120 protein-coding genes, 10 tRNA genes and 1 other annotated feature (2 of these 131 cut by a window edge) are annotated in these 113,372 nt (G+C 43.1%); of the genes, 19 read left to right on the top strand and 111 right to left on the bottom strand.

Annotated features, from left to right (window positions below; genetic code table 11):
• The 7 genes from TZ97_RS02060 to TZ97_RS02030 form a co-directional block, all read right to left on the bottom strand.
• Window positions 1-174, bottom strand: partial view of a hypothetical protein gene (locus TZ97_RS02060; RefSeq protein WP_045759210.1) — the 5' portion only. Its footprint begins 162 nt before the window's first position; only the first 174 of its 336 coding nucleotides appear in the window; it begins with the start codon at window positions 172-174; its stop codon lies beyond the left edge, outside the window.
• A 36-nt stretch (window positions 175-210) separates the two neighbouring features.
• Complete coding sequence (locus TZ97_RS02055) at window positions 211-909, bottom strand: 3-oxoacyl-ACP reductase (protein ID WP_045759209.1); 699 nt, start codon at window positions 907-909, stop codon at window positions 211-213.
• Window positions 902-1,138 carry a DUF2829 domain-containing protein gene (locus TZ97_RS02050; RefSeq protein WP_000141913.1) on the bottom strand — a complete coding sequence of 79 codons (237 nt, stop codon included), beginning with the start codon at window positions 1,136-1,138 and terminating at the stop codon, window positions 902-904. The genes TZ97_RS02055 and TZ97_RS02050 overlap by 8 nt, the downstream gene beginning before the upstream one ends.
• Window positions 1,139-1,243: 105 nt before the next feature.
• The gene (locus TZ97_RS02045) at window positions 1,244-2,635 is read right to left on the bottom strand and encodes an APC family permease (RefSeq protein ID WP_045759208.1); all 1,392 of its coding nucleotides are present in this window, start codon (window positions 2,633-2,635) and stop codon (window positions 1,244-1,246) included.
• A 77-nt stretch (window positions 2,636-2,712) separates the two neighbouring features.
• Window positions 2,713-3,543, bottom strand: a complete 831-nt coding sequence (locus TZ97_RS02040; protein WP_045759207.1) for a hypothetical protein — start codon at window positions 3,541-3,543, stop codon at window positions 2,713-2,715.
• Entirely contained in the window at window positions 3,540-4,340 is an 801-nt protein-coding gene (locus tag TZ97_RS02035) for a hypothetical protein (RefSeq protein WP_045759206.1), read from the bottom strand. The genes TZ97_RS02040 and TZ97_RS02035 overlap by 4 nt, the downstream gene beginning before the upstream one ends.
• Window positions 4,334-4,663: a PadR family transcriptional regulator gene (locus tag TZ97_RS02030; protein ID WP_045759205.1), complete on the bottom strand. Its 330-nt coding sequence runs from the start codon at window positions 4,661-4,663 to the stop codon at window positions 4,334-4,336. The genes TZ97_RS02035 and TZ97_RS02030 overlap by 7 nt, the downstream gene beginning before the upstream one ends.
• A 258-nt stretch (window positions 4,664-4,921) precedes the next feature.
• On the opposite strand from TZ97_RS02030, the gene TZ97_RS02025 reads away from it, so the two are divergent.
• Entirely contained in the window at window positions 4,922-6,886 is a 1,965-nt protein-coding gene (locus TZ97_RS02025; RefSeq protein WP_045759204.1) for a peptide ABC transporter substrate-binding protein, read from the top strand.
• 331 nt (window positions 6,887-7,217) lie between these two features.
• Here TZ97_RS02025 and TZ97_RS02020 read toward each other — a convergent pair whose 3' ends face one another.
• The 6 genes from TZ97_RS02020 to TZ97_RS01995 all read right to left on the bottom strand — a co-directional run bounded on the left by TZ97_RS02020 (window position 7,218) and on the right by TZ97_RS01995 (window position 14,266).
• On the bottom strand, window positions 7,218-9,221 hold the full coding sequence (locus TZ97_RS02020) for an FtsX-like permease family protein (protein ID WP_045759203.1): 2,004 nt from the start codon (window positions 9,219-9,221) through the stop codon (window positions 7,218-7,220).
• Window positions 9,214-9,981 carry an ABC transporter ATP-binding protein gene (locus TZ97_RS02015; RefSeq protein ID WP_014713035.1) on the bottom strand — a complete coding sequence of 256 codons (768 nt, stop codon included), beginning with the start codon at window positions 9,979-9,981 and terminating at the stop codon, window positions 9,214-9,216. The genes TZ97_RS02020 and TZ97_RS02015 overlap by 8 nt, the downstream gene beginning before the upstream one ends.
• Before the next feature lie 178 nt (window positions 9,982-10,159).
• Window positions 10,160-10,720, bottom strand: a complete 561-nt coding sequence (locus TZ97_RS02010) for a hypothetical protein (RefSeq protein ID WP_045759202.1) — start codon at window positions 10,718-10,720, stop codon at window positions 10,160-10,162.
• A gap of 213 nt (window positions 10,721-10,933) precedes the next feature.
• A complete protein-coding gene (locus tag TZ97_RS02005) occupies window positions 10,934-12,052 on the bottom strand; it encodes a DUF4767 domain-containing protein (RefSeq protein ID WP_045759201.1) in 1,119 nt (372 codons plus the stop codon).
• Window positions 12,053-12,135: 83 nt separating this feature from the next.
• The gene (locus TZ97_RS02000; RefSeq protein ID WP_045759200.1) at window positions 12,136-12,987 is read right to left on the bottom strand and encodes an alpha/beta hydrolase; all 852 of its coding nucleotides are present in this window, start codon (window positions 12,985-12,987) and stop codon (window positions 12,136-12,138) included.
• The gene (locus TZ97_RS01995) at window positions 12,974-14,266 is read right to left on the bottom strand and encodes a PTS transporter subunit EIIC (protein WP_045759199.1); all 1,293 of its coding nucleotides are present in this window, start codon (window positions 14,264-14,266) and stop codon (window positions 12,974-12,976) included. Before TZ97_RS01995 ends, TZ97_RS02000 begins: the two co-directional genes overlap by 14 nt.
• Window positions 14,267-14,574: 308 nt before the next feature.
• Between TZ97_RS01995 and TZ97_RS01990 the strand changes: the two genes are divergently transcribed.
• On the top strand, window positions 14,575-15,969 hold the full coding sequence (locus tag TZ97_RS01990; protein ID WP_045759198.1) for an MFS transporter: 1,395 nt from the start codon (window positions 14,575-14,577) through the stop codon (window positions 15,967-15,969).
• A 431-nt stretch (window positions 15,970-16,400) separates the two neighbouring features.
• Window positions 16,401-17,096 (top strand): VIT1/CCC1 transporter family protein, encoded by a 696-nt coding sequence (locus TZ97_RS01985; RefSeq protein WP_045759197.1) that lies wholly within the window; start codon window positions 16,401-16,403, stop codon window positions 17,094-17,096.
• 28 nt (window positions 17,097-17,124) lie between these two features.
• Here the strand turns inward: TZ97_RS01985 and TZ97_RS01980 are convergent, their stop codons facing one another.
• From TZ97_RS01980 to TZ97_RS01945, 8 genes are all read right to left on the bottom strand, one after another.
• A complete protein-coding gene (locus TZ97_RS01980; RefSeq protein ID WP_045759196.1) occupies window positions 17,125-17,664 on the bottom strand; it encodes an NADPH-dependent FMN reductase in 540 nt (179 codons plus the stop codon).
• 167 nt (window positions 17,665-17,831) lie between these two features.
• Window positions 17,832-18,755, bottom strand: a complete 924-nt coding sequence (locus TZ97_RS01975; RefSeq protein WP_045759195.1) for an L-lactate dehydrogenase — start codon at window positions 18,753-18,755, stop codon at window positions 17,832-17,834.
• 153 nt (window positions 18,756-18,908) lie between these two features.
• Complete coding sequence (locus TZ97_RS01970; protein WP_045759194.1) at window positions 18,909-19,784, bottom strand: Rpn family recombination-promoting nuclease/putative transposase; 876 nt, start codon at window positions 19,782-19,784, stop codon at window positions 18,909-18,911.
• A gap of 82 nt (window positions 19,785-19,866) precedes the next feature.
• Complete coding sequence (locus tag TZ97_RS01965; protein ID WP_045759193.1) at window positions 19,867-21,597, bottom strand: DUF2075 domain-containing protein; 1,731 nt, start codon at window positions 21,595-21,597, stop codon at window positions 19,867-19,869.
• Entirely contained in the window at window positions 21,594-21,932 is a 339-nt protein-coding gene (locus TZ97_RS01960; RefSeq protein WP_003006111.1) for a nucleotide pyrophosphohydrolase, read from the bottom strand. The genes TZ97_RS01965 and TZ97_RS01960 overlap by 4 nt, the downstream gene beginning before the upstream one ends.
• Before the next feature lie 126 nt (window positions 21,933-22,058).
• A complete protein-coding gene (locus TZ97_RS01955; RefSeq protein ID WP_045759192.1) occupies window positions 22,059-22,424 on the bottom strand; it encodes a TIGR02328 family protein in 366 nt (121 codons plus the stop codon).
• A complete protein-coding gene (locus tag TZ97_RS01950; protein ID WP_045759191.1) occupies window positions 22,425-22,802 on the bottom strand; it encodes a YbgA family protein in 378 nt (125 codons plus the stop codon).
• A 258-nt stretch (window positions 22,803-23,060) separates the two neighbouring features.
• Window positions 23,061-23,318: a SemiSWEET family transporter gene (locus TZ97_RS01945; RefSeq protein WP_003011864.1), complete on the bottom strand. Its 258-nt coding sequence runs from the start codon at window positions 23,316-23,318 to the stop codon at window positions 23,061-23,063.
• Between the two features lie 287 nt (window positions 23,319-23,605).
• Between TZ97_RS01945 and TZ97_RS01940 the strand changes: the two genes are divergently transcribed.
• Window positions 23,606-23,869, top strand: a complete 264-nt coding sequence (locus TZ97_RS01940) for a SemiSWEET family transporter (RefSeq protein ID WP_003012241.1) — start codon at window positions 23,606-23,608, stop codon at window positions 23,867-23,869.
• A 367-nt stretch (window positions 23,870-24,236) separates the two neighbouring features.
• Here the strand turns inward: TZ97_RS01940 and TZ97_RS01935 are convergent, their stop codons facing one another.
• From TZ97_RS01935 to TZ97_RS01920, 5 genes are all read right to left on the bottom strand, one after another.
• Complete coding sequence (locus tag TZ97_RS01935) at window positions 24,237-26,222, bottom strand: FtsX-like permease family protein (RefSeq protein WP_045759190.1); 1,986 nt, start codon at window positions 26,220-26,222, stop codon at window positions 24,237-24,239.
• Complete coding sequence (locus TZ97_RS01930) at window positions 26,223-26,981, bottom strand: ABC transporter ATP-binding protein (RefSeq protein ID WP_006596750.1); 759 nt, start codon at window positions 26,979-26,981, stop codon at window positions 26,223-26,225.
• A 15-nt stretch (window positions 26,982-26,996) separates the two neighbouring features.
• Complete coding sequence (locus TZ97_RS11015; protein WP_009732443.1) at window positions 26,997-27,125, bottom strand: hypothetical protein; 129 nt, start codon at window positions 27,123-27,125, stop codon at window positions 26,997-26,999.
• Window positions 27,126-27,240: 115 nt separating this feature from the next.
• Window positions 27,241-28,215 carry a sensor histidine kinase gene (locus TZ97_RS01925; protein ID WP_045760172.1) on the bottom strand — a complete coding sequence of 325 codons (975 nt, stop codon included), beginning with the start codon at window positions 28,213-28,215 and terminating at the stop codon, window positions 27,241-27,243.
• Window positions 28,208-28,885 (bottom strand): response regulator transcription factor, encoded by a 678-nt coding sequence (locus tag TZ97_RS01920; RefSeq protein WP_045759189.1) that lies wholly within the window; start codon window positions 28,883-28,885, stop codon window positions 28,208-28,210. Before TZ97_RS01920 ends, TZ97_RS01925 begins: the two co-directional genes overlap by 8 nt.
• 169 nt (window positions 28,886-29,054) lie before the next feature.
• On the opposite strand from TZ97_RS01920, the gene TZ97_RS01915 reads away from it, so the two are divergent.
• A complete protein-coding gene (locus TZ97_RS01915) occupies window positions 29,055-30,239 on the top strand; it encodes a DUF2974 domain-containing protein (RefSeq protein WP_045759188.1) in 1,185 nt (394 codons plus the stop codon).
• An 88-nt stretch (window positions 30,240-30,327) separates the two neighbouring features.
• Here TZ97_RS01915 and TZ97_RS01910 read toward each other — a convergent pair whose 3' ends face one another.
• The 3 genes from TZ97_RS01910 to TZ97_RS01900 all read right to left on the bottom strand — a co-directional run bounded on the left by TZ97_RS01910 (window position 30,328) and on the right by TZ97_RS01900 (window position 36,112).
• On the bottom strand, window positions 30,328-33,564 hold the full coding sequence (locus TZ97_RS01910; protein ID WP_045759187.1) for a pneumococcal-type histidine triad protein: 3,237 nt from the start codon (window positions 33,562-33,564) through the stop codon (window positions 30,328-30,330).
• 7 nt (window positions 33,565-33,571) lie between these two features.
• Entirely contained in the window at window positions 33,572-34,504 is a 933-nt protein-coding gene (locus tag TZ97_RS01905; RefSeq protein WP_152620209.1) for a metal ABC transporter solute-binding protein, Zn/Mn family, read from the bottom strand.
• A gap of 345 nt (window positions 34,505-34,849) precedes the next feature.
• Window positions 34,850-36,112 carry a DUF6287 domain-containing protein gene (locus TZ97_RS01900; protein ID WP_045759185.1) on the bottom strand — a complete coding sequence of 421 codons (1,263 nt, stop codon included), beginning with the start codon at window positions 36,110-36,112 and terminating at the stop codon, window positions 34,850-34,852.
• A 247-nt stretch (window positions 36,113-36,359) separates the two neighbouring features.
• On the opposite strand from TZ97_RS01900, the gene TZ97_RS01895 reads away from it, so the two are divergent.
• Complete coding sequence (locus tag TZ97_RS01895; RefSeq protein WP_045759184.1) at window positions 36,360-36,881, top strand: DUF2975 domain-containing protein; 522 nt, start codon at window positions 36,360-36,362, stop codon at window positions 36,879-36,881.
• 10 nt (window positions 36,882-36,891) lie between these two features.
• Window positions 36,892-37,098 carry a helix-turn-helix domain-containing protein gene (locus TZ97_RS01890; protein ID WP_003006064.1) on the top strand — a complete coding sequence of 69 codons (207 nt, stop codon included), beginning with the start codon at window positions 36,892-36,894 and terminating at the stop codon, window positions 37,096-37,098.
• Window positions 37,099-37,602: 504 nt separating this feature from the next.
• Here TZ97_RS01890 and metG read toward each other — a convergent pair.
• The 18 genes from metG to TZ97_RS01805 all read right to left on the bottom strand — a co-directional run bounded on the left by metG (window position 37,603) and on the right by TZ97_RS01805 (window position 53,864).
• On the bottom strand, window positions 37,603-39,594 hold the full coding sequence (gene metG, locus TZ97_RS01885; RefSeq protein WP_045759183.1) for a methionine--tRNA ligase: 1,992 nt from the start codon (window positions 39,592-39,594) through the stop codon (window positions 37,603-37,605).
• A 316-nt stretch (window positions 39,595-39,910) separates the two neighbouring features.
• Window positions 39,911-40,603: a phosphoglycerate mutase gene (locus TZ97_RS01880; RefSeq protein WP_003012031.1), complete on the bottom strand. Its 693-nt coding sequence runs from the start codon at window positions 40,601-40,603 to the stop codon at window positions 39,911-39,913.
• Window positions 40,604-40,747: 144 nt separating this feature from the next.
• Window positions 40,748-41,194 carry a Fur family transcriptional regulator gene (locus TZ97_RS01875; protein ID WP_080934814.1) on the bottom strand — a complete coding sequence of 149 codons (447 nt, stop codon included), beginning with the start codon at window positions 41,192-41,194 and terminating at the stop codon, window positions 40,748-40,750.
• Between the two features lie 454 nt (window positions 41,195-41,648).
• Window positions 41,649-41,924: an HU family DNA-binding protein gene (locus tag TZ97_RS01870; RefSeq protein ID WP_003006038.1), complete on the bottom strand. Its 276-nt coding sequence runs from the start codon at window positions 41,922-41,924 to the stop codon at window positions 41,649-41,651.
• A 110-nt stretch (window positions 41,925-42,034) separates the two neighbouring features.
• Window positions 42,035-42,868, bottom strand: coding sequence for a DegV family protein (locus TZ97_RS01865; RefSeq protein ID WP_045759182.1), 834 nt, complete (start codon window positions 42,866-42,868; stop codon window positions 42,035-42,037).
• 89 nt (window positions 42,869-42,957) lie between these two features.
• Window positions 42,958-43,686: a metallophosphoesterase gene (locus tag TZ97_RS01860; protein ID WP_045759181.1), complete on the bottom strand. Its 729-nt coding sequence runs from the start codon at window positions 43,684-43,686 to the stop codon at window positions 42,958-42,960.
• A gap of 20 nt (window positions 43,687-43,706) precedes the next feature.
• Window positions 43,707-45,365, bottom strand: a complete 1,659-nt coding sequence (gene recN / locus TZ97_RS01855) for a DNA repair protein RecN (protein WP_045759180.1) — start codon at window positions 45,363-45,365, stop codon at window positions 43,707-43,709.
• A gap of 6 nt (window positions 45,366-45,371) precedes the next feature.
• Window positions 45,372-45,806 (bottom strand): arginine repressor, encoded by a 435-nt coding sequence (locus tag TZ97_RS01850; RefSeq protein ID WP_003012247.1) that lies wholly within the window; start codon window positions 45,804-45,806, stop codon window positions 45,372-45,374.
• Window positions 45,796-46,614 (bottom strand): TlyA family RNA methyltransferase, encoded by an 819-nt coding sequence (locus tag TZ97_RS01845; protein ID WP_045759179.1) that lies wholly within the window; start codon window positions 46,612-46,614, stop codon window positions 45,796-45,798. The genes TZ97_RS01850 and TZ97_RS01845 overlap by 11 nt, the downstream gene beginning before the upstream one ends.
• Complete coding sequence (locus TZ97_RS01840; RefSeq protein ID WP_045759178.1) at window positions 46,607-47,482, bottom strand: polyprenyl synthetase family protein; 876 nt, start codon at window positions 47,480-47,482, stop codon at window positions 46,607-46,609. Before TZ97_RS01840 ends, TZ97_RS01845 begins: the two co-directional genes overlap by 8 nt.
• The gene (locus TZ97_RS01835) at window positions 47,479-47,691 is read right to left on the bottom strand and encodes an exodeoxyribonuclease VII small subunit (protein WP_003006013.1); all 213 of its coding nucleotides are present in this window, start codon (window positions 47,689-47,691) and stop codon (window positions 47,479-47,481) included. The genes TZ97_RS01840 and TZ97_RS01835 overlap by 4 nt, the downstream gene beginning before the upstream one ends.
• Complete coding sequence (gene xseA, locus TZ97_RS01830; RefSeq protein WP_045759177.1) at window positions 47,669-49,009, bottom strand: exodeoxyribonuclease VII large subunit; 1,341 nt, start codon at window positions 49,007-49,009, stop codon at window positions 47,669-47,671. Before xseA ends, TZ97_RS01835 begins: the two co-directional genes overlap by 23 nt.
• A gap of 152 nt (window positions 49,010-49,161) precedes the next feature.
• The gene (locus TZ97_RS10125; protein ID WP_080934811.1) at window positions 49,162-49,326 is read right to left on the bottom strand and encodes a type 2 periplasmic-binding domain-containing protein; all 165 of its coding nucleotides are present in this window, start codon (window positions 49,324-49,326) and stop codon (window positions 49,162-49,164) included.
• 108 nt (window positions 49,327-49,434) lie between these two features.
• Entirely contained in the window at window positions 49,435-50,889 is a 1,455-nt protein-coding gene (locus TZ97_RS01825; RefSeq protein ID WP_045759176.1) for a glycoside hydrolase family 32 protein, read from the bottom strand.
• Window positions 50,890-50,898: 9 nt separating this feature from the next.
• Complete coding sequence (locus TZ97_RS01820) at window positions 50,899-51,774, bottom strand: NAD(P)H-hydrate dehydratase (protein WP_045759175.1); 876 nt, start codon at window positions 51,772-51,774, stop codon at window positions 50,899-50,901.
• Between the two features lie 52 nt (window positions 51,775-51,826).
• On the bottom strand, window positions 51,827-52,600 hold the full coding sequence (locus TZ97_RS01815) for an HAD-IIB family hydrolase (protein WP_045759174.1): 774 nt from the start codon (window positions 52,598-52,600) through the stop codon (window positions 51,827-51,829).
• A gap of 13 nt (window positions 52,601-52,613) precedes the next feature.
• Window positions 52,614-53,468: a bifunctional methylenetetrahydrofolate dehydrogenase/methenyltetrahydrofolate cyclohydrolase gene (locus TZ97_RS01810; RefSeq protein ID WP_037599252.1), complete on the bottom strand. Its 855-nt coding sequence runs from the start codon at window positions 53,466-53,468 to the stop codon at window positions 52,614-52,616.
• A gap of 165 nt (window positions 53,469-53,633) precedes the next feature.
• Window positions 53,634-53,864 carry a DUF1797 family protein gene (locus tag TZ97_RS01805; RefSeq protein WP_003005989.1) on the bottom strand — a complete coding sequence of 77 codons (231 nt, stop codon included), beginning with the start codon at window positions 53,862-53,864 and terminating at the stop codon, window positions 53,634-53,636.
• Between the two features lie 247 nt (window positions 53,865-54,111).
• On the opposite strand from TZ97_RS01805, the gene TZ97_RS01800 reads away from it, so the two are divergent.
• The 3 genes from TZ97_RS01800 (at window position 54,112) to TZ97_RS01790 (ending at window position 57,300) form a co-directional block, all read left to right on the top strand.
• Complete coding sequence (locus TZ97_RS01800; RefSeq protein ID WP_045759173.1) at window positions 54,112-56,370, top strand: ATP-dependent Clp protease ATP-binding subunit; 2,259 nt, start codon at window positions 54,112-54,114, stop codon at window positions 56,368-56,370.
• Window positions 56,371-56,480: 110 nt separating this feature from the next.
• A complete protein-coding gene (locus TZ97_RS01795) occupies window positions 56,481-56,930 on the top strand; it encodes an NUDIX hydrolase (RefSeq protein WP_045759172.1) in 450 nt (149 codons plus the stop codon).
• A gap of 67 nt (window positions 56,931-56,997) precedes the next feature.
• Window positions 56,998-57,300 carry a DUF1827 family protein gene (locus tag TZ97_RS01790; RefSeq protein WP_021152773.1) on the top strand — a complete coding sequence of 101 codons (303 nt, stop codon included), beginning with the start codon at window positions 56,998-57,000 and terminating at the stop codon, window positions 57,298-57,300.
• Window positions 57,301-57,380: 80 nt separating this feature from the next.
• On the opposite strand, the gene TZ97_RS01785 is transcribed toward TZ97_RS01790, so the two are convergent.
• The 14 genes from TZ97_RS01785 to typA form a co-directional block, all read right to left on the bottom strand.
• On the bottom strand, window positions 57,381-57,815 hold the full coding sequence (locus tag TZ97_RS01785; protein ID WP_045759171.1) for a GNAT family N-acetyltransferase: 435 nt from the start codon (window positions 57,813-57,815) through the stop codon (window positions 57,381-57,383).
• A 61-nt stretch (window positions 57,816-57,876) separates the two neighbouring features.
• Window positions 57,877-60,669 carry an isoleucine--tRNA ligase gene (gene ileS / locus TZ97_RS01780; protein ID WP_045759170.1) on the bottom strand — a complete coding sequence of 931 codons (2,793 nt, stop codon included), beginning with the start codon at window positions 60,667-60,669 and terminating at the stop codon, window positions 57,877-57,879.
• A 253-nt stretch (window positions 60,670-60,922) separates the two neighbouring features.
• Entirely contained in the window at window positions 60,923-61,750 is an 828-nt protein-coding gene (locus tag TZ97_RS01775) for a DivIVA domain-containing protein (protein ID WP_003005971.1), read from the bottom strand.
• 9 nt (window positions 61,751-61,759) lie between these two features.
• Window positions 61,760-62,551, bottom strand: a complete 792-nt coding sequence (locus tag TZ97_RS01770; protein WP_045759169.1) for a YlmH family RNA-binding protein — start codon at window positions 62,549-62,551, stop codon at window positions 61,760-61,762.
• 6 nt (window positions 62,552-62,557) lie between these two features.
• Complete coding sequence (locus TZ97_RS01765; RefSeq protein ID WP_003011858.1) at window positions 62,558-62,821, bottom strand: YggT family protein; 264 nt, start codon at window positions 62,819-62,821, stop codon at window positions 62,558-62,560.
• 1 nt (window position 62,822) lies between these two features.
• Entirely contained in the window at window positions 62,823-63,452 is a 630-nt protein-coding gene (locus tag TZ97_RS01760; RefSeq protein WP_003005962.1) for a cell division protein SepF, read from the bottom strand.
• 9 nt (window positions 63,453-63,461) lie between these two features.
• The gene (locus tag TZ97_RS01755) at window positions 63,462-64,130 is read right to left on the bottom strand and encodes a YggS family pyridoxal phosphate-dependent enzyme (protein WP_045759168.1); all 669 of its coding nucleotides are present in this window, start codon (window positions 64,128-64,130) and stop codon (window positions 63,462-63,464) included.
• Window positions 64,131-64,132: 2 nt separating this feature from the next.
• The gene (gene ftsZ, locus TZ97_RS01750) at window positions 64,133-65,398 is read right to left on the bottom strand and encodes a cell division protein FtsZ (protein ID WP_045759167.1); all 1,266 of its coding nucleotides are present in this window, start codon (window positions 65,396-65,398) and stop codon (window positions 64,133-64,135) included.
• A gap of 15 nt (window positions 65,399-65,413) precedes the next feature.
• Entirely contained in the window at window positions 65,414-66,802 is a 1,389-nt protein-coding gene (gene ftsA / locus TZ97_RS01745; protein WP_045759166.1) for a cell division protein FtsA, read from the bottom strand.
• Between the two features lie 142 nt (window positions 66,803-66,944).
• Window positions 66,945-68,168, bottom strand: a complete 1,224-nt coding sequence (locus TZ97_RS01740) for a cell division protein FtsQ/DivIB (RefSeq protein WP_045759165.1) — start codon at window positions 68,166-68,168, stop codon at window positions 66,945-66,947.
• Entirely contained in the window at window positions 68,152-69,234 is a 1,083-nt protein-coding gene (locus TZ97_RS01735; RefSeq protein ID WP_045759164.1) for a UDP-N-acetylglucosamine--N-acetylmuramyl-(pentapeptide) pyrophosphoryl-undecaprenol N-acetylglucosamine transferase, read from the bottom strand. Before TZ97_RS01735 ends, TZ97_RS01740 begins: the two co-directional genes overlap by 17 nt.
• Window position 69,235: 1 nt before the next feature.
• The gene (gene murD, locus TZ97_RS01730) at window positions 69,236-70,585 is read right to left on the bottom strand and encodes a UDP-N-acetylmuramoyl-L-alanine--D-glutamate ligase (protein WP_045759163.1); all 1,350 of its coding nucleotides are present in this window, start codon (window positions 70,583-70,585) and stop codon (window positions 69,236-69,238) included.
• Between the two features lie 90 nt (window positions 70,586-70,675).
• The gene (locus TZ97_RS01725) at window positions 70,676-70,924 is read right to left on the bottom strand and encodes a DUF3165 family protein (RefSeq protein WP_004219693.1); all 249 of its coding nucleotides are present in this window, start codon (window positions 70,922-70,924) and stop codon (window positions 70,676-70,678) included.
• Window positions 70,925-70,947: 23 nt separating this feature from the next.
• Window positions 70,948-72,795, bottom strand: coding sequence for a translational GTPase TypA (typA, locus tag TZ97_RS01720; RefSeq protein WP_045759162.1), 1,848 nt, complete (start codon window positions 72,793-72,795; stop codon window positions 70,948-70,950).
• A 178-nt stretch (window positions 72,796-72,973) separates the two neighbouring features.
• Here typA and TZ97_RS01715 point away from each other — a divergent pair, with 178 nt between their 5' ends.
• A complete protein-coding gene (locus tag TZ97_RS01715; RefSeq protein ID WP_045759161.1) occupies window positions 72,974-73,699 on the top strand; it encodes a 16S rRNA pseudouridine(516) synthase in 726 nt (241 codons plus the stop codon).
• 49 nt (window positions 73,700-73,748) lie between these two features.
• Here TZ97_RS01715 and TZ97_RS10120 read toward each other — a convergent pair.
• From TZ97_RS10120 to TZ97_RS01695, 3 genes are all read right to left on the bottom strand, one after another.
• A protein-coding gene (locus tag TZ97_RS10120) for an IS3 family transposase (protein ID WP_152620226.1) occupies window positions 73,749-75,097 on the bottom strand; the annotation gives its coding sequence in 2 pieces (ribosomal slippage) (window positions 73,749-74,647 and window positions 74,647-75,097; 1,350 coding nt in all).
• An 85-nt stretch (window positions 75,098-75,182) separates the two neighbouring features.
• Window positions 75,183-75,566 carry a rhodanese-like domain-containing protein gene (locus TZ97_RS01700; RefSeq protein ID WP_045759160.1) on the bottom strand — a complete coding sequence of 128 codons (384 nt, stop codon included), beginning with the start codon at window positions 75,564-75,566 and terminating at the stop codon, window positions 75,183-75,185.
• Window positions 75,566-75,784, bottom strand: coding sequence for a YqgQ family protein (locus TZ97_RS01695; protein ID WP_003017930.1), 219 nt, complete (start codon window positions 75,782-75,784; stop codon window positions 75,566-75,568). Before TZ97_RS01695 ends, TZ97_RS01700 begins: the two co-directional genes overlap by 1 nt.
• Window positions 75,785-75,871: 87 nt before the next feature.
• On the opposite strand from TZ97_RS01695, the gene TZ97_RS01690 reads away from it, so the two are divergent.
• Window positions 75,872-76,531, top strand: coding sequence for a prepilin peptidase (locus TZ97_RS01690; RefSeq protein ID WP_045759159.1), 660 nt, complete (start codon window positions 75,872-75,874; stop codon window positions 76,529-76,531).
• Between the two features lie 6 nt (window positions 76,532-76,537).
• Here the strand turns inward: TZ97_RS01690 and trpB are convergent, their stop codons facing one another.
• The 14 genes from trpB to asnA form a co-directional block, all read right to left on the bottom strand.
• Window positions 76,538-77,725, bottom strand: a complete 1,188-nt coding sequence (gene trpB, locus TZ97_RS01685; protein ID WP_045759158.1) for a tryptophan synthase subunit beta — start codon at window positions 77,723-77,725, stop codon at window positions 76,538-76,540.
• Between the two features lie 121 nt (window positions 77,726-77,846).
• Window positions 77,847-78,082: a binding site (T-box leader), on the bottom strand.
• A 67-nt stretch (window positions 78,083-78,149) separates the two neighbouring features.
• Window positions 78,150-78,677: a VanZ family protein gene (locus TZ97_RS01680; protein WP_045759157.1), complete on the bottom strand. Its 528-nt coding sequence runs from the start codon at window positions 78,675-78,677 to the stop codon at window positions 78,150-78,152.
• Window positions 78,664-79,752: a dual-specificity RNA methyltransferase RlmN gene (gene rlmN, locus TZ97_RS01675; RefSeq protein WP_003005918.1), complete on the bottom strand. Its 1,089-nt coding sequence runs from the start codon at window positions 79,750-79,752 to the stop codon at window positions 78,664-78,666. The genes TZ97_RS01680 and rlmN overlap by 14 nt, the downstream gene beginning before the upstream one ends.
• A 6-nt stretch (window positions 79,753-79,758) precedes the next feature.
• Window positions 79,759-80,334 carry a YutD family protein gene (locus tag TZ97_RS01670; protein ID WP_045759156.1) on the bottom strand — a complete coding sequence of 192 codons (576 nt, stop codon included), beginning with the start codon at window positions 80,332-80,334 and terminating at the stop codon, window positions 79,759-79,761.
• Between the two features lie 284 nt (window positions 80,335-80,618).
• Complete coding sequence (locus tag TZ97_RS01665) at window positions 80,619-82,331, bottom strand: cache domain-containing sensor histidine kinase (protein WP_045759155.1); 1,713 nt, start codon at window positions 82,329-82,331, stop codon at window positions 80,619-80,621.
• Entirely contained in the window at window positions 82,328-83,062 is a 735-nt protein-coding gene (locus TZ97_RS01660) for a response regulator transcription factor (RefSeq protein ID WP_024054871.1), read from the bottom strand. Before TZ97_RS01660 ends, TZ97_RS01665 begins: the two co-directional genes overlap by 4 nt.
• A gap of 58 nt (window positions 83,063-83,120) precedes the next feature.
• Entirely contained in the window at window positions 83,121-84,242 is a 1,122-nt protein-coding gene (gene msrB, locus TZ97_RS01655) for a peptide-methionine (R)-S-oxide reductase MsrB (protein ID WP_045759154.1), read from the bottom strand.
• Between the two features lie 11 nt (window positions 84,243-84,253).
• A complete protein-coding gene (locus tag TZ97_RS01650) occupies window positions 84,254-84,814 on the bottom strand; it encodes a TlpA disulfide reductase family protein (protein ID WP_042759839.1) in 561 nt (186 codons plus the stop codon).
• Between the two features lie 56 nt (window positions 84,815-84,870).
• Window positions 84,871-85,209, bottom strand: a complete 339-nt coding sequence (locus TZ97_RS01645; protein ID WP_023917420.1) for a hypothetical protein — start codon at window positions 85,207-85,209, stop codon at window positions 84,871-84,873.
• Between the two features lie 26 nt (window positions 85,210-85,235).
• On the bottom strand, window positions 85,236-85,946 hold the full coding sequence (gene ccdA2 / locus TZ97_RS01640) for a thiol-disulfide oxidoreductase-associated membrane protein CcdA2 (protein WP_023917418.1): 711 nt from the start codon (window positions 85,944-85,946) through the stop codon (window positions 85,236-85,238).
• 162 nt (window positions 85,947-86,108) lie between these two features.
• Window positions 86,109-87,191, bottom strand: a complete 1,083-nt coding sequence (locus TZ97_RS01635; RefSeq protein ID WP_024054874.1) for a SepM family pheromone-processing serine protease — start codon at window positions 87,189-87,191, stop codon at window positions 86,109-86,111.
• Entirely contained in the window at window positions 87,175-87,663 is a 489-nt protein-coding gene (gene coaD / locus TZ97_RS01630; RefSeq protein ID WP_003011880.1) for a pantetheine-phosphate adenylyltransferase, read from the bottom strand. Before coaD ends, TZ97_RS01635 begins: the two co-directional genes overlap by 17 nt.
• Window positions 87,653-88,192 (bottom strand): 16S rRNA (guanine(966)-N(2))-methyltransferase RsmD, encoded by a 540-nt coding sequence (rsmD, locus tag TZ97_RS01625; protein ID WP_021152746.1) that lies wholly within the window; start codon window positions 88,190-88,192, stop codon window positions 87,653-87,655. The genes coaD and rsmD overlap by 11 nt, the downstream gene beginning before the upstream one ends.
• A 248-nt stretch (window positions 88,193-88,440) precedes the next feature.
• Window positions 88,441-89,433 (bottom strand): aspartate--ammonia ligase, encoded by a 993-nt coding sequence (gene asnA, locus TZ97_RS01620; RefSeq protein WP_003005888.1) that lies wholly within the window; start codon window positions 89,431-89,433, stop codon window positions 88,441-88,443.
• A gap of 159 nt (window positions 89,434-89,592) precedes the next feature.
• Between asnA and TZ97_RS01615 the strand changes: the two genes are divergently transcribed.
• Genes TZ97_RS01615 through TZ97_RS01600 form a run of 4 tightly spaced genes read left to right on the top strand, consistent with a single transcriptional unit; the run spans window position 89,593 to window position 92,360 of the window.
• On the top strand, window positions 89,593-90,270 hold the full coding sequence (locus TZ97_RS01615) for a helix-turn-helix domain-containing protein (protein WP_045759153.1): 678 nt from the start codon (window positions 89,593-89,595) through the stop codon (window positions 90,268-90,270).
• Window positions 90,271-90,272: 2 nt separating this feature from the next.
• Complete coding sequence (locus tag TZ97_RS01610; protein WP_045759152.1) at window positions 90,273-91,685, top strand: Y-family DNA polymerase; 1,413 nt, start codon at window positions 90,273-90,275, stop codon at window positions 91,683-91,685.
• Window positions 91,682-92,053 (top strand): hypothetical protein, encoded by a 372-nt coding sequence (locus tag TZ97_RS01605; RefSeq protein ID WP_045759151.1) that lies wholly within the window; start codon window positions 91,682-91,684, stop codon window positions 92,051-92,053. The genes TZ97_RS01610 and TZ97_RS01605 overlap by 4 nt, the downstream gene beginning before the upstream one ends.
• Window positions 92,034-92,360 (top strand): DUF5960 family protein, encoded by a 327-nt coding sequence (locus tag TZ97_RS01600; RefSeq protein WP_003005875.1) that lies wholly within the window; start codon window positions 92,034-92,036, stop codon window positions 92,358-92,360. Before TZ97_RS01605 ends, TZ97_RS01600 begins: the two co-directional genes overlap by 20 nt.
• A 52-nt stretch (window positions 92,361-92,412) precedes the next feature.
• On the opposite strand, the gene TZ97_RS01595 is transcribed toward TZ97_RS01600, so the two are convergent.
• From TZ97_RS01595 to TZ97_RS01535, 13 genes are all read right to left on the bottom strand, one after another.
• On the bottom strand, window positions 92,413-93,129 hold the full coding sequence (locus tag TZ97_RS01595; RefSeq protein WP_003005873.1) for a YebC/PmpR family DNA-binding transcriptional regulator: 717 nt from the start codon (window positions 93,127-93,129) through the stop codon (window positions 92,413-92,415).
• A gap of 175 nt (window positions 93,130-93,304) precedes the next feature.
• The gene (locus TZ97_RS01590; RefSeq protein WP_013903192.1) at window positions 93,305-93,559 is read right to left on the bottom strand and encodes a Txe/YoeB family addiction module toxin; all 255 of its coding nucleotides are present in this window, start codon (window positions 93,557-93,559) and stop codon (window positions 93,305-93,307) included.
• Between the two features lie 3 nt (window positions 93,560-93,562).
• Window positions 93,563-93,817 (bottom strand): type II toxin-antitoxin system Phd/YefM family antitoxin, encoded by a 255-nt coding sequence (locus tag TZ97_RS01585; RefSeq protein ID WP_003014291.1) that lies wholly within the window; start codon window positions 93,815-93,817, stop codon window positions 93,563-93,565.
• Between the two features lie 224 nt (window positions 93,818-94,041).
• Window positions 94,042-95,145 carry a nucleotidyltransferase gene (locus TZ97_RS01580; RefSeq protein ID WP_045759150.1) on the bottom strand — a complete coding sequence of 368 codons (1,104 nt, stop codon included), beginning with the start codon at window positions 95,143-95,145 and terminating at the stop codon, window positions 94,042-94,044.
• Window positions 95,146-95,151: 6 nt separating this feature from the next.
• Window positions 95,152-95,892: a class I SAM-dependent DNA methyltransferase gene (locus tag TZ97_RS01575; RefSeq protein WP_282184847.1), complete on the bottom strand. Its 741-nt coding sequence runs from the start codon at window positions 95,890-95,892 to the stop codon at window positions 95,152-95,154.
• A gap of 322 nt (window positions 95,893-96,214) precedes the next feature.
• Complete coding sequence (gene rsfS / locus TZ97_RS01570) at window positions 96,215-96,568, bottom strand: ribosome silencing factor (protein ID WP_003014310.1); 354 nt, start codon at window positions 96,566-96,568, stop codon at window positions 96,215-96,217.
• 14 nt (window positions 96,569-96,582) lie between these two features.
• Entirely contained in the window at window positions 96,583-97,083 is a 501-nt protein-coding gene (locus TZ97_RS01565) for a cysteine hydrolase family protein (RefSeq protein WP_045759149.1), read from the bottom strand.
• The gene (gene yqeK, locus TZ97_RS01560) at window positions 97,084-97,680 is read right to left on the bottom strand and encodes a bis(5'-nucleosyl)-tetraphosphatase (symmetrical) YqeK (RefSeq protein ID WP_045759148.1); all 597 of its coding nucleotides are present in this window, start codon (window positions 97,678-97,680) and stop codon (window positions 97,084-97,086) included.
• On the bottom strand, window positions 97,677-98,309 hold the full coding sequence (locus TZ97_RS01555; RefSeq protein WP_003012335.1) for a nicotinate-nucleotide adenylyltransferase: 633 nt from the start codon (window positions 98,307-98,309) through the stop codon (window positions 97,677-97,679). Before TZ97_RS01555 ends, yqeK begins: the two co-directional genes overlap by 4 nt.
• Window positions 98,310-98,330: 21 nt before the next feature.
• Window positions 98,331-98,642: a ribosome assembly RNA-binding protein YhbY gene (gene yhbY, locus TZ97_RS01550; protein WP_003005853.1), complete on the bottom strand. Its 312-nt coding sequence runs from the start codon at window positions 98,640-98,642 to the stop codon at window positions 98,331-98,333.
• A 222-nt stretch (window positions 98,643-98,864) separates the two neighbouring features.
• Window positions 98,865-99,971: a ribosome biogenesis GTPase YqeH gene (yqeH, locus tag TZ97_RS01545; protein WP_045759147.1), complete on the bottom strand. Its 1,107-nt coding sequence runs from the start codon at window positions 99,969-99,971 to the stop codon at window positions 98,865-98,867.
• Window positions 99,972-99,973: 2 nt separating this feature from the next.
• Window positions 99,974-100,501, bottom strand: coding sequence for a YqeG family HAD IIIA-type phosphatase (locus TZ97_RS01540; protein WP_045759146.1), 528 nt, complete (start codon window positions 100,499-100,501; stop codon window positions 99,974-99,976).
• Window positions 100,502-100,683: 182 nt separating this feature from the next.
• The gene (locus TZ97_RS01535; protein ID WP_052690129.1) at window positions 100,684-101,373 is read right to left on the bottom strand and encodes a hypothetical protein; all 690 of its coding nucleotides are present in this window, start codon (window positions 101,371-101,373) and stop codon (window positions 100,684-100,686) included.
• Window positions 101,374-101,520: 147 nt separating this feature from the next.
• Here TZ97_RS01535 and TZ97_RS01530 point away from each other — a divergent pair, with 147 nt between their 5' ends.
• Complete coding sequence (locus tag TZ97_RS01530) at window positions 101,521-102,141, top strand: TVP38/TMEM64 family protein (protein ID WP_045759145.1); 621 nt, start codon at window positions 101,521-101,523, stop codon at window positions 102,139-102,141.
• Between the two features lie 71 nt (window positions 102,142-102,212).
• Here TZ97_RS01530 and TZ97_RS01525 read toward each other — a convergent pair whose 3' ends face one another.
• From TZ97_RS01525 to rlmD, 9 genes are all read right to left on the bottom strand, one after another.
• Window positions 102,213-104,864, bottom strand: coding sequence for a valine--tRNA ligase (locus TZ97_RS01525; RefSeq protein ID WP_045759144.1), 2,652 nt, complete (start codon window positions 104,862-104,864; stop codon window positions 102,213-102,215).
• A gap of 29 nt (window positions 104,865-104,893) precedes the next feature.
• Window positions 104,894-105,463, bottom strand: a complete 570-nt coding sequence (locus TZ97_RS01520; RefSeq protein WP_045759143.1) for a GNAT family N-acetyltransferase — start codon at window positions 105,461-105,463, stop codon at window positions 104,894-104,896.
• The gene (locus TZ97_RS01515) at window positions 105,450-106,028 is read right to left on the bottom strand and encodes a flavin reductase family protein (RefSeq protein WP_021152723.1); all 579 of its coding nucleotides are present in this window, start codon (window positions 106,026-106,028) and stop codon (window positions 105,450-105,452) included. Before TZ97_RS01515 ends, TZ97_RS01520 begins: the two co-directional genes overlap by 14 nt.
• Before the next feature lie 265 nt (window positions 106,029-106,293).
• Window positions 106,294-106,641 carry a helix-hairpin-helix domain-containing protein gene (locus tag TZ97_RS01510; protein WP_021152722.1) on the bottom strand — a complete coding sequence of 116 codons (348 nt, stop codon included), beginning with the start codon at window positions 106,639-106,641 and terminating at the stop codon, window positions 106,294-106,296.
• A gap of 180 nt (window positions 106,642-106,821) precedes the next feature.
• Entirely contained in the window at window positions 106,822-107,076 is a 255-nt protein-coding gene (locus TZ97_RS01505; RefSeq protein WP_013903179.1) for a DUF1912 family protein, read from the bottom strand.
• A 2-nt stretch (window positions 107,077-107,078) separates the two neighbouring features.
• On the bottom strand, window positions 107,079-108,425 hold the full coding sequence (locus TZ97_RS01500; protein ID WP_045759142.1) for a DUF438 domain-containing protein: 1,347 nt from the start codon (window positions 108,423-108,425) through the stop codon (window positions 107,079-107,081).
• Window positions 108,422-108,658: a DUF1858 domain-containing protein gene (locus TZ97_RS01495; RefSeq protein ID WP_003014300.1), complete on the bottom strand. Its 237-nt coding sequence runs from the start codon at window positions 108,656-108,658 to the stop codon at window positions 108,422-108,424. The genes TZ97_RS01500 and TZ97_RS01495 overlap by 4 nt, the downstream gene beginning before the upstream one ends.
• Before the next feature lie 13 nt (window positions 108,659-108,671).
• Complete coding sequence (locus TZ97_RS01490) at window positions 108,672-109,115, bottom strand: cytidine deaminase family protein (protein ID WP_021152718.1); 444 nt, start codon at window positions 109,113-109,115, stop codon at window positions 108,672-108,674.
• Between the two features lie 10 nt (window positions 109,116-109,125).
• Window positions 109,126-110,478 carry a 23S rRNA (uracil(1939)-C(5))-methyltransferase RlmD gene (gene rlmD / locus TZ97_RS01485; protein WP_045759141.1) on the bottom strand — a complete coding sequence of 451 codons (1,353 nt, stop codon included), beginning with the start codon at window positions 110,476-110,478 and terminating at the stop codon, window positions 109,126-109,128.
• 37 nt (window positions 110,479-110,515) lie between these two features.
• On the opposite strand from rlmD, the gene recX reads away from it, so the two are divergent.
• Complete coding sequence (recX, locus tag TZ97_RS01480; RefSeq protein WP_045759140.1) at window positions 110,516-111,298, top strand: recombination regulator RecX; 783 nt, start codon at window positions 110,516-110,518, stop codon at window positions 111,296-111,298.
• A 95-nt stretch (window positions 111,299-111,393) separates the two neighbouring features.
• Window positions 111,394-111,927, top strand: a complete 534-nt coding sequence (gene ntdP / locus TZ97_RS01475; protein WP_003005798.1) for a nucleoside tri-diphosphate phosphatase — start codon at window positions 111,394-111,396, stop codon at window positions 111,925-111,927.
• 97 nt (window positions 111,928-112,024) lie between these two features.
• Here the strand turns inward: ntdP and TZ97_RS01470 are convergent.
• From TZ97_RS01470 to TZ97_RS10040, 11 genes are all read right to left on the bottom strand, one after another.
• Window positions 112,025-112,098 (bottom strand) — tRNA-Pro (locus tag TZ97_RS01470).
• 19 nt (window positions 112,099-112,117) lie between these two features.
• Window positions 112,118-112,191 (bottom strand) — tRNA-Arg (locus TZ97_RS01465).
• Between the two features lie 36 nt (window positions 112,192-112,227).
• Window positions 112,228-112,301, bottom strand: a tRNA-Arg gene (locus TZ97_RS01460).
• Window positions 112,302-112,320: 19 nt separating this feature from the next.
• Window positions 112,321-112,406: transfer RNA gene (locus TZ97_RS01455), tRNA-Leu, on the bottom strand.
• Between the two features lie 7 nt (window positions 112,407-112,413).
• Window positions 112,414-112,485 (bottom strand) — tRNA-Gly (locus tag TZ97_RS01450).
• Window positions 112,486-112,508: 23 nt separating this feature from the next.
• Window positions 112,509-112,581: transfer RNA gene (locus TZ97_RS01445), tRNA-Thr, on the bottom strand.
• Window positions 112,582-112,598: 17 nt separating this feature from the next.
• Window positions 112,599-112,680 (bottom strand) — tRNA-Leu (locus TZ97_RS01440).
• A 6-nt stretch (window positions 112,681-112,686) separates the two neighbouring features.
• Window positions 112,687-112,759 (bottom strand) — tRNA-Lys (locus TZ97_RS01435).
• A 24-nt stretch (window positions 112,760-112,783) separates the two neighbouring features.
• A tRNA-Asp gene (locus tag TZ97_RS01430) sits at window positions 112,784-112,856 on the bottom strand.
• A gap of 2 nt (window positions 112,857-112,858) precedes the next feature.
• A tRNA-Val gene (locus TZ97_RS01425) sits at window positions 112,859-112,931 on the bottom strand.
• 232 nt (window positions 112,932-113,163) lie between these two features.
• Window positions 113,164-113,372, bottom strand: the end of a protein-coding gene (locus TZ97_RS10040) for an ATP-binding cassette domain-containing protein (protein WP_003010296.1). It continues 718 nt past the right edge of the window; the window shows 209 of its 927 coding nt (coding positions 719-927); its start codon lies off the right edge, out of view; its stop codon occupies window positions 113,164-113,166.

The raw sequence follows: 113,372 nt of genomic DNA, 5'->3' as shown, positions 1-113,372 counted from the left end.
GTAATCTGGCTCTACTTCCTCAATCTGATAAGTTTCATTACGCTCTTTTAGATCCTCCTTGGCATACAAACAGATACCAGTATCTCCAATTTCATAGGGGTCAATCTCTTTCCACTCCGTTAAAAACTGATAGTAGAGATTGGGCAAGACAAATCCAAACTCATCTCTTTTCATAGTTCACCTCCACATATTCACTGAGTATCAACTATATTACTTCAAACTCCAACCACCATCAATGGTCAGGATTTGTCCCTGCATGGCAGAGGCCTTCCCACTGGCCAAAAAGAGACTGATTTCTGCCACTTCCTCTGGCTCAATCCAGCGTTTGATAGGTGTTTCAGTGGCTACCCAATCTGCCAGACCACCTGGTTCAAAGTCAGCAGCGGTCATACCAGTCTTAACTGCACCAGGAGCAATGCCAAAAACTTGAATGCCAGCTTCAGCATAATCCAACGCCAGCTGTTTGGTAAATCCTGCTAGAGCATGCTTGGAGGAAGTATAAGCGTGACCGCCACCTCCTGCTAGGCTAGAAGCAATCGAGCACATATTGATAATGACCCCTTGCTTCTTCTCCAACATTTGAGTCAGATAATGTCGTGTCAGCTCTACCGGAGTCACATAGTTGATCTCAAAGATTTCCTGAATCTCCTGAGCGCTTTGCTCAAGAAGTGGTTTGTAGTCATCCAAAACCCCAGCCGTATTGCACAAAACATCCACCTGAAGGCACCAATCAAAAATAGGTCCCAAGTCGAGCGTTAAATCACGTTGTAAAAAGTAGAAATCACCGTCTAAGGCTGGCTTTTCAGCCTGGTCCACTCCATAAACCTGATAGCCCTTTTCTAGAAAGAGTCGAGCTTGAGCCAAACCAATCCCGGAGCTCACGCCTGTAATCAAGACCCTTTTAGTCATGGACTTCCACCCAATCTGTCGCTAAAACATCACAAGGGGTTGGGCTCCACATGGAGAAACCTTCCCCTTCACCAGAGACGTTGATGAGGAAATAAGGTGTCACTTCCAGAGCCACCCCATTTTGCTCAATGGTATCAAAAAGTTGGACGTAGTTTTCTGCTCCGCCCCAACCGGTTCGTACGTATTTTTTTTTAGCCTTCAAGCCTGGTAAAATCTCTTCAAATGTCATGTTTTTTCTCCTTTGTTATCTATTTAACTTACTCCCTTTATTATACCAAAAAAAGAGCTTCCCCTATACAAAAAGCCAGAGTTCTTCTACTCTAGCTTTCATCTTTTATTGATTTTCTTCTGAATGGCGATAGCCATAACCGAAATAAATTCCGACCCCAATCAAGAGAGCAACTCCGAAGGCCAGCCAGGTCGATAGGGAATACTGGGTCATAAAGGACAGACAGACCACAATCGATAGGATTGGCAAGACCGGAACCAAGGGTGTTTTAAATTCACCTGGTCCAGGTGCCCCGTGTTCCTTGCGCAATTTCAAGAGAGCAAAGGCCAACATAACCAGGTAAGCCAAGGTACAGATATTTAAGAAGGAAGCGATGCTTGCAAGTGGAAAGATTCCACCAGCAATGGATGCCATCGATCCAGCTACTAGTGTTGCATTTTTGGGAATTCTGGTTTTTGGATCGAGCTGTTTCATAGCTTTTGGCAAGAGCCCATCCCGCGCCAAACTGTATATCATCCGTGAAAGGGCAAAGGTCATGGAAATGCAGACGGTAATCAGGGTCAAAATCGCTACCAGCGATACATAATTTCCAGCCCAGCCGGCGCCAACCTGACGAAGGGCAAAGGCAACCGCGTCTTCTACATTTAAGTTCTTAAAAGGAACCATACCGGTCAAAACCAGGGTGACAAAGATATAAAGAACGGTTGTGATCAAGAGACTGAGGACAATGCCGCGAGGGACGTTCTTTTGTGGTTCCTTGATTTCGTCGACCGCCATGGAAATGGACTCAAAACCAAGAAAGGCAAAGAACATGAGCGAAGCACCAGCCATAATCCCTGTCTGACCACCATAGATTTCGCCAAATCCATACGGAGCAAAGTTTGCCCAGTTGCCAGGATTTAGGTGAAAAATCCCGACAAGAATAAACAAGGCAAGAGCGGAAAACTTGAGTAAGACCAGCAGGGAATTAAAGCGTAAAACCGCTTTTGCATTCATAAGAACTAAGGCTGTGACGAGGACCATGACCAAAATAGGCAAGAGATCCACATAAGTTCCCTTAGCTGGATCAAAAGTCCCGTTTAAAGCCGTCGGCAGACTCCAGCCAAGATTGGCCAACAAGCCCTTGAAATACGCGGCCCAACCTGAAGCCACCCCTGATACAGCTGTCATAAATTCCATCACAGTCAACCAACCGGCAATCCAGGCGGGAAACTCTCCAAAGATGGCATAGAGGTAACTATAGGCTCCACCAGTTGAAGGGATGCGAGACGCAAATTCAGCAAAGAAAAGGGCAGATAAGCCGACGCAAAAAGCCGCAATCACAATCGAAATAATGAGGGCTGGACCAGCTAAATTCGCTGCTGCAGTTCCCGTAATCGTGAAGATCCCTGTCCCCACCATGGCACCAATTCCTAAAATAATCAAATCCCACAATCGTAAATGGCGATTTAGACCCGGGTGTACTTGCCCAAGTCCCTTTTTTCGAAATAGATTCATGTATATTCTCCCATCTAATGAGTTTATTCTACCATACTTGGACATGAAAAGGGAGACTCTTTTTCCCCCTTTTCTTTCTATTTATCACTTTCCGTCCTATTCTTTTTCAATGAACGAATCGTAAACCAATAATAAATAACCATCCCAAAGATGATGATCACTGTGGGCAGAAGAACTGTCATACCAAGATTCTGAACTCCTTGTGCCAAAGTCCAGCGATGTAAGAATCCAACCACTAAAAAGGCGACGATAGGAAAGACGAAGGCTCTGCCAAGCTCTTCTTTCCATTGCCAAAGAATGAGAGCTCCACTAGCTCCTGTCATAAGGAGAGTATCCCATGGATTCGGCACTGTCAACCAAGCAAGTGCTGGTAAGAAACGGACCCCCACTATTTCACTGAAAAAATAGACTCCTAGAACCAAAACAATTGCCACATGGATTGCTTTTTTCGACTTTTCTTCTGCAAAAATGAGGCGACGAAGGAGATAGAATAGTAGCCCAATTGCTAGGAGCCCTAAAATACCATCCATTAGATAGACGAGTGGTTTAATAACCAGGACTGCTTGTGAAGCAAAATCACTTAAGAGGCGATAGAAAATCACAATTCCCGAGATGATCGCCCCATACTTCAGAACAGACCGTGTCGATTCTTTGGGCATATTTTCGATGATTTGGTCTGCCATTTCCTTTGGATCGAGACCAAAATAGTCCTTTGCTGTCAAGCCATCCGCTCCTGCTTGCGAAAAATCTAGTGCTAAATTATAGACCTGCTCTCTCAAAGCCTTCTCCTCATATAAGAAACCGGCGAAATTGAAATAATCCCAGAGATCTTGGAAATAAGCTTGGTCCTCCTGGCTAAAGGTTTGAACCAAATCCTGCGTTTCTTCATAATAAATAACTGATGTCATCTTTCTTCCCCCTTTCTTTGGAGACGAAATACAACGAAGGTCAGGACTAGTCCTATGAGAGGAAGTAGCCAGCCTAATAAGTGAGCAGTTTCCTGATTCACAAGACGAATCCAGCATCCCGTAACTAGGAAAGTCAGGCCCATGACTAGTAGACTCGTCATCAAACGCTCCCTGCTTCTATAAGCCATAACCGCAAACCCAAGTAGGACTAGGACAGCAAGAACAACCGCCCAACCATCTGATAAGAAGAGACTCCCAATGTGGCCAAAATAGATCGAAAATAGTCGTACGATGTTCAGAAATACCATCAGGCAGATCACACTGATAAAAATAACCCAAGGCCACTTCATTTCACCATAGCTCTGTTTGGACCATAGCCACGTGATGAACTGGCTAAACACCAAGAAATTGAATAAAATAACAATATAGGTTAAGGGTTCGATTTTCAGTGGCGTCATCCAGGTAAAATCCATTAAATAACGCATGCCAACTAAGATCACTCCAAGTAGGAAGAAGAGTCCCACATAAGATCCTAGAGAGCGTTTAGGCAAGTCTGCGAGAACTTGATCCACCATAGCCCGTGGATCCTTTCCAAAATAATCCACTGCCCGAATGCCTTCTTTCTCAGCAACTTTTAGGTCGCAAACCATATTGTAGAGTTGTTCACCGAGTGCTTCATCATCATAAAAATAGGACTTAGCCCCAATATAAGCGACCATTTTTTTCACATAGGCTTGATCCTCTTTATTTAAATGAATCAATTCATCTGACATTTTTTCTGTATAACTTTCTACCATTCTTCTCCCTCCTTCTTGATACGTTCTACTTTTGTGACTAGCTCCTGCCACTGGTCCCAAAATTCCTCTAAACGCTCTCTTCCAGTACCACTGAGTGAAAAATACTTGCGATCGGGACCATCTGGAGACGGCCTCATTTCCCCATGAATAACCCCTTGTTTTTCTAATTTTTGAAGCAGGGGATAAATGGTCCCAGCGACAATCTTATCAAATCCCATCTCTTTGAGACTTTGGATCAATTCATAGCCATAGATAGCCTTTTTAGAAATAATCTCCAGCACACAGCCCTCCAAGACTCCCTTTAGTAATTGGGACTCCTTCATCCTTCTCACCTCTTTCTTCACATATACACTAGTTTGTTTTACATACTAGTTTATTTACTATCAGTATAATCTTTCTTAACTAGTATGTAAAGCAAAATAGTAACTTTTTTAAAAAAATTTTATTCCTTAAAAATCCTTTAAAATCAAGGCTTTCACTGTATACTGATGTGTAAATATACAAAAAAAGTTCAAAAAACACTTTATTTTATAGATTGATTGGAGTATAATAATTAAAATTATTCAAAAGGAGACACGAATATGAAAAAATCGAAGCTTGCTCTTTTAGCAGGTGTCGCCGCGGCTTCAACGCTTTTCCTTGCTGCATGTGGCTCATCTTCTAATGCGTCAAAAGGGACTACATACAACTACGTGTATGGTACAGACCCTGATTCCTTGAACTATTTGACTTCAAATCGTTCAACTACAAGCGACATTACTACCAACTTGGTCGATGGTTTATTTGAAAACGACCAATACGGTAACCTAGTGCCTGCTCTTGCTGAGGACTGGTCTGTTTCAAAAGACGGTCTGACTTATACCTACAAGCTTCGAAAAGACGCGAAGTGGTATGATTCAGAAGGAAATGAATACGCTGACGTCACTGCAAAAGATTTCGTGACATCTCTAAAATACGTAGCAGATAAAAAATCGGATGCTCTTTACTTGGTTCAAAACTCAGTCAAAGGCTTGGATGACTATGTAAACGGGAAAACCAAAGACTTCTCAACTGTTGGGGTAAAAGCTGTTGATGATCACACTCTTCAATACACTTTGAACCAACCTGAATCTTTCTGGAATTCTAAATTGACCACTGCTACCATGATGCCAGTTAATGAAAAATTCTTGGAATCAGCTGGGAAAGACTTTGGTAGCGTGAAACCAAATGGTATCCTCTACAATGGTCCATACATTTTGAAATCCTTCACTTCAAAATCACAAATCGAGTTGGATAAAAACCCTGATTACTACGACAAGAAAAATGTTCACATCGATACGGTTAAATTGACTTACTTCGATGGATCTGACCAAGACTATCTTGCTCGTAACTTCTCAGATGGGAACCTATCTACTGCTCGTCTCTTCCCAACAAGCTCAACTTACAGTACGATTGAGAAGAAATTCAAGGATAACATCGTTTATACCCCACAAGATTCTACTGTTTACTACGCTTACTTCAACGTCAACCGTCAAAATTACGGCCATACCAAGAAGACATCTGATGAGCAAAAGAACAACACGAAGACAGCCCTTCAAAACAAAAACTTCCGTCAAGCTTTGAACTTTGCTTTAGACAGAACTTCCTACAGCGCTCAAGTTAACGGGAAAGATGGAGCATCAAAAACTCTACGTACCCTTCTAGTTCCACCGACATTTGTGCAAGCAGACGGGAAAGACTTCGGTACTCTCGTTGAAGAAAAACTTGCCGCAACAGGAGATGAGTGGAAAGGTGTTAGCTTCGCAGATGCTCAAGATAGCTTGCATAATGCGGATAAAGCCAAAGCGGAACTTGAAAAAGCGAAGGCTGAATTGCAATCACAAGGTGTTCAATTCCCAATCCATATCGACTATGTCGTAGACCAATCTTCTAATGCTCTTGTCCAACAAGCAGACTCTATGAAGAGCTCAATCGAAGCAGCTCTTGGTAAAGACAATGTCGTGATCGATGTACAAAAATTGTCTACAGACGATGCAGATAACGCTACTTACTTTGCCCAATCACCAGAGCAAAAAGACTTTGATATGGATATCACTGGTTGGGGACCTGACTTCCAAGACCCATCTACTTACTTGGATATCTTGAACCCAACAGATGGTTCAACCTTGACTGGTATGGGACTTGATCCTAAGAAAGACCAAGCGCTCATCGAAAAAATTGGTTTGAACCAATACAAAGAACTGTTGGATGCTGCCAATGCTGAAAAATTGGATACCAATGCACGTTATGAAAAATACGCTGCTGCCCAAGCTTGGTTGACAGAAAACGCCATTGTTCTTCCAATCTACTCTAAGGGTGGAGTTCCATCTATCACGAAGGTGACGCCATTCTCAGCAGCAAATTCTGCAATTGGTATTAAAGGTGAAACAACCTTCTTCAAATACCAAAAACTTCAAGATAAGACAGTTACAACTGCCGAACATGAAAAAGCTTATAAGAATTGGTTGAAGGAAAAAGAAGAATCAAACAAAAAAGCGCAAGAAGAACTTGCAAAACACGTGAAATAATCGCGATAAAAAACACCGAGGATATAATCCTCGGTGTTTTTGGTTAAGGATAAAACTATCTTTGAAACTTTCCTTAGGTGAGTACGGACGTTAGCGAACTTCTCCGAAGTTCCATAACTTAGTTTTGAACCTAAAGTTTCAAAACTCCCGAATGCTAGAAATACTTTATTTCTAGCACTTTTCTAACGGCGGAAAGTTTCGGTATTTGTTTAAATAAGCTTAATAAATTAGATTATTATAATTCTTTCCGCAACACTTGGCTTGTCCTATGTAAAAAACAGTTTGTCTATTTATTGGATTTTTCATTTCTCAATCTTTTATAGACTCAGCGCTACCTCACGACAATCTTCCGATAACTTCTAGAAGTCAGAAGAAAGACGAGGATATAAGAGATGAAAAAGACAGCGCAGATGTAAAGAGTTGTTTGAAGGACCAAGCCCGCATTGGTTGCTCCTAAGATAGCAACGATTTTTGCGATCATCTTGTAGGCTACTCCTAGGTAGAGGAAGGAGAAGAATAATGGAAGGAAAAAGACGGTGAGTATCTGTTTGCGTATGGTGGTGCCGGTTTGCTTTTGGTCCAATCCTACTTGTTGCAAGATCACAAAATTTTCCCGGTCCTCATAGCCTTCTGAAATCTGTTTGTAGTAAATGACGAGAACCGTAGCCAATAGAAAGATCACAGATAGGAAAACACCAATAAAGAGGATTGTCCCTGCTGATTCACGCCAATCTTTCTCTATACTGTATCGATCAACCCCACCAAACAAAGTCGCACCATATTGACTCATTTTGTCTGTCGAATAAAGCTCTTTGGCCATTCCAGCTATAAAATCTTGGTTTTCTTTATTTTTAGCACTAATAGAGAATTCCAAATTTTTATCAATTTTTAATCCCAGTTGGTTCAAGTCAGGGAGGACAAGATACAAGCCCATTTGGTGTTGAAACAGGTCGGCTTGAGGGAGTTTCCCTTGGATAAAATTGGAGTCTAGTTTTTGCTTAATCGCGAAGCTCTTTCCATTGATTTCTAATTGCGAGTCTAGTCTTCCAGGATACTGATACCCATAGGCTAGGATTTCATTTTCCCCAAGCTCAACTTTTTGACCCGTCAGTTGCTCATAAGTTGCCTGATCAAAAAAGTAGACTACTCCTTCTGTCTTCAATTCCTGACCAGTTTCTTGATCGGACTGGTCATAAACCTCTAAGACCTTTCCATCAATCTTTCGAATTTCAGCCGACCAGTATGTTGTCTGATTCACTTGATAATCTGATAGATGTGTCGCATCGGCCACTTTCTTAATTTGGGCTTGAACATCCTCAATAACCGGTTCTGTTTCAGCATCTGAAGGCATATGCCCCACACTAATCATGTAATCAGAAGGGTAAACAGTATCTAGGTAATTCTGCCCTCCAATAAAGAGATTCAGCGACCCGGTTAAGGTGACCAAGACCATGGTGGAAAGAATACTAATGGTCGCAAGGCCCGCTGCATTTTTTCGCATCCGAGCTATTAAGTTGGAGACGGATATAAAATTCTCCGGCTTGTAATAGTAGGATTTCCGACCTTTGAGCATTCTTAAGAAGGTAATGGATCCTGCGTTGAATAAGAGATAAGTCGCTAGAATGACCAAAATGACAGCAATAAAGAATCCTTGAACCGCTGCAACCGGACGCTCTGCGGTTAGCGCCAGATAAAAAGCAATTCCTAAGAGCCCTAGTCCTAAAAGAGTTTGGACTAACAAGAAGCGTCCCTTCTTCTCTCCTGCCTTTTTCTGTTGCATGAGGTTTAGGGAACTGTAGCGCAAGAGGCGGATAGAATTCAGCAAAAGAATGAGGCCAAAAGCAATAGCTAATCCTAACAAAGTCTTAAACACAGCCCCTATCTGGAAGGTTGATTGAATGACGACTGGAAGCCCCATACATTTTAAGAGGAGGGCAAAAATCAAGCGATCAAACAAGAGTCCCAAGCCCAGTCCCGCGCCAACCGTGAGGATATAGAAGAAAAGCAATTCCCATAAGGTCATGACGAGGAGATGCTTCTTCTCCATCCCCAAAACACTGTACAAGCCCAGTTCTTTGGAACGATTTTTCATGACATAGCCATTGGCATAAGCCACCAAAATGATGACGACCAGCTGGACAACGAAACTGCCAAAACCAAGAACCGATCTTGCCGTTCGTCCTCCGTAGGAAGCCTCTAAATGAGGGGTCGTTGCCAGGGCGATAAAGCTATAGAGGATCATAGTCGTTAAAATGACAGCTATAGCAAAAGGGTAATAGAGCTTGCGATTTTGTTTGAGGTTGGAAAAGGCTAATTTACTCGATAATTTAAACATCGCTATCCTCCTTACCCGCCATAACCGTCAAGGTATCTGAGATTTCTTGGAACATCTGACGCTCCGTCTTTTCCCCGCGGAAGATCTGGTTGTAAAGAATCCCGTCCTTGATAAAGAGCACGCGCTTGGCCCTCGCTGCGGCAGCGGTCGAATGGGTCACCATGAGAATGGTTTGGCCCATACTATTGATATCTTCAAAGACATCGAGCAAGGCAGCCGATGACTTGGAATCCAGCGCCCCTGTTGGCTCATCCGCCAGGAGGATTTCAGGTGAAGTAATGATGGCACGCGCTACGGCTACCCTTTGCTTTTGCCCACCAGAGATTTCGTAAGGGTATTTCTCAAGAAGCTGGTGAATACCCAACTCCCGACTGACGCTATCCACCTTGCTCATCATTTCCTTGACGGGCCTGCGAGAAAGGACCAAAGGTAAGAGGATATTGTCCTTGACAGACAAGGTATCCAGCAGGTTGAAGTCTTGAAAGACAAAGCCTAGTTTTTCCCGACGGAAGCTAGAGGCATCCTTGTTCTTGATAGTTGAAGTATCGGTACCGTTGAGGTAGACCCGTCCTTCGGTCGGCTGGTCCAGCATGGCTAAGATATTGAGGAGGGTCGATTTCCCGGATCCTGATTCCCCCATGATGGCGACGTATTCACCCTTTTCCACAGTGAAGTGAATATCCTTTAAGGCTTCAACCTGGGTTCCTTGGAAGCGCGTTTTGTAGATTTTTTTGATGTGTTGAACGTCTAGTAGGGTCATGGTCCGTTCCTTTCTAGCTCGATAGAGCTTCAATCCATTTTTACAAATCTATTGTACTAAAACTGAAACGCTTTCACCATAACATAACCTTACATTTTCCCCTTTATTTCTTACATTTTTGTAAGAAAGCAAAAAAACAGGCTAGAGCTTGAGGCCCTAACCTATCTTTATTTATGAATTATTCATCATCTGAAGATGAAGAAATATATGGTGAAATTGCTTGATAAGCAGTTTCAAGAGCTTGTTCCATTGCATCACGAGAAGATTTCAATTGTTGTACAAAAATAGTACGCCCTTGTTCAGGAACAACTGTATCATCTGAACCACCAGTTGAAAGTGCTGAATCAAATTGAGTTTTTGATTCGTCCAGTGTCTTGAGAGCTGGCTCTACTTGTTTTGTATAAGTAGCTCTCTGTGCTTCTGGAATTTGTTGGCCGATATCGTGTGCATTTTTTTTATAGTTATCCACTAATTTGCTATAAAGGGATTTCATATCACCAATTGTTTTGGCATTGTCAATTTCTTCATCAGTCAACAAGACAACTTCTGGAATTTCAACTGAAGTTTTTGATGATTTAGATGAGCTTTTTGATTTGCTAGTTGAAGTAGATGATTTTTCTACTTTGCTAGAAGATGCCTTCGCTTCTTTGTTAGAAGATTCTGAAGCAGTTTTACCTGAACATGCTGCCAATGTTGCAACTGACAAGAGAGCCACACCGGCTGTAAGAAGTTTTTTCATATTTTTTCTCCTATAAATAAAGAATGAATATATTTTAAATGATTTTCCTTTGCTTGTCAAATATTTTCCGTTTCCAAATACATTTACACCACTAATTATCACTAGTTTTTAACATATTTTCTATCCTAAAAAATATTGTTTGTTTTGTATTTTTATTCATACATTGAAGAAACAAAACCAGAAAAACAGTCGTTTTCTGATTTATTCTTCTTTTTATTGATGAAGCAGTTGCGTAAATTCTTCTTGAAGTTCCTTGTTGTCTGTTGGTTTTAGATACATCTTTCCACCATTGGTCGTTGGCGAATGAAAGACGATGGCTTCTCCCGTATCCGTAATGGCAAAGAAATAACTATGCACATCTGGATACTTGTCCCAATTGCTATAGCGTTCTACAATGCGGTATTTTGCATTTCCTTGGCCAGTATCTGTATAAATAGCATCCATCTTGCTATTGTCCCCTAGAGTATAGAGGTTGTCTGGTCCTACATCACCGCCAGCAATGCCTTTTTGGTAGTTGGGTTGCCCCATCTTTTCGCCCCAGGTCTTCATAAATTCTGCTAATTTTGCTGATTTTTCAGCATTCCATGGCGTTTTCTCCTGGCTTAGGGTATCGCCTCCTGATGGTGTGCTTTCAAAGGTTTGCCAGTCAAAACTCTTGAGATCCAGTTTATCCTCATCAGATTTTCCAAAGAGGGCATTCAGGTCTGAACCAGGTACTTGGACTTCTTCTTCCTGGACTTTTGTCGCGGCTTGAGGTGTCTTTTCTATTCGTGAAAGCACGGCTACACCACGGCCAGTTCCCGACAACCAGCTGACTTCTAAGACATCTCCTCCCTTATAGAGGGTTGTCGCATTGCGCGCTCCTCCGTGTCCAGCGACGAAACCTTCTGCAAGCAAGGTCGGCTTTTGGTCCTTGAGGTAGTAGACTCCTGTCGCAAAGTAGCTCCCATCGGTTTGCTGGTTAGCGATGATCATCTCATCTACCCCATCGCTATTTAAGTCCTTAAATGCATAGCGAACAATTGCTGGCTGATTGATGACAGTCTCGATCACCCAGCTATTGATCATCCGATCTTCTTTGGCTAATTCATCATTCAATTTGGAAATGGCATCCAAATCTTTTGAAGTGGCAAAAATCTTTTGGTAGTCTGAAAAAACAGACTGGTATAATTGTTTGTTGTCTGCTTTTTTCGCTTGTTTCTTTGCTGAAGTCTGGCTCGTTGCAACCTCTTTTTTAGGACTGGACTGCCGCTGGTATCTCTGGTAACATCCTGTTAACAAGACCATACTCGAAGCCGCTAATCCCAACTGCATCCAATGTTTTCTTTTCATCTGATCTCCTTTAGTCTCCCATGTTTTCATACTGATCTTTATTATACTAAAAAAAGTGGGAGGAAGGAATCCCTTCTTCACACTTAGTTTTCTTTATTTGGTTTGGTTCTACGATCCATTTGACTTTCAATATGCTCTTTCACCAAGGCAACCACCTCATCATTGGTTGGAAGGTCCGAGTGCTGGGCATCTTCCCCCGTCACCGTAATCTCCGTATAGCTAGCTGCTTGGTTTTGGTAGATATATTTCCCAGCAGAAACACTGGCATCTGGGACTAACTCATCGGAATCATAGGTGATGGTTCCTGCTACTGAATACATATGAAGCGTATTGGGGATGGCTTTTTTTCCCTTGATAAAATCGGCCAACATCTCAGATTTATTTTGAATATTGGTTTCCGTGAAATTATAGGGAGTTCCGATGGTCATGAGGGTCTTTAGATCCACATCATAATCTTCTAGATAATTTTCGATAAAGGCTGTATAAATCAAGCCCCCGTTAGAATGACCCAAGCCCTTGAAATTATTAAAATTGTATTTTTCTTGAAGGGCTTCAAAGGCTTGATTGAATAGTTTAGCCTGCTTTTTAATATTGCTATAGCCATCTTTGTTGTTTTCAAAACCAACCACAATCACTGGTTCATTGTCCTTGGCATCAATACTACCGCTATAGGTGATATTCCCATCATTCCATACCTTGAGCAGGCTGTGTTTGGTCCCGCGTCGATCTTGGTTTAGTTTGGTTACCAAACCATCAAATCGATTCTCTGTCGCTGAACTTCCCGGAATCATAATGATAGGAGATAATTTTGAATTGTAGAATTTCTCGATTCTTGAAACATTGGTCCGAGTCCAGCTATAAGAAGGAATGGCTAAAGCTATCAAGAAAAGACTGACCAAAGTAAGGACGATCGCTGTTTTTTTAGATGGCTTCATCGCTTTCTCCTTTCACTTTTAAATCTTTTCGGATACGATTTCCCATGCGGACAAATGGTAGATAAAGGAGCACATCGACGGCAAAACAAAGTATACTGACAGCTAAGGCTCTCAGACTTCCTCCTGTTCCAATAAAAGCATAGAGAAGGCTAGGAGTCCCATCTGGCACCGGATAGACGGCTGCTGGCATCAGTTTGAGGCACAAAGCTAGAGCTGCTATCGCCATATTCACCAAAGGGATCAACAAGAAAGGAATCACATAAAGCAGGTTGAGAAGGACCGGTATCCCTACCATGAAAGACGCCCCGTTGTTAAAGAGACTTGGAAACAGACTGAGGAGACTGACTTTCTTGTCCTTTTGACTTCGTGAAACCAATAAGATTGCAACCAAAAGCGCTAGGACAGCGCCGACACCAGCCACCAGACCAAAACTGCTGTACAAATTGGTCAAGGTATAGAGATGAGGAATGCCTGTCGTTGTATGATGGGTCACAGCGTAGGTGAGATTTTCCAAAGCAAAGTTATCCTCCGCAATTGAGTTCAAGGCAAAGGCTTGACTATTTCCAAACCAAGCAGATAGCCCACTAAATAGTCCCATGACAAAGGTGGACAAAAGATAATGACTGCTTACCGTGAGAGAAGCCAAGAACTGTCGGATAGTCTGAAAAATATTAAATTGGTTCCCAAGAACCAAAAGAAGATTGAGGCTGACCCCTAGAACTAAGGACAAGAAAATGGGACGCACCGTCTTGGGCTGATAGATGAAATCCTTGTCCACAATCTGGTCGTCACTAGCCTTGGATAGACGAAAGATTTGCCCGATTAGATAGCCTAAAAAAATCGCTAAGACGATATTGGTCGTCGCAGGTAAGTTGATACGCGTCAGTTGCCCGTCATGGAGGGGGCCCACCAACAATTCCTGGGACCCTACAATCAAGCTGACCAAAAGAGCGGTGACACCTGCTGTCCCTGTACTTCTACCGTAGTGCCCATCTGTGTATTTTCCAGCGAAGTAGGTCGCTAAAGGGCCTGCTAGCCCTCCTAGAAAGTCGGAAATATTACCGAGGACCTGGCTGATGGCCTGATCCCATGGCAACCAGCTATCCATCGAAAAGAGCTGATGGATATAGCCTCGATCGGAGAAGACCGATAGAGCGATCACCCGAATGATTCCTGAAAATAGAAAAAAAGGAAATAAGGAAACAAGGGTTTTCTGGGAAATTTGAATCAAACTTTTTTCTCGTAACCAGAAAAACTTCTGGACTAAATACTTGGTCAAGGGGCCTCCTGTTCGAGTTGATTGACTTATTCACGTTTACTGCTTTCTTCTTATTATATCATACTGGCGATCCTTACCTTTCGTTTGGAGAGACGTCATCAGTTGAGAATGCTGTTAATATTTTCAAAACTGTTCAAAAACTCTTTGACAGGGGTCTTCATTTCCTCTATACTATTTGTTAGCTAATAAAACGATGGATCAGGTTGCCGTAGGTCCCACTATGCTACCTGACGGAAAATCAGATCGTTACCATATTTTTTATACCATAGTCCATGTCTATAGGAAGATTTAGGAGGAATCAGACACCGATGTCACAAGAAAAAATTTCAGCCAAGGTCCTGTATGCTATTTTTGCAACAGGGATCCTTTCCTTTTGCGGGGTGGCTGGAGAAACTGCCATGAATATCACCTTCCCAATATTGATGAAGGAATTTGAGATCAATACCGCAACCGTCCAGTGGGTCACCACCATCTATCTTCTAGTGGTTGCCTGTGTAGTCCCCTTATCTGCCTACCTCAAGCGCTCTTTTAAAATGAAGTCCATCTTTTTAGTTGGAAATCTCCTATCTGTTTTAGGTGTTCTCATTGACTTCTTAGCTCCAAGTTTTGGCTTTGTGGTTTTGGGTCGATTGGTCCAAGGAATGGGGGTTGGTTTTGCCCTTCCTCTGATGTTTAATATCATTTTAGAGCAGGTCCCAAAACGCAAGATCGGTCTCATGATGGGAGTGGGGACCCTGATTACAGCTATCGCTCCCGCCATTGGGCCTACTGTCGGTGGTCTCTTGACAGCTAACTTTGGCTGGCGTTCCATCTTCTTGGTTCAATTCCCGATCCTTCTAGCTTCGCTAGTTGCAGGGCTTCGTTCCATTGAACAAATCAGTAAAGTCAAACGAGAAACCCTTGATATCATGAGCCTTATCGCTATTATTGCTTCATTTTTAGGCTTGATTTTAGGCATTCACGGTCTTTCTGATCATGCTTTCTTTAGTTTTTCTGTCCTTGGTTGGCTGGTGATTGGGTTTTTGGGACTGGTTCTCTTAGTCTGGCGGTCCAATCAGTTGGAGACTCCCATTATCAACCTTGCCATCTTAAAGAACCATCTCCTCACTGGCCATGTTCTTGCCTTTTTCACTTTCCAATTAGGTTCTCTGGCCATGAGTTTCCTCTTGCCCAATTATGTCCAATTGGTCAACCACTCGAGTACCACACTTGCAGCCTTGATGCTACTTCCAGGAGCCATCATTGGAGCAGGTTTTGCTCCCTTCTCTGGTCTCATTCTAGATAAGTTGGGCGCCCGTAAACCGATTCTCCTTGGAGCTGTTTTAATCCTTCTGGCCCATTTCCACTTCACTCTTTTTGCCCTGAAGCTGACAAATGGCTTGATTCTTATCTTTTACATGATCTTCATGACCGGTATGGGACTGGCCTTCGGCAATATTATGACCAACGGACAAAAACAACTCTCTCTGGAAGAGCAACCCGATGCGAACGCGATCTTTAACACTCTGCAACAATTTGCAGGCGCTGTCGGAACAACCCTGGCTTCCTTGATCGTTGCCATGAGCCAAGCTAATCAAAAGATGGACTTCACCCAAGCCACTGCTAAAGGAAGTCGCAACGGTTTTATGGTCCTATTTGCCTTAGGCATCTTCCAACTCCTTCTCTTATTTTGGGTTGTTGGGAAAGAACAAGATACGAATTAATTTTTCTCATCAGAAAGGAGCTGGGAATAAACTGTCCAGCCTTCGATCTTTGATAGAAATAACTGTATGACGCAGTGGTTGATTGACATCTTTGTTCGCTTAATTAAGCTCCAAAGAAGACCTAATCAACTTTGCGGGGGTGGGAAAACGAACTCCTCTAAATTAGTTGGAGTTCTTTCCCACTCCCTTTTTATTATCCTTTTCTGACCCGTGTGACAATGCCATCAGGATCTTCAAAGGTAAGACCACTTCCGCTAAATAAACCTTGCTAGAATAGGCGTATGCCCTATTCTTTCTTTTTTGCTTGCAATGTCAAAGATTATAACTTAAATTTCATTAAATTGTCGAACTTTTATCATTTGAGTTAAAATCCTTGCTTTCTTTTTGTATTTTATTTATAATCATTCTAAATAAGACAAAGGAGATATTGTATGACTGAAATAAAACATGGAGTAGATGAATCATTTAACGACCGATTGAATATCTTGAGAGCCGCTGTTCTCGGGGCCAATGATGGGATTATTTCTATTGCTGGGGTGGTGATCGGGGTGGCCAGTGCCACACCAAACATCTGGATCATTTTCCTATCTGGCTTGTCTGCGATTCTGGCAGGTGCCTTTTCGATGGCGGGCGGTGAATATGTCTCTGTTTCCACACAAAAAGACACGGAAGAAGCCGCTGTTAACCGTGAACAAGCCTTGTTGGATCGCGATCCAAAGTTAGCGAGAGAATCTCTCTACCACGCTTATCTTCAAAATGGAGAATGCGAAACTTCCGCAAAGATTTTGACAGAACGGGCATTTCTGAAACATCCTCTCAAAGCCCTGGTTGAAGAGAAATATGGTATCGAATACGAGGAGTTTACCAATCCTTGGCATGCTGCTGCCTCTAGCTTCCTTGCTTTTTCTGTTGGTTCCCTTCCTCCAATGCTCTCTATTATTCTCTTTCCAACTGCCTATCGCATTCCGGTGACGGTCTTCGTTGTTGGACTATCCTTAATCTTCACTGGCTATACCAGTGCGAAACTGGGAAAAGCACCAACCAAGCAAGCCATGCTTCGCAATCTCATCATTGGCCTTCTCACCATGGGTGTGACATACTTCTTCGGACAACTCTTTAGTATCTAAAAAGCTGAGACTTCTGTCTCAGCTTTTCTTATGCTTCTAATAAGGCTTGTGCTTGTTTTTCCAATCCTGCGACTGCTTCATCTGTCAAGACCAATTCACCTGTTTCCCAAGCTTCTGGGTTAACGGTTGTTCCAGTAAACTCTCCAACCACTTGAGTCCGAACGAAAGGCAAGAGCGCTTGGTATGCCGCAAACATTGGTTCGTGTCCAGCATTGGCAACTGAAGAAACCGTTACGATCTTGTCTTGAAGGGCAGATGGACCACGAGTTTCTGACAGGTCAAGGGCACGGCTAAGCCAGTCGATCAGGTTTTTCACTACACCTGGAATAGCAAAGTTATAGACTGGCGAGAAGATCCAGATGGCATCCGCAGCAAGAACCGCATCACGCGCTGCTTGCACTGCTGGTAAGGTTGGCGTTTCCAAATCTTGGTTCATCATTGGGATGTCTTTGTAGTCCAAGTAAGTCACTGTTGCTTTTCCTTCAAGAAGGCTTTCTGCTTTCTTAGCCATTTGATGGTTGAAAGATCCTTGACGAAGGGATCCGACGATAAATAAAATGTTTTTCATAGTTGCTTTCTCTTTCTGTTGTAAGAACATTTGTTATATTAACTATTATACATATCCTAGATGTAATGTCAAGAATTACAACTTGGATTTACTAAGCTTTATTAAATTCACTAAGCAAGGGCTAAGACAATTGAGAGGCTAGGACTTTTGTCCCAGCCTCCTCTCTTTTATGCATGCTCCAGTCCTTTTTTTGTGTTTTCCTTGATAGTTTCGGCTGAATGGAGCAATTTTTCTTTTTCTTCTTCTGTCAAATGCAAGTCCAATCGTTCAATAATTCCTTTTCTACCTACAATCGCCGGGTAGCCAAGATAGGTTCCATATTCTGGACGATAGTTAGACACTGGCATTTCCTCGTGGCTATCATTGATCACAGCTTCTGCTAAACGTTGGGCTGCTGCTGCAATCCCAAAATTGGTATAGAATTTACCAAAGAAAACTGTGTGGCCACCGCGCAAGGACTCGTAGTTGATGGCGTCAAGCTCTTCTTGAGAGAAGAGATCGGTAATGGCGTGTCCTTTGACACGGACCTGACTCCAAGCGACAAATTGAGAATTTCCATGCTCACCGAGGTTGTAACCTGATACACTAGCAGGTGAAACCTGCAAACGATCAGCGACTGCACGCTTCATCCGAGCTGTATCCAGCAAGGTCCCTGTCCCAATCACCTGCTCTTTTGGAAGGCCGGTATATTGTTGATAGAGTTGAGTGACGGCATCGACCGGATTGGTCACTACCAATAAGACCCCACTAAAGCCAGAAGCCTTCAAATCACGCGCTACTTGCACCACTTGCTTGCTGGTAAAGGGAAGCTCCGCAAAACGGTCATCAGTGTTATTAGCCTGCAACTCGATATTTCCAAGAGTCGACACCACGACATCCGCATCTTCTAAAGCTGCGTAATCATTGACCGTGATATGAACTGGATACCCCGTATTGGCAACCGTATCACAGAAATCCAAGGCATCTGCCTTGACCTTTTTCTCATTGGTATCAATCAAGACCAAGTGATCACAGGTGTGTTTCAAAATCATGCTGTGGGCCAAGGTGGCACCCACATGCCCCAAACCAATAATACCAATTTTTCTTGTCATCAGAATCCTCTTTTCTAGTATCGATCACACTGTTGGTGAGGATAGCTCTTTGTTGACTCTATTCTACCACAATTCTAGAAAGGCGGATTGAAAAAATGGGAAAATTTTCAAGTTTTTTCAAAAAATAAAAGAGGCACTGCCTCCATTAACGACTCAGGAAAGAAGAGTCTCAATTTCTTCAATGGTTAAGCCCGTCATCTCCGATATCAGATCAGGTTTCATTCCTCGTGAGATCATCTCGCATACCAACTGTTTACGACCTTGTACTAAACCTTCTTCACGCGCTTCGTCTATAGCCGTCTCCAGGGTCATATCATAATTTTCTTGAATACGAATCCGCTCGTCTATCATGGTCTTCTCCTCCTTGGTCCAGCTAGATGAATCTAATAATGAATCTGCGTGAGTAACGGCCTGACTGGGAGCTTTTGTAAAGGGAAGATTCCCAAAAAACTCCAACCACTGTCTGCCTGCATCTGTCAGGTTCTCATCTTTATTATACTTGTCTAGCTCTAAAAAGGCAACCTGCAGAAGATTTTGGTGCTTGCCATTTTTATAATAGGCCTTGAGTTGCTTGCCAGATCGGCTATTGGTCAACCAGTATTTGTTGATGGCGGCCTCTTCGTCCAGTAAGAGCGACTTCTCCAAAATCGCAATCCCATAGACGGGCTCCATCTGCTCGTACATCTTATGTGTCTGACCTTGCTGGCGCAGTTTTTGCACATTTTCCACCAGCTGATTGGCCAAATAGTAATGGAACCGATTCAAGAAATACTGCTGCTTGCGAATCTGGATCTCGATAATCACCTCAGTCCCGTCGTGGAGCTTAGCTCTCACATCCACCGCAGTGGAGAATAAGTCATCCTCCTCATAGGCCATGCTGTGGGGCTGGCTTCCTTCCACAATCTGAGCATCCGCTACATCCAGCTCTAAAATGTCCCGAATAAATGCTGCCGTCACCTCCGGCAAACTAAAAATTTTCTTGGCCATGATATCCAAGGTCGGCGATACATGCGCATGTCTTTTTTGCATCCCTGCTCCTTTTCGATAAAAAATAGAGGGAAGGTCCCTCTACTTCTATCATTCGAAAAAAATTTGGGAAATAGGAAGCATCTTATTTTGTCGCATTTTTTAAAGCTTGTTGAAGTTCTTCATCAACCGCATAGACGTATAGCCCGTTAACTCCACGGGTTAACAAAACATTTAACTCATTTCGTAATAATGTTTCTCCGTAATTAATCATTTCACCTGATTCAAGTTTTCTGTTTTGAACAGCACTTTTATTTTTGCTTTCACTTATATCAAAAATAATTTTCCCGTCTCTATATTTGACAGATGGGCCAATGATAACTCCCACATAATTTAGATCAAATCCCTGAACGGTAAATGTTGAGCCAATTTCATGAATCGTTTGAGACTGCTCTATCCAGGATAAATGTTTAGATTCTTTTTCTTTTGCAAGTTGTCTGTTCCACGGACAAGACCAGTCTCCGATACGGACACACCAATAGTCAGAATCCTTCGGTTTTGATTGACTACTATATTCCCAATCATAGGTTGCTGTTAAGCGTGAAATCCCTAAACTCTGATTATCATTTTTTTCCATGATTGCACTTTGAAGTTCCTCAGGAGAATCAAAAACTCTAATATCATAATCATTATCAATTGGAACCTCATTTACAACTCCAGCATCAATCAGGTTTCTTATCCACTCAACTGTTTCTTTAGTTGCATGGATACGCATTTGGTTATGTAGCGTAATGAGATTTCCTTTTAAATTGGCTTCATGTTCCAATTTCAAGAAAGCATCATCTGTCCATATTTGGGATTTATTCATGATCTGATTTTCATCATAAACTAACACGACCACTTTAGATTTAGCGAGCAAATCATTTAAATGATTCCCGCCTAAATAGGCTTGATTTTTTGCAGTCAATAACAAGTGACCTTCATCAACCACTACAATTCCAGCATCAGTTTTTTCTTTTTTCAGAGCATTTAAAAATTGAGTTGGTTTCATCACAACATTAATATTTGATCCACTCTTCCATTCCAATTTTTTCTCAATTTCTTGGTAAACACTGAGTTGATCATCATGATTCACAACCAAATTGATATCATTGTTCTCGCGAATCATCTGAGTATCTTCAGAATTCAACAAATCATCGATGAGGGAACTCATCAAAACCGTTTTCCCTGCACCAGCATCACCCTTTACTAAAATTAGAACTCCTGTTTCATTTTTACTAATGACAGATGTAATTTTGAGCAATATTTCATTTTTTGCCTTCACTTGTTCATCTGTTAACTTGTGAAACGGAGAGGATTTAAATATCGCTGAATTTCGAATAAAACTTTCTGCTGGGAATAAATAATGGTTTTTCCGATTTAGGGTTCTCCATATCTTTGAGAAAATCTCATCTAACTCTTCGGAAGTATAATATTGATTTTGAGGATTTCCTCTTCTATTCTGAACCCTTTCAACTTGGTCAACACTTGATAAGTAAAGCATTAACCTATTCTCAATATCCAAGGTCAAAGATTTATTGAAATGGTTATGCCCAATAACAAACATTTTAGAGGTTTTAGATTGTTCAAATTGCCGCCAGTCTTCTCTATCCTTCTTTATATCATCTGACAAATGCTGATTTGTTCTACGAATGATATCTGTTGTTTCTCCGACATAAACACTATACTTGTTTTTATTCTCATCGTTTACGATATATACAGTTGGATAATCAAAGATAAGCTTAGAATGTTTCGGAGCAATCGTTTCTTTTAATTGATCAAATGTTCGATTTGAATAATCGATTTCTATAACTACGGGTGATTGAATATTGCTCATTTTTTCTCCAAGTCCGTATATTTTTTATTATTTCCCTTGCTTAATTCTACAGGATATTTTTTTGCATTTATATCAATTTTCTCTTTTATAATTTCTTCTACATCCAGATTCAAATTATCTGCTAACATGAAAGAATACATAAAAACATCCGCAAGTTCTTCTTTGATTTCTTTTAATGACTTTTCAACTACTTCCTCTGATTGTTTCCACTGAAATAGTTCCAACAATTCGCTCGCTTCTAGTGAAATCGAAATAGCCAGGTCTTTTTCATTATGAAACTTTCTCCAGTCGCGTTCATCTCTAAATTGATTAATTAAATCGATTAATTCTTTCATCCCTCTATCCTTTTCCTGTACATAATCTCCTATTATTATAGCATGTTTGGGAAAGAAATTAACGCTTTCAAAGCATTTTGTTGCTTTTTGGCGCAAAAAAACGAACCTGGTTTGGTCCGTTTTTTCTTAGTCTAATTGAATCCCTTTTTCTGCTAGGTTATCCAGGCATTCTTGGAGGTAAGTGTCCTGATGCTCGGGATAGATAGGGGTGCTCAAGGCTTCTTCTTCCAGCTCTGGGTATGCTGGGCAGGTCTTGCCTCGGTAGGTCGGCTCCCACCAATCTGGGCTGACCTTGTAGCCACGAGCGGTCATCTCCTCCATGATCAGGCGGTGATAGGCATAGAGGCGATAGGGCGAGTAGTCAAAGACATAGTTGACCGTCGCGTGCTTCTTGCCCCAGCCATTGCCTCGAAGGGCGCAGCATTCCCGGTGTTGACCCAGAAGCTGGGGGCGAGGGAGTTTGGGAATCAAATCTTGGTGCCACAGTCTCATCTATTGACCTCCTAGTAGAGTGGAGTCTTGCAAGTAGCGATTAGGGTAGCGCTCTAGGAGCGTCTGGATCCCTTTGATGAGATCCTCCTGGCTAGCTTGCCCATGCTGGTATTTCTCAAGTAGCAACATAAAGTCTGCCTTTTCCTCAGCAGTCGCCTGCTTTTTGAAATAGCCCCAGATATGCTGGAAGGCATTGGAGACCTGACCACGATTTTCCGGCAAGGCTAGCGCTTGCTGGATCAGGTCCTCGACGTGGCTGACCTCCACCTGGTCTTGCTTGAGGTATTCCCGGATCTCCTTGTAGATATTGCTGGAATGGCTCAGCACCAGGTACTTATTTTTCGCCCATAGGACTTGGCAGTGATGTTTTTGATCCACTCGTGTCTCCTTTTGATTCTCTCTATCAATAGTCCTCCCATTATACCATGGAAATGAGTGAAGTTATAAAAAAGAGGCTGGGACAAAAGTCCTAGCCTCTCATTATTTTTGGATTGTCGAGCAAGACGCAGTGGTTGAGTGGGCTCTACTACGCTGATTTCATCAGCTTTTACACCCCTACTCAACTGTGCGGAGGTGGGACGACGAAATCGAATTCTAACGAATTACCAATTTCTGTCCCACTCTCTCTTTCATTGATTACAAGGCTGTAATGGCTGTGATCAAACCAAAGATGATCCCTGGTGCATTGGCTGCAGCAAGTGGAATATCGCGTTCTTTTTTGAAGAGCCCGTAGTAAACCCAAAGGCTACAGTTGATGGCTGCAACAAGGGGTTGAATAAAGTTTCCTTTGTGACCTGCGAGGTTATCCATGATTTGTGGGAAGTAAGACACATACATCATCACAGACATAAAGGTCGCAACCCAACCAAGAATTTTCATTTGTTTTTCATTCATTCTGAAACTACCATTTCCTTTTCTTTTTTTAAAGTATGCACTATTCTACCTTTTGTCCTTTACAAATTCAAGTCTTTTTTTCAAATGTTACCGAACTGTAAAGTGTCACAATCTTGTGATTTTGCAGGAAGATGGATTTCTTTTCGAGAGAGTCTTCTCTCTAGTTGCCATTTTTTGACACATTGTCTAATTTTGTGTGAATGTAATCATTTTCATCTTGAATAGCATGCAAATTAATTGCATTATCTTCCTACTTATGCTATATTGATACACAGAGGTAAAATTTTATGAATAAACAAAAAATCAACCAAATCGTTGGCTCGATCGGTGCCTTTATTGGGATTATCGTTTTCATTGCCTACATCCCACAAATTATTGCTAATTTACAGGGAAATAAGGCCCAACCTTTCCAACCCTTGTCAGCTGCTATTTCTTGCTTGATCTGGGTCATTTATGGTTGGACAAAGGAACCTAAAAAAGACTGGATTTTGATCATTCCGAATTCGGCAGGTGTCATCCTAGGGGGATTGACTTTCCTTACATCACTTTAATAGAAAGTGAACAAAGACTGAACTCTACGGGTTCAGTCTTTTTTGTGTATCCCTTTGAAAAACAAAAACAATCGCAGTCGGTTTTCGTACAAAAAAGCCCGCTATGAGCAAGCTAAAAAAATTGACAATTCTTTTCTTTGAATAACCTATGCTGGATTATTGTGCAAAAATATCCAAATAATATCTGATTATTATTAGAGTATATTGAAACTTTCCGCTGTGAGAAAAGTGCCTGAAATAATTATGTTTCAGGCACTCGGAATTATTGAGACCTTAGGCTCAATAATTAGTCATGGAACTTCTTCGAAGTTCGCTGACGTCCGTACTCACCTAAGGAAAGTTTCTAATTTAATTTGAGTTTCTTTTCTTAAATCTGCACAATCTTACGATAGCTCCGAGAGGTGATCCAAAAGACGATTAGGTAGGTGATGAAAAAGACGGCACAGACACTGAGGGTCACGATGAGGACTTGGCTACTATTGATGACACCGAGCACTTTAAGGATCAGGCGGATCATATGGTAGGCAAAGGCCAGGTGGACAAAGGCAAAGATAAGAGGGAGGAAGAAGACGGTCCGCACTTGACGGTTGATGGTCCGTTTGACCTCGTTTTCATCGAGCCCCACCTGTTGGAGGATGACGAAGCGGTCACGGTCTTCATAGCCTTCTGAGATTTGCTTGTAGTAGATAACGATGACGGTTCCGACCATAAAGATCAATGACAAGAAAATACCGATAAAGAAGATACCACCAAAGAGGCTATTCAACTCTGCCACATCATTGGCACGGTTCCCCCCATAGACAAATGTTCCTTGGGCCTGTTGGCTGCTCAATTCATCGATCATCTTGTCATAGCTAGCTGCCAGCTTGAGTTGCTGGTCTTCGTCAACATTGACATTGAAGCCACCGTAGATATTGGTATTGATGGCAAGATCCGGAAACTGAGCGACAAAGGCTGAGAGGTCTGGCACGACCAGGTAATTGAAATCCTCCGTCAGCATGTTAAACATGTTTGGGACATGATCAGTGATAAAATCCTTGGTCACTTCTTCCTTGACTTGGAAATCTTTCCCATTGATGGTGAACTGTTTTTGCCCTATCAGAGCCTTGTTATGAGCAAAGAGGATGACTTGGTTGCCGATCAGATCGACCTTTTCTCCGGTCATTTGCTCATAGCTAGCTGCATCAAAGACCATAAAGACAGTTTTAGGAGTGACGCTGCGTTCATCGGCTGGGAAGACCATGAAATCCGTGCCCTTTTGGGATTTGACCCCAAAGTTGGCATAGGTCATCAGATCGCGATTTTTGATCTCAAGATGATGCTCAGAAGCAAATTCATCAAATTTCTGATTGATTTGCTCCAGGTCTACCCCTTTTCCTTGAACTGAGAAATCATGAGGAGCCATGATCTTCTTGAACATTTCGCCACCGACATAGATGTTGGTGGCAGCAGAGATCGTCACCAGCACCATGGTCGAGAGAATGGCAATGGTCGCAAGGCCCACTGCATTTTTCTTCATGCGATAGATGAGGTTAGAGACCGAGATCATGTTGTTGGGTTGGTAATAATAACCCTTCTTTTTCTTAAGCAGGTGCAAGAAGACGGTGATCCCAGCATTAAAGAGCAGGTAGGTCCCGATCATAACCAAGACAACGGCTAGAAAGAAAATCAAAATCGCAGACATGGGGTCTTTGACAGACAAAGCCAGGTAGTAGCCAAAACCGAGAGAGGCTAAGCCCAGGATGGTTTGGGGCCACAAAAAGCGGGCTTTCTTTTCGCCACTTGCTTTCTCACGAGTTAGTTGCAGGGCATTCAAACGGAGAATGCGCCAAGCATTGAGAAGGACCAAAAGGGCAAAGATGAGACCAAAGGTGACAAAGACTGCAATCACAATTCCAGGTTGGAAGGTAGATACCAGCTGGACCTTCATCTTCATGAGTTTCAAGAGAAAGGCAAAGATCAGCTTATCAAAGAGGGCTCCGATCAAGACACCGCTTGAGATAGTCACAAAACCAAAAATAAAGAGTTCTTTGAAAATCATGCTGATGAGATGCCGCTTTTCAAGACCTAGCATGCTGTAGATTCCCAGCTCTTTGGAGCGGTTTTTCATGACGAAGCTATTGGCATAGAGCACGATGATGGCTCCAGCAGCATTGACCACAAACAGTCCCAAGCCTAGGGTGAAGAGCATGGGAGATCCTCCTCGAAGCTCATGAATGTGGGGATTAAAGGTCAGGGAGTCAAAGAGGTAGGCGATGGTCACTGCGAGAATGACTGCAATCGCAAAGGGATAATAGAGCTTGCGGTTCTTGATCAGATTGGAGCAAGCTAATTTAGTGGTTAATCGCAACATCTACTCCACCTCACTTGCCATGACCGTCAAGGTATCCGAGATTTCTTGGAACATCTGACGCTCTGTTTTTTCCCCGCGAAAGATCTGGTTGTAGAGAATTCCGTCCTTGATAAAGAGCACGCGCTTGGCCCGAGCAGCCGCTGCAGTTGAGTGGGTCACCATGAGGATGGTTTGCCCCATTGTATTAATATCTTCAAAGACATCGAGCAACGCAGCCGAAGACTTAGAATCCAGCGCCCCTGTTGGCTCATCAGCGAGGAGGATTTCTGGCGAGGTGATGATGGCCCGCGCTACGGCCACCCGTTGTTTTTGCCCACCAGAGATTTCGTAAGGGTATTTCTCAAGGAGTTGGTGAATGCCCAACTCTCGACTGACGCTATCCACCTTACTCATCATTTCCTTGACGGGTCTGCGTGAGAGGACGAGAGGCAAGAGGATATTGTCCTTGACGGACAAGGTATCCAGCAGATTAAAGTCTTGAAAGACAAATCCTAGTTTTTCCCGACGGAAGCTCGAGGCATCCTTGTTCTTGATGGTGGAAGTATCGGTACCGTTGAGGTAGACCCGTCCTTCGGTCGGCTGGTCCAGCATGGCTAGGATATTGAGGAGGGTTGATTTCCCGGATCCTGATTCCCCCATGATGGCTACGTACTCGCCTTTCTCCACGGTAAAATGAATGTCCTTTAGGGCTTCAACCTGCGTTCCTTGAAAGCGGGTTTTGTAGATTTTTTTGATATGTTGAACGTCTAGCAATGACATACTTTTCTCCTTTTACTAGTAGATCAAGAAAAATTCTTGGGTTTGTTGCAGGACTTGGAGACCAAATTCCGTCTTTTCCAGATCGGTTTGCTCATTTGGTTTCTTAATCTTTTTGGGTTCTTTCATCCATTTCAAGAGTTTCATTTTCTTGACCTCCTTCATTTGATGAGACTATTGTATAAAAAATAAAAGGCGGCTACCATAACCTAACCTTTCATTTTACCGTTTATTTCTTACATTTTTGTAAGATGGAAAAAAACTAATCCATGACCAACTTCTTCTCTTCAAAGCGAATAGCGACGGTTGTGCCTTGGCCAACCTCTGAGTGGATGCTAATCTTGTGGCCCAATTGCTCTGCGATTTTCTTAGATAGATAGAGCCCTAGACCTGAGGATTGCTGGGTCAGGTGGCCATTATAGCCGGAGAAGCCCCGCTCAAAGACTCGGAGGACATCGCTATTTTTGATTCCAATCCCGCTATCTTTTATATAGAGGGTCTGGTCTTTAAAATAGATCTCAATTCCACCTGTACTGGTGTACTTGAGGCTATTGGACAAGAGTTGCTCGATGATCACCAAAAGCCACTTGCGATCGGTAATAACGGCGACATCCAAATCATGCAGGTTCACTGTCAAGTTCTTTTGGATAAAAAAGAGGGCGTATTTACGGACCACTTCTTTGACCAAGTCCTCTAGCAACACGCGCTTTAAGACCAGATCGTCATGAAAACTCTCCAATCGCAGGTACTGCAGAACCAGATTGGCATAGGAGTCAATCTTGAAAAGCTCCTGCTCCATCTGCTGCTTGACAATAGGTGTCTCGACATCTTGGACCAAGAGCTGGCTAGCTGCAATGGGCGTCTTAATCTGGTGAACCCAGAGGGTGTAGTAATCCATCAGGTCATTGAACTTGGCCTGGGCTACTTTACCTTGCTCCAGGCGCGCCTGCTGTTCTTCTGTATATTTTTCATAAAGGAGATGTTCCAGTGGTGAGGCAAGCTCTATTTCCTCATACAGCAAGGCTTTGCGGTACTCCTGAAAGGTCATAGCGAAATCCCAGATCAAGATACAGAGGGTAAAAAATCCTAGCATCAGAGTCGCATAGAGGAAAACCGTCCCCGTCTCTGGAAAGAGAAAGGCAAAGACCAAATCGACCATCAAAAAGATGACCACTAGATAGAGCAGGCGCCTGCGGGATACCACATACTGCCAAAAGATGTTTCCATATTTATTCATGGACCAACCCATAACCGATGCCTTTCTTGGTTTCGATGAAGTTTGACAAGCCAGCCTCTTCTAATTTCTTGCGAAGGCGGGCCACATTGACAGACAAGGTATTGTCATCAATAAAGAAGTCGCTATTCCAGAGCTCCTTCATCATGTCATCACGCGCCACGATACTGCCCGCATGTTCAAATAGGACGCGAAGGATCTGAAATTCATTCTTGGTCAACTTGATGACTTCCCCTTCATACACCAAGTCCGTAGACTTGAGATTGAGGATGGCTCCCCGGTGCTCCAGCAGATTTTGATCTGTCCCAAATTCGTAGGAGCGGCGCAAGAGCCCTTGGACCTTGGCAAGGAGGACATTTTGGTCAAAGGGCTTGGTGACAAAGTCGTCTCCACCCATATTGATGGCCATGACAATATCCATGGCTTGATCCCGTGAAGAAAGAAACATGATCGGAACCTTTGAAACCTTGCGAATCTCTTGGCACCAGTGGTAACCATTGTAGAGAGGCAGGCCAATATCCATGAGAATCAAATGAGGGTCGCTTTCGACAAAGATCCCGAGGACATCCATAAAATCCTCTACTGCGACCACTTCATAGCCCCATTGTTCCAATAATTGTTTGACCTGTTGGCGGATAATTTCATCGTCTTCCACTAAGAGAATTTTATGCATGGCTTTCTTTCCTTCTTTTTTTCTTCTTCCTATTATAACAGATTAAACAGCAGAGAAAAAGGCTGTTTCAGAGGGAAAGAAGAACTGGCTCCTCCTTTCTTAATGGGAGGCGCTTTTTCTCCATCCATTTTTGTGCTATACTGAAAGAAATAAGACTCGGGAGGCACAGATGTCGACGATTTTTGATTACCTAAAAGAAGTGACTTACGATTCCATATATGACCGCCCCTTCAAGGAGCTGGATGTCCTCGCATTGACAGAGCTGACCTATCTGCCCTTTGGACACATTGTGCCTCAAGGAGATACAACAGGGATCCAAGTGCGCCTGTCTGATGCGATGGAACTGATCGATCGGACTACCGATTTTATCGTGAGTAACCAGCACCTGCAATTAGTCGATGAGTTGGCTACTTCAAAGCGCTTTAAGAACATCAAACTCCTCAACTATGTCGATGAATACGATCCCGATGTGCAAAAACAGTTTGCGGCCATGACCTATCGGCTTAGTCTGGATACGTATTTGGTCGTTTTCAGAGGAACGGATGACACCTTGATCGGCTGGAAGGAAGACTTCCACATGACCTATATGGACCATGTACCAGCTCAGAAGCGCGCAGCCAGCTACCTGCAACATGTCATGAAGGAATTTCCGAAAGGACGTTTCTTAGTAGCCGGTCACTCCAAAGGGGGCAACCTTGCGACCTATGCCTGCTCGTATCTACCTGATTCCTTATTTGAGCGGGTCGACGCGATCTACAGCTACGATGCTCCTGGCCTCAACAAGGCCATCATCGAAACCGAAGGCTACCAGCGCACGTCCCCAAACATTCGGCGCTTTGTCCCTCAAGGATCCATCGTTGGCATGATGCTGGAAGTACCAGAACCGACGACCATTGTCAAAAGTCGCGCATTTGGTGGCTTTGCCCAGCATGATGCCTTTACTTGGGAAACTAAGGACCTCAGTTTTTTGACTGTTACTGAGACCAGCCCAGATAGCCAACAGACGGATCTGACCTTAAAACAATGGGTTCGCGAAACTTCGGCAGACGAGCGCAAGAAGTTCTTTGATACCTTTTTTGGCATTTTTCTCGATGCCGGTATCACTTCCATCAATGACCTAACCGATCTCAAGCAGCTAGCCAAGGCCAAAGAAATCCTTCAAAATGCCCAGGATTTGGATCCAACCGAGCGAGAAATGCTGGAACGTCTCGCTAAACAACTCATCGACACCCGGGTACAAGCTTGGAAAAAATGGCAGACGGTTCCCCGTATCCTGGTTCAAATGGCTGCATTTTTCAAGCGAAAAAAAGCAGTCGATTCCACCTCACCTCTGCTCCTTGAGCATAAAGAATGAGACTCAACAACTGAAAAAAGAGACCACCTCTTCTATTCACTAGAACGCAAAAATCATCTGAAATGTCTTTCAGATGATTTTCTATTTTCTATTGGTCCTGAGAAGATGGAGCATCTGGCGTGCCTTCTTCTATGGAAGCTGGGCTTGCAGGCTCTGTTTCTGTCTCAGTTGTGGCAGTGTTGTTCCCTGCTGAAGCTGCTGCTTCTTTTTCTACCGGAGTTTCTGTAGCTACAGGCGTTTCGACCGCGCTAGCTGGTTTGGTCACTTCGCTTGCAGATGGCCCAGCTGCCAACTCTGCCTGAAAGGCTTGGATAGCCTGTAGTAGGGCTGCCTTGTCACTCTTAGGATTAGCCAATTGGTCAAAGAGAGCTTCTAAGCGATCAAATACAGCATCACTAGCCCCCTTTTCCTGCAATTGTTGGTGAAGCGCCATCAATTGGTTATAGAGCTGTTGATAAAGGGCGACATCCCCAATCTGAGGCTCTTCTGTTTGCTTTTGTTTTTGCTTTTCAATGGTGTCACTGATTTCGCGTAACAGAGCTTGTCCACTTGCAAGAGCCTTGTCTGGATCCGTCTCATTTCCAAGCTGAACCAAACTTGCTTCAAAGGCAGTTCGTTTGGCCTGGTCTTCGACTTGTGGCAAGAGCGACTGGATTTGCTCTGAGAGGGCTTTCAGGATGCTGGTTCGTTGACGGGATTCTGTCGCCTTGTCCAACTCTCCATATAAGCCCTTGAGGAAATCATAGACCGCTAAGTTATAAGATGGAGCCTGACTTCCTTTTTGATCCAAAACTGTTTTTTCAATAGGATAGGTTTGGCCTTTTTCTTGAGAGAAAAGCTGGTCAATTGCCTGCTTGGTTTGGTAGAGTTCCATAAAGTGAGTCTTAGCATCCCAGGCTTCTTCAAAGGCTTGGGCCCGATAGAGTTTCAAAGCTAGATCTGCCGCCTTGGTGCGCAGTTCTGGTGTCAAGCGCGCATCGCTCAAGCTTTGATAGAAGTACTTGAGATAGTCGACCGATATCACACCCGTCCGATCTTGCATCTCCTGAACAGCTTCTAATAACTTCCCTTCCTGCTCTAAACGCTTGCTGTCCTTGGCAGCATAGGCTTCCTGCAGTTGTGAGACCAACCCTTCCTTCTTCAGTTGGAAAGCTTCTGTGTCTAGCAAGCGCACTTGTTCCAGCAATTCCTGGTATCGACGATCGAGGGCTGTCTCTTCTTTTGGTTTGATCGCTTGAGTCGCATGGATGTACTGTTCATCAACCTGCTTAAGACTGGCAAGATAGCCCTCTGTTGAGTTGCTTGGGAAACTCTTGACATTTTCCAAGAAGTGGCCCAAGATCAGCTCAATCCGTCGTTGCTGCAATGGATCAGAAGCGTAAAGAGTCCGGCTTTCTGCTAAAAGTTGGTTGACCCTGTCCTCTACTGCTTTTTTATCCAAGTCTCCTTTTTTGTAAGGAGATTGGATAGTTGGAAGACGGTGGGCTAAGTAGTCTGCTAGTCCCGCTGAACGTACCTTGATGTAGTGGTTGTGATCGCCATGCGGGATGACAAACTGGCCATTTTCAATCTGGAGGCTATACGGAGAAATCCCCGAGCGAAGGGCTGTTGCATAGAGTTCATTGATAAAGTCTAGTTCAGGATTTCCAGTTTCAAGTGGGATGCGGACATGTTCCTTCCGAACAGCATAAGGATGGATGTGGGTCGGATCGTATTCTTGGTCTGGATTGTTAAAGACAAAGAAACCATTGGAAATCTTAATAGCCTCACGAGGGACACCATAGGTCTTGCTGATGTACTGGATCTTTTCCTCATCTGAGGCATCACGAGAATAGGTCGCAACGTCATCTGTCAGGGGCTGTCCCTTGTCCTCTTCTTTCTTACCAGCTAGAGTTGCCTCTGCTGCTGCAATCTCTTGAGGAGAGAGGTCCTTTTTATAGAAATAATGGGCATGGTTGCCATGAGCGACCATATAGCCTTCCTCGTCCTTGCTGATGACCTTGTCAGCGTGGAAGCCATGATCGTGCTCCTCTTTGTGATCGTGACTGTCGCCATGCTCATGATCATGCTCATGGTCAATTGGTTTTGTGCTTGGATTTGAAGGCAAGCTTGGACTTACTTCTGTTGGACTACTAGATCCTTGAGCACGAAGCAATTGGAATTGCCGTGCCAACTCACGCTCTAAAGGCGATAGGGAGCTGTAAGGGATAAAGTGGAAATGATCCCCATGAGGGTAGACAATCCCTTGATCGGTCCACTTGGTAATCTTACTTGGATCAAAGACAGAACCATCAGACTCCACATGACGAGAAGACAACGGGGCTTTCTGCAATTCTTCGATCAAGTTGGTCAGGGTTGGACTCGGTTTGGAGGCAGTCGGTTTAGACGTCGTTGGGGTTGTCTGTGTATTGGTTGGACCGGCTGACGGCTGGTTGCTCTCTTGTTTCCCTATGCTTGGAGAGGCTTGATCTGGAGTTCCTTGCCCTTGTTCTGTACTTGCTCCAGCTAGGCGTGAGTTTCCAGCCTGATGGCCAGCTTGACCACCTAAGACAGAGAGGGCTGCTGCTAACTCTCCAGCAGATAAGGCACTCTTTGGAATATAATGGAAATGGCCGCCATGGGGTACAATAAAGCCGTCCCCTGTATCTGAAATGACATCTCCAGGGCTAAAGACATAACCATCGTCCGTACGGTAGCCACCACCTGTATGGTTCTTAGCCGTCAGCATCTCAAGAGTCTTTCCTTCTTTCAGCGCTTGACTCGGTTGACGGAAATCACGGGTCTTGCCTGCCTTGTGCGAGGAGCTCGCTTGCACCGATCCCGTCTCCCCTTCTTCTTTTGCGCCTCCCTTTTGTTGTTGGGCGATCTCTTCAATCGAGCGCACATTGACTGTATGTTGGGCATCCTTTAAGTAGAGATAGTATTTCCCAGCGCGTTTTATAATATAGCCATCCTTGACCTTGCTCACGATATCCGCTTCTTGCAGCTGGTAAGTTGGATCCCGCAAAATCAACTCTTCACTAAAGATGGCATCAAATGGAACCTTGCCGCTGTAGTAATGAAAATGATCCCCATGAGAAGTGACAAAGCCTTCATCTGTAATCTTAATGACAATCTGCTCTGCCTGGGTCTTTTCCTTGGCATTGACCGTTTCGATGCTGTCTTCCTTTTTACTGGAGGCAGACGATGACGATTTCTTGTCCGCTTGCAAATACTGAATCTGATTCTTTTTCTCTTCCTTGACTTGTGGTTGCTGACTGAGCGCATAGGCACAGAGTCCTAGCCCCAAAGTCGCTACAATTCCAATCGTTCCCTTTTTCTTCATTCTTGATTTACTCCTCTAATTCCTTGGCTAAAGTCGCCATATTTTCTTCTAAATTTTCTAATAGATCCTTATCATTTTGTGGATCAGCTTCCAGTGGATCCAGAACCTTAACACGCGCCCCTGTTGCCTTGGCGATACTATCTGCCACCTTTGACGACGTGTGCTTTTCCACAAAGATCGTTTTCACCTTGTAGTCTTTGACAAACTGCTGGATCTCGGCCAATTGCCGAGCGGTCGGTTCTTGCTCTGGGGATATCCCTGCAATCCCTAACTGCTTGAGACCAAAGCGTTTGGCCAGATAAGAAAAGGCCGTATGCTGGGTCACAAAAGTCTTTTGCTTGGCCTTGTCAAAGAGAGGCTGGTAGTGGGCTACTAGGTCCTCACAGCGCTTTTCAAGCTTTTGAGCATTGGCCTGATAGAGCTCCTTGTTCTTTGGATCGATCTCTCCCAAACGCTGGGCGATAACCTTTCCTTCCTCTGCAATTTTTACAGGATCCAACCAAGTATGCGGATCATACAAGTGCTTGGATTCTTTTCCCTGACCAGCATCGACATCCTCTAATCCAGCCACCTTATCAAGGGTCATTCCTTGGCTGCCTTCGATCACTCGCAACTTGGAACCTTGAAGATTGGGATCTAAGCGACCGGCCCAAGATTCCAGGGTCTGAGAATGATAGACAAATACATCCGCATCATAGATCTGGCCCACTTCCTTGGTTGAGGGTTCATAATCATGGATCCCTGCACCTGACTGAACCATCCAGATATCATTTTGATCGCCAGAGATTTCCTTGACCAGGGCATAGATGGGATAAAAACTCGTGACAATTTTAAGACCTTTTTTAGAAGGGGGCTTTGCATTTCCTTGACTAGCACAAGCTGTCAGCAGAAAGAAACTGAGGAACATGAGTCCCAGAACCTTCATTTTTCTCCTAATCATTCTTCACCTCTTTTTCATTTTTGTTAACTAGTTTATTAATCAGTTAATTAACTAGTTAATCATACTGCGAATCATTTGCTTTGTCAAGCTTTTTTTACATTTTTTTCCTTTTAATGTTAGAGACTAACAGTTGCCTAGATTCCACAAGCCTTCCTTGCAGTAAAAAAAGAGGCTGGGACAAAAGTCCTAGCCTCTCAATTGTTTTTGGATTGTCGAGCAAGACGCAGTGGTTGAGTGGGCTCTACTACGCTGATTTCATCAGCTTTTACAGCCCTACTCAACTGTGCGGAGGTGGGACGACGAAATCGAATTCTAACGAATTACCGATTTCTGTCCCACTCTCTTTTATTGACGGTAGAAATATTGATCAGCCGGATAGTTGCCTGCAGATTGAGTGACCACTAGACGTGGCTTGCTGGTATCAGACTGGTCTCCATCCGGATTTTGGAAACCGATTTTCAGAAGTCCAATCGCAGCACCAGTCTCACCCATCTTCATCTCAACATAAGGGATCTTGCTCTTCTTATCCGAGTCCGCAACAGCCTTGAGGCTACCTTGGCCCTTGACTTTTCCGTCTGCTTGGATGACGATTTCAGCACCCTTGCCATTGCGCCAGGTTCCAGCTAAGCTTGAGAAGTCGCCTCCGTTAATGGCCGCAATATCCAAATCTTTCTCTTTTTTCGGTTGCGGGTAGGCTTTCCACCACTCTAGATGGTAATCCCGGTAGGCCACGTCACCAAAGAGAATCCGACGTTCTTGGGAAGCAACTCCATCAGGACCTGTCACACCTGCTGGGATCAAGTACAAGGTTTGCTCTTGCCCTTGGATCGCAGTCCCATTTGCCCCTGTGAAATAAACTTCATAATAGCCTTTTCGCTTCTTGGGCTCTTTTTCTTTATTGAACAAGTAACTTGCCCGAGTGCCTCCACTCCAGAAAGTCCAGCCAGTCTCCCCATTTACAATACTTGGAAAGGCGTTGGTCTTGTTTTGGTAATATTCTTCTGGAGTATAGCCATAAAGTTTAAAACCGGAATCTGCAATTTCCTTTTCATAGGTATCATTGGAATAAGCACCTTCAAACGGTGAGAGATTGCCATCAAGGACGACATCATTTGGATCTGTCGATTTGAAAAAATCCTCTCGATTGGCAAAGACCATCTCGTGGTCGGGATTTTTGTCAGACATGGTGACCGTGATCAAAGGCTTCTTGTCTGTCTTGTATTTGAAGACACGAACAGTGACTGTAAAGTCTGTATTGCCATCGGACTTTTTCATCTTGCCTGTCGAAACTTTATTAGACCCTTCGACCTTCCAATCCGTACTAAATTCAGCAGATACCTTGCCATCAGCCGTTTGGTAATCGATCTTCCAGGCCTTGCCCTTTTTCTCGATTTTGGCTTCATCCCGTTCATTAGAGACATAGTCACCACTCAAGTCAATGGCTTTTTCCTTTGGCTTAGTGACCTTCTTGCTAGTCTGGTTAAATTCCTTTTGATGGTCTGGTTGGATGTTGGAGCTAGAGTAGAGATAGACTCCACCGATCAGAACAACTGCTCCGACCAGCCCCAAAATCGGCCCCAGGTATTTTTTCTTCCACTTAAGATTCATTTTACTACCTCCATGGAATAAGATCTTTACACTAGTATACCCTAAATCGAAAGTATAGTAAAATTCCCCTCTATGTAGTGGTTTCCCCGGCTTAAACCGACTAGTTTTAGCAGAGAATACCTGTTTCTCAAAAATAATATTTTGTTTATCATTATTTTTTATCGTTTTTCGATACTTTTTTATTGACTAATTTTTTATAAGGAGTATACTATAAGTGAAAAATAAATAAACTTCAAAGAGGCTTGCGATGAAAAACTCAAAAACCTTAAAAAATGTCATTGAAGTCTTGACGGCTTTCATTTACTTCTGTGGCTTTATGACTGTGGCTGCACTGGTCGTCCACCTGCTTTCACGGATGGGAGTGTTTAAAGATCTCATTCAAACTGGACGCTTGTCCTTTGATGTGAATGGCATCCAGCTCTTCCCCAAACATCCGCAACCTCTCTGGCAGTTGCTCTTCCCACTAGCCTCAAGCGCTATCTATATTTACCTTCTCATCACCATTCGCAGCTTCCTCCAAAATCTTTACCAAGAAAAGATCTTTTCTCACTCCAACATTGATCTTTGCAACCGAGCTTGGAAGATTCTCTTGGTCTTGTCCTTTATGTCTGGCACACTTGAAACCAGTGGAAATGCTTATCTCCTTCCCTTCACCTTCCAATTGACCTTTAACACGGGACTTCTTCTTGCTGTTCCAATTGTCTGGGTCCTTGGCAAGATTTTAGAGAGAGGGATTGAGATCGCTGAAGAAAATGAGCTAACCATTTAAGGAGGTTGCCATGATTATCGTCAATCTAGATGTCATGCTAGCTAAGCGAAAGATGAAATCCAACGAGCTAGCCGACAAAATCGGCATCACCACAGCCAACCTCTCCATCCTCAAAACCGGCAAGGCCAAAGCCATCCGCTTCACCACCCTTGAAGCCATCTGCAAAGAACTCGACTGCCAGCCAGGAGATATCCTAGAATACCGGCCGGATGAATAGGGACTATATTCGGAGACTTTCCTTAGGTGAGGACGGACGGTAGCGAATCCCTTTGGGATTCCATACCTAAGATTTGAGCCCACTGTCTCAAATCTTCCGAGAGTCTGAAACGAAAATGTTTCAGACTCTTTTCTCACTGCGGAAGTCTCTATTAATATTCATTACTAAGAGGACTCATCTTCTATCCTTGTAAAATTCAATGATGGGAACTATATCAATACAACAAAAGCACTCCCGCGGGAGTGCTTGAGAGCGTAGACAATTTGTTCTTCCTTACAAATCAAATTAATTTTATAAAAATCAAAAAATTTATTCGTTAGAATTATTCAATCATCTACTGAAACTTTCCGCCGTGAGAAAAGTGCTAGAAACAATTGTGTTTCTAGCACTCGGGAGTTTTGGAACCTAGGGTCCAAAACTAAGTCATGGAACTTCTTCGAAGTTCGCTGACGTCCGTACTCACCTAAGGAAAGTTTTTTAGATGATTTTTTCTTTGTCTATCGTTTAGCCGATGATGCTTCCATTTGGTACAGATGGATCAACTGTTAAGACTGTTAATTGATCTCCGTGTTCCGCGGAAAGAATCATGCCTTGGCTGACGTATTTTTTCATCATCTTACGTGGTTTGAGGTTGGCCACGATTTGGAGTTTTTTGCCGACCAATTCTTGTTCATTTGGATAGAATTTCGCGATACCAGAGAGGATTTGACGGTCTTCGCCATCTCCTGCATCTAGACGGAAGCGAAGCAGTTTGTCTGATCCTTCGACGCGTTCCACTTCTTTGACTTCTGCTACACGGATTTCAACCTTGTCAAAGTCTTCAAATTTGATCTCATCTTTTTCAGACTTGAGTTCCACTTCTTCTGGAATCCATTCTTTTTCTTGTGGTTTTCCAGCAGTCATTTGAGATTGGATGTAGGCAATTTCTTCTTCCATGTCGAGACGTGGGAAGATTGGAGTTCCTTTGGCAACCACTGTGACATTTTCAGGGAAGCCTGCTAGGGTCAAGTTTTCAAGATCAAAGTCCAAGCCCAAGCCAAGTTGTTCCATGATGGCATTTGAGGTGTTCATCATGAATGGTTGGATCAAGTGAGCCACAACACGAAGGCTCGCTGCCAAGTGAGCCATGACCGCTGCCAATTGTTCCTTGTCACCATCTTCTTTGGCGAGGACCCATGGAGCTGTCTCATCGATGTACTTGTTGGTCCGAGAGATGATGTTCCATACGGCTTCCAAAGCGCGTGGGTAATCCACCGCGTTCATTTGCTTGTGGTATTCAGCGATGTTTTCTTCAACTACCTTGGCCAAATCAGCATCAAACGCTGTGACATTTTCGACATAGGCAGGAACTTGACCACCAAAGTATTTGTTGATCATGGCTACCGTCCGGTTAAGGAGGTTTCCAAGGTCATTGGCCAATTCATAGTTGATACGAGCCACGTAGTCTTCTGGTGTGAAGGTCCCATCAGAACCAACTGGAAGGCTACGCATGAGGTAGTAACGGAGTGGATCCAAGCCGAAGCGTTCCACCAACATTTCTGGATAGATGACATTCCCTTTAGACTTCGACATCTTGCCGTCTTTCATGACAAACCAACCATGGGCAATCAAGCGTTCTGGCAATTTGATATCCAACATCATTAGAAGGATTGGCCAGTAGATCGAGTGGAAACGAAGGATGTCTTTTCCAACCATGTGGAAGACGGTTCCGTTCCAGAATTTATCAAAGTTTTCATGATCTTCTTGACCGTAACCAAGAGCCGTCACATAGTTGAGAAGGGCATCAATCCAAACATAAACAACGTGTTTAGGATTAGATGGGACTGGGACTCCCCAGGTAAAGGTGGTCCGAGATACCGCCAAGTCTTCCAAGCCTGGCTCGATGAAGTTTTTCAACATTTCATTGAGACGGCCATCTGGCGTAATGAAATCCGGTTGAGATTTGAAAAATTCAACCAAGCGGTCTTGGTATTTGCTGAGGCGAAGGAAGTAAGATTCTTCGGAGACCCATTCTACTTCGTGGCCTGATGGGGCTACCCCACCGATGACCTTGCCATTCTCATCACGGAATACCTCAGCCAATTGGCTTTCTGTAAAGAACTCTTCATCAGAGACTGAATACCAACCAGAGTACTCACCCAGGTAGATGTCGTCTTGCGCAAGCAAGCGTTCAAAGACCTGAGCCACTACTTTTTCATGGTAGTCGTCTGTCGTACGGATGAATTTATCATATGAGATATCAAGTAATTGCCAGAGTTCTTTCACTCCAACGGCCATCCCATCTACGTAAGCTTGTGGCGTAATCCCAGCTTCTTCTGCTTTTTGCTGGATCTTTTGACCGTGCTCATCGAGACCAGTCAGGTAGAAGACATCGTAGTTCATCATGCGTTTGTAACGCGCCAAAACGTCACAGGCGATCGTTGTATAAGCTGAACCAATATGCAATTTACCAGATGGGTAATAGATAGGGGTTGTGATGTAGAATGATTTTGTCATTTTCTTTTCCTTTCAGGGCTAATGGAACTCAATTTAGTAACACTCTATTATAACACTTTTAGGGGTTACTGAAAACCCAAAACCAGCTAGGATCTAAGGAAGACAAGCAAAAAGAGAGTGGAACAGAAATCGGTCATTCGTTAGAATTCGATTTCGTCGTCCCACCTCCGCACAGTTGAGTAGGGCTGTAAAAGCTGATGAAATCAGCGTAGTAGAGCCCACTCAACCACTGCGTCTTGCTCGACAATCCAAAAACAAGAAGAGGCTAGGACTTTTGTCCCAGCCTCTTCTATGATTGATAACGAATCACGTTATCTTACTTTCCAAGATAGTATTCTTTTACAACGTTCAATTTTTCGTCAAATTCGAATACCAATGGTGGGAAGTTAGGGATTTCCACATCCATGATTTCGTCATCTGACAATTGTTTGATGTGTTTAACAAGAGCACGGATTGAGTTACCGTGTGCTCCTACGAATACGTTTTTACCGTCTTTAAGAGCTGGAGCGATTTTATCTTCCCAGAATGGAAGGGCACGTTCCAAAGTAACTTTCAAGTTTTCAGCATCTGGAATTACTGAATCGTCAAGTGAAGCATAACGACGGTCAGTGTGTGCTGAGTGTTCATCATCACGGTCCATTGCAGGAGGCAATACATCGTATGAACGACGCCAGATGTGAACTTGTTCATCACCAAATTGTTCAGCAGCTTCTGCTTTGTTTTTACCAGTCAAACCACCGTAGTGACGTTCGTTCAAGCGCCATGATTTTTCAACTGGAACCCACAATTGGTCAGAAGCTTCAAGAGCCAAGTTAGTAGTTTTGATCGCACGTTTCAATACTGAAGTGTAAGCTTGGTCAAATTCGATACCAGCTTCTTTGATCAATTTACCAGCGTCGATCGCTTGTTGTGTACCTTTTTCAGACAAATCAACATCAGCCCAACCAGTGAAAAGGTTAGCTTTGTTCCATTCAGACTCACCGTGGCGAGCAAAAACCAATTTTACCATTAGATGGATCTCCTTTTTATTCTCCGAGGTTTCCCCCGTTTATCTATTTTATTCTACTAGATTTTCAGTAAAAAATCTAGTGGCGACCATAGAAAAGTGCAATTTCTCACAAAAAAGAGCCTGACGGCTCTGCTTTCTCTCACATTAATTTTTCTGACAGTCGGGGCAAATGCCATAGACGGTCATCTGAGTCTTGGTGATCTGGTAACCACTTTGACTGGCTACTTCTTCGCGAAGATCTGGGACTTCAATGTCCACATCTGCGATACGACCACATTTTTCACATACCACATTCAAATGGTCATGCCCCATGAAATCAAAATAGGTCGTGGTATCATTGCGAACCTTGATCTCAGAGACAACCCCCTCATCAATTAAAACCTTGATATTGTTGTAGACAGTTGCTAGACTCATGCTTGGAAACTGAGGCAATAAATCACGATAGATCTTCTCAGCGCTTGGATGTTCATGACTCGCCACTAAATAGGAAAGAACTGCTCTACGGGTATCAGTAATCCGAATACCCTTGGCACGCAAATTTTGCAAGACTTCTTCCACGCGCTCTTCTTCATGACGATGCAATGCGTTCACTATGATTTCCCCTTTCCAATATGATTAAACCGATTCGTTACCCTTATTATATCATGTTTCAAAATAAATCACTATTTAGAATGCTTTTAATTAAAAAAAATGTCCGGTGGACATTTTTTTCATGAGCCTGAAAACCGAAAAGCGAGTTTATGTCCAGGGGACATTGATTCACTAGCCTGAAATAGATTCATCTACTCTCAGCAGATCCAACTGGTCATCCAGCGCACGGTTCCTAGGATCATTTTGACCACGAGGATCATAAAGCAAAATTCCACAACGAACCACAGCCCTTTCAGTAGATACAAAATAGGTCGGATAAACAACAAGGCAAAGAGTCCTAAAATGAATCGCATGGTCTTTTCTCTCTTTCTTTTTTCCTATTATACCCTTATCCTATAGAGCTGTCCAACAAAAAAACCACCCTAGAAATCTAGTATGGCTTTTCAAAATGCAATTATTTAACTGCTTCTTTAAGAGCTTTACCAGCTTTGAATGCTGGAACTTTAGAAGCTGCGATTTTGATTTCTTTACCAGTTTGTGGGTTGCGACCTTTACGAGCTGCACGTTCACGAACTTCGAAGTTACCGAAACCGATCAATTGAACTTTTTCACCTTTTGAAAGGTATTCTGAAACTGCTGCGAATACAGCGTCAACAGCTGCTGCTGAATCTTTTTTAGTCAATTCTGTAGCTTCTGCCACTTTTGCGATCAAATCTTGTTTGTTAGCCATTTAACAAATCCTCCAAATTTTTTTAGGCTTTACGCCTTAACAGTACTATAATATCTAAAAAAAGCCTTTAGGTCAAGTACTAAACCTGTTTTTTCAAACATTTATTCAGCTTATTCGTAGCGCACCAAAACTGCAAATGCATTCTCACCTGTATGAGTTTGAATAATCGATCCAGTTTCGAGAACAGGGATTGCTTTTTCAACGAGAGATTGCAACTGAGCCTTCATTTCATTGGCCCATTCTGGTGTCCCTGCGTAAGAAATCCCGATCTCAGCCACCTTACTATGGGAAAGTTTCTCTACCAATTCATCCAACCATTTCTTAAAGGTCTTGTTTCCACGGCCCTTGACGATTGGTTCCAACTGATGGTCCTTCATTTCCATCACCACACGGATGTTAAGAAGCGAGCTCAAAAGTCCGGTAACACGGCCAATCCGACCACCTTTAACTAGATTTTCCAAGGTAGATACGCCGATATACAACTCTGTCTTTTCTTTGACTTCTTCAATACGAGCTAAAACGGTGTCTAGATCTGCTCCTTCTTTAGCCAACTTAGCTGCCTCAACCACTTGGAACTTCATAGCTTGGTCTGTAAAGCCACTATCAATCACGGTCACATCTGCCCCTGACAAGGTTGCCCCTTGGCGAGCCGCCTCTACGGTTCCTGACAAGGCATGAGACATATGAATTGAAACGATATGAGCTCCGTCTGCTGCTAGTTTTTCATAAATTTCCGCAAAGACTCCAACGGGTGGTTGGCTGGTCTTTGGAAGATTTTTGCTAGACTGCATTAAGCGCAAGAAGTCACCCTCACCCAACTCACTGTCGGAATAAAGGACTCCATCCACCATAACAGAAAGTGGCACAATGGTGATGCCATATTCTTCAACCACTTCAGGCTCAATTGTAATAGATGAGTCTGTAACTATTTTAATATTTGCCATATATTTCTATACTCTTCCTAAGAATGTTCTGCTTTCATTATATCAAAAAACACGGGGTTTTGCAGTGAAAGATATCCATTCCTGCTTCCTCAGTCGTCTGCGGCAGAAAAACCTGTATTATGAAGGACATGGTCATGGACAATGCCTTGATCATCCAAGAGCAATCCATGGAGGACTCCCCCATAGACAGCGCCCCCATCGACACCCATCTTCTGATCTGAAATCCAAAGATTTTCGGTGCCGACTGGCTCATTGAGCAGTCCATAGACTGGTGTATGGCCAAAGACGATCCATTTGCCTGTATGATTCTCCGCTTCATGGAATGGTTTTCGGATCCAGACTTTTTGGTAATCACTGGTTTCCCGCCAATTTTCAAGGGTTAGATCCACACCAGCGTGAACAAAATAATAGGTCTCTGTCTCGTAGTCAAAAGGCAAACTGCGGATGAAGGCCACCAAGTCAGGAACGGTGCTCTCCACTGCTTGCGCATCCGCAATACCATCCACAGGAGCATCGAGCGGCCGACCTAACAGAGAGTTAATGGTCGTATCTCCACCATTTCTTCGGTAGTGATCATAACGCTCTTCTGGATTGTCCAACCAGGCTAAAAACATGTACTCGTGATTCCCGGAAAGGCAAACAGCTCCGTGATGGTCTACGTAGTCCTTTACGATTTCAATTGATCGTTTGCTGTTTTCGCCTCGATCCATCAAATCCCCTAAAAAGACCAATTGAGCTTTTCCATCCCACTCTGTCATGAGCTCTTCTAGCATTTGTGCTTTTCCGTGAATATCTCCGACTACAAAGTATGTTGACATTGTTTCAAACCTTCTTTCTCTTAACGCTTGAGAAGTTGCTCTGCTTGTTGACGGGCAGCTTCCGTTAGATCCTCTCCTGCCAGCATCTTGGCAATTTCTTCGATTCGTTCTTCTCTATTGAGCAAACGCACAGTAGAGACAGTTGAGTGTTCATCACTGATTTTCTCAATATAGAATTGATAATCTGCTGCAGCGATGACTTGAGGCAGGTGAGAAATGGCAAGCACTTGGCCATTTTGACCAATCTTGTGAATTTTCGCTGCGATGGCTTGAGCCACGCGCCCAGAGACTCCTGTATCCACCTCGTCAAAGACAATACTGGTTTTTCCTTCTTTTCGAGAAAAAGCCGACTTAATGGCCAACATCAAGCGTGACAATTCTCCGCCGGATGCTACCTTGACAAGGGGTTTAAAGTCCTCACCTGGGTTGGTCGAAATGTAAAATTCGACAGCTTCATTTCCCTCACGATTAAACTTAGCCTTGCTAAAACGTACTTGAAAACGCGCCTTGTCCATGTAGAGATCTGCCAATTCTTGCTGGATTTCATTTTCCAAAGCTTGGGCCAAAACATGCCGCTGATCACTCAAGTCTTGAGCCAAGGTGACCAAACTCTTTTCTAGACGTTTGAGTTCTTTTTCCATGTCCTCAGACGAGAGGTCACTTCCGGTGAGGAGGCTATATTCTTTGGTGATTTGCGCCAGGTATTCCAAGACGTCCTTGACTTGGCCACCATACTTGCGCGTGATGGAGTGGATCAAATCTAAACGTGATTCCACCTGCATGAGGCGATTGCCATCAAACTCCAGACCATCTACTACATCTTCTAAGCGCTTGGTAATATCCTCAAGGGCATAGAAGGTTTCCGATAACTGGCTTGAGAGCTCTTTGTAGCTGGGATCATATTCTTCAATGCTTTCCAGATCATTCATGGCTGAGCGAACATTGGAGAGGCTCGAAAACTCTTCTGCATCCAGCATGGTATAGGCATTGGTTAAGGTATCTGCAATCATCTTGTGATTGAGCAGGCGTTGGCGTTCTTGCTCCAGACGCAGGTCCTCATCCACTTCCAAGGCAGCTGCCTCAATCTCTGCAATTTGAAACTCCAACATCTCGATACGAGCCTTGTTTTCCTGCTGGTTGCGCTGAAGTTCCACTACTTGTTTGCGCAGACGTTTGTAATCTTCAAAGGTTTGACGATAAGCGTCTTTGGTTTGGAAAAAGGCTGCATCCCCAAATTCATCCAGCATGGCGATATGCAATTGGGGCCGCATGAGTTCTTCCTGATCATGCTGGCCATGGATATCCACCAAATGTTGACCGACTGCCTTTAAGACAGATAAATTCACCATTTGACCATTGATCCGGCTGACACTTCGTCCATTTTGTAAGATCTCTCGGCGGATGATCAACTCATCGGTCCACTCTAGTCCTTGCTCTTCAAAGAGAGTCGTCAAGTGGCGATTGCTCTCAACAGCAAAGAGCCCTTCGATTTCCGCTTTTGGGGCTCCGTGTCGAATGACATCCGTCGTTGCACGGCTTCCCAGCATCATGTTCATAGCATCGATAATGATGGATTTCCCTGCACCTGTTTCCCCTGTCAGTACCGTCATTCCCTTTTCAAAATTTAAGGAAATCTCTTCGATAATGGCAAAGTTCTTAATCGAAATTTCTAATAGCATAGGCTCTTACCACCCAAAGATTGATTTGAGGATATTCTCTGCTTCTGGTGCGGAATAAGCAATCAACAAGATCGTATCATCATCTGCGACAATACTAAAGATATGATCTTTATAAATCTCCCGCAAACGACGTTTGACTAAGGGCGCTGTCCCTGGAACCATGGTGAAATTGACATATTCTCCCATGCGACGATGAGACAAGATATTGCTTTCAATCATCCCGATCCCTTGGTGGTGCTTACGTGGCAATTCATAGACATAGGTCATGTCTTTTAGAGGGCGTTTTACGATGCCCAATTCTTTGATATCTCGTGATACCGTCGCTTGGGTTGCTGAGATGCCTTCTTCTTTTAAATGTTCGACGATCTCTTCTTGCGTCCCCACTTCATGATCGCGAATGAAGCGGCGAATTTTTTCTAATCTAATATTCTTACTCTTCATGTTTAAATTCCTTGTGTGCCAGCTCCACAACAGCCTCCAGCTGCTCTGTAGTTGGCTTTGTTTTCTCTTCTTTTTTTTCTAGATACATCAAAAATTCGATGTTGCCATGGCCTCCTTGGATAGGGGAATAATCTACTCCCATTACCGCAAAGCCATGTGTCCCTGCAAAAGCAGCGACCTTTTCAAGAACGGCTAAATGAATCTTAGGATCCTTAATGATCCCATTTTTCCCGATCTGTTCGCGTCCTGCCTCAAACTGAGGTTTCACCAAGGCCACGACTTGTCCATTATCTGCCAAAATCCGGTGAAGGGCTGGCAGAATCAAGTCCAAGGAAATAAAGCTGACATCGATACTCGCAAAGCTCGGTGTCGCTTCAAAATCATCTGGCTCGGCATAGCGGAAATTGAACTGTTCCATCGAGACCACCCGAGGATCATTGCGCAATTTCCAGGCCAACTGATTGGTCCCGACATCCACCGAAAAGACCTGGCTGGCTCCGTTTTGCAGCATGACATCTGTAAAGCCACCTGTAGAAGCTCCAATATCAATCGCAATTTTATCCTCTACAGATAAACCAAATTGGTTCAGGGCTTTTTCTAATTTAAGACCGCCCCGGCTGACATATTTGAGCTTTTCACCCTTTAATTTCAACTCGGTTGCTTCATCAATTTTTTCACCCGGTTTATCGAAGCGCTCACCATTGATAACGGCAACGACAAGACCTGCCATCACCCCTCTTTTAGCTTGTTCGCGGGTATCAAATAGGCCTTGTTTATAGGCTAATACATCCACTCTTTCCTTAGCCATCTATTCGTAATCCTTCTATTAATTTCTTGATCGCTCGCGGATCAAAGTCGCAAGCAGCTGTAATCTGATCCAACAAGTCCTCGCAAGCGTCTAATTCACTTGTCAGCAAAGCTTTTGATTCTTCCAATCCCAACAGGGCTGGATAGGTCGATTTTTCAGCCACTAAGTCCTTTTGAGGGGTCTTCCCCAAAGCTTCAAAATCAGCGACCAGATCCAAAATATCATCCCGTACTTGAAAAGCCAGGCCTAATTTTTTCCCAATTTTTTCTAAGAGCTGAGCAATGTCTGCTTGCAACTCTAAAATCAAACCTGCTGCGATGAAAGGATAGGCAAGGAGGCGTCCTGTCTTATTGGCATGGATGGTCTGCAACTCTGCTAGCGTGAGCTGTTTGTGCTCCCCTTCCATGTCAAGGACTTGGCCAGCTACCATTCCACGACTACCGGAAGCATCTGACAATTCAAGAATCAAAGAGACCTTGACCGCATCAGGAAGGGCACTCGCAGCTATCATCCCAAAGGGATCGAGAAAAAGTGCATCCCCTGCTAAAATCGCCAGGTCTTCTCCGAATTTCTTATGATTGGTCAATTGTCCCCGACGGTAATCATCATTGTCCATGGCAGGCAGATCATCGTGAATAAGGCTTCCTGTGTGGATCATCTCCAAAGCCCCTGCCACTTGAAAATGAGCCTCTGTCAATTCCTGTCCAAAGGCCTCTAACAATTCTAGAAGGAGCAAGGGGCGCAGGCGTTTTCCACCTGCCTGGATCGAATAAAGGACCGAGTCCACTAAATGGGGGGCAACGGCTTTCTCCTCATAAAAAGAGCGAACCGCTTGCTCTACTCTATTTCGTTTTTCTTCTTGTCTCATGCTAGATCCGCTTCAGTACCATCTGCTTGCATGACCTTGACCAAGGTTTTCTCTGCTTGATCCAAGGTATCTTGCAATTCTTTTGACAACTTCATTCCTTTTTGGAATTCTGTAATGGCTTCTTCAAGAGCCACATCTCCACTCTCCAATTTTTGGACGATGGCTTCCAAATCTGCTAAATTTTCTTCAAATTTCTTTTCTTTCGACATGTTTTACCTCTACTTCTAACTGGCCATCTCTCATGATGAGTGACAGCGGGTCCCCTTCTTTTACTTTCGCAACCGAATCCAGGACCTGATCTCCTTCCTTGACCATGGCATAGCCACGCGCAATAATCCGACTGGTATCGAGCATCAAGAGGGCTTCTGATAAGCCTTGCACCTTGATCTTTCGCTCTTTTAGGACTTGTTCCATTCGGTTGGTTAAGATTCTTTTATCTTGGAGCAGGCGGTCCTGGTAGCGCTCGATGCGATGCAAAGGAGACATGGCTTCTAGGCGATGACGCAGACCTTGCAGCTGATTCGCCCCTTGTCCATAAGCATCGCGCATCCCTTGTTTTAATCGTAATTGCAACTGGTCAATCTTTTGCAGGTAGCCATCATAGAGTCTTTCAGGCTGTCTAAAAATAACCGATTGACTTAATTTGGCCAAGCGTTCACGATTATAGGCCAAACGATTGGACATGGCTGTTGCCATCCGATTCTCCTGCTTTTGTAAATGCGACAAGAGATCCAATTTGGTTACTGGAGTGGCTAATTCAGCAGCGGCTGTCGGAGTAGCGGCTCGTCTGTCTGCTACAAAATCGGCTAGAGTCGTATCTGTCTCATGTCCAACACTGGAGATAATCGGAATCCGCGATTCAAAGATGGCTCGCACCACCGGCTCTTCATTAAAGGCCCAGAGGTCTTCAATCGAACCACCCCCACGACCAATGATCAAGACATCTAGGTCCGTCCGAGCATTGGCCTTCTGGATATTGGCGACAATTTCTTGAGCCGCCCCCTCTCCTTGTACCTTGGTTGGAAAAAGGAGAATCTCCACGCCAGGAAAACGCCGAGTGACAGTCGTAATAATATCGCGAATCACGGCCCCACTTTGACTAGTGACCACCCCGATCTTTCTTGGGAATTGTGGTAGAGCTTGCTTCCACTGATCCTGAAAGAGCCCTTCTTCGGTCAACTTTTTCTTGAGTTGCTCAAATTGGATGGCTAAGGCCCCTACCCCATCTGGCTCCGCCTTTTCGATGACAATGGAATAACTCCCACTTGGCTCATAAAGTTGGATCCGACCAATGACATTGATTTTCATGCCTTCTTCTAGCTCAAAACCAAAGCTTCGATAAACCCCAGCCCAGACCGTCGCCTGAATAACCGCTTTTTCATCCTTTAATGAAAAATACTGGTGGTTGGGGCGTTTTCGGAAATTGGAGACCTGCCCTGTCAGATAAACCCTTTCCAAATAGGGATCCTTATCAAATTTTAATTTCAAATATTTGGTCAAACTTGATACGGATAAATAGTTGGACATAGGAACTCCTTTCTGCAGAATATGATCAAGTTTAATTATACCAAAAATCACCAAAAAAGGTTGGCAGACAAAGCGAAATCATGAATTTCCTTTCTCTACAAGCCTCATTTTATTCAAGAAACTTTCTACTGGTCTGTTTAACACCAGCTTCTTTATTTTTCACACTTCTCTAACCGTTCAATAAAGGAGCTAAGAAGCGCTTGGGGTTCACCTTCATTTGGATAGGCATAACTAATATAGAAGACTGTTTTTTCCTCTTCAACCAGCAGAATTTTGACAAGATTTGGATATTCTGGGAAGAGAGTCAGATCGGTCATGAGGCCTATTCCCAAATTTTCTTCGATGAACACAAATCCTATTTAGGATACAACAAAAAGACAAGTCACAAGACTTGTCTTTTTCTTCTTTAGGAGGCTATTGATTTTCTATTTTTGATAGGTTTTTACGACCCAATCGACCCCTTCATCTGCCGTGAGAGTATAGACGGGATTTTGACTCGTTTCATAAAAAGTCATCGAGAGAGTTTTGCCATCCACGAATACTTCGATGGAGTTGGTATCGCGAATGATCGAAAAATGATGATCTTTTTCAGCATCCAACTGAATCCATCTCGATTGAAATGCTGGATTTTCTTTTCCAGAAATGGGGTGCCCAAATTGGTCTCGACTTAAGCTAAAGCGTTTTTGAGAGGCATCATAAACCAATTGCAAGACACTATCAGGATCAGTTTCATCACCATATCCAAGGATAAAGGAGCGACCCGGTTTGGTATCTAGCTCAAACAAGGTTTGTTTCCCTTTCGCTGGGATCGTGATCTGATTGCCCTTAACAATGGTTTCTGACGCATGCTCTACAAGAAAGTGTTCGTTCACTGACTCAGGTAACTCCTGAACCAATCGTCCGTCTTTCAGAGACAATTTTCTTGGAAGAGTCATACTACCTGCCCACCCATGAGCTAAATCATGACTGGGGATAGACCGGTGCCACATTTGCATCCAGGCAACCATGTATCGTTCGCCATTTGGTCCTTGACAAGTTTGAGGGGCATAGAAATCCAAACCACCATCCATTTCATCATAGGAATCGACATGAAAGCGCCCTGTTTCCCAATTCATGTCACCGATAAAGGCAACCGTCGAATTTAAGTTCCAGTATTTTTCTTGCTGTCTTTCCATTTCAATGGGTGACAGGATCAAGACCCATTTGCCATCTAAAGGGAAGAAATCGGGACACTCCCACATAATCCCTTGCCCTTTTTCACCTTCTAAAAGAACTGATGTAAAGGCCCAATCTACTAGATTACTTGATGCAAATAGGAGAATTTGACCTCTATCATCTGGCGTCTTAGAAGCAACGACAGCGTAATAGCTTCCTTGGTATTCAAATACTTTAGGATCACGAAAATCTGCAATATCTGCGATCCCCTCAATATGTTGAGCATGGATCACTGGATTAGTAGGCAACTTTTCAAAGGTAATGCCATCTGTCGAAACCGCAAGACACTGCGTCTCTTCTCGCTTTTCCTCATCGTCTACATGACCCGTATACAGCAAATAAAGCTTGTCATCTTTCACAATAGCACTACCCGAGAAACAACCATCCTTGTCATAGCTTTCACTTGGTGCTAAAGCTACTGGCAATTCTTCCCAATGGAGGAGATCTTTTGATTTGGCATGCCCCCAATGCATGGGTCCCCAAACACTATCATAGGGATAGAATTGGTAAAACAAATGGTATTCCCCACGGAAATAAACAAAGCCATTTGGATCGTTCATCCAGCCGATTGGAGGGAGCAAATGAAATGCCCCTCTATATTGCTGGTCAACCTTCTCCCTGTTTTCATCGATATACTGATTTGCCTTCCGAATGCTTTCCTTCATCTTTTTTACCTATTTTCTATTTTCAGTGCTGGTAACCTGATCTTTGTCACTCCACTTTTTCATCCATTTTGGGATTTCTTGGCTAATGGTCGTCGGTAGAACCACATAAACCTCCTTGCTCAAGTCTTCTGCAATGGCTGAATGGAGGTAGGTCGCAACCACCACGCGCTCATAGAGACTGACCTGTGGGAATTGACCCGCAAATCCTGCGATCATCCCTGCCAAGGTATCCCCCATGCCCCCTGTTGCCTGATAGGGACCACCAACATCTAGCTGATAGCCCTCTTCTTGCCCACTTGCCCAAATGCGGGTGTGGGGTCCTTTTTCTACAATGACAGTCCCTTGTGGAAAACTTTGAACCGCTTTTCGGCTTTTGTCTTCTGTCTGGCTTTCTAGATCAAGCCCTGACAGTTTTTCCCATTCTTTTTGATGGGGGGTAAAGACCAACCGAGCCTCTGGCAATTCAAACTGAGAGGCTGCAAAAAGACTAATAGCTCCGCCATCTAATATCAAGACCTGCTGGCTAGAGATTTTTTCAAAAATCATGTGCAAGATTGCTTGGTTTTCTCTTGCTTCCTTTAAGCCTGGACCGACAAGAATCACGCTGGCTTTTTGGAGCTGCTCACAAAGGAGTTCGTGATCTGCCAAATCAAAGCCCATGGCTTCAGGAAGATGGCTATGAAGGGCTGTCAGATTATCAGGATCTGTTGCGACAGTAACCAGCCCCGCACCACTATGAACCGCAGCAAGCGCCGCCATAATAATAGCTCCTCCATAGGGGTAAGTCCCCCCAATCAAGAGCAGGCGACCAAAATCGCCCTTATAAGATCTTGCCTCTCGCTTCACAATGACACGCTGAATCTCATCTTTTTGAACTGTATTCATACCTTCCTCATTTCTAGCGAAAAAGGAGAAGCCACGACTCCCCCTCCTTCTTTTATTTTCCTCTGAATTCTGCAAAGACTTGCAAGATCTTAGCAGCCACAGCTTGTGGTTGATTTTGTTTGGCTACCAATTGATCATCCGCATAAGGCCGAAGGGCTGGAAAATCACCAATTTGAACTGCATAAAGAGCTTTTTCAAAGAGCTCGATATCATTTTGATCATTGCCAAAAGCCACGAAATTCTCTCCACAGAGTTCTTCTACGGTTGTCGCTTTATGCGTGTCTGCTGGATTGAGATAGATGCATTTTTCATGCGCATGATAGCGGATATGGGCCTTGTCTGTCTTTTCGATCCGCTCGATGATCTCATCCACGAGCTCCTCATGGCCACCCATATAGATCACGACCTTAATCGGATCTGTCAGCTCCTCTAATGAACGATACTGGGCTTTCTTGAGGGGATCTACATTAGCAACAAAAGGAATCTTTTCCAAAATCTGTCCGCTATAATCAAAGGTATCATCCACAAAAAATGGTAGATTGTAATGGCGACAAAAGCCAAGGACTTCCCGATACACGTCCTTGTCCAATTGTTCCTCATATACCAATTGTCCCTGGCGATAGGCCAATCCACCATTTAAACCAATCACGAGTTGCTGACTCAATGGGTCCCCTAAAAGACCCAAGCAGTCTCGGTAAGAACGTGCAGAAGCAAAGGCAACTTCATGGCCAAATTCTTCTGCTCTCAATAAGACCTGTTTGATTTCATCATCGATTGTGACACCATCGAATGACAGGGTTCCATCTAAATCAAATACAAACTTCATCTTGTTCACACTTTCATTTTTTTAAGGCACGAACAGCTGCTTCGTAGGTCTGCTCCATCAGCATGGTGACGGTCATAGGCCCAACCCCTCCTGGTACCGGAGTAATATGACTGGCCAAAGGGGCAACGGATTCAAAATCGACATCCCCACACAATTTGCCATTCTCATCGCGATTCATTCCGACGTCAATGACGACGGCACCTTCTTTCACGAAGTCTGCTGTTACAAATTTCGCACGACCGATCGCAACAACCAAGATATCTGCTCTTCTAGCAATTTTAGGTAGATGATGGGTCCGGGAATGGGTCAAGGTTACCGTCGCATTTTTAGCAAGGAGCAACTGCGCCATTGGTTTTCCAACGATATTGGAACGACCAATCACGACTGCTCGCTTCCCTTCTAGATCAATCCCGTACTCTTTGAACATCTCCATGATCCCAGCAGGCGTCGATGGCACCATGAGAGGATTTCCAGCCCATAAGCGTCCCATATTTAATGGATGAAAGCCATCCACATCTTTTGTCGGATCAATCGCTAAAAGTACTGCATCCGCATCGATATGCTTAGGCAGTGGCAACTGCACCAAAATCCCATGCCAAAGGGGATCTTGATTGTAGTGTTCGATCACTTCTAATAATTCAGCTTGGCTAATGCTTTCAGGAAGTCGTCTCACTTCACTCCGAAAGCCTGCCGCAATAGCAGAACGCTCTTTATTTCTTACATAGATTTTGCTAGCTGGATTATCTCCTACCACGATGACAACGAGGCCAGGCACAACTCCTGTCTCTTCTTTTAATCGTGCTGTTTTCTTCGCAATCTCACCCTGTAATTTTGTAGCGAGCGCCTTCCCATCAATGAGTGTCGTCATATCAATTCTCTTTCTAGTCAAGTAATGAAAATAGTCCTCTCTATTATAGCAGATTTCAACTCTCAAACCTAACTGTTCCTAATTAGAATTTCTTATAGACGAAAACTATAGCCAGATGGACAAAAAATGAGCTTGAGACCACCCCAAACTCATCCACACAGCTGCTTAGTAAAGCAATTCATAAATTTCCATTGCAATTAAATCAATGCTATCAAATGTATAGGTTTCACGCGCTTCAACATCACGAAGTGTAAAGGTTGAACCTTCTTCTTCATTGTGGTTGTAGGCTACTTCAGCGACAACAACACCGTCACGTTCAAAATTACGTTTCAAGTTTCCACCGTCTTTTGTCATCGTCTCCAAACGGTTAATAATCCGTACTAAATGTGATTCCATTTTATTTCTCCTCTTTACTTTCTACTCTCCTATTTTATCATAAAAGAGAAAGCTCTTCCAATAAAAATTCACATTTTTCCATTGATTTGCTCTTTCTTCAATCCTTAGCGACATTCCGTAGTAAATTCTTGCAAACTTCTAGAATACTGATATAATGAAACTATAAATCTTTGACTATTTTTGACCTTTTAAAAATAGGATCGTCTCTTGATGGAAAACCATCAAAAACCTACTGTGAGGTATGTATATGCTTTGTCAAAATTGTAAAATAAATGAATCAACCATCCATTTATATACAAATGTAAATGGACGTCAGCAGCAAGTAGACCTCTGTCAAAATTGCTATAAAATTATGAAAACAGACCCAAATAACAGCTTCTTGAAAGGCATGACCCAACGGAGCCAACTCACTGGAGATCCTTTTGAAGATTTCTTCAATAACCTTGGAAACTTCCAAAGTCCGCAAGAACCTCAAACCCCTCCAACTCAATCCGGAGGCAGTTATGGAGGTGGTGGCTACGGCCAAAACAATAACCGTGGTGGTGGTCAAGACCCTCGTCAAGCACGCCCTCAAAAGCCAAAAGGACTGTTAGAAGAGTTCGGCATCAATGTCACAGAAATTGCCCGCAAAGGGGATATTGACCCTGTCATCGGCCGTGATGAAGAAATTATCCGTGTCATCGAAATTCTCAACCGTCGAACCAAGAACAATCCGGTTCTGATCGGAGAACCTGGGGTCGGAAAAACTGCCGTTGTGGAAGGCTTGGCTCAAAAAATCGTCGATGGAGACGTTCCTCATAAATTGCAAGGAAAAGAAGTCATCCGCCTAGACGTCGTCAGCCTCGTTCAAGGCACAGGTATTCGTGGTCAATTCGAAGAACGCATGCAAAAATTAATGGATGAAATTCGTCAACGTGAAGATGTAATTCTTTTCATCGACGAAATCCATGAAATTGTTGGCGCAGGATCTGCTGGCGAAGGCAATATGGACGCTGGAAATATCCTCAAACCAGCCTTGGCGCGCGGTGAACTCCAATTGGTCGGTGCTACTACCCTCAATGAATACCGCATCATTGAAAAAGATGCGGCCTTGGAACGTCGGATGCAACCCGTTAAGGTCGATGAGCCAACGGTTGAAGAAACCATCACCATCCTCAAAGGCATCCAGAAAAAATACGAAGACTACCACCACGTCCACTATACAGACGGGGCCATCGAAGCGGCAGCTATTCTTTCAAACCGCTATATCCAAGATCGCTTCCTGCCAGACAAGGCCATTGATTTGTTGGATGAAGCGGGGTCTAAGATGAACCTGACCCTAAACTTTGTGGATCCAAAAGTGATCGACCAACGCTTGATTGAAGCGGAAAACCTCAAAGCCCAAGCAACACGTGAAGAAGACTTTGAAAAAGCAGCCTACTTCCGTGACCAAATCGCGAAATACAAGGAAATGCAAGGTCAACATGTCACCGATCAAGAGACCCCTGTCATCAGCGAAAAAACGATTGAACACATCGTTGAACAAAAGACCAATATTCCTGTTGGTGATTTGAAAGAAAAAGAACAGTCTCAATTGATCAATCTGGCTTCTGATTTGAAAGCTCATGTGATTGGTCAAGACGATGCAGTAGATAAAATCGCGAAAGCCATTCGACGCAATCGTGTCGGCCTAGGATCTCCTAACCGTCCGATCGGAAGCTTCCTCTTTGTCGGACCAACCGGTGTCGGAAAGACCGAATTGTCTAAACAATTGGCGATCGAGCTCTTTGGCTCTGCAGACAATATGATCCGCTTTGACATGAGCGAATACATGGAAAAACATAGCGTAGCGAAACTAGTCGGAGCTCCTCCAGGCTATGTTGGCTACGATGAAGCTGGACAACTAACGGAAAAGGTCCGTCGCAATCCTTACTCCCTCGTGTTATTGGATGAAGTGGAAAAAGCCCATCCAGATGTCATGCACATGTTCTTGCAAGTCTTGGATGATGGCCGTTTGACAGATGGTCAAGGCCGTACCGTCAGCTTTAAAGATACCATTATCATCATGACCTCTAATGCTGGAACCGGCAAGGCTGAGGCCAATGTTGGTTTTGGAGCTGCTCGAGAAGGACGCACCAACTCTGTACTTGGAGAACTCAGTAACTTCTTTAGCCCCGAATTCATGAACCGTTTTGATGGCATCATTGAATTCCAACCTCTATCAAAAGAAAACTTACTTCAAATCGTTACCCTCATGCTTGATGAAGTCAATCAACGTCTCGCACAAAATGAGATTCATCTGGACGTGACAGAGAAGGTGAAAGAAAAATTGGTCGATCTGGGATACGATCCAAAAATGGGGGCCCGCCCACTCCGTCGTACCATCCAAGACCATATCGAAGATGCTATTACCGATTATTACCTGGAACACCCAAGTGAAAAACAACTCAAAGCCGTCTTGACCAGCAATGGGAAAATCTCTATCAAGTCTGCTCACAAACCAGTTGAACAGACTTCAGAATCATAATCAGTAAATGTACATTCAGAGACTGGAAAATCCAGTCTCTTTCTTTTTTTCCTCCAGATTTTTGCTAAAAAATATGATATAATGATGAAAAAATAAGAAAAGAGAAAACCATGACCATTCCAAGTTTTGGTGAAAAGAAACAAGATGTTGCGTATGTGAACCGCTACGGTGTCTACGCTGTTATTTCCAATAAGGACCAGGATCAGATCATCCTCGTTCAAGCTCCTAATGGGGCTTGGTTCTTACCTGGCGGGGAAATCGAGGCGGGTGAAGATCACTTGCAAGCTCTGAAACGGGAACTAATCGAAGAATTAGGCTTTACCGCTATTTTAGGGCAATACTATGGCCAAGCAGACGAGTATTTTTATTCTAGCCACCGGGATACCTACTTCTACAATCCTGCCTATATTTATGAAGTCGTCGACTATACAGAAACTCAAAAACCACTGGAAGATTTTAACAATCTCTCTTGGTTTCCAGTAGAGGAAGCGATTGAAAAACTCAAACGTGGCAGCCATAAATGGGGCATTGAACAGTGGAAAATTGCCCATAAAAACTAAAGGACTTCTTTCACAAAATAAAAAAAAGTGCTATAATAAATGAAGATAGAGGTCAGGAGGAACTCATATGAAGCTCATTAATACCACCAATAGTCATGCTGCACTGGTCAAGAGCCAACTTGCCAGCACTGACGCCTTGCTTGTCGAGGTTTATTCCGCGGGCAATACTGATGTTGTTTTTACACAAGCCCCAACCCACTATGAATTATTGATCAGTAACAAACACCGTGCTATTCGTGAAACTGAAGTAGAATTAATTCGTGAGTTCTTTTTAAAACGTAAGATTGATCTTCAAAACATTGACCAATCCGCTATTAAAACCCTCTACTCCGATAAACTAATTGAAATTTCCTTTCCAATTACTAAGTAAGGCCAATTTGCCTTGCTTTTTTCTTTGGTATCTTTTTCCAAAAAAAACCTTTCACCTCGATTATGAGATGAAAGGATTCTTTATTTCTGAAAGACCATTTTTACGTGGGGGGTAGAAGCCAAGATAAAGAGCTCGCTCACCGTTTGAAAACCTAATTTTTCGTACAAGCCCACCACCTGTTCTTGAGCCTCAATTTCAATGGTCCGTCCAGGAAATCTCTGTTCACACAGGTCCAAAATTTGCTCTACCATAGCCTTTCCTAGTCCTTGACCACGGCTACCTTTGGAAACAGCCACTCTGCCAAAATGAATCATCAGTCCCGTTGCGAATATGCGAGCATAAGCATCCACACGTCCTTCCCTATTTTGATGAAAAAGATGGATAGATCGATAATCAACATCATCGAGATCATTGTAGATCCTAGTTTGTTCCACGACAAAGGTCTCTAATCGCAGTTGAACGATCTCGTAAAACTCTTTCAGTTCTAGTTCCTTAAATTCTTTCTGGTACCACATAACTTCCTCTTTTATTGAAAAGTCGCAAGGAGACTCTCTCCCTGCGATTTTTCACTTCTTATTATTTTGCTTCAAATCCTTCTGCGACTGCGTCCGCAAAGTTCTCTTCGACAATGCTTGCACAGTGATCACAGATGGTTGCGTGGTAGTGGCGTTCTGCAGTTGATGGATCGATACGACGGCAACGGTCACAAACTTCACCAGCTGCACGTTCAACAGTGAAGGCAACATCTTCGAAGGCCACTGCACCTTCTGGAGCTGAACCTTCTGCAATGGTCAACTCAGAAACAATCAAGAGTTGAGCGACATTGCTATCAACAGCTCCAAGAAGTGTTTTTACCACTTCACTTGGATAAACTGTCAAGTGAGCTTCTAGTGATTTACCAATCACTTTTTCATTACGTGCTTCTTCCAAGGCTTTTTGAGCTTGACCACGGAAGTCCATGAAGGCTGACCAAGTATCCAAGATTTCTTCTTGGTTGGCAAACGTTTCTGCTTCTGGCAATTCTGATAATTGAACAAAATCCTCTGCTTCAAACTCAAGGTATGACCAGATTTCTTCAGCAGTGTGAGGAAGAATTGGCGTCAAGAGTTTAGTGATTTTCACAAGGATGTCATAGAAGACTGTTTGCATTTGACGGCGCTCAAGTGATTTTGCTCCTTCGATGTAGACAACATCTTTGGCAAAATCAAGGTAGAAGGCTGACAGATCAACATTGATAAAGTTAACCAAAGCCTTATAAATCGTCAAGAATTCGAAGTTTTCATAAGCGTCACGAATCGTCTTAACAAGTTGGTTAAAGCGGATGGTCATGTACTTATCAACAGAACGAAGTTCTTCGTAAGCGACTACATCCTCAGCTGGGTTAAAGTCAGATGTGTTAGCAATCAAGAAACGAAGGGTATTACGGATCTTACGGTAAGTCTCAGAGACTTGGCTCAAGATATCCATAGAGATACGCACGTCATTGCTTGAGTCTACACTTGTTACCCAGAGACGCAAGATTTCCGCACCAAATTGCTTTTCAACATCGCTTGGAGCAATGGTATTCCCAAGAGATTTAGACATCTTCTCACCTTTACCATCCAAGGCGAAACCTTGTGACAAGATTTGTTTATAAGGCGCTACACCATGGTTCGCCACAGATGTGATGAGTGATGAGTTGAACCAACCACGGTATTGGTCTGAACCTTCTAGGTAAAGATCTGCTGGGTATTTGAGTTCTGGACGGTTCACTACAACCCCATTCCATGATGAACCTGAATCGAACCAGACGTCCATGATATCTGTTTCTTTTTTAAACTCACCATTAGGTGAACCTGGATGGGTAAATCCTTCTGGCAAGAGGTCTTTGGCATCACGTTGCCACCAAACAATTGATCCGTGCTCCTCAAAGAGTTGCGCTACATGTTCGATGGTTTCAGCTGTCATGATTGGTGTGCCATCTTCAGCGTAGAAGATTGGAAGTGGAACTCCCCATGCACGTTGACGAGAGATCACCCAGTCACCACGGTCACGAATCATGTTGTAAAGACGGACTTTCCCCCATTCTGAGTGGAATTTTACTTTTTCAATTTCATCCAATATTTCTTGGCGGAATTTTGATACAGAAGCAAACCATTGTGGCACGGCACGCCAGATGATTGGTTTTTTCGTACGCCAGTCAAATGGGTAGGAATGAGAGATTTCTTCTTGAGCAAGAAGCAAATCGCCAAGTTTCTCAATAACAGTTGGTACAACCTTGTCGTAGAACTGACCTGCAAAATCAGGACCAGCATTCTCCATCATAATACCGCGTTCGTTAACCGTAACGGCTACTTCGAGACCATTTGCAATCCCTACATTGTAGTCATCCTCACCAAAACCAGGAGCCGTATGGACGATACCGGTACCTGAATCAAGGGTTACATGCTCACCAAGGATCACCAATTCATCAACTTCCGTATCCCATGGGTGCTCTGTGATAATATTGTTCAATTCTTTCCCTTGGTAAGTCGCAAGGACTTCAACATTTTCCCAACCGAATTTTTCAGAAAGGCTTGACAAAAGCTCAGATGCTACGACATATTTACGATCAGATCCAGCAGGTTTCACTACGACATAATCAAACTCTGCACCAACCGTCAAACCTCGAGAAGCTGTAACAGTAAATGGAGTTGTTGTCCAGACAACGATGTAAGTATCTGTATCTAGAATACCTTGGCCATCTTTAACTTTGTTAGCATAGTAAAGAGAAGTTGATACCAAATCATGGTATTCAATCTCTGCTTCAGCAAGGGCTGATTCAGAAGACCAAGACCAGTAAACTGGTTTAGCTCCACGATAGATATAGCCTTTATTGGCCATTTCACCGAAGACACGAATTTGTGCTGCTTCATAGTCAGGCGTCAAGGTGACATAAGGATGATCCCAATCACCCGAAACACCTAAGCGTTTGAAGTCTTCACGTTGTTTATCTACTTGAGAAAGAGCATATTCACGGCAGAGTTTCAAGTACTCAACCAAGTCCATTTCTTTACGTTTCACGCCTTGTTTAGCCAAGACTTGCTCAATTGGCAAACCATGGGTATCCCAACCTGGGATATAAGGGGCATAAAAGCCTGACATAGACTTAGAACGAACAATGATATCTTTTGAAATCTTGTTCATGGCATGTCCTACGTGAATGTTTCCGTTGGCATACGGAGGGCCATCATGAAGTGTAAAATGTGGTTTTCCTTCATTCAATTCTTGACGGCGTTGATACAATTTTGCATCTTCCCATTCTTTTTGCCAAACTGGCTCTTTCGTTGGAAGGCCAGCCCGCATTGGAAAGGCTGTTTTCCCAAGATTCAATGTTTCTTTAAGTTTCATTGTGTCTCCTTATTGATTTAAAAAGCTATAAAAAAACACGAGCATCCTAAAAAGGACGATTGCTCGTGGTACCACCTTTGTTCGAGAAGTCGCAAGAGACTTTCTCCTCTCATCCCGTAACGAGGGAAACGTCCATTCTTACTCAATGGTTCAGAACGAATACTGTAAAAGGATCATCCATTAAGAGGGAGTGCAGATCTTCCACCATCATCTGCTCGCTAGACCTATCATTAATGGACCTGTTTTTACAAAATTATAAAATATTGACAGATTCACGATTTGCATCATCTTCAGGTTGAACAGTTTCTTCAACCGCAACAACTTCCTCATTTTCATGACGAGCGTGCTCTGCTTCTTCTAAAGCGGATTGAACTTTTTCATTCAAACCTTCAAACGCTTGTGTCGCACCCAATTCTAAGTTAGCTGCTTCAATGCGTTTTTGCAATTCTTCGATTTCAGCTGGAGAGAATTGACGAGTCAAATCAATGTTATCATCTTCTGCATGATGATGGTGAACTGATTCACCCAAAGCTTTCTCCACAATTTCACGGAAAGCTTCATCACTTGTTTGAATGTACATAGCTGTTGGACGAAGAATTTCATCCCATTCAGGTGTATCGATAATGCTCAATTGGCTTTCGATTGTTGATTTCAAACGTTGATGGAAGACGCGTGTCTTGTTCTTCAATTCCTCTGTTTCAACGGCAACCTTCTTGGCATTATCCGTTGCATGACGAAGGATTTCATTTGCTTTTTGTTTCGCTTCATCCACTAGGTGCTGTGCATCTTGTTCAGCTTGACGAACAATATTTTCAGAACGTTCGTTAGCTGCTTGTTTGACACGTTCAGCAGTATCTTGTGCAATCAAAACAGATTGACTCAATGAATCTTTCATTTCATCAAAATAGTTTAAGCGTTCTTCAAGAGCTTGAATTTTTGCTTCTTGATCATGATTTAAACGAACAAGATCTTCATAATCGCGAACAACGATATCTAGAAATTCTTCTACTTCGTTCGCATCATACCCTCTAAATTTAACGCCAAAAGTTTTATCTTTAATTTCTAAAGCAGTAAGAGCCATAACTCCTCCTCATTTTTTACTTAAGAGTACTTCAACAGTTACTTTATATTTTCCACTCTTTGAAATACCATTTTCAGAAACAATTTTAAGACGCCCAAAGCGTCGGACACTGACTAAATCATTCAGACCTACAGCATAGCTAACATTGGAAGTAGTCGCATAGTTAACTTTCACTAGACCAGAACTAATCAACTGACTAGCTTGTGAGCGCGAAAGCTTGAAGGTCCCAGCAATCACCTTATCTAACCGATAACTCGACACGAGAATATCTCGCTGCTGGCTTTCTTCCTCTATGATCATTTGTTCAGAGAGAGGAACTTCCCTCAGCTTAACAGGTACCCGAGAAATTTTCTGGATGTGATCCATGAAATAGTGAACAAAACGCTGTTCAACAAATACTTGGATCTTTCCATCACTTGTCAGAATATCTCCAAAGGACTTGCGCTCCACACCTAATTGGTGAACAATGGTCCCCAGTACCTGGGAATGGGTCAAGTGATGAAATTTTGAAGCATAGACCATTTCCAATAAGGCCAGATCAAAGTCACTTGGATCTAATTGGTAATAATCTGGAGCAACAATAACCTTGGCATACTCCATTTTCAGCTCATCACTGGAAGCAAAGACCTGTAATTGGTAGCTTGCCGCGACATTTCGTAAAATAGTGACCTGATGAGGGTTTAAAAAACCCGTCACCTCAACAGAATAGCGTTCCACCACTCTTTCAGACAATTCAATACAACGATCAATGAATTCGTGATCTTCGCGATTGAAATGTTGGTAAATCTCTGTCTGTCCCATCGTATTCTATCCAATCAAAAGTAGGAACAAGCGGGCTAACAACTGATTCATCAAGTTCAAGACCAAAAGTGCTACCAGAACTGTAAAATCCAAGCCCCCAAACTGCAATGGTAACTTTCTAAAAAGGCTCAAAAATGGTTCAACTAGGCGGTGAACCATTTGTCCAAGAGTACTCTGAGGTGCCCCAGGGAACCAAGATAGTAAGGCATAGATGACAAGAATGATGGAATAGATTTGAATGATATTTGATAAGTATTGAAAGATAACCATCTTAACGATTACGTTTCATATCATAGTCAAATTCTGTCACTTCCACATCATTTGGAAGGCGGATATCTTCAATGTTAACAACTACATTAATTGGAGTCAACAAGTACATGGTACTTGCAACACGACGAAGATTTCCTGCTAAAACATAACGAGCCCCATCCAAATAATCTAAACAACGACGTGCTTGTACTTCTGTCATATATTGGAAGTCAATCAAGATACTCTCATTAGATAGTAATAGATCAACAATTTCAGTCGCTTCCTCGTATTTGCGGGGATAGCGTACATCAATGGTAATCTTTTCATCTGTATTCGCACGATTAGCAGCCAATTCACGTTGACGTTCATGCAAGCGAGTAATATTTTCAGATGTATTTTTCGTTGTTGAAACAGGTTCCTTCACTGCCGCTGTAGACACTGGAGTCGTAACAGGTGCGACAGGAGTCGGTTTTGGTTTTACTGGTTCTCTTTGACTAATCTGTGGACGTGGAGAAGTCACTTGAGGAGTCGGCTGTGGCTGTGGAACTGGTTGTGTTTCCGCCCCAGCTGCTTTTGCCTCGCGAACTTCTACTTCTTCACCGTCTTCTGTGAAGTAGTCAATAAAGTTGTTAAATTTATCTTTTAATGACATAGTTCTTTCCTATTTAAAAAATGATGTCCCAATTCTAACATAAGTCGCTCCGTTCGCAATGGCTACTTCAAAGTCACGACTCATACCCATACTTAGTTCTGAAAAAGGCATATTTTTTAATTGTTTCTTTTCTAGTTGTTTCTGAAGTTGGTGAGTTTTTGAAAAAATATCCTGCAACTCTTCTTGACTAGCCTCAAAAGGAGCCATCGTCATTAAACCAACAATTTCAATTTTGTCCAGCTGTGCGATTTCCGCTAAAACATCACCCAGTTCATCGGGTGCAAATCCATGCTTACTTTCTTCACCAGAAATGTTCACTTGGAGGAAACACTTGATCGGGTGTTCTGCTCGCTTTTGAATTTCTTGAGCCAGTTTCACCGAATCCAAGGCATGAAAGTAATCGACGAGATTAATCACGTCTTTTACTTTCCGCCGTTGGAGGCTCCCAATCAAGTGCCAAGTGAGATCATACCCTTTTAGAGCTTGATACTTTTCTAGGAATTTATCGACACGATTTTCACCGATATGTTGGATACCTGTTTTCACCATTGCTTCTGTTGTAACAACATCCACATACTTGGTGACAGCTATCACATTAACTTGATCTTGGCGGTTAGCTTTGTTTCTTGCTGTTTCTACTTGTTGCCGAACAAGATCAGCATTCTCTACCAGATTCATGATTAACGATTCCGGAAGAATGGTGGTGTTTCCAATTCATCATCATCTGAAGATGAATCTACGTAACGATCAACTTGATGTGTTGATGTTGGTTCAGTTTGGCGAACGATATTCTCACGACGAATATCCCAATCACCAAAGGCTGAGCCACGGTTTGGTTCTACCGCTGGACGACTTGGAGTTGTTGGCAATTCAACATCTTGTTTCAAATCAAATTCACGGTCAAATGGTGCAGCTTGTGGGCGTTGTTCACGTGGTCCTGTTTTATAAGGACGTTGTGAGGAAGCAATTCCGCTAACGCGTTCTACCTTGTCTTGACGGACACCAGTTGCAACAACCGTCACGCGGATTTCATCTTTAAGAGATTCATCAATAGATGTACCCAACCAGATGTTCACTCCGTGACCTGCAGCTTGGTTCACAATTTCTGAAGCTTCTTCAGCTTCGATCAATGTCATATCCAAACCACCTGTTACGTTGACGATCACGTCTTCTGCACCATCAATTGTAGTTTCAAGAAGTGGAGAGTAAATGGCTTTACGAGCCGCTTCGATAACGCGTTCTTCACCGCTACCAACACCAATACCCATGAGGGCATTTCCTTTGTTTTCCATAACAGTCTTCACGTCTGCAAAGTCAAGGTTGATCAATCCAGGACTTGTGATCAAGTCAGTGATCCCTTGAACACCTTGACGAAGAACGTTATCTGCTTCACTCAAAGCTTCAAGAAGCGGTGTCTTCTTGTCTACAATTTCAAGCAAGTTGTTATTAGAAATAATCAACAATGTATCTACATGTTCGCGAAGTTCGTTGATCCCATCAATAGCGAAGTTACCACGTTTTGACCCCTCAAACCCGAATGGACGAGTGACAACCGCTACTGTCAAAGCACCTACAGCTTTGGCAATACGAGCGATGACTGGTGCAGCACCTGTACCAGATCCTCCACCCATCCCTGCAGTGATGAAGACCATGTCTGCACCTTGCAAAGCTTCTGTTAACACTTCTTCGCTTTCTTCAGCTGCCTTACGACCAACTTCAGGTTGACCTCCAGCACCCAATCCACGAGTCAATTTTGGACCCAATTGGATAACTGTTTCAGCTTTTGCACTTGAAAGTGCTTGAACATCTGTATTAGCTGCGATGAATTCTACACCGGCAACGCCTTCGTCAATCATACGATTGATGGCGTTACCGCCACCGCCACCGACACCGATTACTTTAATTACTGCACCTTGTGCCGCTGCTGTGTCAAATGAAAATGTCATAAATACTTACACTCCTTAATCAAACATATTACCGATCAAATTTTTCATTCGGTCTGTGAATGTAGTTTTTTGTTCTTGTTTGCTATCATTACTTGCTGCTGGAATTTCTTGAGCATCCACTGGAGATTCAATCTTCTCAGCATTGTATGCAGGTACTACCGGTTGTGCTGGAGCAGCAGGTTGTGGTTGTACTTGTGGTTGCACAGGTCGATCAAATTGAATCGGTTGTTGACGCAAGACTTCGTCTCCATGAACCGCAGCTTGAGCAATAATATCCACATCTGTCAAATTGCCTGCATATTCAGACAAGCTAATTACATGGGCAAAAGCTGGATTGCGAATTCCAATTTGATTTGGAACAAACAATTTCACATTTACACCAAAGACTTCTTGAGCCAATTCTTCAACACCAGGAAGGATCGCTCCTCCACCGATAATCACAATACCACCAGGAAGATCCAACAAATGTCTTCTCTCAAGATCTTGTTTGATTTGCTCAAAGATGTGTTTGATACGTGCTGAAATGATTTCAGCTAAGTACTTCTCAGTCACTTCAACTGGCTCTACTTCACCGATGACTTCTACATGGAAGACTTCGTTTCCAGCAGATGGCACATAGGCTTCACCGTAGTTGAACTTCAAGCCTTCTGCCAATTTTTGAGAAGTTTTCAATACTTTAGAAATATCTTTGGTAACATAATCGCCACCTTCTTGATAGATATTTGTAAATTGAAGTTCTTGGCTACGAACAGATGCCACCGTTGTTTGGCCACCACCCATATCGATCACCGTTGCTCCGAATTCACGTTCGCCTTCATTCAAGACTGTTTTGATCATCGCAAGCGGTGAAATGATGATGTTTTCAACTTGTAAGCCTGCACGTTCAACGGTTTTACGCAAATTGTGCAAGATTGTACGAGGTCCTGTATAAAGAAGACCACGCATTTCAAGTCGGATCCCCATCATTCCGCGTGGATCACGGATTCCTTGGAAACCATCAACTGTGAATTCTTCAGGAATGAAGGTGATTACTTCACGATCCGGTGTCATACTTTTTGTGAGTGCAGATTTGACAACATTTTCAACATCTGCATCTGTGATTTCTTTTGAATCACTTGTGACTGGAATCATTCCTTGAGTTGCTTCGATTTGTAGTAAGTTTGCAGGCAACCCAACATTGACTAGATTGATTGAAATCCCTGCTTTTTCTTCAGCTTGGCTGATTGCATTTTTAATTGCATTTGAAGCAGCTTCGATATCTACTATAATTCCATCTTTGACGCCAGCACTTTTTGCATTGCTGACTCCAATTACATTCATTTCTCCATTGACATGTTCTGCCACCAATACTTTTATTGAACTAGTACCGATATCTAAACCTGTAAAAAAGCCGTCTCTAGCCATTACACCAGTCCTCTCTCTTTATTTGTTTTCACTTTACATCTATTTATAGCCCTTTTAGTTGGAACTATCCAAACTTCATTATATCACAAAGAAGCCTAAAATGGACATTTTTTCTTCAATTATTTGAGATAATTTATGGGCTTTACTCATTCCCAGAAGAATTTTCTCCTTCTGGATTCTGTTCTTGATTCTGTTCTTGGCTTGCTTCCTCAGAATGTTCTTCTTGCTTTTCTGGACTTTCAGCCTTTTCTTTTTCAGCTTGCTCTTTGGCATCTGCGATGGATTGTTCACTATAGCTGAAGATTCCAGCCTCCATATCAATGGTGGAATCATCGTCTAATTGCTTACTAATGGCTTTATAATAAGGAAGCTTGCGGGTAATTTGGGAAATAGGCACCAAGATTTTATTATCGTTTTTCATGGTGATGGTCACCAGATCCTTGGTGACCTTGCTCGGAGTCAGATCTACCGAAACAATTTTATCCGTAATGGAAGAAGATATAGACTTCATTTCTTGGACAAATTGTCTAACCAATTCTCGATCTGAGAATTTTAAGCTAATATAGGAGGACGGCAATTCCGAAGCTGGAGTTACTGTCTCCACTACTTCTCCATTTTCCAATACTGGATAGTGGTCTTCTCCCGTCACATAATAGGCAACTACTTTGTGTTCCACGACATTGACTTTAAAGGTCACCGGGAATTGATAATGCATGTGAACCTCTTTAATCCATGGACTAGCCGTTTTCATATTTTGTTTATAGACCGATTTATGAAGGAAGGTCGTCAGAGTATAATCTTCTTCTTTGATGCGACTTTTTTCATACAAGAGTTGCTGATCAACCGCTTTATTCCCTGAAAATTCAATCACTTTCTGTGTGGACAAGGGACTTAAAAAATAGATTGAGAGAAGGGCGACAATCGAGCTGATTCCGATTACCGGAAGGGCACGATAGATATGGCGTTTTGCCACTGTCGGTTCCTTCTTTGGCTTTTTCGTCTTTAAGCCTTTAAAAAATGAAGGCCTTTTCTCTTGCTTCTCTGAAGAATCTAGCTCCTCTACAGCCGGATCATCCTCTTCTCCTTCTGAACTTTCTCCATCTGCTTCTGGATCCTCTTCGGCCTCAGATTCATCTTCCTCTTCAGACTCTTTTCGTTCGTCAGATTCTTCCTCTGAGACGGAAGCTGTTTCTTTTTCTGAAAGGTCTTCGTCTTCTTGTGCTTCTTCGCTTTCAGTTTCCTCTTTTTCAGCTTCTTCCGCTTTTTCAAGCGCTTTTTTTTCTAAATATTCTTTGTTTCTTTTTTGCCAGGCTGACAATTCTGTAATTTTGTCATCCGTTGGCGTTTTTTTATTGTCGTCCGTCATCTTTTCCCTTACTGATATCTTTTTGAAGCAGGCCATAAAAATCGTCTAGTGAAAGGAGTTCTGTCGATTTTTCCATTGCTTGGTGGTAGACTTGGCTTTGCTTCAACATTTCTTGAATGGTTTCATTAAAGGTTTCGAGCGTCAATTGATCTTCCTGCAATTGCTCTGCATAACCTTTATCCACAAAATATTGGGCATTTTCAATCTGATCGCCACGGCTGGCTTCTTTTCCTAGCGGTACGATCAGGTGGAGTTTGTTCATGGCTAAGAGTTCAAATAAGGTATTGGCTCCACCTCTAGTCACCACTAAATCAGCCTTCTGGAGCATGGGCAAATACTGATCGGTTACATAATCCACTCGATACAAGCCACCCTCAGCCTGATTCAATGTTGAATCGCCCGTCAAATTGATGATATTGTAGTGGTGCAAGAGCTCTGCTTGATGCTCTGTCACAAATTCATTAAAGACACGCGCACCAGCTGATCCTCCGACAAAGAGAAGGGTCGGCAAGTCTTTTCGGAAACCTTTTGTTTTTTCTTCTAAAACTTCTGAAGTTGGCGGAATATGATCTGTGACCTTGGTTACCGCACCGATATGCTCACTCTTTGTCAAACCATGTGCTTGCTCAAAAGTCGTGTACATCTTGGTAGCAAATTTATAAGCAATTTTATTGGCCAATCCCATCGAGAGATCGGACTCATGGATATAGACAGGAACACGCGTGAGTCGGGCTGCGATCACTGGTGGCACAGAAACAAATCCTCCTTTTGAGAAGAGAACTTGTGGGCGCACACGAAGCAGGATTGCAATGGACTGGAGCGTCCCCCAAGCCACCTTGAACACATCCATCATATTTTGGAAAGAGAAATAGCGGCGCAATTTCCCCGTTGCAATTGAATGGAAGCGCACGTCTAAGCCAGACTTTTTGATCTCTTGGTATTCGATTCCTTTTTTGTCTCCAATATAATGGACTTCCCATCCATCTTCGATAAATTTTGGAATCAAGAGGAGATTAAGGGTCACATGTCCCACGGTTCCCCCACCAGTAAACATTATTTTTTTCATCTTATTTCAACCCTTTTACTGTAGCAAGGAATTCATCCCCACGCACTTCAAAATTCGGATACATATCCCAGCTGGCATTGGCAGGACTTAGTAGCACAACATCTCCGGGGCTAGCCAAGTCGAAGGCTTTCTTTGTAGCATCCGCTACATCTGCCGCATCAACATAAGAGACGCCAGCTTTATCTGCTGCGCGTTTCACTCGAGGAGCTGATTCCCCTAGAATCACCATTTCCTTTAAACCAGTAATGTGAGGCACCAATTCATCAAATTCATTGCCACGATCGAGCCCCCCTGCAATCAAGATCACCTTGTTGTTATCAAAACCAGAAAGGGCTTTTTGTGTTGCTAAAATATTAGTCGATTTACTATCATTATAGAATTTGACACCTTGAATTTCATCCACATATTGAAGGCGGTGTTTGACACCTCCAAAGGCTGACAAGGTTTCTTTAATGACCTCATTCTCCACACCCCGGACTTTTGCAACCGCAATCGTTGCCAAGGCATTCTCTACATTGTGGCTTCCTGGAACACCCAGTTCATCCGCACGCATAACAACTTCTCCCTTAAACTTGAGAAGTCCATCTTCCAAATAAGCCCCATCCACTTTTTCGACCGTTGAAAACGGAAGGACCCTTGCCTTGGTTTTTGTAGCCAGTTCCTTAGCCAAGTCTTGATTGAAGTTCAATACAATGACATCTTTTTCTGTCATATTCATTTGAAGATTCCATTTGGCAGCTACATAATTTTCAAAAGAACCATGATAGTCGATATGGGTTGGCATGAGGTTGGTAATCACTGCAATCTCTGGATGGAAGGCTTCAATTCCCATCAATTGGAAAGAAGACAATTCCATGACCAGAACATCCTTTTCTGTTGCTGTTTGTGCAACTTGACTAGCTGGAAAACCGATATTCCCAGACAATAAACCACCTTGGCCGGCAGCTGTCAAGACTTCCCCGATCATGGTTGTCGTCGTCGTTTTTCCGTTTGATCCTGTAATCCCAATAATTGGCGCATCCGAAATCAAATAGGCCAATTCCACTTCAGTGAGGACGGGAATGCCCTTTTCAAGCGCTTTTTCAACCATCGGATTGGAATAAGGGATTCCTGGATTTTTGACCATGACTGCAAAGTCTTCATCCAACAGTTCCAGAGGGTGACCTCCTGTCACAACTTTAATCCCTTCTTCCAGTAAACTTTGTGCTGCTGGATTTTCTTCAAAAGGTTTGCCATCATTGACGGTCACAATTGCTCCTAAGCGATCCAACAAACGGGCAGCTGACTCGCCTGACTTAGCCAAACCTAATACAAGAACCTTTTTATTTTCAAATTGTTTCACAAATTTCATGATTTCTTCGCTCCATTTTTATCACTCTCTATTTTACCTTTTTTTAGCAAAATTAAAAAGCCCAAAGGGCTTTAAAAATCAGGTCAGCGTTTATTTTTTCTGTTTGGTCGTCATTTTGGAAATATCCACCAAAGCCAGGTAGCCAACAAAGGCGAGAAAGGCACCGACAAAAAACTCAGACGGTAGTTGGAATATCTGAAAAATGGCCAGACAAGTCAGTACGATAATGGAGACGATTAAGACCACCATTGTGACACTGTTTAAGGTACCACGAATACTTTTTGGGGTCATAAAAAGGTAAAAAAGGAGAATCAAAATCCCTAAGATAAAATAGACCATTTTGTTTCTCCTTTCTTTCCGTATTATTCAGCAGCTGCTGATTTTTTCTTTTTATTTGCTTTTTCGCGTTCTGCTTTGTTCAAGATTTGTTTCCGCAAACGGATAGATTCAGGTGTTACTTCCATGTACTCGTCGTCGTTCAAGAACTCAAGAGATTCTTCCAAGGTCAAGATACGAGGAGTCTTGATAACCGCTGTTTGGTCCTTAGTAGCGGAACGAACGTTGGTCATTTGTTTTGCTTTCGTAATGTTTACGGTCAAGTCGTTCTCACGAGAGTTTTCACCAATGATCATTCCTTCGTAAACTTCTGTACCTGGATTGACAAAGATCGTACCACGTTCTTCGATAGACATGATAGAGTAAGTGGTTGCTTTTCCGTTATCAATTGAAACAAGAGCACCACGGTGACGTCCACCGATTTCTCCTGGAATCACTGGCAAGTATTGATCAAAGGTGTGGTTCATGATTCCGTAACCACGTGTCATTGACAAGAACTCTGTTGAGTATCCAATCAACCCACGCGCTGGAACAAGGAAGACCAAACGAGTTTGACCGTTACCTGTTGCAACCATATCCAACATTTCACCTTTACGTTCAGAAAGGCTTTGAATAACAGATCCTTGGTATTCTTCTGGTGTGTCGATTTGAACGCGCTCAAATGGTTCACATTTGACACCATCAATTTCCTTGATAATAACTTCTGGACGAGATACTTGAAGCTCGTATCCTTCACGACGCATGGTTTCAATCAAGATAGACAAGTGCAATTCCCCACGTCCTGAAACTGTCCATTTATCAGGTGAATCAGTTGGGTCAACACGAAGAGAAACGTCTGTTTGCAATTCCGCTTGCAAGCGTTCTTCGACTTTACGTGAGGTCACCCATTTTCCTTCACGACCAGCAAATGGTGAGTTGTTAACCAAGAAGGTCATTTGAAGCGTTGGTTCATCGATGTGAAGGATTGGAAGAGCTTCAACTGCGTCTGTCGGTGTGATGGTTTCTCCAACGAAGATATCTTCCATACCAGAGATAGCGATCAAGTCACCCGCTTTAGCTTCTTGAATTTCACGACGTTCCAAACCAAAGAAACCAAAGAGTTTGGTAACACGGAAGTTCTTAGTCGTTCCATCCAATTTAGAAAGAGTTACTTGGTCCCCAACTTTTACAGTACCACGGAAGACACGTCCGATACCAATACGTCCAACGAAGTCGTTGTAATCAAGCAGGGATACTTGGAATTGAAGAGGCTCATCTGAGTTATCAACTGGAGCTGGGATGTGATCAATGATGGTATCAAAGATCGGTGCCATTGTGTGCTCTTGATCAGCTGGATCATCTGAAAGTGAAGAGGTTCCGTTGATCGCTGATGCATAAACAACTGGGAATTCCAATTGGTCATCATCCGCACCTAATTCGATGAAGAGTTCAAGAACTTCATCTACAACTTCTTCTGGACGAGCAGATGGTTTATCGATTTTGTTGACAACAACGATCGGAACAAGATCTTGTTCCAAGGCTTTTTTCAATACGAAACGCGTCTGAGGCATGGTTCCTTCGTAGGCATCAACGACCAATACAACCCCGTCAACCATTTTCATGATCCGTTCCACTTCTCCACCGAAGTCCGCGTGTCCTGGTGTGTCCATGATATTGATTCGAGTTCCGTTATAAGCAACGGCTGTATTTTTAGCAAGGATCGTGATCCCACGTTCTTTTTCAAGATCGTTTGAGTCCATTGCACGTTCTTGCAATTCTTTACGTTCATCCAAGGTGTGCGATTGTTTCAACAATTCGTCTACCAAAGTTGTTTTACCATGGTCAACGTGGGCAATGATCGCAACGTTACGAATATCTTCTCTTAATTTTGTCATGATTTCCTCTATAAAATTTTAAATAATATTTCTAACTGAACAATTATACCACAGTCCTATCTAAAAAACACAGTTCAGCTAGTTGTAAATGTTTTCATCTTCATTTCTTTTCTCTGACTCGATTTCCTTTTCTTTTCATGATACACTGATGATAAGAATTTCAGAAAAAGAGGCTCCCATGAGATTAGATCAATTGATGGCAGACCATCAGTACGCTCGTAAAGACATCAAACAACTTTTGGCCCGAAGGCAAATCTTGGTCGATCACCTACCAGCTCAAAAGCTATCCCAAAACATCGACCCTGGACTCCAACAGATTCAAATCGGGGAACGGATCATTCAAGAACCGCGTCACCACTACTACATGCTCCATAAACCAATTGGAGCCGTGACCGCCAAAAGAGACGCCCACCATCTAACGGTGATCGAGCTAGTGGACCCCCAGCAAGAGTACCCAGACCTCTATCCACTTGGTCGCCTCGATCGCGATACCAGTGGTCTGCTCCTCCTCACAGATAATGGTCCCTTAGGCTTTCAACTGCTCCATCCTCAATACCATGTGGAGAAGGTCTATGAGGTAGAAGTCAATGGCCCGCTTTATGCAGCCCACATCGAGCAATTTCAGAATGGGATTTCATTCACAGACGGTCCTATCTGCAAGCCGGCTTCCTTGACCATTCTAGAAAGTACCCCCAGCTACAGCAAGGCCCAGGTCCGAATCTCAGAAGGAAAATACCACCAAGTGAAAAAGATGTTTTTAGCCATTGGGGTCAAAGTAATGACCTTAAAACGCTTATCTTTTGGCCCCTTCACCTTGGATCCTCAGTTAGCACCTGGCGAAAGCCGAACTTTAAATGAGGTAGAACTCACATGGGTCAAAGATTTCCTTGAAAAAACGAGATAAAAAAGCTCTAACCACACATGTACTGACCCCAAAAAGTTAGACAATTAATTTAAGCAAAGGATTTAGTTCTGTATTGTACAGGACTAAGTCCTTTTAGTTTTACCTTAATTCGTTTGTTGTTGTAGTAATCAATATAGTCGACAATAGCTTGTTCCAAGTGCTCAAGTGACTGAAACGTATTCTCATAACCATAAAACATTTCAGACTTAAGAATGCCAAAGAAAGATTCCATCATACCGTTATCTGGGCTATTTCCCTTACGTGACATAGATGGTTGGATTCCCTTATTCTTTAAAAAATGATGATAGAAATCGTGTTGGTATTGCCATCCTTGGTCACTATGGAGAATTGTATTTTCGTAATGGTTCGCTGTAAAGGCTTGTTCTAGCATAGCTTTCATTTGTACTAAGTTCGGCGAAGTAGAAAGATTGTAGGAGATAACTTCGCTGTTAAAGCCATCTAAAACTGGTGATAAATAAAGCTTTTGGCTGCTTGCTGGAATGGCAAATTCTGTCACATCTGTGTAGCACTTTTGCATTGGTTTGGTTGCTTCAAATTGACGTTGAATAAGGTTATCTGCTTTCTTGCCAACCTCTCCTTGGTATGAAGAATACTTCCGTTTACGGCGAATTCGAGCCGTTAAACCAAGTACTTTCATAAGACGCTGCACCTTCTTATGGTTCACTACGAAGCCACGATTTCGTAATTCTAGAGTCATGCGACGATAGCCGTAATTTCCTTTATGCTCAGTATAAATTGACTGAATTTCAGCTTTAACTTGATCATCCTTATCGCTTTGATCCAGCTGTTTTAAGTGATAATAATAAGTTGAACGGGCAAGCTTAATAATCTTTAGAAGGATATCTAAAGAAAACTCTGCTACCAATCCTTGAACAATTTTCGTTTTTCTTCTTGCTCTTTTTCCTCCTTCAATCGGAGTTCTCTCAACTTTTTTAGAACAGCATTCTCCGCTCTCAGGTATTCATTTTCTGCTTGAAGACGTTCTAACTCTGTCATTTCTTCAGGTTTCTTCTTTGGCTTGCGTCCCATTTTAGGTGCTCTCCCTCTTGTTTTCTCAACAATAGTATACCCATTTTTCTTGTATTGTGCCAGCCAATTTGGAAGCATTCCTTGGTTTGGGAGAGCATAATCTAGAGACACCCTTATTTGTGAACGACCTTCAAGCAGAACTTTATCAATAATTTCTCGTTTTAATTTAGGAGAATAATAACGATTCTTCCCCTTTTTGACGAACTCTATACCGTAACGATCAATCAATTTAATCATGTACCTAAGATTAGGAATATTTATCCCGAATATATTTGAAAGCTCTTTGAAGCTTCGCCCTTGTTTTCTAAGTTCATATATTTGAACCTTATCCTTATATGTCAATTTCATAATAAAAACACCCCAAAAGTTAGATTTTTTCTGTCTAACTTTTGGGGTGCGGTTCAACATTTGGTGCAGTTAGAGCTCTTTTTTATTAGGCGTCTTTTTTCACTTTCCCATTCCAAGAATCAAGACCATAAGACAAGACATAAATGTCTGTATAACCTTTTTTCTTGAGAAAGAGAGCCGCATTGGTTACTCGAGAACTACGGCTATTCTCATAGAGCAAAATTGGTTTGTCTTTGCGCAAGGCTGCAAGACTCAACTTCAACTGAGTAGAAGGAATGTTGCGTGCTCCTAAAATATGCTTGGCATGAAACTCAGCTGGCTCTCGCAAGTCAATCAACTGCCCTTGACGAATCAGCTCTTCAAAAGTCGCATTGTCCACAAATTTAGCAGCTTTACGGATGCGGAAATAATTAAACGCCATCCATCCAAATACTCCTAAAATAGCCAACCAAACAATGATATTTCCCATCACTCTACCTCACTCTTTTTCAAAAATTCTAATTCTTGCTTGTGTTCTCTTCTTAAAACAGTGTCAGCTTCTAAATAATCGAGCCGCTCCATCAGGCCTGCATCATAAAGACGTTGAAGCTCAATTTTCATCAATTCGATGTCATAGAGGCGCTTCCCTACGTAAATGATGATTCCAAAACGTTTTAAAAATTGTTGAACATCATACAGGTTTTTCATGTTCATTATTGTATCAAATTTAGAAAGGCTTTACAAGATTTTCAAGCAAATGATGACATTTTTCGATTGCTTTACGAATAAATAAGTATGATCAACTTTTATTTTTTTACCATCGGTACTTGTATCGCCTCTTTTTTGGGACTAGTTGTCGACCGTTTCCCAAACCAATCCATTCTCGCTCCTCGTAGTCATTGTGATCACTGCCAGCACATCCTTGGAGTTTGGGATCTCATCCCCATTATCTCGCAACTACTCCATCGTTTTCGCTGTCGCTATTGTCATCAGACCTATCCATTTTGGTACTGCCTTTTTGAGGTCTGGAGTGGCCTACTCTTTTTAGCCTGCGTCAATGGTTTCCTTTCTCTGTCTCAGCTTCTAACACTACTGGGAGCTGCCGTTTTAGCCATTTATGACCTTCGCTTTATGGAATACCCATTGGTCATCTGGTGCTGTCTCCATGCCCTGGTCATCTTTTTATCCGGTAGTAATCTCCTCATGCTGATCTTTTTACTCCTTGCGATCGGAGCTCACTTTTTCTTTATCGGAATGGGAGCAGGAGATTTTCTCTTACTAGCTACCTTTTCGCTAAGCTTTTCTTCTACCCAGATCCTCATTCTCATTCAGATCGCATCCATCTTAGGTATTCTCGTCTTTGCTCTCAAAAAAGAAAGAGACCGGATTCCCTTTGTTCCCTGTCTCTTTCTCAGTTATCACGCTTTACTGCTTTATACGATGTTTTGCAGATAAGATTGCTTATTTTGTAGCCTTCGCTTCTAGATAATCGGCGATGGCAGCTACGTCCTTGTCCCCACGTCCGGAAACGTTGATGATGATGATCTTGTCTTTATCCAGTTTTGGAGCACGTTTAACCGCTTCTGCAATCGCGTGTGAGCTTTCAATGGCTGGGAGAATTCCTTCTGTCTTACTGAGAAGAAGAAGGGCTTCTACTGCTTCATCATCTGTCGCTGCTACATATTCGACACGACCAGAATCTTTAAAGAAAGCATGCTCCGGGCCAACCCCTGGGTAGTCCAAACCAGCAGAGATCGAGTAAACTGGCGCTACTTTTCCATCTTCGCCAAAGACAGCATAGGTCTTCATACCATCAACCACACCGATAGTCCCTTTGGTCATGGTCGCTGCGTGTTGATCGGTGTCCAAGCCATGTCCAGCTGCTTCTACCCCAATCAAGCCGACTTCCTCTTCTGCGAAATATTCAGAAAAGGCACCGATGGCATTAGAGCCACCACCGACACAGGCAATCACATAATCCGGCAAACGACCTTCTTTTTCCAAGATTTGACGTTTAGATTCTTCACTGATCACCTTTTGGAATTCATGCACAATGGTTGGGTAAGGGTGAGGGCCAACAGCAGAACCCAAAACGTAAAAGGCATCCAGATCCGCCATCCATGCTCCAAACGCAGCATCAACGGCGTCTTTCAAGGTCTTAGTCCCGGTTTCAACCGCATGAACGGTTGCCCCCATCATTTCCATGCGGAAGACATTCAAGCGTTGGCGTTCCACGTCTTCTGCCCCCATGTAGACATCACAGGCCATACCGAACTTAGCTGCCGCAGCTGCTGTAGCCACACCGTGTTGACCTGCTCCTGTTTCAGCAATCACGCGAGTTTTGCCCATGCGCTTAGCCAAGAGGATTTGCCCCAAGACGTTATTTAATTTATGCGAACCTAGATGATTCAAGTCTTCGCGCTTCAAATAAATTTTTGCCCCACCTAAATGATCTGTCAAACTTTCCGCAAAGTAGAGTGGTGTTTCGCGTCCAGAATAATCTTTCAAATAATGTTTGTATTCTGCGATAAATTCTGGATCATTTTTATACTGTTCAAAGGTTTCCTCTAATTGATTGAGCAAGTTTTGAATGGGTTCTGGTACGAAAGATCCACCAAATTGTCCGAAATAGCCTTTTGTTTCTGTCATGATTGTGTCCTCTTTTCTCTATCTTCAATCTTGTTTATGATCTTTTTCTCTCGCGGGCCCTTTGAGCTGCAGTCTCACTGGGTTCCTATGAGATACAAAAAACCTCACACAGAAAAATCTGTGTGAGGACGATTCGATACCGCGGTGCCACCTCAATTGTAGGAAGCTATTTTTTCTCCTACATCTCTGACCTGTCTAACAACAGGGTGCACGATAAGGTGTGCTCACCGAATTTTTATTGTTTCAAATTCATTATCATAAACGCATCAGCCCATTTCAAGATTCACCACTGCTTGTTCGCAATCACCACAAGCTCTCTGGAAGTGAGAAAAATCTCTACTTTTCTGATGTCTTGAAGCTATTATAGCTCCCGCTTCTGATTTTGTCAACAAAAATTTTAAAAAGTGGTTAAAATGTTCGGATTTTACATTTCACCATTTTTTGCTAGCAATCGTGCTCTGCAATACTGAAAGCCTAGATAAGCCAGATAAGCCCCTAAGGTATTGGTCCACAAATCATCTAGCTCAAAGACACGATTGGCATCAAACAAGAGATCTAACAGAACTTGGCTGCATTCAATCCACAAGCTCATCGCAAAGCCGAAGCACAAGACCCGTTTGCGGCTCCTCAACCAGGGCCATAGCCAGAGAAGTTGAAAGACCAGCGGGCTTAACAAAAAGATATTGGCTATATTTTGGAGAATGACCTTAATGAGTTGGAGGACACTGGTGATCTGACCAAGATTCATCACCGAATTAAGAGGAACCAGCAGGACGACGATACGACCGAAATGTTGAATACCCGGTGTTTCCATACCTGGCTCTGGCTGTTGGGGCAAAAAACACATCAGACACAAGAGGATAAAATAGAAGAAGCTGCCACTCCGTAACAGCCTTCTTCCTCTTTTTGTTAGTTCTGTATGATCGATCAGCCCTTGTTTAAGGTTGCGCATGTTCAACAATCGCTTTCTCCCGATCCCGTTTCATGGTATTTGAACGCAATTGGCCACAGGCAGCATCAATATCTGTACCGTGCTCTTGACGCACTACACAGTTAACACCTTGTTTTTTCAAGGTATCATAGAAGGCCATGACCCGTTCTTTTGGACTCCGGCTATATTGGTCATGCTCACTGACAGGATTGTAAGGAATCAAGTTAACATAAGACAATTTCTTGATATTCTTGAGCAATTCTGCCAACTCTAAGGCTTGCTCGACCCCATCATTGACTTCATTGAGCATGATGTACTCAAAGGTCACCCGACGGTTCGTAGTCTCAATATAGTATTCAATCGCCGCAAACAATTTTTCAATTGGAAAGGCCCGGTTGATCTTCATGATGCTAGAGCGCAAGTCATTGTTTGGTGCATGAAGAGACACTGCCAAATTGACCTGCACACCTTCATTTGCAAAGTCACGAATTTTATGAGCCAAACCAGAAGTAGACACGGTAATATGACGAGCACCAATCGCTAATCCCTTGTCATCGTTGACCGTCCGGATAAATTTCAAGACATTGTTATAGTTGTCAAATGGTTCTCCGATTCCCATGACAACGATATGGCTGACCCGTTCATCTTGGCCACGCTCGTCAAAGTATTTTTGGACCAACATGATTTGAGACACGATTTCCCCATTGTTCAAATCGCGTTGTTTTTTGATCAAACCAGAAGCACAGAAGGTACAACCGATATTGCATCCTACCTGAGTCGTTACACAGACAGATAAACCGTAGTGCTGACGCATCAAGACGGTTTCAATCAACATGCCGTCTGGTAATTCAAAAAGATACTTGACCGTTCCATCTGCTGACTCTTGCACGATTCGTTGCTTGAGTGGGTTGACGACGAATTGATCATTTAACTTTGCAATCAAGTCCTTAGAAAGGTTGGTCATTTCTTCGAAGGACTGGACGCGTTTGCGATAGAGCCATTCCCAGATTTGTGCTGCACGGAATTTCTTTTCGCCGTTTTCTTCCGCCCAATCAATCATATCTTGGCGTGTTAAACTATAAATGGATGGTTTCATTCTTTCTTACTCCTCTTTTTGTCGAATCACAAAATGACGTTTGTTGTCTGTTTTCGTTGTCTTTTTGGTCTCAGCAGACGGTCTTGTTTTTTTCGAGTTTTTCGCTGGTTGTCCCTTGTCGCGTTCTCGTTTTTGGAAACGATCTTTTTGTTTGCGATTGCGCGAACGCTTCTTAGGCTCTCTTTCTTCTGATTGAGCTTTTTTGACCGGTGATTTCTTATCAAAGGAAGCACGATGAGGTTCCTTATTTTCAAGGACAAAATAAGCACAACCATAGCTACAATATTCTAACAAATAATCGTCTAAGCGACTTAATTTATCCATCGTTGCAACATCGCGCTCTTCCTTATAGAAGCCACGCAAGCGCAACTGCTCATTGCTCCAATCACCAACAATGTAATCAAACTTGGTTAAAATCTCAGAAAATCGCTGACCAAAAACAGTCGCATCAAAAGCTTCCTTCTCATTTTTCAACAGCTCAAAGGAGAGGTTTTCTGAACGGATTTGGTCTCCTACCTGATGAAAGACAGGTCCAGGAAATTTATTGTAATTATATAATTCAGGGTCAATCTCTTTTCGCATAGTGTTCCTTCATCAAAATCTATTTACTGTAACACTTTATTTTATCATAAATTTGATGACTTGCGTCAGATTTGACTAGAAAAGAGTTGAAATTCCTTTGAGAGCAAAAAGAGAGTGGGATAGAAATCGGTAACTCGTTACAATTCGATTTCGTCGTCCCACCTCCGCACAGTTGAGTAGGGCTGTAAAAGCTGATGAAATCAACGTAGTAGAGCCCACTCAACCACTGCGTCTTGCTCGACAATCCAAAAATAATTGAGAGGCTAGAACTTTTGTCCCAGCCTCTATGAATATTCATTGCCGGATGCAAGTGGCAAAAAAAGAGTAATTTTGGTATAGCTATTTGCCTTAGAATCAATCTCCATATGATAGGCTTCGCCAAATTGAAGATGCAATCGTTGGTCCACATTTTTCAAGCCAACACCTCCTAAACGAAGAAGGGTTTGGGCTGTTGATCCTGATCGGTCAAACCCTCGTCCATTGTCAAAAATCGATACGCAGGCGTAGTCTCCACTGACTTCAGTTGTCACTCGAATGAGACCTGGCCGATCGATCTCTTTAATGCCATGGTAAATCGCATTTTCCACTAAGGGCTGAAGCACTAATTTCGGAAGCTGATAGTCGCCCAACCGTTCATCTTCTAGAATTTCATAGTTGAGCTTTTCACCATAACGTTGTTTTTGAATGAAAAGATACTGGCGGACATGGTCGATTTCATCTCTCAGTAGGATTTGTTCCTGGCCTTGGTTAAGAGCCAGTCGAAAATATTGAGCCAGAGACTTAGTGATGTCGACCACGCGCCGACTATCATTAAACTCCGCCATCCAGACAATCGTATCCAAGGTATTGTAGAGGAAATGCGGATTAATCTGAGCCGAAAGTGCCCGCAACTCGTACCGCCGTGCGTTCTGCTCCTCTTCCTTAACCTGTTGCATGAGGTTATCGATTTGGTCCAACATGGCATTAAACGCTTGAGCGAGGGCCACCAATTCTGGAGATCCTTTGGCTGCAGCCCTCACGTGAGCATCTCCTGCTCCAATCCTCAAAATGATAGTCTGAAGGTCTTGTAAGGGTTTGATCCACAAACGCAGAACAAAGCCGATCCCTATCAAACACATGATCAAAGCTAGTAATCCTAGACCAATGAAAGAGTACAGGAGTTGCGACTGCAGCATCTGAAGTCCTTCAAGTGAAGCCACTCCAATCAAGGTCCAATCGCTATCTGGAATCGGAACCTGATAGATAAAATTCTGTCCTCCTTTAGCATAGCCATCTGTCACAGCAATATAGGGCTGCATGGCCTGCATTTCTTGGCTGGAGGAATAGACCGCCTTTTTAGGATGGTAGACAAACTCATGCTTTTGATTAATGATAAAACTAAAGCCTTGTCTCCCTAGTTGAAGGTGATCCAAGTAAGCCTGAAGGCTATCGTAGCCAATATCCAAGCGTACTACTCCGAGATTTTGGCCAGTCTGATCGACCACTTCTTGGGTAATAGAAACCACCCATTTTTCTTTTTCCGAAGTCAAAGATTCCTTTCGAGCTGGCGTCAAAACTGGCATGGCTCTTTCTTTAATCGCCTCTTGATACCAACTTTCATTCATCATATCTGAAGAAGTCTGCATGCTGATTTTGGAATCTGTCGCTACCAGACGTCCATCCTTGGTCACCAAGACCGCTGAGACCAAGTCCGGATCCGTTTCAATCATCGTTCGCATCAGGTGTTGAACCGTTTCTTGATCCGCACTCCTATCTTGGGCAAATTGTCGAACAGCCTGTTCCTGGCTAAGCACCGTCGTCGTCTGCTTTAATTTTTTTAGATAGGAAGTGATAAACTGACTGCTTTGATCGATACTATTTCTTGTCGTCCGCTCTGTTTGCTGGCGGATCGTCCCTGAACTCGTTTGATAATAGAGACCACCAATAAGACCAAAAAGTAGGAGAATGAAGAGAAAAAAGTAGAGGACCAGCTGAATCAGCAAGGGATATCGTTTCATTCATGCTCTCCTTTTTTGTACTGCCTTGGTGTCACCCCAACAACCTGCTTAAAGCGTTGAGAAAAATAGTTCATATCTTCAAAACCAACCTGATCGGCGATCTCATAAATTTTTAAATCTGTCGTGAGAAGCAAGAGTTGAGCCTTCTTCATTCGCTCTTGAATGAGGTAGTCTTGGAAGGGGAGTCCCAATTTTTTCTTGATCAATACACTTAGATACGAGGCACTGAAACCAAGTTGATAGGCCAGATCCTTTAGAGTTAACTGAGAGTCTGCTAAACGAGCATGAATGGCTTCTTCCAAGTCTGTCGAATAACCCTGACTGACCAAATCTTCGACTTGCGCTTTCTTACGCTCTTGATCAAGTTTTCCTTTCACCTTTGCTAACATCTCTTCAATATCATCTTTTGAAAAAGGCTTCAGCAAATAATCATCTGCACCTAACTTGATGGCTTTCCTTGCAAACTCAAAGTCATCATAACCTGTCAAAAAAATGATATGGCAAGACGGAGATTGTTCTTTGACGAGATGAGCCAGATCCAAGCCATTCATTTGTGGCATATTGATATCGGTTAGAAGGATATCGGCTGGTTGCTCTTGAAACTTCTCCCAAGCCTCACGCCCATTTTTAGCCTGGTTGATGACGGTCATTCCAAACTGTTCATAATCCACTAAGGAAGTCAGACCCTGCCGGATAAGCTCTTCATCTTCCACAATCATGATCGCATACATGTCTTTCACCTACTTGTCTTTGCTATACTTATTATAGCAAATTATGGTTCCAAATGTCTCAGACGTAGTCCAATAAATAACCGTAGCCCTTTTCTTTCATTTCTGCTTTGGGAATGAAGGTAATAGACAAACTATTGATGCAATAGCGAAGGCCGCCTTTTTCCTTGGGACCATCGGTAAAAACATGGCCCAGATGAGAATTTCCTACACGGCTCCGAACTTCTGTCCGAGTCATATTGAAACTCTTATCCTCCTTATAGATGGCCACATCAGGACTAATAGGTCGACTGAAACTCGGCCAACCACAACCAGAATCAAATTTATCCTTAGAGGAAAAGAGCGGCTCACCAGTCACGACATCTACATAAATACCGGCATCAAACTGATCCCAGTAACGATTGGAGAAGGCCCGTTCGGTATCATTTTTTTGTGTCACCGCATACTCTTCAGGAGATAACTTCTTTTTGATCTCCTCATCGCTTGGCTTAGAATAGCGACTAGCATCTATAACAGGATAAGAAGCCTGATTGACATCGATATGGCAGTACCCATTCGGATGTTTCTTTAGATAATCCTGGTGGTAGTCCTCAGCCTTGATGAAATTGGTCAGTGGCTCTTTTTCCACTGCTAACGGTTTGTCGTATTTTTTTGCTTCTTCTTCAAAGACTTGGTTAATGGTTGGAAGGTCTTCTTGGGAGACATAATAGACACCTGTTCGGTATTGTGTTCCTTGATCATTTCCTTGACGATTCTTCGACGTTGGGTCGATAATCCGGAAATAATGCAGGAGCAATTCTTTCAGAGATACCTTCTTGACATTGTAGGTGATGTGAACTGTTTCAGCATGGCCTGTTTGAGGGACCAATTCATACTTGGTCGTTTCTCCCTTTCCATTGGCATAGCCTGATACGGCATCAATCACACCTGGAACACGGGAGAAATATTCCTCTACGCCCCAGAAGCAACCACCAGCCAAATAAATTTCACGATGATCCTTTGGATCAACCGTTTCATTTGTTTCCTTTTTGGCTACTGGAGTCTGACTCATCGATACTTTTTTAATCATCTCAGTGCTTGTTTCTGATTGATCCATTCCGTTTGCTCCCTTACTAAAGAAAAAGAAACCAATCGATAGCAAGCCAATGAGAAGGATAGCAAACACTTTCCATTTTGTTTCCATTGTCTATCTCCTTACTGCATGTTCTCTAGGGTCTTGAGGATATCCTCTTTATTCATATAGCCAATATGACTCTTTGCTAAAGTCCCATCACTATTGATAAAGAGCGCCGATGGATAAGAACGAATCCCATATTCTTTGAGCAGTTCCCCTTTACTATCTAGCAAGACTGGGAAATCCTTGTAATCCAAAGACTGGTACCAGTTTTTGAAATCTGCTGCTGATTTTTCGCCATTAAAGGTTGGAGCTACAACGGATAAAACCACATAATCCTTACCTGCCTCTTCTTTTGCCAACTCATTGGTATCCTCTAATGTCGACAGGCAAATAGAGCACCAGGAAGCCCAAAATTTGAGGTAAACTTTCTTCCCTTTGTAATCGGATAAGCGGTAGGTCTTGCCATCCACTCCTTGCAGGCTAAAATCCTTCACTTTCTTGCCAGATGGTTGCCTAGCCCCAGCTTTGGCTGTTTGTTGGTTCATGTTCTTATTGGAAGTAGCCATTCCTTGACTCGAACAAGCCCCTAAAAGTCCAGCGCATACGAATCCTGCAGCTACTAAAGCTAATTTCTTCATCATTATTACCTCTTTAAACAAGGAGAAAGTCATCCTCAGATGACCTCTCCCATCTTTCATTCCTTGTCTGATTTCATATCAGATGATTCACTCTTTTCATTTTTCATTTCTGAATCGCTAGATTTCATCTCATCTTTTTTCATATCGTCCTTCATTTCAGAACTGCTGTCAGACATCATAGATGAATCTTTCATGTCTTCTTTTTTCATTTTATCATCGGACATGGATGAATCCTTCATGTCATCCTTCTTCATATCGTCCTTCTTCATATCGTCCTTCTTCATCATACTACTATCGTCCGTTTTTTTCATATCTGAATCTGATTTCTGTCCAGAACAAGCTGCTAAAGTGACGATGCTAAGTGTAGCAATAGAAAGTGCAAGAATTTTTTTCATGATTTTTCTCCTTTAATCATTCAAGATTAGTGAAACAAAGATGCGAGGCTATTAAGATTTCCTAGCATCAGCAAGATGCCCATCAAGACGATGAGGGCACCACCAATTTTTTTCAAGGTTCCCATATGGGGCTTGAGTTTAGCAAAATGTTGTAGAACCCAGCTAGAAGCTAGAGCCAAGACTAAGAAGGGGAGCGCCAATCCTAATGTATAGACCAGCATCAGGAGAGCGCCTTGCAAAGCACCATCTCCTCCAGAAGCGGCAATGGCTAGAACAGAACTCAGAACTGGTCCGACACAAGGGGTCCAACCAAAACTGAAGGTGACCCCTATCAGAAAAGCATTGAAGAATTCATTGCGCTCCCGATTCTTATTGAGTTGGATGGTCTTTTGCTTTTGGAGTTGTCTCAGATTGATCACTTCCATTTGGTGAATCCCTAATAGGATCACAATCCCTCCTAGCAGATAGCGAAACCATGGAGCATAAAGCACCTGGCCAAGGGCCCCTGCACCGTATCCTAGAATCAGGAAAACAGTTGATAGACCTGCGATAAAACAAAGAGTCTTCACCAAGCCGTACCAAGAAATATCTCTTCCAAAAATCCGAACAGTTTTCACACGTTCAGAATCCAATAGAATCCCTACATAGACTGGCATCAGTGGCAAAATACATGGGGAGAAAAAGGATAGAACTCCCGCTAAGAATACTGAAATGGAAAACAAACTGGTTTGAATCATTTCACTACCTCCCTTTCTTTCTGATACCAGTATAAAGAAAAAATCCCTCTAAAAATAGAGAGATTGATAAGCAAAAACTTGAATTTGATTAGAAGGTGAATCTTCCTATCTGCCAACTCTACCTCGTACTTTCAAGTACGAGACTGATCTAACAAGATACTTCTAATTCTTCTTCAAATAATCAATAGCGTCTTGAAGGGTTTTGACGGGGACAATTTTCATCTTCGAATGAATTTGTTTCGCTGCTTCTTTCGCTGTTTCATAGTTTGATTTGGCCTTGGGATTGGCTTTCTTTTCTTCTTTGGAAACAGGATTATTAGGGGCAAAGAAAATTTCTGCTCCTTCTTTATCGGCTGCGACGACTTTCTTGTCAATCCCACCGATGTCGCCAACCGTTCCATCTTGGTTAATGGTTCCTGTCCCTGCAATATGGCGTCCCTGACGAAGATCTGGATCAGCCACTTGGGTGTAGATAGCTAGGCTAAACATCATGCCGGCACTTGGTCCACCAATCCCTTGAGTCGCAAACTGGACAGGAACATCTCCTTTGGCTTCAGTCCGGTCGATCAGGCTAATCCCGATTCCGTTTTTCCCGTTAGACAATTTGATGATCTTTCCGTCTGCGGTCTTGGTTTGTCCATCCTCAATATAGGTCACTGAAACAGGGTCGCCAATTTTTTGAGAACCGACATAGTCAATCAATTCTTTGGAACTCTTAAAGGTCTTGCCATTCACACCGGTGACGGTATCCGCAATGTTCAAGATTCCCTTAAAAGTCGAGTCATCTGCTACCTGCATAACATAAACACCAAGAAAGTCCATCTGGGTTTCTTTTCCAGCTGTCTTTAACCCTTGGTAGATGGCCATATTTTGCGAGGTTTCCATATAGAATTGGTTAATCCGTGTAAATTCTTGGCTCGAACTACCACCTGTCATATCCTTGGCAGAGTAGATATCTGTAAAAGGTGTCGCCCAAGCATAGATCAAATCAGCCGGGGTCGCTTCTTTCACTGCCACGGTTACAAAGTCATAAGACCCTGACTTGGTATCCATTTTTCCATCCACTGTCATGACCGATCGAATATCTTCTGCCGTACCCGGCATCTCAATATAATAGGGAAGGCGAATCACAAAAGCAGCTAGCAAGAGGAGCAAGAAAAGAACGCCTGCAATCGGCCATCGGTATTCTTTCAACCGTCCTTTTTTCTTTTTAGTGGTCAAGCTTGGTTTATTCGCTTGTGTCATCTTTGATTTCCTCCATTACACTCTTTGGGACATAAGGTGAGATATCCTGCTGAAAAGCCAGCAACTCTCGAATACGCGTTGAACTAATGGCCTGGTAAGGAGGCTGGGCATAGAGATAAACCGTCTCCAATTCAGGCGCCAACTGGTGATTAAAATAATCCATATTGGCTTCGTATACCAGATCCTGTGCATTGCGCAAGCCCCGGATCAAGGTGATGACCCCAAGATTGCGCGCCACTGTCACAGCCAACTCTTGAGTTGACGTCACAATTTCAACATTTTCCAAATGAGCCAAGGCCCCTTTCACCATGCGCACGCGCTGCTCAATAGAAAAGAGTCCGACTTTTTCCGGATTATAAAAAATTCCGACATAGACACGGTCAAACAAGCGACTAGCTCGCTCGATCAATTGCACATGCCCAATGGTAATCGGATCAAACGATCCTGTAAACAATCCACTTCTATCTGACATATACTGTTACCTTACTAATTCCATAGATTTTTTCTTTCCAGATTCCCACTTGTCCGATTTCCTCAGGAAGTTCTACGTGTTTATCGGTTTCGCACACAATCATGATGTCCTCTGACAAGAGATGGCGCTCGCACAAGGTTTCGATATCGCGAACAATCTCTTCCTTGGCATAAGGAGGATCTAAGAACACCAAATCAAAGGTGCCCGTTAAAAGCCCCAAGGCTTGTTTGGCCTCCATTTTTAGCAGTTGAAACCGTTCCTTTTCCTTGGTCATGGCAATATTGGCTGCTACAATCTCCTGCGCTCTACGATCTCGTTCTACTAGAACGGCCTCTGACATGCCTCGAGAAACGGCTTCGATAGAGAGCCCACCGCTTCCTGCATAGAGATCCAGCACTCTTCCACCGTCAAAGTAAGGACCAATCATATTGAACATAGCCCCTCTGACCTTATCAGAAGTCGGCCTGGTTGTTTTTCCTTCAAGTGTTTTGAGGGGGCGTCCCCCATAGGTTCCAGATACTATTTTCATAGGGACCATTATACCAAAAAAAATCAGAAAATTGCGATTTGATATGGTCAAGCGACAACTAAGAGAGGCTGGGACAAAAGTCCTAGCCTCTCAATTATTTTTGGATTGTCGAGCAAGACGCAGTGGTTGAGTGGGCTCTACTACGCTGATTTCATCAGCTTTTACAGCCCTACTCAACTGTGCGGAGGTGGGACGACGAAATCGAATTCTAACGAATTACCGATTTCTGTCCCACTCTCTTTCTTTCCTTATAGGATATTTTCATATTCATCACGGACAGATTGAGGCCAGACACTTGTTTGGACTTCACCGATATGTTTCTTACGAAGCAAGAACATAGCCAAACGAGATTGTCCAATCCCTCCACCAATTGTAAGTGGGAAGAGACCGTTTAACAAAGCCTTGTGCCACTCTAATTGGAGACGATCCTCGTCCCCTGTGATCGCAACCTGACGGCGAAGCGTATCTTCATCAACACGGATCCCCATTGAAGACAACTCAAAGGCTGAACCTAGAACGTCATTCCAGACGAGGATATCGCCATTTAATCCCTTGTAGCCATTTTCAGACTCTGTTGTCCAGTCATCGTAGTCAGGTGCACGTCCATCGTGTGGTTTGCCATCTGCAAGCTCTCCACCAATCCCGATCAAGAAAACGGCTCCGAATTCTTTGGCAATGGCATTTTCACGCTCTTTTGGAGTTAAATCTGGATAACGTTCCACCAATTCTTCTGTGTGAACGAAGGTAATTTGTTTTGGAAGAACTGACTCAATATCATAGCGCGCTTCTACTGCTAGTTCTGTTAAACGAATCGCCTTGTAGATTTTTTCAACCGTTTCTTTGAGGTAGGCGATATTGCGTTGACCATTTGGGATGACTTTTTCCCAGTCCCATTGGTCTACATAAACAGAGTGGATAGCGTCTAGCGAATCTTCATCTGGACGAAGAGCCTTCATATGGACAAAGAGACCTTCTCCTTCGCCAAAACCAAAACGTGCCAAGGTATGGCGTTTCCATTTTGCAAGTGAATGCACGACTTCATAAGTCTCATCAGGAATTTGAAGGACCTTTACAGATACCGGATGTTCAATCCCAGAAAGGTTATCCTGCATCCCGTCTCCGACCTTACTCAAAATTGGCCCTTGGACTTCAATGATATCCAATTTATCTTTTAAATACTGCGTAAACGTCGTTTTAACAAACGAAATTTCTTTTTGTTGGTGGATAAAACTTTTTTTCATATAGTTCCTCATTTATAGACATTTTAGAATTGATTATACTCCTTTTTCAATCAAAATCAAGTCTTTTCATTCGTTTTCAACTGAATTTTTCTCTTGCAAAAAGGATTCATTTTTGATAAACTATACGTAACCTTTAAAACGTTACGTAGGAGAAGCGACATGTTTGATGCAAAAAAACTAAAAGAAAGACGCCTGGAAAAAGGCTTGACCCAAGCATATGTCTACGAGGATCTCAAGATTTCTCGCAAGACTTACTCCAGTTGGGAGAATGGCTTAGCGGAGCCACACGAAAAAAATCTCAGGAGGTTGGCCAAGCGCCTCTCCGTTAAAGAGGACTACTTTATTAACAAAGACTCCGCACTCTACACCTACCCTTTATTAACCCCACCTCATCAAAAGAAAGTCGACCAGTTGGCCAGCCAGTTATTGGAACAGCAGCAAAAAGTTGTTTCCTTGACTGCTTATAAGGTTCTTTCGATTGAACTAGCAGCCGGTTTAGGACACACCTTTTATGACAACGAAACGGACTATGAAACTGTCTATTTTGATCAAGAGATCCAGCACGATTTCGCTTCTTGGGTATCCGGAGATTCGATGGAACCTCTCTATCCCAATGGCTCTGTTGCCCTCATGAAGCAGACTGGTTTTGACTATGATGGTGCTGTCTACGCCCTCATCTGGAATGGAAAAACCTACATCAAGAAAGTCTATCGGGAGGCTGAAGGCTTGCGCTTAGAATCCATCAACCCTGACTACGATGATTTATTCGCTCCCTATGAAGACGAGCCCAAAATCGTCGGCATTGTGGTCGGGCATTTTCTTCCACTCGAGGTTTAAATATGCTATTTGATTATTCACGTGAGCCTCATTCTGATATTGCTTTTGTGGATATGAAAAGTTTTTATGCCAGTTGTGAATGTGTCCGTCTGGGGCTCAATCCCTTGACGACTTCCCTTTGCGTCATGAGTCGGAGCGACAATTCAGCCGGCCTAATTTTGGCGAGCTCTCCCGTTTTCAAACAAGTCTTTGGCAAGAAAAATGTCAGCCGTAGCTACGACCTACCTTTTGACCTCAAAACCAGAAAATTTAATAGCTACGTCGCCAAAAAGCAAGGATTGCCTACAGATCCAGCTTTTATTGCATCCATTGAATCCTGGGCCAAGCGGACTCTGATTGTGCCTCCACGGATGAATGCCTACATTCAGGTCAATATGGAGATTCAAAAAGTTTTTCAGGAATTTGCAGCACCAGATGATATTTTCCCTTACTCGATTGACGAAGGCTTTATCGATCTGACCTCTTCCTTAAATTATTTTATTCCAGATCCCTCCCTCTCTCGAAAGGAGAAACTGGATCTCCTTTCTGCCAGAATTCAAAAAAGGATTTGGCAGGAAACTGGAATCTACTCTACCATCGGTCTCAGCAATGCCAATCCCCTTCTTGCCAAGCTAGCCTTGGACAATGAAGCCAAGCATTGCCGAAATATGCGCTCCAATTGGTCTTATGAAGATGTAGAAAGTAAGGTCTGGAAGCTGCCCCAGCTCACTGATTTTTGGGGCATTGGAAGTCGTACTGAAAAGCGATTGCAAAAAATCGGGATCACGTCGATTGCTGAACTGGCTCAGGCTCACCCAGATCTCTTAAAGAAAGAATTCGGAGTCATGGGTCTGCAACTGTGGTTCCATGCTCATGGCATTGATGAAAGCAATGTCCACAAGCCTTATCGTCCGAAGTCACGAGGCATTGGCAACTCTCAAATCTTGCCCTATGACTACCATCTACAAGCCGATATTGAACTGGTGTTTCGGGAGATGGCTGAACAGGTGGCTATTCGCTTGCGACGGAAAAAAAAGAAGACCCAACTGGTCTCCATTCATGCCTCCTACTCCAAAATCGAGGGGCTTCCGTCCATTCACTGCCAGCAAAAGATTGAGCCTACCCAATCCACCAAGGTTTTATCCGATACGGTTCTGCGGCTCTTTCGCTCCAAGTACGAAGGAGGCGCTATTCGGCAGATTGGTGTTTTTTATGGAGAACTTGTCGAGGAGTCTCTTCAACTCTTTTCTCTCTTCGATGATCCAGTAGCCCTGGAAAAAGAGGAAAAACTCCAGCAGACGATTGACCGCATTCGGGATCAATTTGGCTTTACCTCTCTTCAGAAAGGATCCTCACTACTAGAAAACTCACGCGCCATTGCACGCAGTAAATTAACAGGCGGACATTCCGCAGGAGGCTTAGATGGATTAACATGATTGACCGTTCTTATCTCCCTTATCAATCCGCTCGCGAATTTCAAGATCGTGGCATGGCCAAATGGGCCGGCTTCTTTTTATCCGAACACACAACTGCCCTGCATACAAAAGAAATTGACCGCAGTCAGCTCATGATTCTTCCACTTGCTGAACAGATCCAGCTCCTGGAGCAGGCCTTTCAACAACAAACGACGATTTCGATCACAACTCTAGAGGGGAATCAATTTGCTACCTACACAGGTTCGATTCACACCTTATCTGCTTCTGAGGTTCTTCTCAAAAGCGATGGCCACTACCACCGTCTCCTCGTAGACTCTATCATTTTTATTGAATCTGAGGAAACACCCTATGAAACCTATTCAGACTAAACACGAATTACAATTTGATTATTTTTCGGAGAATTACCACCAATTTGAGATGGACTTTTACAAGTGGGCCGCTACTTCTACGCCGCTCGTCTTTTTAGAAGATGATATCCTCCACTCTATGGCAGCAGGCCAGCGAAACTACTTTCGTCTTCACCACACCAAAAGTCGGGATCATCGAGACCATTATTTCTATTTTAAGGTTTCCACACTCTCCCAATCACCCCTGACCCGTATTTACGCTTATACAGGACATCACTTACAAAAGATAGATCCTCATCAGACAGAGAAAAAGGATAGCTTGATCTGAGAAGCTATCCTTTTTCTTAATTTATGGGATTCACTACAGTCCTTACGAGTGATTAGAATCCATCTACGTTTGTGTAGATTTTTTGTACGTCCTCGTCGTCTTCAAGAACGCTGTAAAGTTTTTCAAATGTTTCCAAATCTTCACCTGACAACTCAACTTCTGATTGAGGAATCATTTCCAATTCTGTTACTTGGAATTCTTCGACACCTGATTCACGCAAAGCAACGATTGCTTTGTGAAGATCAGTTGGAGCAGTGTAGACTGTGATCGTTCCTTCTTCTGCTTCGACATCATCTACATCCACATCTGCTTCAAGCAAAAGCTCAAAGATGGCATCAGCATCATCACCAGCAAAGACGATAACTCCCTTGTTGTCAAAGAGGTAAGATACAGAACCTGAAGCTCCCATGTTCCCACCGTTTTTACCAAAAGCAGCACGGACATTGGCAGCTGTACGGTTAACGTTTGAAGTCAAAGTATCAACGATCAACATCGAACCATTTGGTCCAAATCCTTCGTAACGTCCTTCTGTAAAGGTTTCGTCTGTATTTCCTTTTGCCTTATCGATCGCTTTATCAATCACGTGTTTTGGCACTTGTGCTTGTTTCGCACGGTCAATAACGAATCTCAAAGCAGTATTTAGTTCTGGATCTGGTTCACCCTTTTTAGCAGCTACATAGATCTCCACACCAAATTTAGCATACACTTTTGAGTTGGCACCATCTTTGGCAGTTTTTTTGGCAACAATATTGGCCCATTTACGTCCCATGAGGATTCTCCTTAAATTTTTTCAAATTATTTTCAATCTTTTATATTATATCACAAATCATCGAAGTTAGACTAGATTTTTCTATTTTTAGAAAGGGGATTTTATAGGAATTTTTCTTCGAGTTGGAAACTTTAAAGAGCTATCCTAACTATCAAAAAGATACTCTTTTAAAGACTTAATAATGATCTTTAAATGACAGAAAAGCGACACCTGACTCATCTAGCATATAAATCAGGCGATTCTCTGCATCAATCCGTCTTGACCATGCTCCTTGAAAGTCATATTTCAAAGGCTCAGGCTTACCAATCCCTGCAAATGGGTCCCTTTGGATCTCTTTGATAAGGGTATTGATTCGCTTCAGTGTTTTTTTGTCCTGACTTTGCCAGTAACAATAATCCTTCCAGGCATCTTCTGTAAACTTGAGTAACATCTGTTACCCCTCAATCTCATGGAGTTGAACCTGACCAGCTCGGACTTCTGCCATGCCCCGCAAGACCTTATCTGACAATTCCTTGTTCTGAGCTAGTCTCAGGGTTTCTTGTAGGCTGTCCCACTCGCTCTTAGAGATGACCACAATATCTTCGTCTGGATTCTTATTCACGACCGTCAAAGGCTCAAACTCATCATTCACCTTCTTCATATAATCCTTCAAATGATTGCGGAATGTTGAATAAACGACTGCTTCCATTGCCATACCTCATTCTACCTCTTTTCTATTATTATACATGAAAAAGAAAAACTTGTCAGGAACTTGTACAAGTTTTCCCTTCTCCAATTAATTATTCGTAAAAAATTTCTAAATTTGGTAAAAAAAATCTACTGTCTAAAGGAATTTTTAGACAGTAGATAAACACTGTTTCCGCGCATCATCACTTTCTTGCCTTACGTGAATGTGGACAGAGAAAATTTACGTCAGACTGTTGATTCTTCCACCCTCACTGGCACCCGACCCCAGATCTGCTCTGGCAATTGGGGATGGCCTAGTTGATACACCTGATCGGCTTGCTGGGTCAAACTGTCCCAAGGTTCCTTACCGATTCGGGTCACCAAGTCCACTTGACCTTTTAGTGATTTGAGGTGAGCTTGTCCCTTTGCGGAAAATCCTAAGACATGAATGGCATCGGGAAGAGATTGATCCATCGCCCCTACCAAGATGTAGGTCAAGATGCGGCGCACACGCGCCTTGGTATAGCGCTTGGTTGCGACTTTCTCCACCAGGTCTTCCACAGAACTAGCACTTCGAACCGCATCCTTTATCCGATTGGCCAGTTCCTCATTGACCTGAAAAATCTGTGTCAAATCCGGACGGGTTAGGATTTGATAACGGAGCAGTTGGTCATAATTCTCCCAAGATACCTGTGGAGCCGACTGAAAGAGTTGGCTATTGGGCATGAATCTAGCAACAAAGTCCTGATCTTCCTTGTGTAGGCGTAGACTAGTCGCAGAAGCATAGGCCACTTCTTTTTCTTCTGAATGGTAGCCCGCACCCTGGCGCTGGACGGGCTTAAGCGCAATCCCCTTCCCAGCACAAGCCTTGGCATAAGCCAGCCCTAGAATATGATTGGGAGTATCTCCTGTGAACTCCACTCCAGCAAAGGTTTCCCACATTTTTTGGGTCTTTTGTGGATAAGATAAATCGTCTGGAAGACTTCGCAAGAAACCTTCCATTTCCGCTCCTTTCTCCGAATAAATAGTCGCAATCGCTTGGTAATCCAAGACTTCTTCTGTCCCAAAAATCAATTGGTCAATTCCTAGACGGGACAAGATTTCTACCGCTCCCTTGGCAAAATGATCAGCCGACTGAACAGCCACAAGAAAGGGGAGCTCGACCACCAGATCCGCTCCATTTTCCAAAGCCATCTGCGCGCGAATCCACTTGTCTACAATGGCAGGCTCGCCACGTTGAACAAAATTTCCGGACATGGCCACAATCTTCAGCCCGTCTGCCTGTTTCAACAGGTACTTGTGACCATTGTGAAAGGGATTAAATTCTGCAATAATACCTATAACTGTCATGCTGTCCTACTTCTGTGCTACAAAAAACCATCGTTTGCTGGTCTTTGTTGGCGCTTTGTCTTCAAAGTCTGCATACAATTTGAAAGATTTAAAGCCAGCCTGCTCCAATAAAATGTCATAGGTTAAAACTTCATAGGTGCGTTCCTCATGAACTTCATCGTGGCGACTAAAGCTGCCATCCTCTTCTTGGACAAAGAAGGTCAGCTCATGGACGATCGAGTGAGGGGCCGCGTCCTCGTAAGTATCCCAGAGCATGGCAAAGTCTTCTGCGTTTTCGTGGTAAGAATAGCCTGGGAAGACCTCATCTGTCTGATAGGTCGAATGGACATCAAAGATAAAGACTCCGTCCTCATTGAGGGCATTATACACTTCTTCAAAGACATCCCCTACTTCTACCTCGTCCTGCATATAGCAGATAGAATCCGAGTAGCAGGTCACGAAATCATAAGTGCCTGCTTGCGACAGGTCCAGCATATTGCCCTCGATAAAATCAATCTTCTGCTTGGCTGAAGCAGCTCTTTTTTCAGCAATTTTCAGCATGTCAGCACTCAGGTCTAACCCCGTCACATCAAATCCAGCTTGAGAAAAGCGAACAGACTGAATCCCTGTCCCACAAGCCAATTCCAGTAATTTTTTCCGATCCTTGCTTTTAGGGAGATGCCGGAGAGAAAAATCCGTCCACAAATCATACAGACTGTCATCCATGACCGCATCATAGACCGCCGCAAAGGTTTCATAAGTCGCCATATTCATGATACCAAGTCCGCCCGTAATCCGATAGAAAATTAGGAGCACGACGATGGAGCTAAGCTCCAAGGAGAGCTATCTATTTTCCGAGGATTACAGGACGGGTTCAAATCCTTTCTAAGATACAAAGAGCCTTAAAAGCATAGAGAAAATAGGAAACTTTCTGCCGTATCATCAGATACAAAGGAAGTTACTCTTTTTCTCACAGCTTTTAGCTCGTGTTCAATTATCAAATTAACCAAACACGAGGCCCCATCCTTTCTTTCCATAGAATTTCAATTTAACCAACAAAACTCAGTTGCTACCAACTGAGTTTACCTGCTTATGCTAGGGCTGCTGAAAGATCGACAGCACTTGCTTCGTGCCATAGCTTTTCTAGGTTATAGTGGGCACGCATTTCTTCTGAGAAGACATGAACCACTACACCACCTAAGTCAAGAAGGACCCAACCTCCAGCTGAATCACCTTCGACGTGGCTGGCATTGCCACCAGCTTCAACGACCTTCTCGCGAATATTTTCAGCGATAGCCTCCAATTGACGGCTATTCATAGAGCTTGCGATGACAAAGTAGTCTGTCACGCTGGTTAAGCTTTGAACATCCAAAGCCACAATGTCTTCTGCACGCTTTTCATCGGCTGCTTTGACAACTAGTTCAAGTAGTTCTTTTTCTTTCATGTAATCCTCTTTCCTTAAAAAATTGATTTGTAATCTAAGACATCCGCAAAACGTTCTGCCCAAATATTTTCATAAAATTCATTAAGCGTTTCTGCCGGAATATCCTCTCCATCAAAGGTTGTGACAGCTCCTTCTGGAATAACCAACTTATAACCGTATTCAAACCCCACTTTGACGGATGTATCGACACAATATTCTGTCTGCATACCACACAGGACCAGTTGTTCAATCCCTTGTTGATCCAAGTATTCTTTTAATCCTGTCTCTTTAAATATGCTATTGTATCGCTTCTGAAATACCTTCTCATCTGCCTGCCTCTTCAACAGGGGCGATAATTGCCAATCTTCCGAAGTTAAAGCCTCTGGCGTTTCAATATGCTGTATATAGATGATTTCAATCTGCTCTTTTCTAGCCTGATCTTGCAAATAAGCGATCTTCTCTAAGAGCTTTCCTGTCTCAAAACCTGTTTCCACTAAGATATTTTGTACATCAATAATGATAAAAGCTGTCTTCACTCACTGCTCCTCTTTCAAATACTTCACAAAGGCGTTATAGGTTTCAAGGGTTTGGGGATAAATGGGCAATCCTTGGTGGGCCAGGTGTTCGACTGTGCGAGCCGTCTCATAGGCCACGGCACGATCCAAGGAGACTTGGGCAATGTCGCGCGCCTGATCTACCCCTGGAAAGGCCCGGTTGTGCTCAATGTAATCTGCCACATAGACAATCTTGTCTAAGGTCGACATCTGTCCACTCCCCACGGTGTGAATCTCAATACTGCGAAGAATGGCTGGATCTGTCAGTCCGAGGTCTTCTTGGATCTTGTAAATCCCGACCATCCCATGCCAGACATTGTTGCCCCAGTTTTTTAATGCTGGATCCAGCTCATAGCGATCGATCAAGTCCAGAAATTTCTGATCTGATAATTTCTTGGCATAGTCATGTAAGAGACCTGCTAGGCCAGCCTGCTCTTCATCAGCCCCATAGCGTTTGGCCAAGTCACGCGCAGCCTTCTCAACCCCTAAACAGTGAGTAAGCCGCTTTTCTGGCAGGATTTGACGCATTTTTTCAAGCAAGACCTCACGAGAAAAGCCGAGATAGTTTTCATAGGTCATTGATACAAACCTTCTTTCTTGATGTAGTCCAAGACTGGTTTTGGCAACATAAAATTCGGCGTCCGACCCTTGGCTACAAAATCACGCACCATACTAGAGGAGATGTCCATTAGAGGAACGTCCACCCAGATCACCGGATAAGAAGTCCCTGCCTTATAGCGTGGTCGCTGGACCCCGACAAATTGCACAATCTCCACCAATTCATCGATGCGGTGCCATTTGGGTAAATAATCCACCATATCTGCACCAATAATGAAGTAATAATCTGTGTCTGGATCCCGTTCATTGAGCAAGAGCATGGTGTCGTAGGTATAGGAAATCCCTTTCCGCTCGAGTTCAATCGTCTCGATCTCCAGACCTTCAATGCCTTCAATGGCTAATTCCAGCATCTTAAGGCGATGGTGCTCTGCAATCGTCCCCTTGGCATCGACATGCGGCGGCTCATACTCAGGCATCAAGAGCACCTTATCTAACCCTAATTGTTGGCGCACTTGATCCGCAACGACCAAATGGGCATTGTGGACCGGATTGAAATTTCCACCCAAAATACCAACTTGTTTGCGTTTCTTGTCTTTGATCTCTGGCTCTAACTCTACCTTGGTAAAGGGAGTCAATAGTTCAATTGCCATAGGTTTGCTCTCCTCGATGTCTTAAATTTCTTTTACCTTCGCTGAAATTTTACGATTTTCTTTTTTGCTCGATTGTTTAAACAAGATGAGAATCCGACCAATCTTTTGGACCGTTTCCACACCGATTTCTTCTTCCAAGATTTCTGCGACTTCATGGATATTCTCATCCGTATTTTGAAGAAGAGTCACCTTGATCAATTCGCGCGCATCAAGCGCTTGGCGCACACTGGTTTTAATTTGGTCATTGAGCCCATTCTTCCCGATTTGGATAATGGGTTTGAGGCTGTGGGCTTGGCTATTGAGGAAAGCCCGTTGTTTAGATGTTAATGTCATATTTTTACTTCCTTTTTTGATTGTTATTTTAAGTGGTGGGGACGGCCGGAACTAATTTTTCAAAGATCTCATCTTTGAAAAATGGATTTCCTCACCTCAAAATGGAGCCTTGGTCTCCATTTTGCCCTTGCCAATCTCACGATTGGCAACTACACCACGGCAATAACGATCTCTTTATGAGCTCACTTTGTTCGCTCTTCAGATATATTTTTTCCTGTTTTTTTAAATAATAGCTTTGCGGGTAACGACGGCAACGCCTTTTGGTGCCCAGACAGCTACTTTAGCTTCTCCATTGACGCGGAGCCAGCCGAGTCCTGAGATGACCAGGTCTGTCTTGTCCTTAATGGTAAACTCATGAGAAACCAAGGGTGGGAACTCTTCTTTTTCTTTGCTATTAGGTGGAGTTAGCAAGCCACCAACATGCTTGTCATAAAAGGCGGTCGCGCCCTCTAGCTTGGTTCTGTGAAGCTTGAGTTCGTTGTCAAAGAAGGCGGTGAAACCTTGTTTTTCCCCCTTAATAAAGTCAAAACGTCCCAAGCCACCCAAAAAGAGGGTTTGCTCTGGATTGAGCTGATAAGTCTTAGGCTTGATTTCCTTTTTAGGGCTGACATATTTGAGATTTTTTGCTGTCAAGTAATGAGCCATCTGGTGGCGATGGATAATCCCTGGTGTATCGTAGATGTAGGATCCATCGTCCAGTGGGATTTCAATCTTGTCCAGTGTCGTCCCTGGGAAGCGAGAAGTCGTAATGATATCCTTGTCTCCAGTGATTTCTTGGATGATTGCATTGATGAGGGTCGATTTCCCAACGTTGGTCACACCCACCACATAGACATCACGTCCCTTGCGGTACTGTTCAATCTTTTCCATTAAGTCCTTGATCGCACTCTTGTTTTGAGCAGAGGTGAGGACCACATCGACAGGACGCATGCCTTCTTCGTGGGCCCGCTCCATCAACCAATGGGTCACCTTGCTATCCTTGACAGACTTGGGCAAGATGTCTTTTTTGTTTCCGACCAAGAGAACATCATTTCCTGCTACAAAGCGTGGTAAGCCTGGGATAACAGATCCATTAAAATCAAAAATATCCACTACATTGACCACGAGAGCATCACTATCTCCTACCTCGTGAAGGAGTTTTAGGAAATCATCATCCGTCAGATGCACATCTGTTATTTCATTGTAGTGACGCAGACGGAAACAGCGTTGGCAATAAACTTCGCCTGTTTCCAAACCCTTTTCAAGAGCTGATTGGGGAGTATAGCCTAGCCCCTCTTTGTTTTCTGTCTGAATGGGGGCTCCACAGCCAATACAGAATAATTCTTCCATTCTTAAATTCCTTTTTTATATACAATTGGACCATATTTTTCGGCCATTTGCTTCATGACACGGCGTTCACGCGCCCGGTTGATCTGCGTCTTGATGGAGTCATGCTCAACCAAAGGCTTGACCAAAATCGAACGAATGCCTGCACGATGGGCAGCCCGGATATCGGTCATCAGTTGATCTCCGACCATGACCACTTCATTTTTCTCATAGTGGAAACGTTTGAGGGCACGATCAATCCCAAAAGTAAAGGGCTTGAGCGACCAGGCTTCATAGTCAATATCAAATTTCTCAACAGCGCGCTTGACCCGTTTGGGGCTATTATTAGACACCACGATAACCCGAATCCCTCCATCACGAAGGTCATGCAACCACTGGCGCATTTCAGGAGTCCCATCCGGATTATTCCAAGCAATCAAGGTATTATCCAAATCCACAAGGACCGCCTTGATACCCTGTTTTTTCAAGTCTGCAACGGTGAGATCATAGGCTGCTTCCACCGCAAAATCTGGTTTGTAATTTTCGATTGACACGTTTTTCTCCAAACATTCGTATTCTCCCCATTATAGCATAAAATAGGCTTTTTAGCACGGATGACTTGATCTCAGAGGAGAGATCTACTCATAAACAAATGGAGAAGGTCTTCCTTACTTTTTTAGACAAAAAAACTTTCCAAAAAGGAAAGTTCTAATGTTAGAGTGGAGAGCCGTTTTATTCACAATTTGGACTTTTTTCCATTCTTTTCTTCCTGCGAATTCTTATAATATATGAATTGAAGGTCGCTAACAATACTAGTAGCACCTACTTTTTCTTCTCTTTCGATATGAAGCACTTTAGAAAATTTCTGAAAATCACTTTCTTCAACACTTGGTGCAATACGAATATCTACAGATTGCCAACTATCATCTTTCACTTCATATCCAACCAAAACAATCACAAAGTCATTTCCAACCTGCTGTCGACCTGATAGCAACATGGATGCTTTTCCAAACAACGCATCATAATATGTTGGATTAGATACCGCAAATAGGATAATATCTTGTCTTTTTAATTTTCCATCAACACTGGCTATGGGAATTTTATCAATATTCTCAATCATAGGTAAAACGGTGTCACGTTTTAACCCTTCAAAACTCCATTCATTGTTATAATCTGATTTGGGATTCATGATTTTATCATAACTGTATAGATACTCCGCACCCATACTAAGAAAGAATAAGACAAAAGGAATACAAGTAACAATCAGGACACGTTTTTTATTCCCAGCTAATAGATCAAACATGACATAACTGAAATAAATTAATAACCCCCAGGAAAGTGTATTTTGATTGACGAAAGTATCTCGTACATTCGTAAAAGCTATTTCCCATAATTTCTGATGGTATAAATTTATATATTCTTCCACTACATCCTCCTCTAATATCTATGATGCTAATTCGAGCCTCAATTACATCATTATACCATCTTTTAAGGCTTTCATCACCTCCATCACCAGAGCTTACAAATAGACAAAAAAATGGTATAGTAGAAGAAAAAACTACGCGGAAGAGTTATGATAACAAAAGAAAAAAAATTGAGGGAGGTATCCCCTCTTCTCCAGCACATCATTAATTGGTCGTCCATCATTGGGGCTCTTGGGACCTTGGCCTTTTGTATCTGGGCCTACTTTTCTGGCATCCTTCAATCCAAAGAAACCTTGTCAGCTTTTATTTTGCAAGCCGGAATCTTCGGGCCACCGCTCTTTATCTTTCTTCAGATCCTTCAAACAGTGGTCCCTATTATTCCTGGCGCCCTGACATCTGTAGCAGGTGTCTTCATCTACGGCCATATTATCGGGACCATCTACAATTACATCGGGATCGTGATTGGCTGTGCCATTATCTTCCACCTAGCCAGAATGTATGGACCTAAGTTCGTCCAATCCATGGTCAGTCAGAAAACCTACGACAAGTACATTGGCTGGCTCAATGAAGGCAAGCGGTTCGATCGCTTCTTTATCTTCATGATGATCTGGCCGGTTAGTCCCGCCGACTTCATCTGTATGCTGGCAGGTCTGACCAATATGACCTTCAAACGCTACATGACCATCATCATCCTCTGTAAACCCATCACCCTCGTCATCTACACCTACGGCCTGACCTATATCATCGATTATTTCTGGAAAATGGTCTAAAAATAGGTTACTTAAACTTTTTCTCTTACAGAATCATACAAAAAACACGGCATCCCGCCGTGTTTCTGTGTTTATTTAACCAACTTCTTCATCTCATCAATACGTGCAACGGTCGCATCATATTTAGCTTGGTAGTCGGCTTGTTTGTCGCGTTCTTTTTGGACGACTTCTGGTTTGGCATTGGCTACGAAGCGTTCGTTAGAGAGCTTCTTACCGACCATATCCAGTTCTTTTTGCCATTTGGCTAATTCTTTTTCAAGACGAGCCAATTCTTCTTCGACATTGAGAAGGTCAGCAAGTGGCAAGTAGATTTCTGCCCCTGTGATGATGCTTGACATAACCAAATCAGGTACCTCTACATCTGCTGCAATTTCCAAGTGTTCTGGGTTTGTGAAGCGTTTGATGTAGTTGACATTATCATTGAAGAAGGCATCGAGCTTAATGTCGCTTGTCTTGATCAAGATAGTGATTGGCTTACTTGGCGCTACGTTCACTTCTGCACGTGAGTTACGTACTGAACGAATCACATCTTTAAGAGCTTCTACACCAGCTGCTGCTTCTTCATTTTCAAATTCTGGACGAACCACTGGGTATTCCGCAGTCACGATCGTTCCTTCAGAGATTTGGCCGTAAATTTCTTCAGTCACGAATGGCATGATTGGATGAAGGAGACGCAAGATTTGGTCCAACGTATAAAGAAGAACTGAACGAGTGATGACTTTTTCGTCCTCATTGTCGCTGTAAAGCACTTCCTTAGTCAACTCAACATACCAGTCCGCAAACTCATCCCAGATGAAGTTGTAGAGGATGTGACCAGCCACACCAAATTCAAACTTATCAAAGTTTTCAGTGACTTTTCCAATCGTTTCGTTAAGGTTATGGAGAATCCAGCGGTCTGTCACGTTACCTGCTTGACCAGCAGCCACTTTAGCCACATTTTCACGCGCCACATCCAGGGTCAAACCTTCATTGTTCATGAGGATGTAACGAGAGATGTTCCAAATCTTGTTAATGAAGTTCCATGATGCATCCATTTTCTCATAAGAGAAGCGCACGTCTTGCCCTGGTGCAGAACCGTTTGAAAGGAACCAACGAAGGGCATCCGCACCATATTTCTCGATAACATCCATTGGGTCAATCCCGTTACCGAGAGATTTAGACATCTTGCGTCCTTGCTCGTCACGGATCAAACCGTGGATAAGAACATTCTTAAATGGTTGGCGTCCTGTGAATTCCAATGATTGGAAGATCATACGAGACACCCAGAAGAAGATGATATCGTAACCTGTTACCAAGGTTGAAGTTGGGAAGTAACGTTTGAAATCTTCTGAGTCGACATCCGGCCAACCCATAGTTGAGAATGGCCAAAGGGCTGAACTAAACCAAGTATCCAAGACATCTTCGTCTTGTTTCCATCCGTCACCTTCTGGCGCTTCTTCGCCAACGTACATTTCACCTTCAGCATTGTACCAAGCTGGGATTTGGTGACCCCACCAGAGCTGACGAGAGATCACCCAGTCGTGGACATTTTCCATCCATTGAAGGAAGGTATCGTTGAAACGAGGTGGGTAAAATTCAACCTTATCATCTGTGTCTTGGTTGGCAATGGCATTTTTCGCCAATTGATCCATCTTCACAAACCATTGTGTAGACAAACGTGGCTCAACCATAACCCCTGTACGCTCTGAGTGACCAACTGAGTGGGTCATCTTCTCAATCTTAACAAGGGCACCAATTTCTTCTAACTTCTTGATAACAGCCTTACGAGCTTCAAAGCGGTCCATGCCATTGAATTCACCAGCCAATTCATTCATGGTACCATCATCGTTCATAACGTTCACTTGCGGAAGATTATGACGTTGACCAACCAAGAAGTCATTAGGGTCGTGGGCAGGAGTGATCTTCACCACACCAGTACCAAACTCAGGGTCTGCGTGTTCGTCCCCTACGATTGGGATTGGCTTGTTCAAGATTGGCAAGATAACATTTTGACCAATCAAGTCTTTATAACGGTCATCATTTGGGTTAACCGCTACAGCAGTATCCCCAAACATCGTTTCAGGACGAGTTGTTGCTACTTCAAGGGCACGTGAACCGTCTTCCAACATGTAGTTCATGTGGTAGAAGGCACCTTCGACATCCTTGTGAATAACCTCGATATCAGAAAGGGCTGTACGGGCTTTTGGATCCCAGTTGATGATAAATTCACCGCGGTAGATCCAGCCCTTCTTGTAAAGGTCCACAAAGACCTTGCGCACGGCTTTTGACAAACCTTCGTCAAGAGTGAATCGTTCGCGAGAGTAGTCTACAGAGAGCCCCATCTTGCCCCATTGTTCCTTGATAGTAGTGGCATATTCGTCTTTCCATTCCCAGACTTTATCAAGGAATTTTTCACGACCGAGGTCATAACGGCTGATGCCTTCGCCACGCAAGCGCTCCTCAACCTTAGCTTGAGTAGCAATACCTGCGTGGTCCATACCTGGAAGCCAAAGCGTATCGAAACCTTGCATGCGTTTTTGACGGATGATGATATCCTGTAAAGTTGTATCCCAAGCGTGACCAAGGTGGAGTTTACCAGTCACGTTTGGTGGTGGAATAACGATAGAGTATGGTTTAGCCTTTTTATCGCCTGAAGGCTTGAAAACATCTTCGTCAAGCCATTTTTGGTAACGACCAGCCTCAACCTCGGCTGGATTGTATTTAGGTGAAAGTTCTTTAGACATGTGTGTGTCCTTTCTAGTTATTTCTATTTTTAATGTTGATCTTGAGTTTCCCACTCACTCTTCAGCAAGCCATATCTCAAATCATCACAGCGGTTGCCTTGAGCATCTTTGCGGTCTCTTATGCGAGCTTCAAGGATGAAGCCAAGTTTCTCAGCGACTCGTTGACTTTGAAGGTTGTAACCAAAGCAAGACAGCTCAATCTTATGAAGCCCCAGTTCTTTAAAAGCCAGGTTAATCAAGGCACACGCTGCTTCGGGTACATAGCTTCGCCCCCAATAGTCTGGATGCAAGGTATAGCCAATTTCCAGCACATCATCTTCGTAGCGATGGTTGAAGTCAACAGAGCCAATGATTTTATCGGTTCCTTTGACCACAATGCCGTAACCAGCTGGAAGATTTTCTTTTTGATTGCGATCGGGAAGGATATGCTCTAGATAATAGATCTCGTCTTCCAAGGTCTTGACGGGTGGAAAACCTGCTGGGTAAGAGACTTCTGGAAGACTAGCGTAAGCATGGATGTCCTCTGCATCAGCCACTGTTCGGACTCGTAAGACCAGACGATCCGTTTCGATTCGTTCTGGCAGTTCAGCTCTTGTCATTCTTCTTCCTCGCTTTCTTGATAAAGCACCCCATGGGATCGACTCGGTCATCTAGATAACGGTAAACACGCTGATGGCCGTCCCCCATAAAGTAAGTCGGCGCAAAACGGTCATTTTTAAAATGCCCCTTGTCATCTAAGAGCTCTGGATCAGCCAGTCGCTCAAGAATCTTAGCAAAGATATGGCAGATGCCATCTTCCTCGACAATCCGATCTACCTGGCAATCCAAAACGACTGGACAAGCCTCCAAAATCGGAGCCTGAGTCCGTTCAGAAATCTCGTAGTCTAGCCCTAGGTGTTCCAACTTCTCCCGATGGCTGATAAACCCAGCCTGCTCCATCTCAAGCATAAAGTTTTCATCAGGGATGTTCACAGTGAACTGTTGATAATGCTTAATCTGGTTAGCCGCATTTTCCTCACTACCAACCCCGATGACCAGCCAATCTCCCAGGCTATAAGAGGAACTGCAGGTCGTGATATTGTGCCCAAAGTTCTGGTCCTGATACCCCAAGATGAAGATCGGAAAACCATAGTAGAGTTTACTGGTGTTAAAAGATTGTTTCATGACAAGCTCCTTTGGCTAGGCTGCAACAAAAAAATCGCCCCTGTCATCAATCTGACAGGGACGAATGTTTTGATCCGCGGTACCACCCAATTTCGGGCAATGCCCGCAACTTTGTTTATTTCATTTTCATCCATTAGCAACCAGTTTTGACACATTTGTGGACTTCTCAGCACCGCCACTTTCTGTAAAATGTGGGACTCAAAACACCTCTAACAGGTTCATTTTAGCAAGTTTTCCTGGAAATAGCAAGAAATCATAAAAGCGATTATTTAAATTTAACGCCTAGTTCTTTCAATTTCTTGATTGTAGCTGGGCCGATTCCTTTAAGGGCCAACAACTCTTTTTCTGTCCAGTTTGCGAAGTCCGCAACAGAGCGAATACCTTCATCATAGAATGTTTGCGCACGATCAAGTGCCACACCTTCCAAACTTGCAGCAAATTCTTCCACTGAAGAAGCCGCTTGTTTCACTTCTTTCGCCACTGCTTTTGTAGCTTTCTCAACCTTTTTAGGTGTTTCTTTCACAGCTGCAGTTACAGTTGCGACAGCTTTTTTCAAAAGATGTCTATTTTGATGTTTGTATTGTTTCGCACGGTTTACGTTCTTCTTTGCCATTTTTCCTCCTAAATTCAGTGATCAATTCCTAAGGCAACAAGGTTTCATCACTATCATTCCATTCAAAAATCCGTTGATGTCATTTCAACTTTTTTATTGTATCACAATCCCCTAAAAAATCAAGTCATTGCTCAATTTTCAGGTAAATCTAGCTAGTAAAACGCCTTCAATAAGGTGTTTTTAATATTTTCTTTCACCAAAGAGGCCATCTGGTAAATCATGAAATCCTTTTCCAGCATGGAAATTTTCGAACTTCCCTTGCAAGAACTGATAAGCGTCCAAACGGCTTTCATAGCGAATCATAGCGATTTTAGCTCGTTCATCCTGGTCTTCATCAAAAACCTTCTTACTTTCTTCGAGAGCCATTTCATTGATCATGACCTGGGTCTTGATCCACTCCTCAAACTCCTTCATAAACTCTGTTTCGTAACTCATCTTTACTCCATTCCTCTATAAAAATCCGTATCGATCTCCCGATAAGGTTGAATGTCCTGAACATATTCCAAAACACCTTGAAACTCTCCAGCTTCATCACGCACGGCTGCATAGGTGACATGGACAAATTTCCCACGCGATTCGGATTTGAACCACATTTCATACTTGTCTTTTTTCCCTTCACGAAGCCCCTGCATGATGGCTTTGACCTTCTCCAAATATTTTGGAGGGTGACACAGTTCAACATTGCGTCCTACCTGAGATGGCGTCCTCTTAAAAATCATTTCCTCAAAAGGCGCTGCATCATTGTAATATTGGAAAATATCATCCTTATTGACAAAGGTGATCTCCATTGGTAACTGGTTCAAGATTAAATTCGCTTGCTCCACCGATAAAAATCCATGACCAAAAGCTTGTGGCTGCTTGCGATCGAAGCTCTCTTCTTTTTTCTTAGGCGTGAAGGTAATCGTCAATTGTCCCTCAGGAGTCTCAATGACCTGACGGTGCTCATCTCCTTTTGAAGAAGGAAGTGGTTCAGTTGAACCTTCTGACTCTTTCGACGCTTCCTCCTTGAAGTCCACACGTTTCGGCACCCATTTCTCACTTGGGAGAATAATGGCATAACCATAAGCATCACTTTCTTCTGCAATGGAGAGCCAGTCATCCTGGGTAAAGGCCTCCAGCAAAATCATCAAGAGGATCGACTCTTCCTTGAAGATCATGCCCTCAAACTCTTGTGCAAAGGCTTCAAAGCGTTCCTTGACTTTAGAAATACTAGAATCCGGTAATTTCTTTGCCGCATACAAAGCTTTCGCAAAGAGTTCCCGAATCTGGTCATCTACTCCCCACATCACTTTTGGTGGGGAATCATGCCCATATTTTTCCATAATCGGAAATATCAACTCTTCCTTACGACGGTAATGCCGGTCAAATTGACCCACCAAGCCCAGCTGACGTAACAAGCCCTTATGAATCTCCTGAATCATCTCAGGATCCTCAGTTGTCTCATAATTGTCTAGCAAGCGGCGTACCCGCATCATAGCCGCACGAAGGGCTAAGTTCTCCTGTTTAAAGATTTGAACAGGATGACCAGGGTGGTCGGTATCTGCTACTTCGACCCCTTGAACCGCATTCTTAAAGAGATTGGCATGGACATCACAAAGCTCCATAACATCTTCAAAAGTAACCCCTGCATCGGAGTTCATCAGTTCATGCTCCATAAGAGAGATTTCAATCGCAGAAACCCCTGAAAAGGTCGCATCAAAGCGCTCCTGAACCGACTCAGGGGAAGCTCCATGATGAAGCTCTAATAAGATATCTCTTAAGACATGAATTCGTTCATCACTCATTGATCTAGCCCCACTACTTCATAGCCATTGGCCTCTAGTGTTCGCACAATCTTCTCCATAGGAGTACCTTCTAATTTTGATCCTTGTTTTAAGGAAACCTTGCGCCCAACTGTATTTCGCATGATCGGATTGGCTAAGGGTTTAAAGCCCAACTCCACCAACAAATCCAATACCTCCGGATGTTGATCAATAACTTGAGCAACTGGAATCGATACATCAATAACATTGTCCATTTATTTATTTCCTCTACTCATTCCCTTTATTTTCTCTTTGACGAGCCCGTTCTTCTCCCCACCAAAGAGGCATCAATTCACCTAAAGTAATGGTCTTACGACTCTCATAATCCACCATAAATTCTAGATGACGATTCTCAGCATCTAGCTCAAGGAGAAATTCACGACAGGCCCCACAAGGCATCCCAGAACCTTCTCCATAAGGAGGTTTGTCTCGAAAAGCAATAATGCGCTTGACCTTGGTTTGTCCTGATTGTTGATACATGTTGAAGAGGGCTGCTCGTTCGGCACATAAATGAAAGACGCCACAGGTTCCTTCCATACAAAAGCCCGTAAAAATCTGACCATCTGCAGCCTCAACAGCAGCAACCACATGTCGAGCATAGACAAAATCTGAAACCTCTTGAGGCGCATAGAGAGCTTTCGCCTCAAGATAAAGTTTTTCCCAAATATCCATTCTTCTTCTTTCACTTCTTCACTAATTTCACAACTGCTTCTGTCCTTGCAGTATGGGGGAACATGTCCACTGATTGAATGTATTCAACCTGATAAACCTTCGTCAAAGCCACTAGATCCCGTGCCAAAGTAGAGACATTACAAGAGACATAGACCATCTTTTCAGGTGCATAGTGCAACAAGGTCTCGATTAATTTTGTCCCCAAGCCCGTACGAGGTGGATCCACGATCACAGCATTAGCCCGATAGCCTTCTTGGTACCAGCGAGGAATGATCTCTTCTGCTGTACCAGCCTCATAGTGGGTATTCTCAAATCCCATCCGTTTAGCATTGTATTTGGCATCCTCAATCGCTTCAGGAATAATATCCATCCCCCGAACACTTTTCACTCTATTAGCAAAAGCAAACCCAATCGTTCCAACCCCACAATAGGCATCAATCAGGTGATCCTCTGGAGAAACATCTAGAGCCTTAACCGCTTCACTATACAATACTTCAGTTTGTTCCGGATTCAACTGGTAAAAAGCTCGAGGAGAAAGGGAGAATTCATAATCCAAAACACCTTCCAAAATGGCCTCTTCTCCCCAAATAATCTGCGTTTGTTCGCCATAGATTTCACTGGATCGAGACGTATTTTTATTAACAGCAACTGTGACAATCTCAGGGTGTTTCGTGACCAAGTCTTGCACCAAATTATTTATGTTAATCTGACGACTAGTGACCACAATGATCTGAACTTGACCAGACTTCCGCGCCCGTCGAACCATCATGGTTCTGACACCCAGTTCTTTACGCTCATCAGCAATCGGAATCTGATAATAGGTCAATAAATCCGTTAGATCGTTGGCGATAGCTTGAATAACCGGGTCTTGAACCAAACAATCCTTTAATTCCACCAAATAATGTGAATTTTGGGCATAGAGGCCCGCCTTCACCTGGCCCTTGAATTTCCTAGTTTGAAATTGCAATTTTGCCCGATAGTAAAGCGGCTCCTGCATTCCAATTGTCGGCCGAATATCATACTGTTCAAATCCTTCAGGTGAGAACTTCTTCAAGGCCTGTTGTAATAAATCTGTCTTAAACTCCAGCTGCTTATCATACTTCAAATGCATGATTTGACAGCCACCACAGGTCTCATAGATATCACACATGGGCGTCACACGAAACTTAGACGCCTTATTCACAGATAGGAGTTTGGCTTCCGCAAAATTTTTCTTAACACTTGTAATTTGACAGAAGATATCTTCTCCCTTCAAAGCGCCTGGCACAAAGACAAGTGTTTTTTTATAAAAGCCAATCCCTTCTCCGTTAATTCCCATTCGTTTAATTTTCAAAGGAATTTTTTGTTTTACTTTAACGTTCATATCCCTATCTTAACACATTTTTCGGTATAATAAAAACATGAAAATTACAAAACTAGAAAAGAAAAAAAGACTCTACCTCCTAGAATTAGACAATGATCAAAAACTTTATATTACAGAAGACACCATCGTCAAATATTTCCTTTCCAAAGATAAAGAAATCAGTGAAGAAGAACTAAAAGAAATCCAAGAGTTTGCTCAATACTCCTATGGTAAAAACCTCGCCCTGTACCATCTTTCTTTTAAAGCTCGGACAACAAAAGAAGTCAGAGACTACCTGACAAAGTATGAGATTGAAAGTGGCATTATTGATAAAGTGGTCCAACACCTAAAAGAAGACAAGTGGTTAGATGATCGTCAATATGCAAGAAACCTGATAGAAGCCAACCTTCTCAGTGGCGATAAGGGTCCTCTCTTATTACAACAAAAAATTCAACAAAAAGGGATCCCAAAATCTATCCTTCAAGAAATTTTTGCAGACTATGATTTTTCAGAAGTGATCGACCGTACCGCAATAAAACTCGTAAAAAAATACCAAGGAAAATATCCGTTAAAAGCCATTGAAACGAAAATCATCCAAGCACTCATTTCAAAAGGTTTTGCTTACAATCAAGCAAAGATAGCATTCCAAAATCTCGAGCTCGAAACAGATGAAGAAACAACCAATGAGCTCATTCTAAAAGAGTTAGAAAAACAATACCGTAAATACAGTAAAAAATATGAAGGCTATGACCTCAAACAACGCTTGACTCAGGCACTAGCCAGAAAAGGCTACGATTATAGTGATATAACGTTAGCCATTAGAGAATTCTTAGATTCATAAACCAAATTGAAAATTAAATAGAAAAAAAAGAAAAAATTTGAAAAAATATGATACAATATAGAGGATATACTTAGATTGTAGAAAGTTGGTAAGTTATGAAACTACCTAAAGAAGGCGACTTTATTACAATTCAAAGTTATAAACATGATGGCAGTTTACACCGAACATGGCGTGACACCATGGTATTAAAGATAACCGAAAATGCAATTATTGGAGTAAATGATCATACACTTGTGACTGAAAGTGATGGTAGACGTTGGATCACGCGTGAACCAGCGATCGTTTATTTCCATAAAAAATATTGGTTTAACATCATCGCCATGATCCGTGACAATGGTGTGTCTTACTACTGTAACCTAGCAAGTCCTTTTCACATTGACCAAGAAGCCTTAAAATATATCGACTATGATCTCGATGTCAAGGTCTTTACCAATGGTGAAAAAAAATTGTTAGATGTTGAAGAATACGAGCAGCATAAAGAAAAAATGCACTATTCAGATGACATCGACTTTATTTTAAAGGAAAATGTTAAGGTTCTAGTAGATTGGATAAACCAAAACAAAGGTCCTTTTTCTGAGGAATATATCAAAATTTGGTATAACCGTTATGTTGAACTGCGAAATAAATAAAGTTGAAAAGAGCGAAAGCTCTTTTTTCTTGAAAATTAATAAAATAATAACTACAAAAAAAGTCTAATGACAACCATTAGACTTTTTCGATACACTATCGGGAAGACAGGATTCGAACCTGCGACACCTTGGTCCCAAACCAAGTACTCTACCAAGCTGAGCTACTTCCCGAACTAAAGCTTACGCTTTATGCACCCTAGAGGAGTCGAACCTCTAACCGCCTGATTCGTAGTCAGGTACTCTATCCAGTTGAGCTAAGGGTGCTCGTTCCTATTCAATTATTACATAGCCTTGCGACCATGCACCCTAGAGGAGTCGAACCTCTAACCGCCTGATTCGTAGTCAGGTACTCTATCCAGTTGAGCTAAGGGTGCTTCTTTCAACCTTCGTCTATGCCGAGGACCGGAATCGAACCGGTACGATCGTTACCAATCGCAGGATTTTAAGTCCTGTGCGTCTGCCAGTTCCGCCACCCCGGCCTCCTCAAGCGAACGACGGGATTCGAACCCGCGACCCCCACCTTGGCAAGGTGGTGTTCTACCACTGAACTACGTTCGCATTGCTTTCTTTATATAAAAAAATGCCGGCTACATGACTTGAACACGCGACCCTCTGATTACAAATCAGATGCTCTACCAACTGAGCTAAGCCGGCTCATTATTATTCTCTTATGCGGGTTAAGGGACTTGAACCCCCACGCCGTAAAGCGCCAGATCCTAAATCTGGTGCGTCTGCCAATTCCGCCAAACCCGCAAAATATGACCCGTACTGGGCTCGAACCAGTGACCCATTGATTAAAAGTCAATTGCTCTACCAACTGAGCTAACGAGTCTTAAAATAATTTTCATTATCTTAACGGTCCCGACGGGAATCGAACCCGCGATCTTCGCCGTGACAGGGCGACGTGATAACCGCTACACTACGGGACCTATGGGAGTTAACGGGATCGAACCGCTGACCCTCTGCTTGTAAGGCAGATGCTCTCCCAGCTGAGCTAAACTCCCAAATGGTCGTTTAACTCACTGGATCCCTGTCGTGCACTGACTTACGTCAGTTTCGACAAAGTCGAACTTACGTTCTCCTTAGCTGAGCTAAACTCCCAAATGAGCCTAGTATCTACTAGGCTCAATCTCTTGCTAAGCGACTACCTTATCTCACAGGGGGCAACCCCCAACTACTTCCGGCGTTCTAGGGCTTAACTGCTGTGTTCGGCATGGGATAGAGAGGGAATCCTCTCTATTTATATTCTTGTCTGTATTTGTTTTCTTCAGCTTTGTTAGCCCATACATAATGACCTGGTTTAATTTCAACCATTTGTGGTTTATCTTCAGAATAATCATGTTGTTCTGGATCGTAGATTTTTAGAACTTTTTTACGTTCTAGAATTGGATCTGGAATTGGGACAGCTGAAAGTAGGGATTGTGTGTATGGATGGATTGGGTGGT

It is taken from the genome of Streptococcus parasanguinis (assembly GCF_000963275.1).
Taxonomy (GTDB): Bacteria; Bacillota; Bacilli; order Lactobacillales; family Streptococcaceae; genus Streptococcus; species Streptococcus parasanguinis_B.
This window is presented reverse-complemented; position numbering and strand designations above follow the sequence as displayed.

Bases quoted from the DNA above. Each gene is read 5' to 3' on its own strand.
- TZ97_RS01800 (WP_045759173.1), top strand. From the start codon at position 54,112: ATGCTTTGTCAAAATTGTAAAATAAATGAATCAACCATCCATTTATAT.
- TZ97_RS01680 (WP_045759157.1), bottom strand. From the start codon at position 78,677: ATGCGCAACCTTAAACAAGGGCTGATCGATCATACAGAACTAACAAAA.
- TZ97_RS01585 (WP_003014291.1), bottom strand. From the start codon at position 93,817: ATGGAAGCAGTCGTTTATTCAACATTCCGCAATCATTTGAAGGATTAT.
- TZ97_RS01695 (WP_003017930.1), bottom strand. From the start codon at position 75,784: ATGAAAAACCTGTATGATGTTCAACAATTTTTAAAACGTTTTGGAATC.
- TZ97_RS01955 (WP_045759192.1), bottom strand. From the start codon at position 22,424: ATGAGACTGTGGCACCAAGATTTGATTCCCAAACTCCCTCGCCCCCAG.
- TZ97_RS01840 (WP_045759178.1), bottom strand. From the start codon at position 47,482: ATGAGACAAGAAGAAAAACGAAATAGAGTAGAGCAAGCGGTTCGCTCT.
- recX (WP_045759140.1), top strand. From the start codon at position 110,516: ATGAAAATTACAAAACTAGAAAAGAAAAAAAGACTCTACCTCCTAGAA.
- TZ97_RS02050 (WP_000141913.1), bottom strand. From the start codon at position 1,138: ATGACATTTGAAGAGATTTTACCAGGCTTGAAGGCTAAAAAAAAATAC.
- TZ97_RS01775 (WP_003005971.1), bottom strand. From the start codon at position 61,750: ATGGCTCTTACTGCTTTAGAAATTAAAGATAAAACTTTTGGCGTTAAA.
- TZ97_RS01890 (WP_003006064.1), top strand. From the start codon at position 36,892: ATGATTATCGTCAATCTAGATGTCATGCTAGCTAAGCGAAAGATGAAA.
- TZ97_RS01765 (WP_003011858.1), bottom strand. From the start codon at position 62,821: ATGGTTATCTTTCAATACTTATCAAATATCATTCAAATCTATTCCATC.
- TZ97_RS01610 (WP_045759152.1), top strand. From the start codon at position 90,273: ATGCTATTTGATTATTCACGTGAGCCTCATTCTGATATTGCTTTTGTG.
- TZ97_RS01785 (WP_045759171.1), bottom strand. From the start codon at position 57,815: ATGTGGTACCAGAAAGAATTTAAGGAACTAGAACTGAAAGAGTTTTAC.
- rsmD (WP_021152746.1), bottom strand. From the start codon at position 88,192: ATGAAAATAGTATCTGGAACCTATGGGGGACGCCCCCTCAAAACACTT.
- TZ97_RS01660 (WP_024054871.1), bottom strand. From the start codon at position 83,062: ATGTATGCGATCATGATTGTGGAAGATGAAGAGCTTATCCGGCAGGGT.
- TZ97_RS01715 (WP_045759161.1), top strand. From the start codon at position 72,974: ATGAGATTAGATCAATTGATGGCAGACCATCAGTACGCTCGTAAAGAC.
- TZ97_RS01810 (WP_037599252.1), bottom strand. From the start codon at position 53,468: ATGACGACACTCATTGATGGGAAGGCGCTCGCTACAAAATTACAGGGT.
- TZ97_RS01975 (WP_045759195.1), bottom strand. From the start codon at position 18,755: ATGACAAGAAAAATTGGTATTATTGGTTTGGGGCATGTGGGTGCCACC.
- TZ97_RS01590 (WP_013903192.1), bottom strand. From the start codon at position 93,559: ATGTTACTCAAGTTTACAGAAGATGCCTGGAAGGATTATTGTTACTGG.
- TZ97_RS02020 (WP_045759203.1), bottom strand. From the start codon at position 9,221: ATGTTTAAATTATCGAGTAAATTAGCCTTTTCCAACCTCAAACAAAAT.
- TZ97_RS01935 (WP_045759190.1), bottom strand. From the start codon at position 26,222: ATGTTGCGATTAACCACTAAATTAGCTTGCTCCAATCTGATCAAGAAC.
- TZ97_RS02005 (WP_045759201.1), bottom strand. From the start codon at position 12,052: ATGAAAAGAAAACATTGGATGCAGTTGGGATTAGCGGCTTCGAGTATG.
- TZ97_RS01930 (WP_006596750.1), bottom strand. From the start codon at position 26,981: ATGTCATTGCTAGACGTTCAACATATCAAAAAAATCTACAAAACCCGC.
- rsfS (WP_003014310.1), bottom strand. From the start codon at position 96,568: ATGAAAGAAAAAGAACTACTTGAACTAGTTGTCAAAGCAGCCGATGAA.
- TZ97_RS01915 (WP_045759188.1), top strand. From the start codon at position 29,055: ATGTCGACGATTTTTGATTACCTAAAAGAAGTGACTTACGATTCCATA.
- ftsZ (WP_045759167.1), bottom strand. From the start codon at position 65,398: ATGACATTTTCATTTGACACAGCAGCGGCACAAGGTGCAGTAATTAAA.
- TZ97_RS01755 (WP_045759168.1), bottom strand. From the start codon at position 64,130: ATGAATCTGGTAGAGAATGCTGATCTTGTTCGGCAACAAGTAGAAACA.
- TZ97_RS01525 (WP_045759144.1), bottom strand. From the start codon at position 104,864: ATGTCTAAAGAACTTTCACCTAAATACAATCCAGCCGAGGTTGAGGCT.
- TZ97_RS01980 (WP_045759196.1), bottom strand. From the start codon at position 17,664: ATGAAAAACATTTTATTTATCGTCGGATCCCTTCGTCAAGGATCTTTC.
- murD (WP_045759163.1), bottom strand. From the start codon at position 70,585: ATGAAATTTGTGAAACAATTTGAAAATAAAAAGGTTCTTGTATTAGGT.
- TZ97_RS01600 (WP_003005875.1), top strand. From the start codon at position 92,034: ATGAAACCTATTCAGACTAAACACGAATTACAATTTGATTATTTTTCG.
- TZ97_RS01850 (WP_003012247.1), bottom strand. From the start codon at position 45,806: ATGAAGAGTAAGAATATTAGATTAGAAAAAATTCGCCGCTTCATTCGC.
- TZ97_RS01790 (WP_021152773.1), top strand. From the start codon at position 56,998: ATGAAGCTCATTAATACCACCAATAGTCATGCTGCACTGGTCAAGAGC.
- TZ97_RS02010 (WP_045759202.1), bottom strand. From the start codon at position 10,720: ATGAAAAAACTTCTTACAGCCGGTGTGGCTCTCTTGTCAGTTGCAACA.
- TZ97_RS01945 (WP_003011864.1), bottom strand. From the start codon at position 23,318: ATGAATGAAAAACAAATGAAAATTCTTGGTTGGGTTGCGACCTTTATG.
- rlmN (WP_003005918.1), bottom strand. From the start codon at position 79,752: ATGAAACCATCCATTTATAGTTTAACACGCCAAGATATGATTGATTGG.
- TZ97_RS02030 (WP_045759205.1), bottom strand. From the start codon at position 4,663: ATGAAGGAGTCCCAATTACTAAAGGGAGTCTTGGAGGGCTGTGTGCTG.
- TZ97_RS01815 (WP_045759174.1), bottom strand. From the start codon at position 52,600: ATGAAGTTTGTATTTGATTTAGATGGAACCCTGTCATTCGATGGTGTC.
- TZ97_RS01920 (WP_045759189.1), bottom strand. From the start codon at position 28,885: ATGCATAAAATTCTCTTAGTGGAAGACGATGAAATTATCCGCCAACAG.
- TZ97_RS01605 (WP_045759151.1), top strand. From the start codon at position 91,682: ATGATTGACCGTTCTTATCTCCCTTATCAATCCGCTCGCGAATTTCAA.
- TZ97_RS01900 (WP_045759185.1), bottom strand. From the start codon at position 36,112: ATGAATCTTAAGTGGAAGAAAAAATACCTGGGGCCGATTTTGGGGCTG.
- TZ97_RS02035 (WP_045759206.1), bottom strand. From the start codon at position 4,340: ATGGTAGAAAGTTATACAGAAAAAATGTCAGATGAATTGATTCATTTA.
- TZ97_RS01940 (WP_003012241.1), top strand. From the start codon at position 23,606: ATGAATAAACAAAAAATCAACCAAATCGTTGGCTCGATCGGTGCCTTT.
- TZ97_RS02045 (WP_045759208.1), bottom strand. From the start codon at position 2,635: ATGAATCTATTTCGAAAAAAGGGACTTGGGCAAGTACACCCGGGTCTA.
- TZ97_RS01490 (WP_021152718.1), bottom strand. From the start codon at position 109,115: ATGGATATTTGGGAAAAACTTTATCTTGAGGCGAAAGCTCTCTATGCG.
- TZ97_RS01795 (WP_045759172.1), top strand. From the start codon at position 56,481: ATGACCATTCCAAGTTTTGGTGAAAAGAAACAAGATGTTGCGTATGTG.
- TZ97_RS01880 (WP_003012031.1), bottom strand. From the start codon at position 40,603: ATGGTAAAATTGGTTTTTGCTCGCCACGGTGAGTCTGAATGGAACAAA.
- TZ97_RS01895 (WP_045759184.1), top strand. From the start codon at position 36,360: ATGAAAAACTCAAAAACCTTAAAAAATGTCATTGAAGTCTTGACGGCT.
- TZ97_RS01905 (WP_152620209.1), bottom strand. From the start codon at position 34,504: ATGATTAGGAGAAAAATGAAGGTTCTGGGACTCATGTTCCTCAGTTTC.
- TZ97_RS01770 (WP_045759169.1), bottom strand. From the start codon at position 62,551: ATGGGACAGACAGAGATTTACCAACATTTCAATCGCGAAGATCACGAA.
- TZ97_RS02025 (WP_045759204.1), top strand. From the start codon at position 4,922: ATGAAAAAATCGAAGCTTGCTCTTTTAGCAGGTGTCGCCGCGGCTTCA.
- TZ97_RS01575 (WP_282184847.1), bottom strand. From the start codon at position 95,892: ATGGCGACTTATGAAACCTTTGCGGCGGTCTATGATGCGGTCATGGAT.
- TZ97_RS01670 (WP_045759156.1), bottom strand. From the start codon at position 80,334: ATGCGAAAAGAGATTGACCCTGAATTATATAATTACAATAAATTTCCT.
- TZ97_RS01580 (WP_045759150.1), bottom strand. From the start codon at position 95,145: ATGACAGTTATAGGTATTATTGCAGAATTTAATCCCTTTCACAATGGT.
- ntdP (WP_003005798.1), top strand. From the start codon at position 111,394: ATGAAACTACCTAAAGAAGGCGACTTTATTACAATTCAAAGTTATAAA.
- TZ97_RS01530 (WP_045759145.1), top strand. From the start codon at position 101,521: ATGATAACAAAAGAAAAAAAATTGAGGGAGGTATCCCCTCTTCTCCAG.
- TZ97_RS01555 (WP_003012335.1), bottom strand. From the start codon at position 98,309: ATGGCAATTGAACTATTGACTCCCTTTACCAAGGTAGAGTTAGAGCCA.
- TZ97_RS02015 (WP_014713035.1), bottom strand. From the start codon at position 9,981: ATGACCCTACTAGACGTTCAACACATCAAAAAAATCTACAAAACGCGC.
- TZ97_RS01760 (WP_003005962.1), bottom strand. From the start codon at position 63,452: ATGTCATTAAAAGATAAATTTAACAACTTTATTGACTACTTCACAGAA.
- TZ97_RS01865 (WP_045759182.1), bottom strand. From the start codon at position 42,868: ATGGCAAATATTAAAATAGTTACAGACTCATCTATTACAATTGAGCCT.
- ileS (WP_045759170.1), bottom strand. From the start codon at position 60,669: ATGAAACTTAAAGAAACATTGAATCTTGGGAAAACAGCCTTTCCAATG.
- yqeH (WP_045759147.1), bottom strand. From the start codon at position 99,971: ATGGAAGAATTATTCTGTATTGGCTGTGGAGCCCCCATTCAGACAGAA.
- TZ97_RS01645 (WP_023917420.1), bottom strand. From the start codon at position 85,209: ATGAAAAAAATTCTTGCACTTTCTATTGCTACACTTAGCATCGTCACT.
- TZ97_RS01635 (WP_024054874.1), bottom strand. From the start codon at position 87,191: ATGACACAAGCGAATAAACCAAGCTTGACCACTAAAAAGAAAAAAGGA.
- TZ97_RS01495 (WP_003014300.1), bottom strand. From the start codon at position 108,658: ATGGACAATGTTATTGATGTATCGATTCCAGTTGCTCAAGTTATTGAT.
- TZ97_RS01650 (WP_042759839.1), bottom strand. From the start codon at position 84,814: ATGAAGAAATTAGCTTTAGTAGCTGCAGGATTCGTATGCGCTGGACTT.
- TZ97_RS01725 (WP_004219693.1), bottom strand. From the start codon at position 70,924: ATGGTCTATTTTATCTTAGGGATTTTGATTCTCCTTTTTTACCTTTTT.
- TZ97_RS01615 (WP_045759153.1), top strand. From the start codon at position 89,593: ATGTTTGATGCAAAAAAACTAAAAGAAAGACGCCTGGAAAAAGGCTTG.
- TZ97_RS10125 (WP_080934811.1), bottom strand. From the start codon at position 49,326: ATGACCGATCTGACTCTCTTCCCAGAATATCCAAATCTTGTCAAAATT.
- TZ97_RS01665 (WP_045759155.1), bottom strand. From the start codon at position 82,331: ATGAAACGATATCCCTTGCTGATTCAGCTGGTCCTCTACTTTTTTCTC.
- TZ97_RS01595 (WP_003005873.1), bottom strand. From the start codon at position 93,129: ATGGGACGTAAATGGGCCAATATTGTTGCCAAAAAAACTGCCAAAGAT.
- ccdA2 (WP_023917418.1), bottom strand. From the start codon at position 85,946: ATGATTCAAACCAGTTTGTTTTCCATTTCAGTATTCTTAGCGGGAGTT.
- TZ97_RS01820 (WP_045759175.1), bottom strand. From the start codon at position 51,774: ATGAATACAGTTCAAAAAGATGAGATTCAGCGTGTCATTGTGAAGCGA.
- recN (WP_045759180.1), bottom strand. From the start codon at position 45,365: ATGCTATTAGAAATTTCGATTAAGAACTTTGCCATTATCGAAGAGATT.
- TZ97_RS01515 (WP_021152723.1), bottom strand. From the start codon at position 106,028: ATGAAACAATCTTTTAACACCAGTAAACTCTACTATGGTTTTCCGATC.
- TZ97_RS01520 (WP_045759143.1), bottom strand. From the start codon at position 105,463: ATGACAAGAGCTGAACTGCCAGAACGAATCGAAACGGATCGTCTGGTC.
- rlmD (WP_045759141.1), bottom strand. From the start codon at position 110,478: ATGAACGTTAAAGTAAAACAAAAAATTCCTTTGAAAATTAAACGAATG.
- TZ97_RS01505 (WP_013903179.1), bottom strand. From the start codon at position 107,076: ATGAGTTACGAAACAGAGTTTATGAAGGAGTTTGAGGAGTGGATCAAG.
- TZ97_RS01805 (WP_003005989.1), bottom strand. From the start codon at position 53,864: ATGGAATCACATTTAGTACGGATTATTAACCGTTTGGAGACGATGACA.
- TZ97_RS02055 (WP_045759209.1), bottom strand. From the start codon at position 909: ATGACTAAAAGGGTCTTGATTACAGGCGTGAGCTCCGGGATTGGTTTG.
- TZ97_RS01860 (WP_045759181.1), bottom strand. From the start codon at position 43,686: ATGTCAACATACTTTGTAGTCGGAGATATTCACGGAAAAGCACAAATG.
- ftsA (WP_045759166.1), bottom strand. From the start codon at position 66,802: ATGGCTAGAGACGGCTTTTTTACAGGTTTAGATATCGGTACTAGTTCA.
- TZ97_RS01845 (WP_045759179.1), bottom strand. From the start codon at position 46,614: ATGGCTAAGGAAAGAGTGGATGTATTAGCCTATAAACAAGGCCTATTT.
- trpB (WP_045759158.1), bottom strand. From the start codon at position 77,725: ATGACAGAAACAAAAGGCTATTTCGGACAATTTGGTGGATCTTTCGTA.
- coaD (WP_003011880.1), bottom strand. From the start codon at position 87,663: ATGTCAGATAGAAGTGGATTGTTTACAGGATCGTTTGATCCGATTACC.
- TZ97_RS01700 (WP_045759160.1), bottom strand. From the start codon at position 75,566: ATGGGAAATATCATTGTTTGGTTGGCTATTTTAGGAGTATTTGGATGG.
- typA (WP_045759162.1), bottom strand. From the start codon at position 72,795: ATGACAAAATTAAGAGAAGATATTCGTAACGTTGCGATCATTGCCCAC.
- TZ97_RS01960 (WP_003006111.1), bottom strand. From the start codon at position 21,932: ATGAAAGAATTAATCGATTTAATTAATCAATTTAGAGATGAACGCGAC.
- TZ97_RS02000 (WP_045759200.1), bottom strand. From the start codon at position 12,987: ATGAAGCCATCTAAAAAAACAGCGATCGTCCTTACTTTGGTCAGTCTT.
- TZ97_RS01690 (WP_045759159.1), top strand. From the start codon at position 75,872: ATGATCAACTTTTATTTTTTTACCATCGGTACTTGTATCGCCTCTTTT.
- TZ97_RS01970 (WP_045759194.1), bottom strand. From the start codon at position 19,784: ATGCAAAAAAGACATGCGCATGTATCGCCGACCTTGGATATCATGGCC.
- msrB (WP_045759154.1), bottom strand. From the start codon at position 84,242: ATGGAAACAAAATGGAAAGTGTTTGCTATCCTTCTCATTGGCTTGCTA.
- TZ97_RS11015 (WP_009732443.1), bottom strand. From the start codon at position 27,125: ATGAAACTCTTGAAATGGATGAAAGAACCCAAAAAGATTAAGAAACCA.
- metG (WP_045759183.1), bottom strand. From the start codon at position 39,594: ATGACAAAATCATTCTACATCACAACCCCTATCTATTACCCATCTGGT.
- TZ97_RS02040 (WP_045759207.1), bottom strand. From the start codon at position 3,543: ATGACATCAGTTATTTATTATGAAGAAACGCAGGATTTGGTTCAAACC.
- TZ97_RS01990 (WP_045759198.1), top strand. From the start codon at position 14,575: ATGTCACAAGAAAAAATTTCAGCCAAGGTCCTGTATGCTATTTTTGCA.
- TZ97_RS01740 (WP_045759165.1), bottom strand. From the start codon at position 68,168: ATGACGGACGACAATAAAAAAACGCCAACGGATGACAAAATTACAGAA.
- TZ97_RS01825 (WP_045759176.1), bottom strand. From the start codon at position 50,889: ATGAAGGAAAGCATTCGGAAGGCAAATCAGTATATCGATGAAAACAGG.
- TZ97_RS01835 (WP_003006013.1), bottom strand. From the start codon at position 47,691: ATGTCGAAAGAAAAGAAATTTGAAGAAAATTTAGCAGATTTGGAAGCC.
- TZ97_RS01910 (WP_045759187.1), bottom strand. From the start codon at position 33,564: ATGAAGAAAAAGGGAACGATTGGAATTGTAGCGACTTTGGGGCTAGGA.
- TZ97_RS01965 (WP_045759193.1), bottom strand. From the start codon at position 21,597: ATGAGCAATATTCAATCACCCGTAGTTATAGAAATCGATTATTCAAAT.
- TZ97_RS01735 (WP_045759164.1), bottom strand. From the start codon at position 69,234: ATGAAAAAAATAATGTTTACTGGTGGGGGAACCGTGGGACATGTGACC.
- yhbY (WP_003005853.1), bottom strand. From the start codon at position 98,642: ATGACATTAACATCTAAACAACGGGCTTTCCTCAATAGCCAAGCCCAC.
- TZ97_RS01985 (WP_045759197.1), top strand. From the start codon at position 16,401: ATGACTGAAATAAAACATGGAGTAGATGAATCATTTAACGACCGATTG.
- yqeK (WP_045759148.1), bottom strand. From the start codon at position 97,680: ATGACCTATGAAAACTATCTCGGCTTTTCTCGTGAGGTCTTGCTTGAA.
- asnA (WP_003005888.1), bottom strand. From the start codon at position 89,433: ATGAAAAAAAGTTTTATCCACCAACAAAAAGAAATTTCGTTTGTTAAA.
- TZ97_RS01500 (WP_045759142.1), bottom strand. From the start codon at position 108,425: ATGAGTGATGAACGAATTCATGTCTTAAGAGATATCTTATTAGAGCTT.
- TZ97_RS01510 (WP_021152722.1), bottom strand. From the start codon at position 106,641: ATGGCAAAGAAGAACGTAAACCGTGCGAAACAATACAAACATCAAAAT.
- TZ97_RS01870 (WP_003006038.1), bottom strand. From the start codon at position 41,924: ATGGCTAACAAACAAGATTTGATCGCAAAAGTGGCAGAAGCTACAGAA.
- xseA (WP_045759177.1), bottom strand. From the start codon at position 49,009: ATGTCCAACTATTTATCCGTATCAAGTTTGACCAAATATTTGAAATTA.
- TZ97_RS01925 (WP_045760172.1), bottom strand. From the start codon at position 28,215: ATGAATAAATATGGAAACATCTTTTGGCAGTATGTGGTATCCCGCAGG.